Source organism: Amycolatopsis sp. NPDC001319 (genome assembly GCF_042896185.1).
Lineage (GTDB): Bacteria > Actinomycetota > Actinomycetes > Mycobacteriales > Pseudonocardiaceae > Amycolatopsis.
This window is the reverse complement of record NZ_JBIAWY010000005.1, coordinates 227410-340030: the sequence shown is the minus strand read 5'-3', so window position 1 is coordinate 340030 and position 112621 is coordinate 227410. Positions and strand designations below refer to the sequence as shown.

The window sequence follows — 112621 nt, the reverse complement described above, 5'->3', positions numbered from 1 at the left end:
CTGCGGAGAGTGACCCCCCCGCAGAGCGAGAAATCGGCTCTGGTAAGTTCTCTTCAGCAAGAAAACAGAATAGCTCCCCGGAAACGGGGAGAGATCCTAAGCCCCCGTCGTCTAGCGGCCTAGGACGCCGGCCTCTCACGCCGGTAGCGTGGGTTCGAATCCCATCGGGGGTACAGATAGTCGCCACCCAGGTTCCGCAGTTGCGGAACCTGGTTTTTTGGCATTTCTGGGGTTGGTTTCGGGGTTTGAGTGGGGCCTGCGGGTCTGTGTGGGTGGGTGTCTACACGGGACTGTTTGTGGCGGTGGGGTGGTGGCCCGGGTCTTTGGGTTCGGAGGGGCTGACCGCGGCGGGGTGGCGGGGGATGGCGATGTACGTGGTGGGTCGTGCGGGCGCCGGAACTGCGCTCAGGGGGACCGCCGGAGCTTGTTCTGCGACGGGCGTGACTCGGGTAGCGGGGCAGGTTCTGGGCGCAGCTTCGAGTTATTGATCTGGGGGAGCGGCGGCCTTCGGGGTCGCTGTTGTTTCTGGTGAGGGGTCCTGGTCGGTTTTCGCCGGAGCCGGAGCCGGAGCCGGAGCCGGAGCCGGAGCCGGAGCCGGAGCCGGAGCCGGAGCCGGAGCCGGAGCCGGAGCCGGAGCCGGAGCCAGCTCCGGCTCCGGCAACTGGGGCTGGGGCTGCTCGGCTGGACGAGTGCCGGTAGGCCGGTCGGTGCTGGGTGCCAGTGCTGTGGGCAGGGACCCGGGATAGGTGGTGTCGCAGGGGTGACTTGAGTGCGAAGCGGGCCGGTGGGTTCGTCGACGGGCCGCTGATGTGTGGAGCGGGGACTCGGAGGAGGCGGTGCTGCCGGTGTTTGGCGTGGGCAATCGGCGTGCGAGGCCGTGCAAACGGGGCCGGTCGAAGCTGGGTGATGGAGGGGAGCGGGGCGGCCGCGCTGCTGTGGTGGATGGTGGCGGCGTAGGCGTTCTGCGGGGGATGCGGCTGAGGGGGAGCGGCCGACGCTGTTCGCTGATGCGTGGGAGCGGGCTTCTGGCAGGCCGGCGCTGCGGGGAGGAGCGGTGGTGTTGGGGGGGTGTCTCGCGCGCGAAGAAGGCCGATTGAGCCGGGCGATGCTGGTGCCGGGTCAGGGCTGTTGTGGCGGTGTTGCCGGCGAGTGGCCATGGGCGGTCCGGGGGCGTTGCGTGTGAAGTCTGCTGAGTGGGCTGGCCAATGCGGTAGGAGACGGGGGAGTGGGAGTCCTGCCGGTGGCGGTGATGGTGGCGGGTCGGGGTCTGCGCAGGAAGCGAGTTGGGAGACGGGGCGATGCTGTGCTCCGGGTGCGGGAGAGAGCGTTGAGGAGACGGTCGCGACGGTGAATGGCGATGGGTGTGAGGGGCGGCGGAGATCGTTTCGCTGATGGTGGGGGATGGTGTTGGCGGAGCCTTCGGGTAATGGTGATGCCTCGCTGAGTGGAACTGATTGGCGCATCGAACCATTGCGAGTGAAGGCGATTTCGATACGTTGATTTGGCGGCGCGGGGGAGAGCTGGATCGGCGCGGGGGATTGAGTGCGGAGTGGTTATCGCGGAAGAGGCGCCTGAGTCGGATCGCTGTTGATGGGCTGCGAGACGAGCGTAGGGGAATGTGTCGCGGATCTACTCGATGAGGCGAGGATTCGTCGCGGAGGAAGGGAAGTGGGTGGGCTGGTGAGGTCTGAGCTTGACCGGCGAGGCGCAGGCCAGAGGTCCGCGGGCCGTAGCGCAGGCCGACCTGAGGTTCGGCGGGGTAGCGAGGTGGGGCAGCTGAGTCCGGCGCTGTGATGGCACGGTGAGGCCGGCGTGGGCGGTGAGGGTGTCTTGTTCGGGCTGCGTTGCGATGCGGCGGGCGAGGCGGCGTGCGCGGTGAGGGAGTTCTGTTCGGGCTGCGATGCGGTGCGGTGGGCCGATGTCCGACACGGTGAGGCCGGCGCGGGCGGTGAGGGTGTCTTGTTCGGGCCGCGATGCCGTGTGGTGGGCCGATGTGAGGCGAGGCGGGGCCGGTGCCGGCGGAGAAGGAGCCTCGTCCTGGGACGCGGTGACGTGTGGCAGGCGGAGGTAAGGCAAAGGCCCACGCCGGCGGCGAGACGGGCCCGTCCAAAGACGGGGTGTCGTGAACTGGAGTGACTTCAGGTCAGTTCGAAGCCGGAGTCCGTTGTCGGACAAGACGGTTTCGGCCGTAACCGCAGGCGAGGCGAGAGAGCCCGGACATGCGGCAGGGCCCTCTCCCAATCAAGGAGGGGGCCCTGCCGTGAAGTGCACGTCCTGGCGTAACCGCCGGGGTGGTGTTACTTCTTCTTCGCAGCGCTGGTGCGCTTGGCGGCCGGCTTGGCAGCGGCCTTCTTCGCGGCCGGCTTGGCGGCGGCCTTGGTCGCGGTGGCCTTGGCGGCGGGCTTGGCGGCTGCGGCCTTGGTGGTGGCGGCCTTGGCGCGCGTCGTGGCCGGCTTGGCGGCGGTGGTCTTCGTGGTGGCGGCGGGCTTCGCGGCCGTCGCGCGGGTGCGGGTGGTGGTGGAGCGCGTCGCGGCGGGGCGGGTGGCCGTGGTGCGCGAGGCGGCCGCCCGCGTGGTCGTGGTGGCGCGCGAGGCGGTCGCCGTGGTGGTGCGCTTGACGGCGGTGGCCTTGGGCAGCTTCTTCGTGCCGGAGATGACGTCCTTGAACGTCGTGCCCGCACGGAAGGCCGGCACGTTGGTCTTCTTCACCCGCACCGTCTCACCCGTGCGCGGGTTACGCGCGGTCCGGGCGGCACGGGCACGCTTCTCGAACACACCGAACCCGGTGATGTTCACCTTCTCGCCCTTGTTGACCGTCCGGATGATGATGTCGACGAGACCGTCGACGGCCTCCGAAGCAACCTTTTTGTCGCCCAGACGCTCCGACAGCGCCTCGATCAGCTGGGCCTTGTTGGCCATTCCAGTCCTCCAAGAAGAACTCTTCGTCCACGGCCACGTCGGCCGACTTAGCGCACACGGTATTACCAACGCAGCACAAATTCCAAACGGCACGCGGAATTTTCCCTTGCCCGGGGAGTGGTTCCGCCTCCCGAGGGACCCTTCCGGGGCCGGGGGAGGTGCCGTTTGGCGTGGGCGAAGCAACCTCTGGCGGGGGCACGGATTCCCTTTCCGAGCAGGGAATCCGTGCCCCGGACGAGGGCTAGGAGGCCGGGATCGGGGTGGTCACCGGCTTCCAAGAGGGCCGGGCCGATTCGAACTCGGTGATCTCTTCGGCGTGGCGCAGGGTGAGGCCGATGTCGTCGAGCCCCTCGAGCAGGCGCCAGCGCACGTAGTCGTCGATCTGGAACGGCGCGGTGAAGTCCTTGGCCCGCACGGTCTTGGTCTCGAGGTCGACCGTGACCTCCGTGCCGGGCTCGTTCTCGAGCAGCTTCCACAGCAGTTCGACGTCCGACTGCTCGCACTGGGCGGCCACCAGACCGCCCTTGCCGGAGTTGCCGCGGAAGATGTCCGCGAAGCGGGAGGCGATCACGGCGCGGAAGCCGTAGTCCATCAGCGCCCACACGGCGTGCTCGCGCGACGAGCCGGTGCCGAAGTCCGGGCCGGCGACCAGGACGCTGCCGCGGTCGAAGGGCTCCTGGTTGAGGATGAAGTCGTCCTGGGTGCGCCAGGCGGCGAACAGGCCGTCCTCGAAGCCGGTGCGGGTCACGCGCTTGAGGTAGACGGCCGGGATGATCTGGTCAGTGTCCACGTTGGACCTGCGCAGCGGCACCCCGATGCCGGTGTGCTGGGTGAACGGTTCCATGGTGGGAGCTCCTGTCTCGGGAAGGGTCAGACGGTGGCCAGGTCGGCCGGGGACGAGAGCGTCCCCCGCACGGCCGTGGCGGCGGCCACGAGCGGCGACACCAGGTGCGTGCGCCCGCCCTTGCCCTGCCGGCCCTCGAAGTTGCGGTTGGAGGTCGACGCGCTGCGCTCGCCGGGGGCGAGCTGGTCCGGGTTCATGCCCAGGCACATCGAGCAGCCCGCCTGCCGCCACTCGGCGCCGGCCTCGGTGAACACCTTGTCCAGGCCCTCGTCGATGGCCGCCTGGCGCACGCGCATCGAGCCGGGGACCACGAGCATCCGCACGGACTCGGCGACCTTGCGCCCGCGCAGCACCTCGGCGGCCGCGCGCAGGTCCTCGATGCGGCCGTTGGTGCACGAACCGAGGAAGACGGTGTCCACCGCGATCTCGCGCAGCGGCGTGCCCGGGGTCAGGTCCATATAGGACAGGGCCTTCTCGGCCGAGGCGCGCTCGTTCTCGTCGACGATCTGGGCCGGGTCGGGCACCGAGGCGCCCAGCGGCAGGCCCTGGCCCGGGTTGGTGCCCCAGGTCACGAACGGGGTGAGCTCGTCGGCGTCGAGGTGCACCTCGGCGTCGAACTCGGCGCCCTCGTCGGTGCGCAGCTCGCGCCACGCGGCCACGGCGGCGTCCCAGTCGGCGCCCTGCGGCGCGTGCGGACGGCCCTTGAGGTACTCGAACGTCGTCTCGTCCGGGGCGATCATGCCGGCGCGCGCGCCCGCCTCGATCGACATGTTGCACACCGTCATGCGCGCTTCCATCGACAGCGCCTCGATGGCCTTGCCGCGGTACTCGAGCACGTAGCCCTGCCCGCCGCCGGTGCCGATCTTGGCGATGACGGCGAGGATGATGTCCTTCGCCGTGACGCCCGGCTTCAGCTCGCCGTCGACGGTGATCGCCATCGTCTTGAACTTGCGCAGCGGCAGCGTCTGGGTGGCGAGCACGTGCTCGACCTCCGAGGTGCCGATGCCGAACGCCATCGCGCCGAACGCGCCGTGCGTGGAGGTGTGACTGTCGCCGCACACCACGGTCGTGCCGGGCTGCGTGAGCCCCAGCTGCGGGCCGATGACGTGCACGATGCCCTGCTCGGCGTCACCCATCGGGTGCAGCCGGATACCGAACTCCTTGCAGTTGCGGCGAAGGGTGTCGACCTGGGTGCGCGACACCGGGTCCGCGATCGGGAGGTCGATGTCGACGGTGGGGACGTTGTGGTCCTCGGTCGCGATGGTGAGGTCGGGGCGGCGCACGGGCCGCCCGGCCAGCCGGAGGCCGTCGAACGCCTGCGGGCTCGTGACTTCGTGCACCAGGTGGAGGTCGATGTAGAGCAGGTCCGGTTCGGCACCTTCGCCTCGGCGCACGAGGTGGCTGTCCCACACCTTCTCCGCCAGCGTGCGAGCCTTGCCGGTCGGGCTGGTCATCTCCGGCTCCTTCCAAGGGGTTGGCCGGGAGCAAGGAACTCGGGCGACGTCCGAAGGCGGGGCGAGCCACGTCACGCGCGCAGCTCGAGTTCGTTTTTCCCAGATTCTGGACTTCCCAAACTTCGGGAAGTTAGTATCGCGTCGTGGGACAGCATAGCGGTATCGGAGTACTGGACAAAGCCGTGGCGGTGCTGCAGGCCGTCGCCGAAGACCCCTGTGGGCTGGCGGAACTCTGCACACGCACGGGACTACCGAGGGCGACGGCGCACCGTCTCGCCGTCGGTCTCGAAGTGCATCGGTTGCTGCGCCGGGGACCGGACGGCCGCTGGCGCCCGGGCACCGCGCTCGCCGAGCTGGCGGGCGGCTCGACCGACCCGTTGCTCGACGCGGCGAGCTCGGTGCTGCCGAAGCTGCGCGACATCACGGGCGAAAGCGTGCAGCTGTACCGGAGGGACGGCGTGCAGCGCGTGTGCGTCTCGACCGCCGAGCCGCCGAGTGGCCTGCGCGACACCGTGCCGATCGGCTCGCGCCTGCCGATGACGGCGGGCTCGGGCGCGAAGGTCCTCGCCGCGTGGTCGGATCCGCACACGCAGCGCACCATCCTCGCCGAAGCCGTGTACGGCGAACGCACTCTGCTGGAAGTGCGCCGCCGCGGCTGGGCGCAGAGCGTCGCCGAACGCGAACCCGGCGTGGCGAGCGTCTCGGCGCCCGTGCGGGATTCATCGGGCACGGTCGTCGCGGCGGTGTCGGTTTCCGGGCCCATCGAACGCATCGGCCGCAAACCGGGCGCGCGCTGGGCCGCCGATCTGCTCGCCGCGGCGGACGCGCTCCAGGAACGGCTTTGACGCTCCGCCCCCGCTGACTCCCACCACTCTCCACCTCAGGCCGTCTCTCCTCCGGGAGAGGCGGCCTTCTTTTTTCGGCGGTGCCGCCGAACGGCCGTTCACCAAACGGGCGGCCGGCCGCCCGAACCTGTGCCGATCATCTGAGCCGGCTGAGAATCCGGCCGTCGCCTTCACGAGCGCACGACACCCGCCGATGGCACCCTGTCCCCACTTCGCGGCCCGACCGGCCGCGACCCTCCCAGGTGGACGGAGCCCTCCATGACCGAACTCAGCGACCTGATCCTCGCCGCCCGACGCGCCGGCGGCGCCCCGGACCCGGCAGCCGCGCTGTTGCGGCTGCAGCGGGAGGTCGCCGCGTCCGCCGCCGAGGTCCTCCGCCGGCTGCCGGGCTCCGGCGTCGACGAGCACGTGCTCCACGCCGAGCCGACGCTGACGTTGCTGCGGGTCGAGATCGGGCCCCGGACGGAGTACCCGCCGCACGACCACCTCATCCCGGCGTGCATCGCCGTGCTCGAGGGGCGGGAGACCAACACCTTCTACCGCGCGGACGGCTCGGGCCTCACGGGCGTGGGGGAGACCGACACGGCGGTCGGGTCCGTGCTGCCGATGGACGAGCGCGTGATCCATTCGGTGGCCAACCGGACCGCCGAGCGGTCCGTGGCGCTGCACGTGTACTTGGGGGATCTCTTCCAGCTGTCGCGGACGATCTGGGACCCGGCCACCGGCACGCCCGGGCCCTACAGCGACGAGCGGTACTTTGCGCTAGCCCGGACCACGGCTCCCGCCTGACAGTCCTGAGTGGACACCTCATCCTGCCTCTGACCTGCTGATCCCTGACGGCGCTCCGGCCGGCGCGGCTAGTCCGTGCTTCTGGCCGGGGCGCTTTTTCGTGTGCTCGCGGGGTCCGGGGCTTCGTGCCGAGGGGCCTTTTCCCTCACTGAGTGAACCGGGTGCTTCAGGTCACTCGCGGGGTCCGATGCCGGTCCCCGGCACGGCTTCGGGTGGCCGAACCGTCGTTCACCGCGGCGCCACCCGCTCGGCGGAATGCCGCCTGCCCTTGCGTCACACGGAACGCCGGTCCGGGGCCTTCGCCGGTCACACGCTTGGCCGAGTCGTCACGCGACCGGACCTGTGCGGCGCACCCGTTGCCGCTCTTGGGGGTTCTGCTTTGTCGGGTTTCGGGGCCGGCTCCGGTCCGCCGGCCGAGTCCTTTGCCGCCCAACGGCCGTCGCCGCCGCGGCGCCGCCGAACCCCGCCGCGGCAGGGGTTCCGACCCTTCCCGGGGCGCCCGGCCGGCCCCGCCGGGCCGTCGAGGACCCGGATTCGCGACGATCGTCGGGCCGCCGTTCGTCAGTCCGCAAAGGACACTCCCGGGCCCCGGGCAAGATCGCCTTCCGCCACTGGAGAAGCACGCGGTGGCGGTGACGACTGGGCCAAAACCGCTGGTAGAGCCCCACTTCACGCGAACAATCGAACACAAGAGCGAATAAAGTGATGCCTATTCCGACCGTTCCCGAGCCCTTCGAAAGGGCAGACCGCAGACACGCCAACGGAAAAACCAAGGGTCCCGTTTGGACTTCTCCGCGTTATGGGTAATACTATTGAAGAGTTCGGCCGACGTGGCCGTGGACGAAGAGTTCTTCTTGGAGGACTGGAATGGCCAACAAGGCCCAGCTGATCGAGGCGCTGTCGGAGCGTCTGGGCGACAAAAAGGTTGCTTCGGAGGCCGTCGACGGTCTCGTCGACATCATCATCCGGACGGTCAACAAGGGCGAGAAGGTGAACATCACCGGGTTCGGTGTGTTCGAGAAGCGTGCCCGTGCCGCCCGGACCGCGCGTAACCCGCGCACGGGTGAGACGGTGCGGGTGAAGAAGACCAACGTGCCGGCCTTCCGTGCGGGCACGACGTTCAAGGACGTCATCTCCGGCACGAAGAAGCTGCCCAAGGCCACCGCCGTCAAGCGCACCACCACCGCCACGGCTGCCACCGCTTCCCGCGCGACCACCACGCGCGCGACCGCGGCGACCGGCACGCGTGCGGCTGCCTCGCGCACCACGGCGACCCGCCCGGCCACCACGCGCACCACCACGCCGCGCACCCGCGCCGCCGCCGCGAAGCCGGCTGCCGCGACGAAGACCGCCGCCGCCAAGCCCGCCACGACGCGCGCGAAGGCCGCCACCACCAAGGCTGCCGCCGCGAAGCCGGCCGCCAAGGCCACGGCGACCAAGGCCGCTGCCGCGAAGCCGGCCGCTGCCAAGCCTGCTGCGAAGAAGGCCGCTGCCAAGCCGGCCGCCAAGCGCACCAGCGCTGCGAAGAAGAAGTAACACCACCCCGGCGTTACGTCGGGACGTGCACTTCACGGCAGGGCCCCCTTCCTGATTGGGAGGGGGCCCTGCCGCATGTGTGGGGTAGGTGGGTGGCGGGCGTGATCAGTCGGGGAATGCTCGGCTGGGCCAGGGAACCGCGCTTCTCTTGCCTGGCTTGGTCGCCCGGCTGCGGCCCGCCGCGATGCCACTGCGCGCCTCTGGCCTGCGGGATCACTGCCCTGCACGGGAATGGCGGGGCCTGCACGGCCTCTGGCTGTCGCAGCGCAGAACAGTGGACAAGAACGCGCTGCCGCATAAGTCGAGAGCCCACGGCGAACGGGACGGCCGCCCGCACGCTGGTGCAACAGGGTGGGGCGGCGGGCTAGTCCTGCGGGCTCCGGCGCGACGGCTGCCGCGCAAGCATCGCAATGCCGGGCAAGCAATCACGCCGCAGTTGCTGCGGCAGACCGTTGCGGCACTCAGGCCCCGCTCATTGCCCGAGCGCCGCACCCAGGAACGCGGGACAGGCAGTCAACATCAGCAGAGTGAGGCCTCGGGCTCGGGCCGGCCGCTCTGCCACACGGCGGGACGCCGAGGCGGGGACCATGTCGAGGAGATGCGCGGCGGACATGCGCGGAAGATCACGACGGTGCTCGGCGACATGTTCCCCGCACTCTTGATCGGCAGGATGCCCGAGGCGGGATGCCTCGAAAATGGTGTGCTACCTGCATGTTCGCGCTTGAGACTCAGGCCGGGTTGCGAACGACGTGGCCGATCGGCGGCTCCCGTATTTGTCGAGGGAGTGGGCTGTGCCGGGACGACCTGGGGTCGGCCGCGGTGTGGCGCGAGAGAAGTGGTGTGCCATCTGCATCTTCGAGCATCAGGCTCAGACCGGGTTGTGAAAGGGCGTGGCCGAGTGGCGGGGTGCCGCACCGGTCCTCACGTATCTGTTGAGGGGTGGTTGTGCCCGGTGGGCCTGGGCCGGCAGTGATGTGGTGCGCTACCTGCGTGTTCGTGCTTCGGGCCGACTTGGGGTCGTGGATGGTGTGGTCGGACGGTGGCTTGCCGAGCCGGTCCTCTCGCGCCTGTTGGGGATTGGGCCGTGTGGGGGCGACGCGGGTCGGTGGTGGTGCGGTGGGCGGGAAGTGGTGTGCCACCTGCGTGTTCGTGCTTCGGGCCGGCGTCCGGTTGCGGATGGTGTGGTCGGGTGGTGGGGTGCCGCAACGGTCCTCTTGTATCTGTCGAGGGAGTCGTCTGTGGCGGGACGACCTGGGGTCGCGGGTGGTGTGGTGCGCAGGAAATGGTGTGCCACCTGCAGGTTCGAGATCTCGGTCCGTGCGAGGTCGATGGGGCGGTGAGGCCCCACCGATCCTCCAGCATCTCTCGCAGGTTGGTCGCGGTGCTCGGAATGGCTGGGGTGATCAGGCGCGTGGCTGAGGGGCGGTCTGCTGGGGGGGCGCGAGGGTGTCGCACCCGCGCCGGTAGGAAGGCTGCTGGGGCCAGGCAAAGCGGGTGTAGCGCGGTGTTCCCATGGGCCTGGCCGGAGCGGCGGGTGGCTGGACGAGCCGTGCCGCATGTTCGTCGTTGCGGGGATCGCGCGCGGCTGGGAGCCGGAGCGGCGGCGGAGTCGGGTGGATCGGCTGCGGGGCAACGCATCGGAGACCCAACCGCCAGAAGTGGCCTGGAGCTGCGGATTCACGCCCCAGCGCGAAGCGGTGGAAGGCTCAGCCGAGACCGTTGCCGCAGCAGGAGTCCCGGGCCTGGGAGCCTCCCCGGGGCGGCGAGGGCCAGAGAACAACGGAGGCTTCGGCAGAACCCCAACAGGCAGCCCACAGCACTCCTGAGCGCCACTGCCGACGAGATCCGCGCCCCAACGCGACGTGAAAATTTCCCCACCCCGGAGCCCTTGATCGGCCGTTCGGGCGGACTTGTGTACCCATAGTCGGCCACCCCGACATAGCCATCTCTATAGAATCGCCGGCACCCCGCGAATAGCGAGCCCACCACTTTTCGAGCGCATTCGAACACCGCCATTCCCCGAAACGCGGAAGGCCTCCCCGGCGACTGGCGCAGCCAACCGGGGAGGCCTGAACAGAAGAACTGCGTCAGTGCCGCGAAGGGGCGGGTGCGGGCAACGGCGTCGGGTAGTAGTCCGCGGTTGCGAGGCGCGGGCCGACGTCGCCGGAGGGCGGGAGGAAGGAAAGGACCCAGAGGGAGCCCTTCTTGCTGGGGACGACGCCTCCGCGGGCGGCGGCGAGCTCGGTGCCGTCGCGGTCGGCCAGGGCGCTGATCAGGTCCGGGATCACGCCGCCCTGGCTGGCGATCAAGGGCGTGCCCCCGCCGCCGGCGATGGCGAGGAGGCGGGCGATGCCGAGGACCGGGTCGGGCCAGTAGCCCTCTTCCGACAGGAGGTTCTCGTGGCGCACGTCGACGCCGAGGTCCTCCGCGACGCCGCGCACGGTCTGCACGCAGCGAAGCCGCGGGGCCGAGAAAACGCGGTCCGGGCCGAAGCAGGGCAGCAAGGCCCGCAGGGCTTCGGCCTGGCGCTGGCCGGCGTCGGACAGGGGACGCAGGTCGTCGTCGCCGGTCCAGTCGTCGCGTTTGCCCGCCTTGGCGTGGCGGACGAGCAGCACGGTGATCAACGACACCGGCAGCGCGCAGAACTCGCGCAGCACGCGCACGTCCGTGTCGCGCGTGAGGAGCCGCTCGGCGTCGACCGGGTCGAGCCAGCGCAGCTCGTCGACCTCGGCGTTGGCCAGGAAAGTCCCCGAGACGGCTTCGCCGCTGAAGTAGTCGACGGTCTTCTTCAGCACGCCACCGCCGCTGCGAGCCGGCACGTCGTACGCGCTCTGCGCGACGTGGCGCCCCAGCACCACGCGGTAGCCGGTCTCCTCCCACACCTCCCGCACCGCGGTGGCGGCGAGGGTTTCCCCTGAATCGACCTTGCCCTTGGGCAACGACCAGTCGTCATACCGCGGTCGGTGCACCAGGGCTACCTCGAACCCGTCGCCGGCGCGGCGCCACAACACCGCACCGGCTGCGCGGACGTCCACGCTCATCCGGCGGCCCCGTGCAGCTTCGCGAGCTCCACCTGGTGGTCGCGCACCTGCGAACCGGCGCCGGGTGAGGGCTGCCACTCGCCGCTGGCCGTGAGGACCCAGCAGCGCGTGGTCGGGTCGAGTGCCGAGTCGAGCACGGCGTCGAGCTGCTGCGTGAGCTTCGTGTCCTTCACGCGCACCAGCGCTTCGATGCGTCGGTCGAGGTTGCGGTGCATCATGTCGGCGCTGCCGATCCAGTGCGTGCCGCCCGCGCGGAAGTGGAACACCCGCGAGTGCTCCAGGAACCGGCCCAGGATCGACCGGACGCGGATGTTCTCCGACAGCCCCTCGACACCCGGCTTCAGCGCGCAGATCCCGCGCACCACCACGTCGACGGGCACGCCGGCCTGCGAAGCGTGGTAGAGCGCGTCGATCACCTGCTCGTCGACGAGCGAGTTGCACTTGATGCGGATCCCGGCGTCCTGCCCGGCGCGCGCGAGCTCGATCTCCTCGCCGATCGCGCGCACGATGCCGCGGCGGATGCCGTGGGGCGACGTGAGGATCGTGCGGTAGGTGTCCTGCCGCGAGTAACCGGTGAGCACGTTGAACAGGTCCGTCACGTCGGCGCCGATGCTCGGGTCGGCCGTGAACAGGCCGATGTCCTCGTACAGGCGCGCGGTCTTCGGGTTGTAGTTGCCGGTGCCGATGTGGCAGTAGCGCCGGATGGTCGCGCCTTCCTGGCGCACGATCATCGACACCTTGCAGTGGGTCTTGAGCCCGACGAGGCCGTAGACCACGTGCACGCCCGCGCGCTCCAGCGTGCGCGCCCACGTGATGTTGGCCTGCTCGTCGAACCGCGCCTTGATCTCGACCAGCGCCACGACCTGCTTGCCGGCCTCGGCGGCGTCGATCAGCGCGTCGACGATCGGGGAGTCGCCCGACGTGCGGTAGAGCGTCTGCTTGATCGCCAGCACCTTCGAGTCGGCCGCGGCCTGCTCGATGAAGCGCTGCACGCTCGTGGAGAACGAGTCGTAGGGGTGGTGCACCAGCACGTCGCCCTCGCGCAGGGTCGCGAACACGCTCTTGGGCGTCTCGCGCTCGCCGAACGCCGGGTGCGTCGCCGGCACGAACGGCCGGTCCTTGAGCTCCTTGCGGTCCACACCGGACAGCTGGTGCAGACACGTCAGGTCGAGCAGGCCCGGCACCTCGACGACGTCGGCCGGGTCCACCTCGAGCTCGCGCAGCAGCAGTTCGAGCATGTGCTCGCTCATGTCCTCGGCGACCTCGAGCCGCACGGGCGGACCGAAGCGCCGCTGTGCCAGCTCGCGCTCGAGGGCCTGCAGCAGGTCCTCGTCGCGGTCTTCCTCGACCTCGAAGTCGGCGTTGCGGGTGACGCGGAACACGTGGTGCTCCGTCACCTCCATGCCGGTGAACAGCTCGCCCAGGTGCGCGGCGATGAGCTCCTCCAGCGGCAGGAACGTGGCCGTGCGGCTGGTGCGTTCGGTCTCCACGCGCATGAGGCGCGGCACGTTGCTCGGCACCTTCACGCGGGCGAAGCGCTCCGTGCCGCCCTGCGGGTCGCGCACCGTCACCGCGAGGTTGAGCGACAGGCCCGAGATGTACGGGAACGGGTGTGCCGGGTCGACGGCCAGCGGTGTGAGCACCGGGAAGATCTGCTCGGAGAAGTAGCTCGACAGGCGCAACTGGTCGGCACCGGCGAGGTCCGCCCAGCCGACGAGCTGGATGTCCTGCTTCGCGAGCTCCGGGCGCAGGTGGTTCTCGAACGCGCCGATGTGGCGCTCCACCAGGTCCTGGTTGCGCTTGGCGATGTAGTCGAGCTGCTCGCGCGGCGTGAGGCCGTCGGCGCTGCGAACGGACAGGCCGGTGTCGTCGCGGCGCTTCAGCCCGGCCACGCGGACCATGTAGAACTCGTCCAAATTGGACGCGAAGATGGCCAGGAACTTCGCCCGCTCCAGCAGCGGCTGCGACTCGTCCTCGGCGAGGGCGAGCACCCGCGCGTTGAAGTCGAGCCAGGACAGCTCGCGGTTGAAGTACCGGTCGTCGGGCAGCGTTTCGACGGCGGTCGGCGCGGCGGAGGTGACGGCGGGCGGAGCCGAGGGCACGCCGCGGAAGTCGTCGCCCGAGGCGTCGACCGCGGCCGTGGTGCGCCGGGCCGTGGGCCGGGTGGTCTCCGGCGTGGCCACGGCCGTGGCCGCGGTGGTCTTGCGGGCCCGCGAGGTTTTCACCGGCGCGGTTTTCGGCTCGCTCTTGGCGGTCTTGGCCTTGCCGGCGGCGTTGGTGCCCGCCTTGGCCGCGGTCGCGCGGGCGGCCGTCGTCACCGCGTCCGCGGAAGCGACGCTCTTGCTCGGCGGCGTCTTCTTCGCTGCGCTGGTGTGTCGTGCGGGGCTTCCAGGCGCCTCAGCTTTCGCCGCGCTGGCCCTGCGCCGCCGGGCGGGCTGTCCGTTCCGGGCGGATGTGCTGGCGTCGTCTGTGCTCACGACGCCCATTGTTCACTACGAAGCAGCAGTTTGCGCAGACCGCGGTGAAGGTCAAATGAACACCTTCAACCCAATGGGACGGTTCCGTCGGGCAGCAGTGCCGCCGTGCGTTTGCCGACGCCCAGCGCGCGCACGTGTTCGAGATCGTCCGAAGTGTCCACGTCGCTGCGCAACGACACCATAGCGCCGGCCAGCGGGACGGCGCCGGAATCGGTGTGCCGCTGGGCGGAACCGGCGCCGAACCGCGGGTCGAGCGGCGCGCCGGGAGCCGACAGCAGCAGCGTGGTGCCCGTGCCCTGGTGGTCGGCGACGAACGCGCGCCGCCCCGCCGCCTCGGCCAGCGCGTCGGCGAAATCACCCGCGCGCAAGGCCGGCAGGTCGGCCTGCAGGGCGCCGACGATTCCGCCCGGCTCGCCGTCGCGCAGCAGAGCCGCACCGTGACGCAGGGCTTCGTTCAGCCCGCCGTCGCCCGGTTCGGTCACCAGCTCCACGCCCAGACCGGCCAGTTCGGACACCGCCGCCGGGTCCGCGGCGACGACGAGCACGCGCCGCACGCCGGCCGCCGAGGTGACCGCCGCCAGCGTGTCGTACGCCAGCGCCAGCACCAGCTCGGCGTGCTCCGCCCCGCCGACCGCGCCACGCAGGCGCGACTTGCCCACGCGGGGGTGTTTCAACGGCACGACCAGGTCCACGTCCACCTGTCCATCTTTACCCGAAAGCTCCGTGGTGGGTGGTGAGCGCACCCTCCCTGGACTGCGTGAACCCCGGCGCGGCAGGATCTGCCCGAGTGGATCGTTCGGAGGAGGAGACTTGGCACGGCGTGAGAAGGGCGGCTTCTGGGTGGGGTTGGCCGCGTTCGTGTTCTACCCGCTGACCCGGATCGGGAAGCGGTCGTACCTCGGCGCGGAGAAGATTCCGCGCGAGGGTCCGGCGGTGCTCGTGCTGAACCACATCTCCCACCTCGACCCGGTGGTGGACGCCGTGTTCGTGCACCGCCAGAAGCGCGTGCCGCGGTTCTTCCTCAAGGACAGCCTGCTCAAGGTCCCGGTGCTCGGGAAGATCGCGACCGCGTCGGGCCAGATCCCGGTGTCGCGCAACTCCAGCGCGGCGGGCGACAGCCTCCGGGCCGCGCACGAGGCGCTGCGTGAGGGCAAGATCGTCGTGATCTACCCCGAGGGCACGATCACGAAGGACCCGGCCGGCTGGCCCAAGGAGTCGTTCACCGGCGTCGCGCGGCTGGCGCTGCAGAACGACGCGCCGGTGATCCCGATCGCCCGCTGGGGCACCAGCCAGATCTACAACGGCTACACGAAGAAGTTCACGCCGTTCCCGCGCAAGACCGTGACGCACCTGATCGGCGACCCGCTGGACCTGTCGGCCTACGAGAACGCCAACCCCCGCAGCGCCGCCACGCTGCGTGAGGTCACCAAGCTGATGATGGACGAGGTCACGCGGCTGCTGGGCGAGATCCGCCACGAGGAGCCGCCCGTGAAGAAGCCGGAGGACGGCGCCTGATGGCCGCCTTCGCCACCGACGTCCAGCGGGTGACGATGCTCGGCGCCGGCTCGTGGGGCACGGCGTTCGCCAAGGTCCTCGGCGACGCCGGCCGCGACGTGACCATGTGGGCGCGTCGCGAGTCGGTCGCCGAGGAGATCACGACGCGCCACTCCAACGAGTCCTACCTGCCCGGCACCCGGCTGCCCGAGCGCATCACGGCGACGGCCGATCCGGCGGCCGCGCTGGACGGCGCGCAGGCCGTGGTGCTCGGCGTGCCCAGCCAGAGCCTGCGCGCGAACCTCACGGCGTGGCAGCCGCTGCTGCCGCCCGAGGCCATCCTCGTGAGCCTGGCCAAGGGCGTGGAGCTGGGCACGCTCAAGCGGATGAGCGAGGTGATCGCCGAGCTGGCGAAGGTGGACGCGGGCGAGATCGTGGTCGTCTCCGGGCCGAACCTGGCCCGGGAGATCGCCGCCGCGCAGCCGGCCGCGGCCGTGGTGGCGTGCGCGGACCACGAGCGCGCGGTGGCGATCCAGCGGGCGAGCTCGAACCAGTACTTCCGCCCGTACACCAACACCGACGTCGTGGGCTGCGAGCTCGGCGGCGCGTGCAAGAACGTGATCGCGTTGAGCTGCGGCATGGCCGCGGGGCTCGGCCTCGGCGCCAACACGATGGCGACGCTGATCACCCGCGGCCTCGCCGAGATGGCGCGCCTGGGCACGAAGCTCGGCGCCGACCCGCTCACATTCGCCGGTCTCGCGGGTGTCGGCGACCTGGTGGCCACGTGCTCCTCGCCGCTGTCGCGCAACCGCACCTTCGGCGAACGCCTCGGTCGTGGCGACACGCTGGAGCAGGCCCAGGCCGCCACCGGCGGGCAGGTCGCGGAAGGTGTCGCGTCGTGCTCGTCGATCCGCGAACTGGCGCGCAGCCTGGGCGTGGACATGCCGATCACCGACGCGATGCACCGCGTCTGCCACGAGGGTGTGGACCCGCGCCAGGCCGGCGCGGAGCTGCTGGGGCGCTCGCAGAAGCACGAGTGGAGCTGATCTCCCAGAGGCTGGGAAACGGTTGACCGGCGGGTCCGGCACTGGTTCGCTGTCGGCGTGACGATGTGCCTGATGACTGTGCGGCCGGGGTCCTGTGACCTCCGCCCGGTCATGCCGTCGTGTCGCTGTTGTCGGTGAACCCAGCCCCGGCCCAGCTTTTCCCCTTTTCTCCCGCGAGGAACGACCATGTTCGCCGTCCCGGACAACACCCTGCTGCGTCCCGAGAACCCCGCCCTGCGCCACCCCGTGCGCGTCGCCCTCGAGGTGGCCGCCGACCGCGAGCGCTGGGCGAAGCTCCTGCGCTACGACCCCGACGAGCGCTTCTCCGCGCTCGTGGAACGCACTGAAGGTCAGGAGGTCTGGCTGCTGAGCTGGCTGCCCGGCCAGCACACCGACCTGCACGACCACGAGTTCTCGACCGGCGCGTTCACGGTCGTCTCGGGGCGGCTGACCGAGACCGTCGCGCGCCGTTCGCCCGACGACCGCGCGGTCACCGAGGTGCACGCGCTGGCCGCCGGGCAGTCGCGGGTCTTCGGGCCCGGGTACGTGCACGAGGTGCGCAACGACGGGCCGGACCCGGCGATCAGCGTCCACGTCTACCGCGACGGGCCGCGCGCGATGCGGCCGTACCACCTGGATCCGCTCGGTGGTCCGGTCCGGGACTGACGCTCAGCGGTCCAGGTCGCCGCGCAGGCGGAACTCCTGCTCGACGCGTTCGCGCGAGGCGCCGGTGGCGAGCAGGACCTGAAGCAGGACGCGGGCTTTGCGCGGGTCGAGCCAGCCCGCCATCGTCGCGCCGAGGCGGATCAGGCTCGACTCGGAGCCGTGGAACCCGTAGGTGCCGCGGAACGTCGTGCCCGCGCCGGTGCGGGAGGCGATGACGATCGGCACCTGCGCGTCGGTGATCACGTCCGCGGTCCCGCGCGAAACGTGGCCGACGCCGCTGGCCGCGATGACCACCCCGCGCGCGCCGCCGCCGAGGACCAGCTTGAGCAGTTCGCCGGAGTCCGCGATGCCCGCTTCCAGCAACGGAACCAGCCCCGAGAAGTCGGCGTTTTCCACCGCAAGCGCGGCCGGACGTCCGCCGGCCGGGTGGAAGTAGTGCACGGAGCGTTCCGCGAGGAGCCCGAGCGGTCCCGCCGGGTTCGAGGAAAACGCTTCGAGGTGGCTCGCGTGCGCCTTGCGCACCCAGCGGGCCGAGTGCACGTCGTCGTTGAACGCCACCAGCGCACCGCGGCCGCGGCTGCGGGGTTCGGCCGCGACGGTCAGCGCGGCCAGGAGGTTCGCGGGACCGTCCGCGCTGGGCAGGCTCGGGTTGCGCATGGCCCCGGTGACGACCACCGGCACGTCGTGGGGCCAGGTCAGCTCGAAGAAGTACGCCGTCTCCTCGAGGGTGTCCGTGCCCTGCACCACGACGAGTCCCGCCGCGCCCGCTGCCACCTGTTCCAGGCCCCATTCGCGGGTCCGCAGCAGCGTCTCGTAGTCCATCGACGCGCTGGAGATGCCGGCGAGCGTGGCCGCCGTGACGTCCATCGGCAGGTCGGTGCCGAGGTCGCCGAGCAGGTCCTCGGCGGTCAGCCGCGGCACCACCCCGGCTTCGATCGAGCGGCCGGGGGCCATGGAGATGGTGCCGCCCAGCGCGGCGACGGCGACAAGAGCACGAGTCATGCCCGCACTCTAGGAAACCTTCGCCGCCTGCAGCGTGTAGCTCGCCGCGAGGCGCCGCGGGTTCTCGCGCAGCCGCCATTCGCCGCCGTCGACCTGGTGCATTTCGTTCGGCAGCGCGTTCCACGGCACGGTGTCGTGTTCGGTGAACGCAGTGAGCGTGAGGCCGTTGTCCAGCAGCGCCGTGATGATTTCGCCCAGTGAATGGTTCCACGAGTGCGTGGTGGTCTTCTTGAGGGGACTGTCGGTGTCGACGTAGGTGGTGTCGTCGTCCCACACCAGCGGTTTCTCGTGCTCGAAGTAGTCGTATTTCGGCCACGCGCGCTCGGCTTCGTCGTCGAGGCCCCACAGCATCGGGTGGCTTTCGCGCAGGAACAACCGCCCGCCTGGCTTCAGCAACCGCGCCACGACCGTGGCCCACTCGGCGATCCGCGGCAGCCAGCACAGCGCGCCGACGCCGGTGTAGACGAGGTCGAACGCGCCTTCGCCGAACACGTCGACGGCGTCGTAGGTGTTGGCCTCGTGGTAGTCGATCTCCGCGCCGACGCTGTCCGCGAGCCGGCGTGCTTCGGCCAGCGAGCCGGGGGAGAGGTCGAGGCCGGACATCCGCGCGCCCAGGCGGGACAAGGAAAGCGTGTCCGTGCCGATGTGGCACTGCAGGTGCACGCCGCGCAGCCCGGAGACGTCGCCGAGGCGCGGGAGGTCGAACCGCACGACGTCGCTGAGGTACCCGGGGTCCGTGCGGAACCGCTCGAAGCCGTAGTACTCGGACTTCGCGTGCACCGCCGCGCGCTCGTCCCAGTTGGCGCGGTTGAGCTCGAACGAGTCGGTCACTTCGCCGCCTTCTCGGCCTTGCTGCGCAGCACGCAGAACTCGTTGCCTTCCGGGTCGTGCAGCACGGCCCAGCCGGTGCCGTCGGCGTTGCGCTGGTCGTCGAACATCGTCGCCCCGGCGGCGAGCAGGCGCTCGACCTCGGCGTCGCGCGGGCCTTCGGGCGTGAGGCACAGGTGCACGCGGTTCTTCACGGTCTTCGCCTCGGGCACGCGGATGAACAGCAGTGCGCCACCGTGGTCGAGCTCGATGCCGACCTCCGGGTCGCCCGGCTCGTCCTCCTCGGCGACCGGCCGGTCGAGGACGACGCTCCAGAACTGGGCCAGCGCATACGGATCCGCGCAGTCGAAGGTGGTGTTCTCGACGGTGGACGGCATCTGCTCCCCTTGCTCGGTCGGTCTGGCCGCAGTCTGCCCGAAAGGCCCGGTCTCGCGCGAGGCGGTTTCGCCGACGTCAGCTGGGGAAGCCGACGACGGGCGCGGGTGTGCCGCCGTACGTGCTGCGCGCCAGGACGATCGCGCCCGGCGCCGGCACGAGCCGCAGGCTCGACAGCGAGCCCGAGCCGTCCATTCGCACCACCCGACTGGTCGGCGCGCTGCCGTCGAAGCCCTGCACGAGAAGGGTCACGTCACGGCCGGTGTCCTGGCACGCGCGCAGGTAGGTGTGCCGGGTGGTGGCGTCGGCCGAGCGCACGGGACAGGCGCCGAGGTCGATTGGGTGCGTGGTGCCGGTGGCGGGATCGAGGGCTTTGGCGGACGTCTTTTCCTGCTCGATCACGGGAATCGGACCGACGTCCATGCGCACCCAGCGCGACGCGTCCGGCCGGGCCAGCAGCCGGCCGGTCTCGGTGTCGAAGAGCCCGTTGACGACCGAGCCGGGAACCGTCGTGCGGCCGAGAAGCCGCAGCCACACGACGGCGCCGTCGGTGGTGGTGGCGGGGGAGATGTCGAGCCGTTCGCTGTCGGGCCCGGTGGTCTCGACCACGTGGCGCCAGCGTTCGTGACCGGTCACTTCGTCGAGCGCGACGAGTCCCGCCGAACGCCCGCACTCCAGCGCGGCGAGCACCACCGTCCGGGCTTGCGCGGGCAAGGTGTACGGGATCTGGCACCCGGCCGGCGCGGACCACTGCCAGCGCTCATCGCCGGTCTGGAGGTCGTAGCCGGTGTACGCGTCGTCGCGGACGGTCAAGGTCTTGGTGCCCACCAGGATCTCCCCGGTCTCGACCAGGACCGACGGCACCACGCGGTCGAAGCGCGCGGTGCCGGTGCCGGCGTCGAGGACGACCACGAGGTCGTTGCTGCTGTCGGTCTTCGACGCGAAAGCGGCCACGACCGTGCGCCGGTCGGCCGACACGAGCAGCGCGTGGACGCGGGCGCCAGGCCGGGCGTAGGACCAGTCGCGGCTGCCGTCGAGCCCGTCGAGCGCCGTCACCGAACCGTCCGCGGCCGCGACGACGACCCCGTGTCCCGCGGCCACCATCGCGCTCACGTCGGACGGCGGCTGCCAGGACCACTGCCGGCCGCCGGGCTTTTCGGCCACCGGTTCGGGCGTCAGGTCCGGCACACCGCGGGTCGTGCTCGCGGTGGCGGCCCGGTCCGCGGCGAACGGGCCCGCCACCCCCGCGGCCAGCACGACGATCGCCACCAGCACGCCGGCGGGCCGGATCCGCCACGACGTGGAGTCCAACAGCCCGACCGCCACCCCCACCGTGCCCACGGCGAGCACCGGGGTGTCCAGGCCGGGCACGCCACCTCGCACGTCGAGCACCAGCCGCACCACGGCGGCCACGGCGGTGGCGATCCCGAGGACCGCCGCGGCGATCCGCACCTTGCGCGAACGCGCCAGCCCCAGCACCGCGGCGACGACCGCCCCCGCGACGAACCACAGCAGCCCCACGCCGCTCGCTCTCGTCGCGCCCCCCGACAAGAACGGCGCGACCACCACGCACACCACACCGGTTACCGTCGTCAACCGCAGCACGTTCAGTACGACGCGGCTCGCCGGTCCGCGTTTCACCGCCACCGTGAACAGTCGGTGACAACGACATCACGCGGGCGCCGGTCAGAATCCCACCGAGTGCACTGTGGACACTCGACTCAGGCGAGCGCGAGGCCGGGGGAGCGGTGGACGCGCCGCTGGGCGTCGACGATCAGCACGCCGCAGCCGGGTTGGTCAGCGGCCCAGTCGATGCCGTCGGTGCCTAGTGCGAACGCGGCGGTGGCCAGCGCGTCGGCGTGGGTGAGGTCTTCGGCGACGACGGTGACGCTCAGCAGCCCGGTGGCGGGCAGGCCGGTGCGGCCGTCGAGCACGTGGGCGCCGCGTTCGTAGGCGGCCGAGGTGGCGACGGCGCCGTCGCGGGAAGCGACCACGGCGCAGACCGCTTCGGCCTGCTCGGGGTGGCGGATGCCGACGCGCCACGGCCGTCCGGGCTCGGGCTCGCCCGCGGTGACGACGTCGCCGCCGGCGTTGAGGCAGAACCGGCGCGCGCCCGCCGCGTGGAGGCGATCGGCGGCGCGCTGCACGGCCCAGCCCTTCACGACCGCGCACGGGTCCAGGCCACGGCCGGGCAGGCGGGCGGAGAAGGCGCCGCCGGAGAGGTCCTCGTAGTACGCGCAGAGGCCGAGCACTTCGTCGAGGTCCGCGCTGAGCTCGGTGGTTTCGCCACGGTCGTACCGGCAGACCTCGCTGCCGGCGCGGAACGGGCTGAAGCGGGCGTCGACCTCGCGCAGCCACCGGAACGCGTCGGCGATGGCGCCGTCGAAGTCGCCTTCGTCGCGAAGATCGAGCGACACCGGCAGGCCCATCACGTGCTCCAGGTGCGTGGCCATCAGGAGCCCTTCGCGTCGAGCGCCGCCTGCAGCGACTTGATGTACGACTCGCTCGTCTGCGTCGCGCCCGAGACGGTGTCGATGTCGGCGCTCTGCGCCTGCAGGGCTTCCTCGCGCAGCAGCGGGATCGCTTCGACGCCGCGGCCGCTGTCCGGCTGCTGCACGAGGGTGACGTCGGTGATCCGGCTGCCGGAGAAGGACACCTGCACCTGCACGGTGCCGAACTCGGTCGACTCGGCGCTGCCCTGCGTGGTCACGGCGCCGGAACCGGCCGAAGTGGACGGTGCGGTGCTCGTTGTCGGAGCGGGGGCACTCGCGGCGGCGCTGCTCGTCGCCGGCGTCGGGTCGAACCGCCACACGGCCACGAACCCGGCGATCGACAGTGCGACCACGAAAATCGTCTTCTTCATCGGAAGCTCCTCACGCGGCCAGGCTGAAGCGTTCGGCGTGGACCTGGGTGCCGGGCACGCGCAGCTCCCGCAGGCTGCGCAGCACGGCCGACGTCATCCCGGGCGGACCGCAGACGAACACGTCGCGGTCGCCGAGGTCCGGCACCAGCGCGTGCAGCGCGGCGGGACCCAGCACGGGACCGTGCGGGCCGCGCAGATCCGACGGTCCACTGAGGACGTGCACGATCGCGCCGCGGGTCTTGGCCAGCGCGTGCAGCTCGGGCAGAAGCACGGCGTCGGCCGGGGTTCGCACGCGGTAGAGCAGCACGACGTGCCCGCTCACGTCTTCGAGCAGGGCGCGGATCGGCGTGATGCCGACGCCGCCGGCGACCAGCAGGGCGTTCGGTCGTTGCTGGTGGATGGTGGTGAAGGCGCCGTACGGACCTTCGGCGAACACGCGCGTGCCGATCGGCAGCGACCGCAGGCTCGCGCTGGAGCTGCCGACGGCCTTGGCGGTGAGTCGCAGCGTGCGGCCGTCGGGCGCGGCCGAGAGGGAGAACGGGTTGGCCTGCCACCAGCGGTCCCGCGTGAGGAAACGCCACAGGAAGAACTGCCCCGCGCGCGCCGGCAGCCGGTCGAGGTCGCGCCCGGTCATGTAGACCGACACGGTGTCGGGCGACTCGGGCACCACGGCGACCACCCGCAACCGGTGCCGCAGGTTGCGTCGCAACGGCAGGAGCACGCGCCCGGCCAGCACCGCGAGACCCGTGCCCAGCCACAGCGTCCACCAATACGCGCGGGCGGCCGGGTGGCTCGCGAACGACTGCCCGACGGCGATCTGGTGCGTGAACGCCAGGACCACCGCGGCGTAGGTGTAGAGGTGCACGAAGTGCCACGTCTCGTAGGCCATCCGTTTGCGCGCGAAACGAGCGGACGCCGCGACGACCACGAGGATGAGCACGAACGCGACGATCGCCCGCAGGATCCCCTCGGTGGTATTGGCCAGCTGAACCAACTCGTCGGCCGCGTTGGTGCGCTCGATGGCGGAGTAGCCGACGACCACCAGCACCACGTGGGCGATCAGCAGCCACAGCAGGCTGAAGCCCGTCCAGCGGTGCCACGACGTGAGCCGGTCCATGCCGAGCCGGCGGTCGAGCCACGGCAGGCGCGCGACGAGCAGCAGTTGCACGGCCATGGCCTGCGCCGCGTAGATGCCGGCGAGGCGCCCGGCGCTGATCAGCGGGTCGTCCGACAGGTCGCCGAGGGCGAAGAACACCGTGGCGAGCACCGCGTTGGCCGCCAGGAACGCGAAGATCCACGCCTTGGCGACCACGCGGGGCGCCACCGCCGGACGGGGCGGAACGGCGATCGGGGTCAGGACACTCACGGGGAATCCCTTCGGCTCGGGTGTCACGAACGCCAGCGTCGCCGCGGAACCTGTGGCGGATCTGGGCGGAACCTGTCGACTGGCTGTCGGCCGGGCGCTCCGCTCGCGCGCCCGCGCGGTGGTCACGGAGGATGGTGGCGTGGACAACCCGAACCCGGTGCGGCTGCTCGTCGTCGACGACGAACCGCACATCGCCGATCTCGTCGCGACCGTGGCCCGCTACGAGGGCTGGCAGGCCGTGACCGCGGGATCGGGCGCGGCCGCGCTGACCCGCGCGGCGGAGTTCGGGCCCGACATCGTGGTGCTCGACCTGATGCTGCCCGACCTCGACGGCTTCACCGTGCTCGACCGCCTGCGCGAACACGGCAACGCCGTGCCCGTGGTCTTCCTGACGGCGAAAGACGCGACGGCCGACCGCATCGCCGGCCTCACGCGCGGCGGCGACGACTACCTCGTGAAGCCGTTCTCCGTCGAGGAGCTGATGGCGCGGCTGCGGGCGGTGCTGCGCCGGAGCAGCTCTTTGCCGCCCGCTCCGCGCACCGCCGTGTTGCGTGTGGCGGACCTGACGCTCGACGAGGACACCCGCGAGGTCCGCCGCGGCGATCGGCTGGCGGACCTGACGCCGACGGAGTACGAGCTCCTGCGGTACCTCATGCGCCGCTCGCCGGCCGTGCTCACGAAGGCGCAGATCCTCGACCACGTGTGGGAGTACGACTTCGGCGGCCGGTCCAATGTGGTCGAGCTGGTGATCTCGCACCTGCGCCGCAAGCTCGACGACGGCGCCGAACCGCTCATCCACACCGTGCGTGGCGTCGGCTATGTCGTGCGGGCGGGCCGGTGAAACGGCTGCGGCGCTGGGCTGGCCGCTGGTACGCCGCGTGGCGCGCGTCGCGGCTCGGCACGCGGCTGGCGTTCGGGCTCGGCGCGCTGGCGCTGGTGGTTTTCGCGATCGTGGGGACCGTCACGGTCGGGTTCATGCACGGCTACCTCGGCCGCCGCCTCGACGAGCAGCTCAAGACGAGCCAGGTCGCGCAGGTGCCGGGACTGCGCAGCTCCCACGGCAACCCCGAAACCGTCTACTCGTGGTTCTCGGCGGTGTTCGAGGTCGACCGCGGTGTGGCGACGCCGCAGCCCGGCAGCAACCTGCCGACGGACATCACGCCGCTCGCCGACGTCGCTTCCGACGCGACGGGCGGCGACGTGTTCCGCACGGTGTACCTCCACGGCGACGGGCCCTACCGCGTCCGCGCCTGCCCGGTCGCGACGGATTCCGCCGGCAGCGGAACGGTGCTGCTGAGCGCGGCGCCGCAGGCGGACCTGGACAGCACGGTGCGGCAGCTGGTGCTGGCCGAGGTGATCGCGTTCCTCATCGCGCTGGCGATCCTCGTCGTGGTGGGACGCCTCGTGCTGCGCCGCGGCCTGAGACCGTTGTCGGACATGGCAGGCACGGCGCACGACATCGCCTCGCACGACCTCACGGCGACCGCGAACCTGCCGGTGCGGGCGACGGGCGAAGGCGGCGGCGCCGAGGTGGCGGAGCTGCGGACGGCGTTCAACGTGATGCTCACGCACATCGAGTCGTCGCTCGCCGCGCGGACGGCCGCCAACGAGCGCCTTCGCCGTTTCGTGGCCGACGCGTCGCACGAGCTGCGCACGCCGCTCACGTCGATCCGGGGCTACGCCGACCTTTTCCGCTACGCGGCGGCGAACGAACCCGAGGAACGCGAGGCGCACCTGGCGAAGATCCGCGAGGAGACGGCCCGGATGAGCGTGCTCGTCGACGATCTTTTGCTGCTCGCGCGCCTCGACGCCCACGACGCGGAGCCCCCGGTGCGGCCCGAACGGGTGGACGTCGTCCCGATCGTTTCAGCCGCGGCGGATGCGTTCCGGGTGGGGCGGCCGGCGCATCCGCTTTCGGTTTCGCTGGCTCCCTCGCCGGTTTTCGTCGACGCGGATCCCGTGCGGTTGCGGCAGATCTTCGACAACCTGCTGGCGAATGCCGCTGTGCACACGCCTTCGGGGACTCGGGTGGAGGTGTCGGTCTCCGTGGTGGATTCTCGCGCGGTGATCCGGGTCGAGGACGCCGGGCCGGGGATCGCGCCGGAGGATCAGCAGCGGATCTTCGACCGGTTCTTCCGCGTCGACAACTCGCGCACTCGGTCGGCCGGCGGCACCGGTCTGGGCCTGTCCGTGGTGCAGTCGCTGGTGGTGGAACACGGCGGCACGGTCGACGTGGCGAGCCGGCCGGGCCGGACCGTGTTCACCGTGTGGCTGCCTCTGGCGCGCTGACGCGTCCGGCGACGTGCTCGGGTATCGGCCAGCCGTCGGCCAGGTCGGCGGACGGTTCGGGCTCGCCGAAGACGGTCCTGACCGGGAGGACGCCGGCCCAGGCGGTGTTGGCGCTGACGTCTTCCGGCTCGTCGTCGGGGCCTTCGGCACGCAGCTTCACCGAGGCTTCGGTGAGGTCGAGCGCGAGGACGGAGACGGCGGCGAACTCCTTCGCGTTCACCCCGCGTGCGTGGTCCCACGAGCCGGGGGAGAGGTGGTCGGTGAGTACGCGCAGGGCGTGGAGTTTCTCGTCCTGGTCGGTGATGAGGCGCGCGCGGCCGAGGATGACGGCGCTGCGGTAGTTCATGGAGTGGTTGTTGACCGAGCGGGCATAGACGATGCCGTCGAGCAGTGTGACGGTGACGCACACGTCCAGATCCTGCGCGGCGGTGCGCAGACTGGCCGCGCCCGTGGAACCATGCAGGTAGAGCGTGTCGCCGTCACGGCCGTAGCCGGTGGGCAGCACGAGCGGTGTGCCGTCGCGGACGAGGCCGAGGTGGCAGATCAGGGCCTCGTCGAGCACGGCGTGCAGCGTCGCGCGGTCGGTGGCCGCGCGGTTCTTCTTGCGGCCGAGCGTGGTGCGGGGGGTCGGCGAGAGGCTGGTCATGTTCGCAGTGTTGCGCGGGTGAGTGGACGTGTCGAACGGCCACTTCTTCTACACTTGGGAAGTCCACTTTCGCCGCTTGGAGGTCTTCGTTGTCGTACGCCGACACCGCGCTGCCGGTCAGCCTCGACCGTGAGGCGAGCACGCCGCTGGCCGTGCAGCTGGCCGACGCCCTGCGCGAGGCCGCCGCGAGCGGGCACCTGCGCGGCGGCGACCGGTTGCCGTCCACGCGCGCGCTGGCCGAGCGGCTCGGCGTTTCGCGCACCGTGACTTCGGCCGCGTACGAGCAGCTGCACGCCGAAGGCTGGATCGCCGGGCGCCACGGCTCCGGCACGTATGTGACGACACCACCGACGCGCGCGGCCACGTCGGTATCCCCGGCGGGACCGCTCGCGCCGGAACCCGAGGCGGCGCCCGTGCTGGATCTGACGCCGGGCACCCCGTGGGCGGCCGGTCTGGACCGCGCGGCCTGGCGCCGCGCCTGGCGGGCGGCGGCCGACCCGGAGCCGTTGGTGCGCGCCCATCGCGCCGGCCTGCCCGAGTACCGCGCGGCCGTTTCGGAACACCTGTTGCGGCACCGCGGTCTGGCCGCCGGCTCGGTCCTGGCGACGGGCGGCACGACGGCCGCCGTCGTGGAGCTCGCGGCCGCGGTGCTGCGGCGCGGCGCGGTCGTCGCGTTCGAGGAGCCGGGCTACCAGCGGGCCGTGCAGGCGTTCCGGTCCGCCGGGCTGACCGTGGTCGGCGTGCCCGTCGACGAGGAGGGCCTGCGCCCCGACGCCATCCCCGCCGGCGCGCGGGCGGTCTACTGCTCGCCGGCGCACCAGTACCCGATGGGCAGCCGCATGAGCGCGGCGCGCCGCGTGGAGCTCGTGGAACGGGCCCGCGCCGACGGCATGCTCGTCATCGAGGACGACTACGACGGGGAGCTGCGCTTCGACGTCGCCCCGCTGCCCATGCTCGCCGCCCTCGCGCCCGACGTCGTCGTCCACCTGGGGACCACGAGCAAGATCCTCACGCCCACCCTCGGCGCCGGCTGGCTCGTCGCGCCCGCCTCGGTCACCGAGGCGGTCCTCGCCTACCGCGACCTCACCGGCACGCGCCCCTCCCCGGCCGGCCAGCGCGTGCTGGTCGAACTCGCCCGCCACGGCGACCTGGGCCGCCACCTGCGCAAACTCCGCCGCGAACTCGCCGAACGCCGTTCGCTGCTCTCCGCCGCCCTCACCTCCGCCTCCATCCCCATCCTCGGCGACGACGCCGGCGCCCACCTCGTGGTCCCCTTCGCGTCCGCCGCCCAGGAAACCCACTGCCTGACCGAGGCCGAACACCACGGCATCCGCCTGGACGGCCTGGCCCGCCACTTCGCCGGCACACCCACGGTGCACGGGGTGGCGCTGGGGTACGCGGGCTGTTCGCGGGAGGCGTTGGTGACCGCGCTGCCGGCTTTGGTGGGTCTGCTTCGCTGACCGGTCGTGCGGCGCCGCGTCGCCTCGCTTGCCACCGCACCGCGCGACCGGTCCAGCGACACCTACGCCGCCACACCCGGCGACGGGGCCTTCTCTCGCGACGCCCTCGCGACGGCGCCGCCGCGGGGAGCTTCGCTGACTGCGAGGCCGCGCTTGTCACTTCCGACGATCAGCGACGTGTTGCGCGAATGGTCCGGTTGCGCCGTCGCCGGATGCTCTCGGTGATGACCAAACCGCAGCCGACCCGCGGCGATTCGGCGCCGTTCGAAGGTTCCTGGTTGTGTGACCCGGACGCAGCGCGAGCCGTCCCGCGGTGCCCGCCGTGCAGTGCGACCGGTCCGCTCGGGCAATCCGGCGCGAGGCGTCCGTCACCACTCGGCCGCGACAGCCGCCGCAGCCCTCGCAGCCACCGGACCCACCACCGACCACCTGATCATCCCCAACCCACCCCCACCACCCCCTCCGGTGGACGGACCCGGGGACCCGTCGCAACGCCGGGTGCGCGCCGTTCGCCGTGGTCACCCGGTACGGTGAGCGACCATGAGTGCTGAGAAGATCCGCGTGGCGGTCGTGTTCGGCGGGCGCAGCAGCGAGCACACCATCTCGTGCCTGTCAGCGGGCAGCGTGATCGCGAACCTGGATCCGGAGCGCTACGAGGTGCTCCCCGTGGGCATCACCCCGCAGGGTGGCTGGGTGCTCGGCACCGGCGACCCGAAGGAGCTGAGCATCCAGGGCCGCGAGCTGCCGACCGTGGAGTCCGGCCGCGCGCTCGTGCTGGCGGGCGACGCGACCAGCCGCGAGCTGCGCACGGTCGACCCCGGGCAGGCGACCGAGGTGCTCGGCACCGTCGACGTGGTCTTCCCCGTGCTGCACGGCGCGTTCGGCGAGGACGGCACCATCCAGGGCCTGCTCGAGATGGCCGACATCCCCTACGTCGGCCCGGGTGTGCTGGCCAGCGCCGCCGCCATGGACAAGGAGTACGCCAAGAAGCTGCTCGCAGCCGAGGGGCTGCCGGTGGGCACGTACGCGGCGCTCCGTCGTGGACAGTCCACTTTGGCCCAGGACGACCGGGAACGCCTGGGGCTGCCCGTTTTCGTGAAGCCCTCTCGTGCGGGCTCGTCCGTGGGCATCTCGCGCGTCACCGACTGGTCCGATGTGGACGCCGCCATCGAACTGGCCCGCCGCACCGACCCGAAGGTGCTCGTGGAGGCCGCCGTGGTCGGGCGTGAGGTCGAGTGCGGCGTGCTGGAGTTCCCCGACGGGCGGGTGGAAGCGTCGCTGCCGGCGGAGATCCGCGTGCTCGCCGAGGGCGCGGACGCCTGGTACGACTTCGAGACCAAGTACCTCGGCGAAGACGCCGAGCTGGACATCCCGGCCAAGCTCGACGACGCCCTCACCGACCGCCTGCGTGCCATGGCCGTCGAGGCGTTCCGCGCGCTCGACTGCCAGGGCCTCGCGCGCGTCGACTTCTTCGTCACCGGAGCCGGCGACCTCGTGATCAACGAGGTCAACACCATGCCCGGCTTCACCACGAAGTCCGCCTACCCGAAGATGTGGGAGGTCACGGGCGTCGACTACAGCACGCTCCTGTCGACCCTCATCGACACCGCCATCGCGCGCGGCACGGGCCTTCGCTGACCCCACACAGGGTCACCCGCTCGGGTGACCCTGTGTGGTCACGTGATCAGGGGATCGACTTACCCAGCGCAAGCAGCGCCGCCGGCGTCAGGAACGTGTAGAGCGACGTGACGACGAGGATCCCGCCCAGCACCTTGCCGGGCAGCTTGCCGTAGGTCGTGGCCGCCACGGCGAGGAACGCGACCAGCCACACCACGAGGATCGAGTGCAGCATCCAGCTGCCGTCGAAGAACTTCCACCACAGCAGCGGCACCACGGCCACCGCCACGGCCAGGTTGCCGATCGGCCGGAGGTCCAGCCCTCGTACGAGCGCCACCCCCAGCGCGGTGAAGAACGTGCCGTAGAACGTGACGATTCCGGCCAACGGGACGCCCGTCGCGGGCGGCGCCGTCGCGATGATCACGGCGGCCTGCAGGACGTCCACGACGCCGGCGAGCAGCGTCACCCAGCCGACCGTGGTCAGCGGATTCGGGCCGTCCTCGACGGGTTTGGCGCCGATCCCGAGAAACGCCAGGCCATTCAGCCAGACGGCGAGTCCCGAGACGACGAAGATCACTGTGATCGGCGGCACTGGTGATTCCTTTCCGATGCGGAATTCGGCGGAACCGCGCACCCCGACCACCGTGGTAATCTCGGGGCAGTCGCGGTCCCGCGTGCTCGCCCGGCGGTGCATGACGATTCCACTCGGCACACCACCGGTCGAATGACCAAGGGGTACAACGACAAACGTGTGCTGCCGTCCGTTCCGAGCCCGCAGAAGCCCGGGTCGGGCGGCAGTGCACACGTCGCAGGAACTGAAACCTCCTGACATTCCGGTCCAGCTTTCCTGAGAATTTCATAGGCGCGGCATTTCGCGACGATGTCCTCCAGAACAACTTGATGTTTCCGGTGTTTCGGTGTGATGAATTCACCGCCCGGGAAGAATTGCCGCGCCCGCGCGAAGTGGTCGGCCCCGCCGTGGTCGCCGCCCGGCGAACGACGTCACCCACTACAGTGATCATCCGGTGGCACCGGGTGACGCCGACGTGGCCCGCGCGCGGCACGCCCAGGCCAGGGCAGGAGGCAACGCGTGCAGATCGCATCCCGGCTCGACCGGCTCCCGGTCACCCGCCGGCACCGGTACTTCGTCGCCGTGGTGGGGGTGGCGACGTTCTTCGACCTCTACGACCTGTTCCTCGCGGCCACGATCAGCACCGTGCTCACGCACGAGTTCGGCGTCACGGCCGAAGCGCTGAAGTACGTGCTCGCGTCGGCGTTCGTCGGGGCGTTCGTCGGTGCCGTCTGCCTGGGCAAGCTCGCCGACCAGCTCGGCCGGCGCCGCGCGTTCCTGCTCACGCTCGGCCTGTACTCGGTCTTCACGCTGCTCGGCGCGTTCAGCACCGATGTCTGGATGCTCGTCGTCTGCCGCTTCATCGCCGGCATCGGCATCGGCGCGGAGCTGCCCGTCGCCGACGCGTACCTCGCCGACCTGCTGCCCGCTCGCGCCCGCGGCCGCGCCACCGCCTGGGCGTACACGCTCGGCTTCTGCGGCGTGCCCGCCGCAGGCTTCCTCGCCCGCGCGCTGGCCGGCCATGCGCCGCTCGGCATCGACGGCTGGCGCTGGCTGTTCGTGATCGGCGCGCTCGGCGCGGCCGTCGTCTGGGGCCTGCGGTTCACGCTGCCGGAGTCGCCCCGCTGGCTCGCCGCTCGCGGGCGGGAGGCGGAAGCCGACGAGATCGTGCGCAAGCTCGAAGCCTCCGCGCCGCAACCGCTCCCGGAACCCGCGCCCGAACCGCCTGCGCCGGAACCCGTGCGTTTCTCCGCGCTCCTGCGCAAGCCGTGGGCGCGGCGCACGACAATGCTCTACATCTTCCAGCTGCTGCAGGCGTTCGGCTACTACGGCTTCGGCTCGCTCGTGCCGATCGTGCTGGCCGCCAAGGGGTTCAGCCTCGTGAACTCGCTGACGTTCAGCGCGCTCACGTTCCTCGGCTACCCGATCGGCTCCGCGCTGTCGATCCCGATCATCGAACGCATCGAGCGCAAGTGGCTGATCGTCGCGAGCGCCGCGGCGATGGCCGTGTTCGGGCTCGCGTTCGGCTTCTCGACCTCCGGGGTGGCGATCGCGGTGTTCGGCTTCTGCTACACCGCCGCCAGCAACGTGTTCTCCAACGCTTTCCACACCTACCAGGGCGAGCTGTTCCCGACATCGCTGCGCGGCACGGCCGCGGGTTCGGCCTACGCGCTTTCGCGCCTGGCCACCGCGGCGATGCCGTTCATCCTGCTGCCGATCCTGCAGGCGCAGGGCGCCACCAGGATGTTCGCCGTGGTGGCGGTCGCGATGGTGGTGCTGATCGTCGACGTCGCCGTTCTGGGGCCACGCACCACGGGCGACTCGCTGGAGGAGATCGCCGGCCGGACGGTCAGAACTTCAAAGGTTTGACCGGCAGCTTCGCGTTGACCGTGTCCGACACGGTCTGCAGCGGCCCGGTCCCGGCCGAGTCGGGGACGGTCAACGCGATGTAGACGTCGCGGTCCACCACGTACCAGGTGGCCGCGGCGTCTTCGGTGACCTGCAGCCACTGCACGCCGTTGACCACGCGCAGCTGCGCGGTGGGGGTGAGCTCCGGCGGCCGGTCGAGCCCGCACCGCAGCACGATCGCGTCGCCGTCACCCCAGGCGACGGTGGCCTTCGGCGCGGGCTGGGCGAGCGTGCGCCGGGCGAGGTCCTTGCCGTTCGATTTCAAGGTTGCGGGCAGCGCGTCGACGACCGTCGTGCACGCCTGCGTGGTGGCCTGCGGGGCCGGAACGGCGACGAGGGGGAGCGGTCCACTCGCGACGCCCTCGCCGCTGAGCGCCGATTTTTTCGTCACCGCGAAGACGGCGACCACCACGGCCAGCGCGACCACGAGCACGGCCGCGACCACGAGGACCACCCGCGGGGGTGCGCCGGTGTCGGAATCTGCCACCCCCGAAGTGCACCACGTCTCAGAGGTGGACCACCGGGCAGGTCAGGGTCCGCGTGATGCCTTCCACGTTCTGCACCTTCGCGACCACGAGCTGGCCCAGCTGGTCCACGGTGTCCGCGGTCGCGCGCACGATCACGTCGTACGGGCCGGTCACATCCTCCGAGCTGGTGACGCCGGGCACCCCGGAGATCTCCGCCGCCACCGCGGCCGCCTTGCCGACCTCGGTCTGGATGAGGATGTATGCGTGGACCACGGCGTGCCCTTTCGTCGGTAGCGATGGAGTCGAGGTAGGAACGGTGTAGGCAAGGTATCGCCAGCCCCGGGAAAAACCTAGGGGATCCGACTGTCGGTGGTCGAGGCTTCGCACACGGAGAGAAAATGGAGGTGACCGGTGTCACCGGACGATGGCTCGGTGGCCGGGACGGGCGAGTTCGCGCTGATCCAGGCGGTCACCGGCGGGCGTCGCCAGCCGGCGAGCACGCTGCTCGGCCCCGGCGACGACGCGGCCGTGGTGGCTGCCCCCGACGGCCGCGTGGTGGCGACCACGGACGTGCTGGTCCAGGGCGTGCACTTCCGCCTCGACTGGTCGAGCCCCGAGCAGGTGGGGCGCAAGGCCGTGGCGGTGAACCTGTCGGACGTCGCGGCCATGGGCGCGAAACCGACCACGGTCCTGGTGGGCTTCGCGTGTCCACCGGACACTCCCGCCCAGGTCGTGACGGAGATCATGAACGGCATGTGGGCCGAGGCGACCCGCGGTGGCGTCGGGGTGTCCGGCGGTGACATGGTGAGCGCCGACCAGATCGTGATCAGCGTCACCGCGTTGGGGGACCTCGAAGATCGTGAACCCGTGACGCGCTCGGGCGCCCGGCCCGGCGACGTCCTCGCCGTCTGCGGGCGGCTCGGCTGGGCGGCGGCGGGATTGGCCGTGCTGCGGCGAGGGTTCCGTTCGCCGGTCGGGGTCGTGAACGCGCAGCGCTGCCCGGAACCGCCGTACCCGGCCGGTCCGCAGGCCGCGCTGGCCGGCGCGACGTCGATGATCGACATCTCCGACGGGCTGCTCGCCGACCTGGGACACATCGCGGCGGCGTCGGACGTCGGGCTCGACGTGCTCACCGCGGACCTCGAGATCTCCACGCGGCTGCAGGAAGTCGGCACCGCGCTCGGCGCCGACCCACTGCGCTGGGTGCTCACCGGTGGTGAGGACCACGCGCTGGCGGCGACGTTCCCGCCGTTCGACGAGCTGCCCGAGGGCTGGCGCAAGATCGGCGCGGTGACGATGCCGGGGTCCGGGGTGACGGTGGACGGCAAGGAGTACGGCCACGAAGGCGGCTGGGAGCACTGGCAGCAGCACTAGGCTGTCGCCCGTGGAGATCCGAGCGGTCGCCTACGACCACCCCGACGCGACCAAGCTGATGGCGGAAGTGCAGCTCGAGTACGTGCGCCGCTACGGCAGCGAAGACTCGACGCCGATGGACCCTTCGCAGTTCGCGCCTCCGCGCGGACTGTTCCTCGTCGGCTACCTCGACGACGTGCCCGTGGCCTCCGGCGCGTGGCGCGCGCACGACGGACCGGCGCCCGCGTTCGGTCCCGGCGACGTGGAGCTGAAGCGGATGTACGTCGTGGAATCCGCGCGGGGCAAGGGTTTCGCGCGCGCGATGCTGGCGGAACTGGAACGCACGGCCGTCGCGGCGGGGCGGCTGCGCGCCGTGCTGGAGACGGGTACCGAACAGCCCGAGGCGATCGCCCTCTACCGTTCGTCGGGCTATACGGAGATTCCGGGTTTCGGCGTGTACAAGGACGAGCCCGACAACCGGTGTTTCGGCAAGAACCTCGTGTGACCAACGGGAGACGGCTTTGGCGATCTACGCGCTCGGTGACCTCGAACCCTCGATCCACCCGGACGCCTACGTCCACCCCGACGCCACCGTGATCGGCGACGTCCGCATCGGCCCGCGCGCTTCCGTGTGGCCGCAGACGGTGCTGCGCGGCGACCACGGCTACATCGAGATCGGCGAACGCTCCAACGTGCAGGACGGCTGCGTGCTCCATTGCACCAAGAAGCACCCGACGATCCTCGGGCCGTCGTCGGCCATCGGCCACGCCGTGCACGTCGAGGGCGCGGTGATCGGCACCGGGTGCCTCATCGCGTCGGGATCGGTGGTGCTGAACGGAACCGTGGTCGAGGACGGCGGGATGGTCGGCGCGGGCGCGGTGCTGTCGTACAACTCGCACGTGGGCCCGGGCGAGATCGCGCTCGGCGTGCCGGCGAAGGTGCGGCCGAACAAGTCGTTCTCCGCCGAGCAGATCGCCATGGTGGTCGACTCGTACGTGCGCCGCGGCGCGCGTTTCCGCGAAGAGCTGCGGCGCCTCGACCCGCCACGGTGACCCCGCTCGCACCGCGCTAGGCTCGCGGGCCGTGACCGCACGACCGCTGCACGAGATCGTCGAAGCCGGCTGGGCGCAGGCCCTGGAGCCCGTGGCCCCGCAGGTCAGCGCGATGGGAGAGTTCCTCCGCGCGGAGATCGCGGCGGGCCGAACTTACCTGCCGGCGGGCGAGCACGTGCTGCGGGCGTTCAAGCAGCCGTTCCACGACGTGCGGGTGCTGATCGTCGGCCAGGACCCGTACCCGACGCCGGGCCACGCCGTCGGCCTGAGCTTCTCGGTGGCGCCCGACGTGCGGCCGCTGCCGAAGAGCCTCGTCAACATCTACAAGGAGTACGCCGAGGATCTCGGGCACCCGTTGCCGACCAACGGCGACCTCACGCCGTGGGCCGACCAGGGCATCCTGCTGCTCAACCGCGCGCTCACGGTGCAGCCCGGCAAGCCGAACTCCCACCAGGGCAAGGGGTGGGAGCAGGTGACCGAGCAGGCGATCAAGGCGCTCGCGGCCCGCGATGAGCCGATGGTGGCCATCCTGTGGGGCCGCAACGCCCGCAACCTGCGGCCGATGCTGGGCGACATCCCGTGCGTCGAGTCGGCGCACCCGAGCCCGCTTTCGGCGCACAACGGTTTCTTCGGCTCGCGGCCGTTCAGCCGCGCGAACCAGCTGCTGGCCGACCAGGGCGCGGCGCCGGTGGAGTGGAAGCTTCCCTGAGCGTGTCCGGTCGCGGCCGGTGGCTCCGACCTCCAAGGTGAGTACGACACCCAGGAGGACAGCCATGACCACCACCGTCACTTCCGCCGACGGCACGCCGATTGCGTTCGACACCTACGGCGCGGGGTCGCCGGTGCTGCTCGTCGGCGGTGCCGTGAACGACCGGACGACCGTGGCGGCGCTCGCCGTCGTGCTGGCCGAAGCCGGGTTCCAGGGTGTTGCCGTTGATCGGCGAGGCCGAGGTGAGAGCGGAGACGCGCCCGTGTACTCGGTGGAACGCGAGCTCGACGACCTGTCGGCCGTGATCGACGCGGTCGGTGGCTCGGCGGCGATGTTCGGCCATTCGTCAGGGGCGATCCTGGCGCTCGAAGCAGCGGCGCGGGGGCTGCCGATCACGAAGCTGGCCGTGTACGAGCCACCGTTCATCGTGGACGCTCAGAGGCCACGCCCTGGTGCGGACCTCGCGGACCGGATCAGCGCGTTGATCGCCGCCGGCGACCGCGACGGCGCCGTGGAACTCTTTCTGACCGAAGGCGTGTCGGTTCCGCCCGAAGGCGTGGCGGCGATGAAGGGCCAGCCGGTGTGGGACTGGTTCGCCGGCTACGCGCACACGCTGCCGTATGACATCACCGTGACCGGTCCTGGCGCGCAGCTGCCCGTGGACCGCCTGGCCGCCATCGCCGTCCCCGTGCTCGTGATGTCGGGCGGCGCCGGTGAAGCGTGGATGGGCGCCGCGGCCCGGGCCGTCGCCGAGACCGTGCCGCACGCCCGATACGAGTCGATTCCCGGGCAGGACCACGGCGTGCTCAACGCACCCGAATCGCTGCGCCCGGTGCTGACCGACTTCTTGCGGTGACAAAAATGGCGAGTGCTCGGTGAGCACTCGCCGTCCAGAGGCAACCACGGGTGGGGGTCCAGGGGCTTGCCCCCTGGCGGGGGTCTGGGGGTTCGACCCCCAGAAGACACTAGGCGATACGAAAATGGCGAGCGCCCTTCGCGAGCACTCGCCACCCTTCGTTCAATCGCCTACCCTCGGACGACCTTGCCCGCCTTGATGCACGAGGTGCACACGTTGAGGCGCTTGCGCTGGGACACGCCGATCTTGGCGTGCACAGTCTGGATGTTCGGGTTCCACCGGCGGTTGGTACGCCGGTGGGAGTGCGAGACCGACTTGCCGAAGCCGGGTCCCTTGCCACAGACGTCGCACACGGCAGCCACGTCGAACTCCTCTGGATATGGGACAAAGAATGGCGCCCAGACCAGCTGGGCAACTCGTCCATAGTAACTACTCGTCTCGGGCGGGTCGCCGCGGGGTCGATACGCTCGCGGGGACCAGCGAGGAGGTTACGGGGTGCGGGTGCTGGACGTGGCAGCGGTGTCGGCCTGGTCGGCGGCGTGCGTGCGCAGTCTGGAGGTGCTGCGCCCGGCGATCAACGGCATCAACGTGTACCCCGTCGCGGACTCCGACACGGGTTCGAACCTCCTGCACACGTTGACGGGCGCGCGCGACGCGTTGGCCGCGGCGGAGCCGGCCGACGTGGCCGAGGCGCTGACCGTGCTGGCGAAGGGTGCCGTGGCCGCCGCGCGCGGCAACTCCGGCGTGATCATCTCCCAGGTCGTGCGGGGGATCGCCGACTGGGCGGCCGACGGCGGCGACCTCGACGGCGCTGGTCTCGCGGCCGCACTGGCGCACGCCGACCGGATCGCGACGGGCGCGGTGAGCCGGCCCGTCGCGGGGACGATGCTGACCGTCCTGCACGTCGTGGCCGCGGCCGTCCAGGAGGACACGCGGCCGCTGGCCGAGGTCGCCGCCACCGTCGCCGCGGCCGCCGCGGCCGCGCTGGAGGAGACGCCGAAACAACTGCCGGCCCTCGCGAAAGCGGGGGTCGTCGACGCGGGGGGCCGAGGGCTCGTCGCCGTGCTCGACGCGCTGGCCGGCGTGATCAGCGGCACCGTCACGCAGCCTGAACGCGAGCTCACGACCACCGTCGAGGCGCCCGGTGCCGCCGAGCCCGCGCCGTACGCGTGGGAGGTCATGTACCTGCTCGACGGCGTCGAGGAGGCGCGGCTGCCGGCGTTGCGCAAGGAGCTGAGCGGCTTCGGCGACAGCGTCACGGTGGCCGGCGACGGTGCGGGCAGCCACGCCGTGCACGTCCACTGCGCCGACATCGGCGCGGCCATCGAGGCGGGCCTGGAGCTGGGCCGGCCGCGCCGGATCCGCGTCGAACCGCTGCTCACGCCCACGCCGATCGAGCCGGGCGGCGGGCTGGACCGGTCGGTGGTGGCCGTGGTCAACGGCGGCGGGCTGGCCGAGCTGCTGCGGGCCGAGGGCGTCGCCGTGCTGGCCGTGCCCGACGGCGGGAAACCCGGCGTCGAGGACATGATCGGGCTGTTCAACGAGGCCGCGGGCCGGCACGTGACCGTGCTGCCGGGCGGTCTCGACCTCACGGCCGCGGCCGACGCGGCGGCGGGCCACGCGATGGCCGGCGACCGCGACGTCGTGGTGATCCCGTGCACGTCACCGGTGCAGGTGCTGGCCGCGCTCGCGGTGCACGATGGGGGCCGCCGCGTCAACGACGACGTCGTGGCCATGGCCGAGGCCGCCGCGGCGACCAGGCGTGGCGAGGTGCGGATCGCGGGCGAGGAGTCGCTAACCTGGGTGGGCCGGGCCCAGTCCGGCGACGTGATCGGCCTGGTCGACGACGAGGTGGTGCTGATCGAACCGGCGCCGGCCTCGGAGACGAACCTCGTCGCGGCCGCGATGAGCGTGCTCAACCGGATGCTGACGCTCGGCGGCGAGCTGGTCACCGTGCTGAGCGGGGCCGCCGCCCCGCCCGGCGTGACCGCGGAGCTCGCCGAGCAGCTGCGGCTGGAGCACCCCGAAGTGGAGTTGACGAGTTATGCCAGTGGCCAGGCCGGAGCCGTGCTGCTGATGGGGGTCGAATAGAAATGGCCGGGCTGCGCGAAAAGCTGCCGCTGCTGCTGGGCGCGAAGACGGCGAAAGCGCTGTCGGGTGCGCTCGACATCGAGACCGTCTCCGACCTGCTGCGCCACTACCCGCGCCGCTACGCCGAGCGCGGCGAGCTCACCGACATCGCCGGCCTGGAGCTGGGTGAACACGCGACCGTGCTGGCGCGGATCGAGAAGATCAGCAAGCGCCGCATGAAGTCGCGCAGCGGCACGATCCTCGACATGGTCATCACCGACGGGAAACGCCGGCTGGCCTGCGCGTTCTTCAACCAGGCGTGGCGGGAGAAGGAGCTGGCGCCGGGCAAGACCGGCCTGTTCGCGGGCAAGGTCACGGCGTTCCGCGACACGCTGCAGCTGGCCAACCCGGAGTACGAGCTGCTCGACGCCGAACGCGAAGCCGAGGCCGTCGACAACTTCCTGGCCGAGATCATCCCCGTGTACCCGGCGGCGCAGGGCATGCCGACGTGGTCGATCGCGAAGTGCGTGCGGCAGGTCCTCGACGTGCTGGAGATCGACTCCGACCCGATGCCCGCCGAAGTGCTGAAGCAGCACGGGCTGCCCGGTCTCGAACGGGCGCTGCGCGGCATCCACCGGCCCGAGGACTGGGCGCACCTGGAGACCTCGCGCCACCGCCTCAAGTGGGACGAGGCCATGGCCGTGCAGCTGATTTTCGCGCAGCGGCGCCATTCCGCGGTGTCTCGTCCGGCCAAGGCCAGCCCGCACACCGACGGCGGGCTGCTCGACGCGTTCGACAAGCGCCTGCCGTTCGACCTCACCGCAGGCCAGCGCGCGATCGGCGACGAGATCGCCGCGGACCTCGCGACCGAGCACCCGATGAACCGCCTGCTGCAGGGCGAGGTGGGCTCGGGCAAGACGGTGGTCGCGCTGCGGGCGATGCTGCAGATCGTCGATTCGGGGCGGCAATCGGCAATGCTCGCGCCCACCGAGGTGCTGGCGGCGCAGCACGCGCGTTCGCTGCGGGAGATGCTCGGCGAGCTCGGCATGGCGGGGGAGCTGGGGGCCGCGGAGAAGGCCACGCGCGTGACGTTGCTCACCGGCTCGATGGGAGCGAAGGAACGCAAGAAGTCGCTGCTGGAGACGGTGAGCGGCGAGGCAGGCATCGTCGTCGGCACGCACGCGCTGATCCAGGACACGGTGCAGTTCGCCGACCTCGGGTTCGTCGTGGTCGACGAGCAGCACCGCTTCGGCGTGGAGCAGCGCGACGCCCTGCGTTCGCGCGGCTCGGACTCCACGTCGCCGCACGTGCTGGTGATGACCGCGACGCCGATCCCGCGCACGGTCGCGATGACCGTGTACGGCGACCTGGAGACGTCCGCGCTGCGCGAGATGCCCGTCGGGCGTTCGCCGATCAAGACGAGCGTGGTGCCGGTGGCGGAGAAGCCCGCGTGGCTCGACCGGGCGTGGGAGCGCGTGCGCGAGGAGGTCTCGAAGGGGCACCAGGCGTACGTCGTGTGCCCGCGCATCGGCGACGAGCCCCCGTCGGACAAGAGCGACAAGCGCCCGCCGCTCGCCGTGCTGGACGTCGCGCCGGAGCTGGTGGGCGGGCCGTTGAAGGGCCTTCGCATCGCCGCCCTGCACGGCCGCATGCCCGCGGACGAGAAGGACGCCGTGATGCGGGCCTTCGGCGCCGGCCAGATCGACGTCCTCGTGGCGACCACGGTCGTCGAGGTCGGCGTGAACGTCCCCAACGCCACCGCCATGGTCATCCTCGACGCCGACCGCTTCGGCGTGAGCCAGCTGCACCAGCTGCGCGGCCGCGTCGGCCGGGGCAGCGTGCCGGGCCTGTGCCTGCTCGTGACGGAGACCCTGGACGGCACGTCGACCCGCGAACGCCTCGCCGCCGTCGAATCCACCACCGACGGCTTCGAACTCTCCCGCCTGGACCTCGAACTCCGCCGCGAGGGCGACATCCTCGGCGCGGCCCAGTCCGGCAAACGCTCGGGACTGAAACTGCTGTCCCTCCTGCGCGACGAAGACGTGATCACCGAGGCGCGCGCCCAATCCCAGGAAATCGTGCTGCGCGACCCGACGCTCTCTTCGTACCCTGGCCTGGCCCAGATGGTGTCCGATGTGGTGGACATGGAGCGCGCGGAGTACTTGGAGAAGAGTTGACTGCTTCGGAGCCTTCGGCCGATTCCGGCCTTGAGACGTGGGGTTCTCGTTCGGGCTCTGATTCTGGCTCCGGGGCCGCTTCGTCGGGCTCTGCGACTTCCGACCTGGCGACCACACCTGGCTCGATCGTCACCATCCGCCCGGCCCTCGTCGCGGACGCCCCTGGCATCGCCCGCGTCCACGTCGGCTCCTGGCAGGCCGCCTACGCCGGCCTCCTCCCAGCCGACTTCCTCGCTGGCCTCTCGGCCTCCCGCCGCGAACCGTTCTGGGCGGAAAGCCTGGCCTCCCCGGCACAAGGCCACACCGTCCTCGTCGCCGAAACCCCCGACGGCACCATCGCCGGCTTCGCCGCCACCGGCCCGAGCCGCGACCACGACGCCACCCCCGACACCGGCGAACTCGCGGCGATCTACCTGCTGCCCGAGTGCTGGAGCCAGGGCTTCGGCCGCGCCCTCCACGCGCGCGCCCTTACCGCCCTGGCCGGCGACTTCCCCACCGCCACCCTCTGGGTCCTCGCCGGCAACACCCGCGCCCGCACCTTCTACGAACGGACCGGCTGGACTCTCGACGGCCGCACCAAGGTCGAATCCCTCGCGAACGGCACGGTCACCATCGAGGAAGTCCGCTACCGCACCTCTCCCCGCCGCTGACACTTTCGCCCCTCAACGGCGACTGCGGTTTCACCCCGGTCAGGACTTCACCGCCCGCACGAACAGAAACACCGGCTTCGTGCTCAACACCTCGAACATCTCGGGATCCACGCCCGCCCCGCGTTCCGGCCGCGGCTCGTCGACCACGTCGATCGCGAACCGGGCATCCCGCAGCAGCCCGAAGATCGCGGACAGCGGGCGCCGGAACAGGCGGGCGGTGACCTGCTGTCCGTCCCAGTCCCACTGCTCGCTGACCAGCTCGGTGCGGTGGTAGTCGGTCCGATCCGACCGGAACCACCCGGTGATCGGATGGTGCACCGAGAAGACGAGCGCCCCGCCCGGCTTCAGACACCGCCGCAACTCGTCGAGCAACGGCGACCAATGCTCGACGTAATGGAGGACGAGCGAGGCCACGACCACGTCGACGCTGCCGTCCGCCACCATCGTCAGGGGTTGCTCGAGATCGGCCACCTCGACCTGAGCTCGCGGGCCCAGCCTCTCCCGCGTCAACGCCACCAGCCGCGGCTCACGGTCCAGGGCCAGCACATCGGCGCCCCGCTCGGCGAGCCGAGCCGTCAGACCGCCGCCTGCGCAGCCGAGCTCCAATACCCGCTTGCCCGCGACGTCCCCCGCAAGACGCAAGATCGCCGGCCGGTCGTAGAGCGAATTGGCGGCGCTGTGCTCGGCAAAGCGCGCATACACGTCGGCGTGGTCTCTGTAAATCTCGTGATCACCGGGCACTCGCCGAGCCTACGAGCGCCGTCGGCCCCACGCGGCGTCGTTGGACCCCCGCCGCGATGAAGAGACGATCATTGCGGCCCACAACTCATCGCCATTCACCGGCGACACCCAGGTCGAGCGGCAAATTCCGCGCCCCACCGACTTCCTCGGGAAACCCCGGCAGTCTTCCTCCGCTTTCGCTCCGCGGACAGCGGCCGGGCCCCGAATTCCGCGCTCCCCGCCTACCGAATCCCGTACAAGATCCCGCCTACGCCACTGGATCTCCGCCGTGCGAGGGTGAGGCTTCCGACTCCGGGTCCCCTGCCGAATCCCGGACAAGATTCCGCCTACGCCACTGGATCTCCGCCGTGCGAGGGTGAGGCTTCCGACTCCGGGTCCCCTGCCGAATCCCGCACAAGATCCCGCCTACGCCGCTGGATCTCCGCCGTGCGAGGGTGAGGCCTCCGACTCCGCGCCCCCTGCCGAATCCCGCACAAACACCCCGGCCCGCGCCGCCGCCGCAGCTGCTGCCGCCGCCACGTGCGCGTCAGCCGCCGTCACCGGCTCCCGCGAGATGAACAGCCGGTAGAAGATCGGCCCGCTCGCCACGCGCACCACCTCCGCCGCGTCGGTTCCGGCCGGCGCCTCGCCCCGTGCGATGGCCCGCGTGACCATCACGGCCGAGCGCCCGTGCCGGTCCTCGTAGAAGGCGTGCAGTGCCTCCGCCGCGCGCGGGGAGTGGAAGGCCGCCAGCACCGACGCCGTCGGCAGTTCGCGCAGGCCGGGCTCGGTGAAGTACTGCACGAGTTCCAGCAGCGTCGCCGCCAGGTCGCCCGCGAGCGTGCCGGTGTCGGGCGCCGTCCACGGCTGTTCGGTGCCCAGGCGCAGCGCGGCGGCCACGAGCCCGTCCGTCGACTCCCAGCGGCGGTAGATCGTGGTCTTGTGCACGCCCGAACGGTCGGCGACCGCGTCCACCGTCAGGTTCGTGAAGCCCTGCTCCGCGAGCAGGTCGAGCGTCGCCTGCAGCACGGCGAGGCGCGTGCGCTCCGTGCGCCCACCCGGTCGGCGGGTTCCGGCCATTTCGCTTGCCAAGTGCTACTCCAGTTGCGTTAGTGTGCCCAGTATGCCAGACCTCGACTTCCGCACCCCCTTCACGCCCGAAGACGTCTCGCCGATCGCCGACCTGATCGGAGACGCGCGCATCGTCGCCATCGGGGAGAACAACCACCACATCCGCGAGTTCGGCGAGCTGCGCAACCGGCTGCTGCGTCACCTCGTCGAGGAACGCGGTTTCACCGTGCTGGGGTTCGAGTCGGGGTTCGCCGAAGGTGAGCTCGTCGACGGCTGGCTTCGCGGCGCCCCCGGGGACGTCGCCGAAATCGGGCGAGACGGCTTCACCTTCTCCCTCGGCGACTCACCCGAGGCGCACGACATGCTCACCTGGCTCCGCGGCCACGGCGGCGTCCGCTACGCCGGCCTCGACGTCCCCAGCTCCGGCGGCTCACCCGTGCCCGCGCTGAAGGCCGTGCAGCGCTACCTCGAGGAGGTCGCCCCCGACGTCGTCTCGCTCGTCGAAGCGGGCCGCACCGCTTCGGAGCCGTACGCGTCCGTCAGCAGCGCCGTCGCCCCTGGCCGTTACGCGGCGATGGCCGCCCCCGCGCGCGACGCAGCGACGGCGGCCTTCACCGCACTCCTGTCCCACCTGAAATCGCTGGCGCCCGTCTACTCGCAGCGACGCGACCGGGATTCTCACGCCATCGCTGAGCACCACGCCCTCGGCGCCCTGCGCATCGACATGTACCTGCGCGAGCTCGCGGCGATGATGGCCGGCGTCGCGCCGTCGATGCAGAGTTCTTCGCGCGACACGTACATGGCGTCGACCGTGAAGCTGCTTCGCCGGCTACACGGCGAAGGCACGAAGATCGTCGTGATGGTCCACAACGGACACCTCCAGCGCGTCCCCTTCGCCGCCGCGCCCGGCATGGTCTTCCCCTCGGCCGGCACGCACCTGGCCGCCGAGTTCGGCGACGACTACTTCACGCTCGGCGTCACCGCCGGCACCGGGACCACCAGCGGCCTCACCCCGGACGAAGGCGAACGCCTCGGCTTCCGCGTCCACCCCGAAGAGCTGCCGCCGCTGGCCGACGACAGCGTCGAAGCCACCCTCGCCGGCTCCGACGCCTGCCTCGTCGACCTGCGCGCCAACCGCGCGAAGGGCGTGGCAGGCCCGACGAGCATCCGCCACGCCCACATGTTCACCCAGGTCGACGTCGTCCAGGCCTTCGACGCCCTCGCCTACCTGCCGACGATGTCCGTCAGCGACCACGTGGCCAAGGCCTAGTCCGCCATCAGCGGTTCGAATCGCCGATAGGCGGCGAAATCGCGGAAGTGCCGGGTGTACAGGTCGGCGTCGCGCGTGAGGTCGTCCTCGAGGGCACGCGCGACGTCGACCACCCGCTTGCAGCGCAACGTGATCAGCTCGCCCTGTTCGTTGCGGTGGCTGCCCGTCTCGCTTTCGACGCGCCGGGCCACAGCTTCGCGCGCGGCTTCTTCGCTCTCGGCGTACACAAGCACGAAGTCTTCGCGGTACAGCGGTTCGTACGTGGGCGAATCGCTCGTTGCCTCGTAGAGGACAACGGCGACGTACGCGTTGGCGCTCATCGTTCCCCCTGGTTCGCTCCATGATCACTTTCGCCGCGTACCGGCCAGCGGGCAACCGGATTTCGAGCTCAAACACGGACCAGCCCATCGTGTGACGTCGAGTTGCCGTCGGCCCGCGCGCGGGATACGACGCAGGAATGCGGAACCGAACGGCTCGTGGTCTTTTTTCGGCGACAATGGCGTTCTTGCTGGTGGCGGCGGGAAACTCACCCGCGCTCGCGGCCGGCGGCACGCAGGTCAACCCGCCGAGCTGGGCGCTCGACCGGATCGACCAGCGGACGGGCCTCGACCAGAAGTACCGCTACGAATCCGACGCCGCCGACGTCACCGTCTACGTGATCGACAGCGGCGTCGACGCCAAGCACCCCGACTTCCAGGGCCGCGTCCAGCCGGGCAAGGACTTCCTGACGGCCGGCGCCGACACCTCCGACACCAACGGCCACGGCACCCGCGTCGCCGGCATCGTCGCCGGTCGCAGCTACGGCGTCGCCAAGGCCGCGCAGATCTTCCCGGTCCGCGTCCTCGACAAGGACGGCGGCGGCTCCACCGACAACATCATCGCCGGCATCACCTGGGTCGCCCACAACGCCCACCAGCCGGCCGTCGCCGTTCTCGGCATCGGTGGCGTCGCCAATGAGCAACTGGACAACGCCGTCGCCGGCCTCGCCGCGGTGATGCCCACCGTCGTCCCCGCGGGCGAAGGAGGCGAGGACGACAGCCAGGTTTCGCCGGCGAGGGTCCCGGCCGCGCTCACCGTCGCGGCGAGCGACGTGCAGGACCAGGTGGCGACTTTCTCGGACTTCGGGACGCCCGTCGACCTCTACGCGCCGGGCGTGGACATCCCGGCGCCGATCGCGGGCTCGTCGGACGTCGGCACGTTATCGGGCACGTCGATGGCCGCGGCGGTCGTCGCGGGCGCCGCCGCCGTCTACCGATCCCTGCACCCGGACGCCGCGCCGGCCGATGTCGACAAGGCGTTGGTGCAGGCGGCGACCCCGGACGTGCTGAAAAACGTGCCTTCCGGCACTGCCAACCGATTGCTGTGCACCCTGGCCGCGCCGACGTCCTGACTGTTGCGGCGAGCCCGAGATCCCCGCATCATGCACGCAGGTCGGTGCGCATGATGTCCATCACTTGGACTTCGGCTCCCGGAGGGCGAGAAGAACCGGGTAACGTGCCTTCACTACCGATCCGAAACGGGAAGGACCGGGCATGTTCCGCAAGGTGCTGGTGGCCAACCGCGGTGAGATCGCGATCCGAGCGTTCCGCGCAGGCTACGAACTGGGGGCGGGCACGGTTGCCGTGTTCCCGCACGAAGACCGCAACTCGCTCCATCGGCTGAAGGCCGACGAGGCCTACGAGATCGGGGAGCCCGGCCACCCGGTGCGCGCCTATCTCTCCGTCGAGGAGATCGTCAAGGCCGCCAAGAAGGCGGGTGCCGACGCGGTCTACCCGGGTTATGGCTTCCTGTCGGAGAATCCCGACCTGGCGCTCGCGTGCGAGCAGGCGGGGATCACTTTCGTCGGCCCGAGCGCCGAAATCCTCGAGCTCACGGGCAACAAGGCACGCGCCGTGAAGGCCGCGCGCGAGGCCGGCGTGCCGGTGCTCGGCTCGTCGGAGCCTTCCAGCGACGTCGACGCCCTGGTGGCCGCGGCCGACGACCTCGGTTTCCCGGTGTTCGTCAAGGCCGTTGCCGGCGGTGGCGGCCGCGGCATGCGGCGAGTCGAGGACCCGGCGATGCTGCGCGAGTCCATCGAAGCCGCGGCCCGCGAGGCCGAGTCGGCGTTCGGCGACCCGACGGTGTTCCTCGAGAAGGCCGTGGTCGAACCGCGGCACATCGAGGTGCAGATCCTCGCCGACGGCGAGGGCAACGTCATCCACCTCTACGAGCGCGACTGCTCCGTGCAGCGTCGCCACCAGAAGGTGGTCGAGCTCGCGCCCGCGCCGAACCTCGACCCCGAGCTGCGCGACCGCATCTGCGCCGACGCCGTGCGCTTCGCGCGCCAGATCGGCTACCGCAACGCCGGCACCGTCGAGTTCCTCCTCGACCGCGAGGGCAACCACGTGTTCATCGAGATGAACCCGCGGATCCAGGTCGAGCACACGGTGACCGAGGAGGTCACCGACGTCGACCTCGTGCAGTCCCAGCTGCGCATCGCCTCCGGCGAGACGCTGGCCGACCTCGGCCTCTCGCAGGACAAGATCTACCTGCGCGGGGCCGCGCTGCAGTGCCGCATCACCACGGAAGACCCGGCCAACGGCTTCCGCCCCGACACCGGCATGATCAGCGCCTACCGCTCCCCGGGCGGCTCCGGCATCCGGCTCGACGGCGGCACCGCGTTCTCCGGCACGGAGATCAGCGCCCACTTCGACTCGCTGCTCGTGAAGCTCACCTGCCGCGGCCGCGACTTCAAGACCGCCGTGGGCCGCGCCCGCCGCGCCGTCGCGGAGTTCCGCATCCGCGGTGTCTCCACCAACATCCCGTTCCTCCAGGCGGTGCTCGACGACCCGGACTTCCGCGAAGGCCGCGTCACCACGTCGTTCATCGAGGAACGTCCGCACCTGCTCACCGCCCGCCACTCGGCGGACCGCGGCACGCGCCTGCTCACCTACCTGGCCGACCAGACGGTGAACCGCCCCCATGGCGAACGCCCGCGCACCATCGACGCGACGGCGAAGCTGCCGAAGCTGCCCGCCGACGTGACACCGCCGGACGGCTCGAAGCAGAAGCTCACCGAGCTGGGCCCGGCCGGCTTCGCCCGCTGGCTGCGGCAGTCGCCGATGCTCGGCGTCACCGACACGACCTTCCGCGACGCTCACCAGTCGCTGCTCGCCACGCGCGTGCGTACGAAGGACCTGCTGGCCGTGGCCCCGGTCGTCGCCGCGACCGTGCCCCAGCTGCTGTCCCTCGAGTGCTGGGGCGGCGCCACCTACGACGTCGCCCTCCGCTTCCTGGCCGAGGACCCGTGGGAGCGCCTCGAGCAGCTGCGCGAGGCCGTGCCCAACATCTGCCTGCAGATGCTGCTGCGCGGCCGCAACACCGTGGGCTACACGCCGTATCCCACCGAGGTGACGCACGCGTTCATCGAGGAAGCGACCGCCACCGGCATCGACATCTTCCGCATCTTCGACGCCCTCAACGACGTCGAGCAGATGCGGCCGGCCATCGAAGCCGTGCGCGAAACCGGCACCGCCGTCGCCGAAGTGGCGCTCTGCTACACCTCCGATCTGTCCGATCCCAACGAAAACCTCTACACGCTCGACTACTACCTCAAGCTGGCCGAGCAGATCGTGGGCGCCGGGGCGCACATCCTGGCCATCAAGGACATGGCGGGCCTGCTCCGCGCACCGGCCGCCGCGAAGCTCGTGACGGCGCTGCGCAAGGAGTTCGACCTCCCCGTGCACATCCACACGCACGACACCGCGGGCGGCCAGCTAGCCACCTACCTCGCCGCCATCCAGGCCGGCGCGGACGCGGTCGACGGCGCCGTGTCGTCCATGGCCGGTACGACGTCGCAGCCGTCTCTCGGCTCGATCGTCGCGGCGACCGACCACTCCGACCGCACCACGGGCCTCGACCTGCAGGCGATCGGCGACCTCGAGCCCTACTGGGAGAGCGTGCGCAAGATCTACGCGCCGTTCGAGGCCGGCCTCGCGTCGCCCACCGGGCGCGTGTACCACCACGAAATCCCGGGCGGCCAGCTCTCCAACCTGCGCACGCAGGCCATCGCGCTGGGCCTCGGTGACCGCTTCGAGGACATCGAGGCCATGTACGCGGCGGCCGACAAGATCCTCGGCCACCTCGTGAAGGTCACGCCTTCGTCCAAGGTGGTCGGCGACCTCGCGCTGCACCTCGTCGGCGCTGGCGTCTCACCCGCGGACTTCGAGGCCGAGCCCAACAAGTTCGACATCCCGGACTCCGTGATCGGCTTTCTGCGCGGCGAGCTCGGCGACCCGCCGGGCGGCTGGCCGGAGCCGTTCCGCACCAAGGCTCTGGAGGGCCGTTCGGCGGCCAAGCCAGTGGCAGAACTGTCCGAAGAGGACCGCAAGGACCTCACCGACAACCGGCGCAGTGCCCTGAACCGGCTGCTCTTCCCCGGCCCGACGAAGGAGTTCGAAGCCCACCGCGAGGCCTACGGCGACACGAGTGTGCTGTCCAGCAAGGACTTCTTCTACGGTCTGCGCCCGGGCGAGGAGTATCAGGTCGACCTGGAGCCCGGCGTCCGGCTGCTCATCGAGCTCGAAGCCATCGGTGAGGCCGACGAGCGCGGTGTGCGCACGGTGATGTCGACGCTCAACGGCCAGCTCCGGCCGATCCAGATCCGCGACCGTTCCATCGCCTCGGACATCCCCGCGACCGAAAAGGCCGAGAAGGGCAACCCGAAGCAGATCGCTGCTCCCTTCGCCGGTGTGGTGACGCTGCAGGTGGCGGAAGGCGATCAGGTCGCGGCCGGCGCGACCGTGGCGACGATCGAGGCCATGAAGATGGAAGCTTCGATCACGGCGTCGGCGGCGGGCAAGGTCGGGCGGTTGGCGATCACCTCCGTTCAGCAGGTCGAGGGCGGGGACCTCCTCATCGTGCTCGAGTAGCGTGCCGCGGCGCCAGTCTCGACCGTCGCGAACGGTCCATTCGTGCCATCACGGCGCGAATGGACCGTTCGCGCCGTCTCGGGCTCGTCTCGCCGGCCGTCGCCGCGCTAACGTCGGGCGCATGCTGATCAACGCGGTGCCGCAGTGGCAGGGCGCGATCGGCCCCCGGGCACGGGGACTGGTCGAGGGCTGCCTCGCGCTTTCCGAGCTGGCCGGGCACGTCCTGGGCCTGCCGGTGCACCACATCCACCAGGACCCCGAAACCTCCGACGTGGTGTCGGGCGTCGCCAACCGGGCCGTGCTCACGGGCACGAACCGAGGGGCGCAACTCACCGCGCTCGAAGCACCCGGCGGCCCGGTCCTGACGATCGGCGGCGACTGCGGAGTCGAGCTCGTGCCGATCGGCGTCGCACGCTACCGCTACGGCCCGGCGCTCGGCGTCGCCTGGTTCGACGCGCATCCGGACCTGAACACGGCTTCGTCATCGCCGTCGGGCGCGTTCCACGGCATGGTGCTGCGGTCGCTGCTCGGCGAAGGTGACGAGCAGTTCGCGGCGAGCCCGGCTGTCGAAGCCGGCCGGGTGGCGCTGTTCGGAACGCGGGCGTTCGACGCCGCGGAGGAAGAGGCCGTCGGTCAGGGTCTGGCCGTGCGCACCGACAATGCCGTCGCGACGCTGCGCGAGTCCGGCGCCGAGCAGGTGTACTTGCACCTCGATCTCGACGTGCTGGACCCGGCGTCCTTCGGCGGTGTCAACTACCCGGAGCCCGGTGGGCTGACGGTCAGCGAGCTTGTCCGGGCGATCGATGCACTGTCCGAAATGGACGTCATCGGCGCGGGGATCACAGAGTGCGTGGGCACGGAGCTCGAGGTTCTCAAGCCCGTGATCGCCGCGGTGGGGAGGGTGCTGCTGCAGGACTGAACCTGTTTGCCCCCAGGCGGATTCCGCTCCGGCGGTGATCTTCGCCCCGGTGCGCGACCACGAGTGTGTACGGCCAGAAGGAGGTGTGCCCGAGCCGTACCGGAGATGGTCTGCGAAATGGCGAACTGTTCGCCGGCCGGGGATCGGCGATTACTGCTGGTCTTGCTGAACGTCGCTGAGGGCCGCACGCGCGGCGTCGACGGCTTCCTCCGGCGCGACGCCCAGCTCTCGAACGCGCTGGGCGTACTCCGTGGCAGCGTCGCGGAGCAGTGACGCGCGGTCCGGCCGCTCGGCCGAGCCGATGACGACCGTTCCCTTCGCCCGCGCCGTGGTCACCCAGCCGGCAGCCTCGAGTTCGCGGTAGACGCGGGCGATCGTGCCGGAGGCGAGCCCGAGGTCTCGGGCCAGCTGACGGATCGGTGGCAACCGGGCGTCGACCGGTAGTGCGCCGGTGCCGATGGCGCGGACGATCTGGTCGTGGACTTGACGCCACGGCGCGACGCCGTTGTCGGCGTCGACGGTCACTCGCAGCGGCATCTACTTCGTCGCCGCGGTCGCGGGCAGTTTCCGCGGCGGCGTGGCGATCGCGATGAATGCGGCGAGTGAGACGACGATCGCGAGGAACGACGCCAGGTTGCCGCCGGGCCAGGCGGTCGTGGCGCACATGCCGGTGGCGAGCCCGAGTGCGACGCGCGCGCTGCGGCAACGCAGCGCGAGGTCGACGTCGGGATCTCCCGCGGCCGGCCGTCGGACGGCGAGGAGCACCACGCCCCACGCGACGGCGGTGGTCGCGATGGTGACGCCGAACAGTGGCCATTTGCCGATCATGGCGAGGTGGATCGCTGCGGCGAGCGCGGCCAGCGCGGTGACGATGATCGCCCACGGGGGCGCGAAGTCGAGGATGCCGCGCGGTGCCAGCACGGCCTCGCGTCGCGTGCTTGGCGATGGGCGTTGCGCGAGCACTTCGGCGATCAACCCGCCGAGGAGGAGCACGGGCATGATCGAGCTGAGGTCGTTGGCGTTCGCGAAGTCCGCTGCGCCCGGGATGAACGGGAGGCCCACGAAGAGCCACGGATACCAGAACCTGCGGCGGCGCAGGTAGAGCACGGCCACGGACACCTGGTCCGGGGTCGCGTCGGGCAAGCCCCATTTGGCGAGCAGGCGCGCGCCCTGGCGTTGGCCCGGCCAGAGCACGAACAGGATGGCCAGGCCGAGCAGGCCGCAAGCGATCGCGACGCCGACCGCGGAGCCGAGGTTCATGGTGTGGTCCCCCTGTCTTGTATCAAGTTAATGATACAAGACGGAGTGGTGTCGTGCACGGCGCCGGTCCGCGTTGCCGTTGGGTGACGACGCGGAGTTGGCTGCGGGCAGCGGAAAAGAAAAATCCCGGCCACCCGGGCCGGGATCTCTCTTCTGCGTGCCGTCAGTTCTTGAGGTCCGCGACGATCTCGTAGGAGCGCACGCGGTCTTCGTGCCCGTGGACCATCGTGGTGACCATGAGCTCGTCGGCGCCCGTGTCGGCGAGGAGCTGGTCGAGTCCCTTTCGGACGGTCTCGGGCGAACCGATGATGCTCGAGCCGAACCGGTCGGCGAGGAACGCGCGGTCCATGTCCGTGTACGGGTATTCGGCGGCTTCCTCGGGCGTCGGCAGCGCGATCGGGCGGCCGCGGCGCAGGCTGAGGAACGTCAGCCCGCTGGGGCCGGCCAGGAACTGCGCGCGCTCGTCGGTCTCCGCGGCGACCACGGACACGCCGAGCATCACGTACGGCTCAGCCAGCGTCTCGGAAGGACGGAAGTTCTCCCGGTAGAGCTGCACGGCCGGCAACGTGTTCTCGGCGGCGAAGTGGTGGGCGAACGAGAACGGCACACCGAGGCGGCCGGCCAGCTGCGCGCTGAAGCCGGACGAACCCAGCAGCCACAGCGGCGGCTTGTTGCCCTCGGCGGTCACGGCGTTGACGCCGCGTGCCGGGTCGCGCTCGAAGTACTCGAGCAGCTCCATCAGCTGCTCGGGGAAGTTCTCGGCGGACAGCCCGCCGGGGCCGCGCAGCGCGAGCGCCGTGCGCTGGTCGGTGCCGGGCGCGCGCCCGATGCCGAGGTCGATGCGGTTCGGGTGCAGCGCCTCCAGCGTGCCGAACTGCTCGGCCACCACGAGCGGCGCGTGGTTGGGCAGCATGATGCCGCCCGAACCCACGCGGATCGACTCCGTGGCGTCGGCGACGGTCCCGATCAGCACCACCGTGGCCGAGCTGGCGATGCCCGGCATGTTGTGGTGCTCGGCGAGCCAATAGCGGCGGTACCCCAGCCGCTCGGCGTGACGGGCGAGGTCGATGGTGTTGCGCAGCGCTTCGCCGACCCCGTGCCCGTCCGAGACGGGGGAGAGGTCGAGCACGGACAGCGGCACGTCAGGCAGAGAACTCACGTTGAGCAGTAACGCACAAGACGGCTGTTCCCTTCCCGTCGAGTCAGAGTCGGCCGGCCGCAACGGGTCGGAATCGGACACATCGGCGCTTCGCCACCAGGCGGCGACGGCTTCGCCACTCGGCGGCGAATCCCTGGTCGGGCCGGGGTCGGGGTTGCGGCCACGGGCAACTCGGGTGCGTCGCCTCAGCCTGAGGGCTGGTGGTGCATGTCATGGGTGCGTGTCTTGGTCGCTGCGGCAGGCGAGACCATCGCCGATCAGTGGCGAACCCGCGGACGAGTCGGGGAGGGCGGGCCGCAGAGCCTGAGGGCGCGGTCAACTCGGTCAGGTGGTCAAGACCGGAGATGCCGAGCCTGCCGAGGTCTCGCCGTTGAGAGGCAACGTGCTGAGCCAGGTGCGGCCAAGGCCGGAGATATCGAGCAAGGCGGGGCGTCGCCGGTGAGGGGCGACAGACGGAGTCGCGTGGCCAAGACCGGAGATGACTGGCCAGACGCCCGTCGCCGTTGAGGGGCGACGGGCGAGGGATCAGGTAGTGGGCAGCCAGTCCGGGTTGGAGGCCAGGACAATGAGGTGCTGGGTCGCCCGGGTGAGGGCGACGTAGAGGACCCGGCGGCCCGTCGAGGACTCGGTGACGAGGTCCATCGGCTCGACGAGGACGACGGCGTCGTACTCGAGGCCCTTGGAGTCGAGGCTGCCGACGACCTTGAGGCGTTCGTCGGTCTCGTTGGTGAACCAGGCGGTGACCTCGGGGACGCGGTCCATGGCCGTGATGACGCCCACGGTGCCTTCGACGGAGCCGAGGAGTTCCTTGACCGCGGCCTGCGTCGCGCCTTCCAGAGCGCCGGCCTCGACGGGCCGGACCTCGGGTTCGATGCCGGTGGTGCGGACGGCTCGGGGGAGCTCGTCGGCCTGGGCGTGGCCGGTGACGACCTTCGCGGCGAGGTCGAAGATCTCCGCGGAGTTGCGGTAGTTGGTGCGCAGCGTAAAGCGGCGGCGGGTGGTCTTCACGCCGAAGGCCTGGTCGCGCGCGGCGGCGGCCTCGTCGGGGTCGGGCCAGGAGCTCTGCACCGGGTCGCCGACGACGGTCCAGCTGGCGTACTTGCCGCGGCGGCCGACCATGCGCCACTGCATGGGGGAGAGGTCCTGGGACTCGTCGACGACGACGTGGGAGTACTCGTCGTAGTGCTCGGGCCGGTGGGTGCCGCCGCCGGTGGTGCCGCGTTCGGGCTCGGCCTCGAGGACGGTCTGGCGCCGGCGGCGTTTGGGCTCGGGGCCGACGAGGACGCGCAGCTCGTCGAGCAGGGCGACGTCGGCGACGGACCAGCCGCGCGAACGGTCGGCGAAGTCGGCGGCGAGCAGGGAGATCTCGTGGCGGTTGAGCACGCCCTTCGCGGCTGCGGCGAGGCGCTTCTCGTCGCCGAGCCACTTGAGGATCTGCGCCGGGTACAGGACCGGCCACCAGACGACGAGGAAGCGGTGGAACTCGATGCGCTCGCCGAGGTCGTTGATCAGCTCCGCGCGGTCGAGCTGCTTGCCGTCGGCCTTCGCGTACTCGTCGGCCTTGTCGGCGAGCGCGCCCAGCAGCAGCTCGGCCGTGCGCACGCGCGCGCGGTTGGGGGGCGCGCCCTGGGTGTGGGCCTTGCGGCGGACCTTGTCCAGCTCGCGCGCCGAGAGCTTGAGCACCTCGCCGCGGTAGACGATGCGCATCTCCTGCGGCGATTCCGGCGGCGTGTCGCGCAAGGCACGCAGCAGCACCTTCCGCATGCGCAGCGAGCCCTTGATCGCGGCCAGCTCGGAGGTGTCCTGGCGCGTGGCATTGAGGCCGTCGAGCACTTCGCCGAGGGCACGCAGCTCCACGTTCGTCTCGCCCATCGACGGCAACACCCGCGAGATGTACGTGGTGAACACCCCGGACGGCCCGATCACGAGCACGCCGGCGCCGCCGAGCTGGCGGCGGTGGCGGTACAGCAGGTACGCGGCGCGGTGCAGGGCGACGGCCGTCTTGCCCGTGCCCGGGCCGCCGGTGATCTCGGTGACGCCGCGCCACGGAGCGCGGATGACCTCGTCCTGTTCCTTCTGGATCGTGGCGACGATGTCGCGCATCTTCTCGCCGCGGGAACGGCCGAGCGCGGCCATCAGCGCGCCCTCGCCGACGATCTGCATGTCCTCGGGGACGGCGTCGGGGATCAGCACGTCGTCGTCGACGTCGAGCACGGTCTGGCCGGAGCAGCGGATGACGCGGCGGCGCACCACGTCCATCGGCTCCTCGGCCGTGGCCTGGTAGAACGCGGCGGCGGCGGGCGCGCGCCAGTCGGTGACGAGGTTGTCGAACTCGTTGTCGCGGATGCCGAGGCGGCCGACGTAGATGTGGTCGCGGTCGAGGTGGTCGAGCCGGCCGAAGACGAGGCCCTCGTACTCGGCGTCGAGCGTCTGGAGGGTCTGGTTGGCGTGGAAGACCATCATGTCGCGTTCGAAAAGCATCGAGGCCTGTTCGAAAATCGCCTCGCGCTGGGCGCCTTGCCCAAGCTCGTAGCCCTTCGTGCGCATCGCCTCGGCCTGTACCCGCAGCTCGGCGAGCCGGGTGTAGACCCGATCCACGTGGGCCTGCTCGACGGCGATCTCCGCCCGTCTCACCCGGGGTTCCGACACGCAACGCTCCTAAACGACTCGATGCCTCACGAGGGCGAAGAACGACTGTACGCGCCCGCGCGCGCGAGGTTCAGCAAGTCCTGCCCAACGCCACACCGCGACGTTCGGCGAAGATGGCGGGGTGACGAGGATCGTGGCGGGAAAGGCGGGCGGCCGGCGGCTCAAGGTGCCGCCCAAGGGGACCCGCCCGACGTCCGAACGCGTGCGCGAAGCCCTGTTCAACGCGCTCGAGGTGGCCGGTGAGCTCGACGGCACCCGCGTGCTCGACCTGTACGCCGGATCCGGCGCCCTCGGCCTCGAAGCCCTCTCCCGCGGTGCCGCCGACGCGTGGTTCGTCGAGGCCGACCGCCGCGCGGCCGACGTGCTGCGCGGCAACGTCGGCGCGCTGGGCCTGGGCGGCACCGTCCGGGCCGCGCCCGTGGAGGCCGTGGTCGCCGCGCCCGCGCCGGCGCAGTTCGACGTGGTGCTGGCCGATCCGCCTTACGCCGTGGACGCCGCCGCGCTGGGCTCCGTGCTGGCCGCGCTCGACGAAGGTGGCTGGCTCGCCGACGGTGCCCTCGTGGTGATCGAACGCGCCGCCCGCGACGGCGCGCCCGACTGGCCCGGCGCCTACACGCCCACGCGCGACAAGAAGTACGGCGACACCGCCCTGCACTGGGCCGAGTACGCGCGCCGAGCACAGGTGTGACGCAGTAGTCACGAAGTGCGCGCGCAGCGTCGCGCCTTGGTAGCGTCCGCGCATGCGGCGTGCGGTCTGTCCCGGTTCCTACGATCCGGCCACCAACGGGCACCTCGACATCATCGAGCGGGCCTCCCTCCTCTTCGACGAGGTCGTGGTCGCGGTGGGGGTGAACAAGAGCAAGAAGGGCCTCTTCGACGTCGAGGAACGGCTGGAGATGCTGCGCGAGATCACCGCACCCCTCCCGAACGTGCGCGTGGACTCGTGGCAGGGCCTGCTCGTGGACTACTGCCGCGAGAACGACATCGCGGCCGTCGCGAAGGGCCTGCGCTCGGTCAGCGACTTCGACTACGAACTGCAGATGGCCCAGATGAACCGGGAGCTCACCGGCCTCGAGACGCTGCTGATGGCCAACAACCCGGCCTACGGCTTCGTCTCCAGCTCGCTGGTGAAGGAGGTCGCGGCGCTCGGCGGCGACGTCGAGCGGCTCGTGCCGCCGGTGGTGTTCGAACGGCTGCGCAAGGTGTTCCCGCACCAGGGCTGAGTGCGGTCCCGCACACGGGATGTCCGAACTCGATCAAGGTTCGGTGCGCTCGTGAACAAGCGCAGGCGCGTCCTGGAACAAGGGCTGCGCGTTCCCGAACACGATCCGGTGCACTCCCGCACAAGGTTCGTCCGGCCCCGAACAGGATCCGCCTGGTCGAGAACAAGATCCGAGCGTTTTCGCACGGTCACCCGGCGCATTCGCCCGAACGGGTTGCGACCATCGTCGGGACTTCCGGGAACGCTCGAAGCTGTTCACTTGACGGCCGCCTCGCGACCATCCGATCGGGTTACGGTCCGAAAATGGCCAACCACCGTTCGCGCTTAGCGACCGTCCTGTTCGCGCTGCTGGTCGGATTCCTCGGGCTGGGCACCGCCGCGGTCGCGGCACCCGCTGCCCCGGCGGCGCCGGCGTCCGTGCTGCAGAACTCCTGCGGCAACCTGTCGGGCTTCTCGCACACGTCGCTGTCCTCGCTCCCCGCGGAGGCGACGACGACCTACAACCTGATCCAGAAGGGCGGGCCCTTCCCGTACCCGAAGAACGACGGCGTCGTCTTCGACAACCGCGAAGGCATCCTGCCGTCCTGCGCTTCGAGCTACTACCACGAGTACACCGTGCCCACTCCCGGTGCGAGCAACCGCGGCACGCGCCGGATCATCACCGGCCAGGGCGGCGAGTACTTCTACACCGGTGACCACTACGCGACCTTCAAGGTCATCGACGTCAACGGTGGCGGCGGCAACACCGGCTCCTGCGGCAACCTCTCGGGCCTGGCGAAGATCGGCTACTCCACCTTGTCCTCGGCCGCGAAGTCGGTCGTGAACCAGGTGCGCAACGGCGCGACCGGCCAGACCTACGAGAACCGCGAGGGCGTGCTGCCGGCCTGCTCCGCGGGCTACTACCAGCTGTTCCCGGTGGGCACCAACGACCGCGTGATCAAGGGCAAGGGCGGCGAGCTGGCCTACACGCCGGACCGCTACGCCACCTTCAAGCGCATCGACCTCAACTCCTGAAAATCCCGGCCCGTCCCCGTGCCGCCCCACCCGCGCCGGGTGGGGCGGCACGCTGTGTCATGAGCCGTTCGCAAGAGGACACGCCCAGTCCGGCGCGCGTTCACCGGTTCAGGCCGGGAAGCGGGCAGACTGATCGGTAGCGAACGGGGATTACTGCTTGAGGGAGTGGCCGTGTACCGGGTTTTCGAGGCACTCGACGAGCTCGTCACGATCGTCGAAGAGGCCCGCGGGGTGCCCATGACGTCCAGCTGCGTCGTGCCGCGCGGCGACGTCCTCGAGCTGCTCGACGACGTCCGCGACGCGCTGCCCGGCGAGGTCGACGACGCCCAGGACGTGCTCGACAAGCGTGACGACCTGCTGCACGCCGCCCGCAAGGAAGCCGGCGAGACGGTGGCCGGGGCCAACGAAGAGGCCGAGCGCACGGTGTCCGACGCCGCGTCGGAGGCCGAGCGGATCCTCGCGGACGCGCGCGCCCGCGCCGAGCAAATGATGGGCGACGCCCACAACGAGGCCGAGCGCATGGTCGCCGCCGGCCAGGCCGAGTACCAGAACCTCACCGACCGCTCCCGCGCCGAGTCCGAGCGCATGATCCAGGCCGGCCGCGACGCCTACGAGCGCGCCATCGAGGACGCCCGTGCCGAGCAGGCGCGGCTCGTCTCGCAGACCGAGGTGGTCCAGGCCGCGCACGCCGAGTCGGCTCGCATCGTCGACGAGGCGCACGCCGAGGCCGACCGCCAGCGCGCCGACTGCGACGCGTACGTGGACGGCAAGCTCGCCGAGTTCTCGGAGCTGCTCGCGACCACGCTGCGCACCGTCGACTCGGGCCGCAATCACCTGCGTTCGCCGGTGAACCTTGGCGGCAACAGCGGCCGCCCGACGCTGTACGACTACCAGGTCTGACCGCCCGCGCGCCGTCGGGAAGAGTGACGCTCGGCACCAGCGCGAAAGCACTGGCGCACCCTGCGTACCCTGGTATGCGATGTCAGAGAACCCTGCCCAGAACACCCGCCCCGCCCAGCTCGACGACAAGAGCCCGTGGGTCGTCGACACCCGTGAGCTCGGCCGCCACGCCGGCCTGAGCCGCGAGGTGCGCCGGAGCGTGCCCCTCGAGGCCACCCTCGGTGTGCCCGACGTCATCTCGCTCGAGGCCGGTTCCGTCCTCGAGCTCGACCTGCTCCTCGAATCCGTGGTCGAGGGTGTGCTGGTCAGCGGCACCGCGAGCGCCACCGCCACCGGCACGTGCTCGCGCTGCCTCGACCCCCTCACCGAGGAGATCGAGGTCGACCTCACCGAGCTGTTCGCCTACCCGGGTTCGGCCACCGAGGAGACCACCGACGAGGACGAGATCCCGCGGCTGGTCGACGACCGGATCGACCTCGAACCGATCGTCCGCGACGCCGTGGTCCTGGCGCTTCCCCTCGTGCCGCTGTGCGAGGAGGACTGCGCCGGACTCTGCACCGAATGCGGCGTCAAGTGGGCCGATCTCGAGCCCGGACACGGGCATGAGAAGATAGACCCTCGGTGGGCCGCGCTGGTCGAGCGATTCGACGAGAACGCGGGCGAAAAGCCTGCGCACGGCTCCGGAGAGCAAGCCTGACGAGCGTCCAGCTCGATCCGGGAGAAGTCAGTTCGGCTCGTGAACGCGGGCAGACAGTCTGAAGGAGATCTACTCGTGGCCGTCCCGAAGCGGAAGATGTCGCGATCCAACACGCGCGCGCGCCGCAGCCAGTGGAAGGCGGCTCCGGTTCAGCTGGTGCCCTGCTCCAACCGCGCCTGCCGTCAGCCGAAGCTGCAGCACATCGCGTGCCCGACGTGCGGCCAGCACAACGGCCGCCAGGTCGTCGAGCCCGCCTGATCGGGCAGCCGACCATGGGGGGTAAGTCCGCCGGGGGACCCGCGGCCGATCCCACGACACTGCTCGAGGCGCTCGGGGTCGAATTCGACCCCGAGCTCCTTCGGCTTTCGCTGACCCACCGTTCGTACGCGTACGAGAACGGTGGGCTCCCGCCCAACGAGAGGCTGGAGTTCCTCGGCGACGCGGTGCTCGGCCTGGTCGTCACGGACCACCTGTACACCACGCACCCGGACCTGCCGGAAGGCCAGCTCGCGAAGCTGCGCGCCAGCGTCGTCAACATGCACGCGCTGGCGGGTGTCGCCCGCGGGCTGGGCGAGGGCGGGCTCGGGGCGCACCTGTTGCTGGGCAAGGGCGAAGAGCTCACCGGCGGCCGGGACAAGGCGAGCATCCTCGCCGACGGTCTCGAAGCCGTGATCGGTGCCACGTACCTGGCCCACGGCATCGAGGTCGCGCGCAAGCTCGTGCACCACCTCTTCGACGGCCTGCTGGCCGAGGCGCCCCTGCGCGGGGCCGGTCTCGACTGGAAGACCAGCCTGCAGGAGCTCACGGCGTCCTCCGGTCTCGGCGTGCCCGAGTACCGCGTGGAGGACACCGGTCCGGACCACCGCAAGGAGTTCACCGCCACGGTGCTGGTCGCGGGCCGTCCGCTGGGCAACGGTTCCGGCACCACGAAGAAGGAAGCCGAGCAGAAGGCCGCCGAAACGGCGTGGCGCGCCCTGTCCGAAGAGCTGGGCGAAGGCTCCGCCAAGTCCGAAGGCTGACGCCCGACCGGTCCGGAACTGTCGTACCCGACGGGCAGAATGGACGCCATGCCCGAACTTCCCGAGGTCGAGGTCGTGCGCGCCGGCCTCGAGGCCCACGTGGCCGGTCGCACCGTCAGCAAGGTCGAGGTCCTGCACCCGCGCGCGATCCGCAGGCACGCCCTCGGTGCGGAAGACTTCACCGGCCGGCTGGCCGGGGTCGTGATCGAAGCCGCGCGCCGGCGGGGCAAGTACCTGTGGCTGGAGCTGTCGCACGGTGAGGCCGTGCTCGCACACCTCGGCATGAGCGGCCAGATGCTGGTGCAGCCCGAGGGCACGCTCGACGAGAAACACCTGCGCGTGCGCGTCCGCTTCGACGACGACGGTCCGGAGCTGCGGTTCGTGGACCAGCGCACCTTCGGCGGCCTCGCGCTCGACGATCTGGCCGACGTCGAGGGCGACCTGCTGCCCGCCACCATCGCTCACATCGCCCGCGACCCGATGGACGCGCGGTTCGACCCGGCGGCCGCCGTGAAGGCGTTGCGCTCGCGGCGCACCGAGGTCAAGCGCGCGCTGCTGGACCAGACCCTCGTGTCCGGCGTCGGCAACATTTACGCCGACGAAGCCTTGTGGCGCACCAAGTTGCACGGCACCCGGCCCACCGACAAGCTCACCAACGCCCAGGGCAGCGCGCTGCTGGCCGCCGCCGGCGAAGTGATGAGCGCGGCGCTCGCCGTGGGTGGCACGTCCTTCGATGCGTTGTACGTCAACGTGAACGGGCAATCCGGGTACTTTTCCCGATCTCTCGACGCATACGGCCAGGAAGGACTACCGTGCCGCCGGTGCGGAACGGCGATCCGGCGGGAACCGTTCATGAACCGCTCGTCCTACTCCTGCCCGAAGTGCCAGCCGCGGCCCCGCAGCTCGCGTTGATGCGTCTGTCGAGGCGATCAACTAGAATGAACGGGGCGGAAGAGGAGCAGCATGACGGAGCCGGACAGATCGTCGCTGGCCGACAAGATCGACCAGCTGTTCCACGTCGTGCGCCGGCCCGACCGCGACCAGTACAGCCACGAGGAGGTCGCCCGCGCGTGTCGTGAGGCGACGGGGGAGAGCTTCTCCACCACGTACCTCTGGCAGCTGCGCACCGGGCGTCGCGACAACCCCACGAAGCGTCATCTCGAGGCGCTCGCGCAGTTTTTCGGTGTTCCTCCGGCATACTTCTTCGACGACGAGCAGAGCGTGAAGATCGCGGAAGAGCTGGCGTTGCTCGGCGCCTTGCGCGACGCCGGTGTCCGCGACGTGGCACTGCGGGCCATCACGCTCTCGCCCGACGGGCTCGACACGATCAGCGACATGATCGACGCGATCGCCCGGAGGGAGGCCGCGCGAAGCGGCGTGAAGAAGGAGGACTGAGGGGTGGCGGACGGGCGGCGCGAGCTCTGGCGACGCTGCCGTCGTCTGGCCGAGGCGCCGGCGCTGCCCGAGCCCTTCGACGCCGCCGAGTTCGTGGCGGGCATCGCCGCCGGTCGCGGCCGGCCCATCGAGCTGATGCCGGTCAACGCGCCGTCCGGCGGGCCGTGCGGCCTGCTGATGAGCACCGCGCGAGCCGACTACATCCTCTATCCCACCAACACCACGGCCCTGCACCGGCGCCACATCCTGCTGCACGAGGTGGGCCACCTGCTCTGCGGGCACGTCGGGTCCGACGCGGGCGCTGAAGGCGCGGCCATCGACGTCGCCGTGAGCCGTGCGTTGATGCCCAGCCTCTCGCCGGAGCTGGTTCGCCGGGTGCTGGGGCGGACCACGTATTCGGCCGTGGAGGAGCAGGAAGCGGAGCTCGTGGCGTCGTTGCTCGCCCAGCGCGTGGCGAAGGTGCAGGGACCTCGGCCGGTGGCGGACAGCGGCATGGCCCGCATGGACGACATGTTCGGCGGCCGCCCGCGCCGCCGGAACCCGTGATCGAGACGCTGGCGTACCTGGCCTGTGTGCTCGGGTTCGCCGGTTTCGGGATGAAGCTGCTCGAGGCCGGGCGCGACCAGCCGGCTCGCACGTTGTGGTTCCTCGCCGGCTTCGGCATCTGCATCGCGCTCGGCATCACCGACGGCATGCCGGCGATGGACGAGCTGGCCGGCCACCACCGCTGGTACGCCGAGTACGCGCCGCTGGCCGGCGACCTCGCGAAGTTCGGCGCGATCGGGTTCACAGTCGCGTTCACGCGCTCGATGCGCTTCGGCGCCGACGCGCGCCTGGGCCGGCACGCGGTGCTGTCGTGGTTCGTGATCGCCGTGGAGATCGTGCTGTTCACTCTGGCGGGCCCGGACCGCGCGGGTGACGAGACGGTCGTCGCCGTTGAACGGCGACCGTTCTTGATCGCGTATGAGCTGGTGTTCGTCGTATACGGGGTGCTGAGCCTGACGCTCGTCGCCGTCTTCTTCGCGCGCTTCGCCATGCGCGCCCGCGCGGGTTCGCTTCGCACGGGGTTGTGGCTGATCTTCGCGGGCGTGGTCGCCGCGGTCGCGTGGACGCTGTGGGACCTCGACGACGTGGCCGCGCTCGTCTCGGACGGCCGCGTGGAGGTGACGGAGGACCTGCCGGCCGCGGTACTGGGGGCGGCGTGTGTGGTGCTCGCCGTGGCGGGCTCGACGTTGTCGGTGTGGGGGCCTTCGCTCGCCACGCCGTTCCGGTGGCTGCGCGCGTACCGCGGTTACCGCCGGATCGAGCCACTGTGGACGGTGCTGCGCGACGCCGTGCCGGGCATCGCCCTGGATCCGGCTCGTGGTCTGGGGCGTGGGGCGGAGTTCGCGCTGTACCGGCGCGTGATCGAGATCCGTGACGGGCACCTCGCGCTGCGGCCGTACTTCGACCCGGACCTGCCCGCGCGCGTGGTGGACCGCGCCCGCCGCGACGGTGTGCCGACGCGCCGGGTGGCCGCGACCGTCGACGCCGCCACGCTCGCCGCCGCCCTCGTCGCGCGCGAAGCCGACCACCGGTTCCAGCCCGACGACGCCGACGCGCCCCTGAGCCGGGCCGTGGCCGCCGACGTGAGTGCGGAGGCCGCGTGGCTCGTCGAGGTGACGCGCGCGTGGCGGCGCTCGGCTCTGGTGGCCGACGTGCGGCGCGAAACCCGGCGTGAGCTGGGCGTTCCGGTCTGATCTTCACCTTTCCGCGCGGACGGTTTCCGCCGAACGGCCGTCCGCCGTGCACACTACTGCGCAATGCGTGGTACCGTTCCAAGCGCAAGACTGGAGGGTGCCGTGGAGATCAGTCAGCTGCTCAAGGGAGTGCTGGACCTGGCGGTGCTGGCCGTGCTTCGCGAAGACGACGGGTACGGCTACGACGTGCTCCGAAGACTTCGCGTGGCCGGCCTGGAGGAAGTGGGGGACGCTTCCGTTTACGGCACGTTGCGCCGGCTGTACAAGGCCGGGTTGCTGACGTCGTACGTCGTGCCGAGCGAAGAGGGCCCGCACCGCAAGTACTACAGCCTGAACGAGCCGGGGAGAGCGCGGCTGCAGGAGTCGGGGAAGACGTGGGCGAGTTTCGCGTCGACGATGAACGGGTTACTGGGAGAGGCCGCATGAGTACGGAGAAGCCCACCGCGGTGCGCGTGTACCTGGCGAGGGTCCGCACCGCGCTCGCCGATCTGCCCGCGGGGGAGATCGAGGAGATCCTGGAGGACGTCCGGCCGCACCTGGCCGAGATGGAAACGGAGCTGGGGGCCGACGCGCGCGTCGAGCAGCTCATCGAACGGCTGGGCTCGCCGGAGAGCTACGCGGCCGAGCTGCGCGCGTCCGGGGGCTATCCGCCGGCGCCCGCGGGGGCCGAAGGGGCGACGGCCGTGCTGGCTCCGGCGAAGGCCCCGAGCTTGTTCGCGGCTCGTTTTGCCTTGTGGGGCTTGGTGTTCTGCGCCGCCGGGCTCGCGTTGTTCGCGTTCGCGGCGGCGGTGAGTCTCGATCCGGACAGGTTGCTGGGGCTGCTGCTCCTGGCGCCGGTGTTCGCGTTGAGCTTGATTTTCCTGTTCAACCGCGGGGTTTCGGCCGTGCTGGAGCTGCCCGAGGTCGTGCGGACGCGGGAGTCGGTGCGGTCGTGGCGCGCGAACCGCGAGGGCGACAAGGCGGTGGGGTACCTGCGCTCGCTGAAGCCCGCGTGGTGGGTGGTGTGCGCGGTGGCGCTGGTCGGGTTCGGCCTGCTGCTGATGGTGCGGCACTCGTACGCGGTGCTGCTGCTGCCGTTCCTCATCGCGGCCGCCGCGGCGGTGGTCTGGGCCGGCCCGAAGGTCGGCGGCGACCGGCGGCTGCTGTGGATCGCGGTGCCGGTGTCGGCCTTCGTCATCGGCGGCGCGTTCGGCGGCTTCGGCGCGGCGATCGACCTGATCACGCACCGCACGTACTACCCGGACACGACGTCGTACTCGTCGCCGTCCACGGACACCTACGGCAACCAGCAGCTGCGGTACGGCAACGAGGACGTCGACAACGTCTACGCCTTCGACGCCTCCGGCAAGCCGCTCACGGACGTCTACCTGTACGACGACCAGGGCCGCCCGCTGACCGTCACGCGCTACGGCTGCGAACAGGACACCGGCACCCGCTCGAAGATCGGCGAGGACAACCGGTTCCCGCGGCCGCAGCTCGTGCAGGGCGTGCAGGACGGCAATGGAAACCGGGATGGGTACAACGGCTACCTCGGGTATTGCCGCGAGGAGGCCGGGGTGCCGTTCGCCGCGGCGATCCCGAAGCCGGTGCCTTCGTCGAGTGCCCCTTCCAGCGCACCGGCCAAGCCGACGTCGTCGGCGCCGGCGAAGCCGACTTCGCCGACCAGCCCTGCTCCGCCGACTCGGTAGGGCGTGCGAGGGGCCGGGGGAGCAGAGGTCGGGGCTGCTCCCCCGGTTCCGTCTACGTCGTGGTCAGGTCATGGCCACCGCAAAACCGGTGTCTGCCAGAACCGCCGGGGTGCGAGGATCGGCTCATCCTGACAAACGGTGCCCCGGGGTGCCTGAGGCTGATGCTGCCGAACCGGTGGGGAGTAAGAGGCGGCAAGCGGGCGAGGCGTGCGATCCGCGTCCTGAGTAGTCCCCGCCGGACCCGGCAGCACGGAGGCAAAAAAGAACTCGGGCGCCCGGGGTTCGAGACCCAGGCGCCCGAGTTTCGGGGGTTACGTCAGTGGCCGAAGGCCGAGCGGGCGGCCAGGTCCGCGAGGAGGGCGCGGCCCTTTTCGGCGTTGCGGGGCTGCGACAGGACGTCGTAGCGCTGGGCGACGAGCTGGCTTTGCGAGACGAAGCCGCGCTTGTTGCGGTTGGCCGCGTAGCCCAGGGCGCCGAACAGCAGGTTGAAGGCGACGCCCGCGATGAGGCCGATGACGATGGACAGCAGGCCCGCGGCGGGGTTGAGCAGGCTGAGCACCAGGCCCAGGAACAGGCCGAACACCGCGCCGGACATGGCGGCGCTGCTGAGGACCTTGCTCCAGCTCATGCGGCCCGCGATGCGCTCCACGAGCATCGGCTGGATGCCGACGATGGTGACGTCGCTGATGGGGAAGTCGGTGCCCGCGAGGTGGTCGACCGCCTTCTGTGCCTGCTCGTAGGACTCGTAGGAGCCGATCGGCCAGCCCGTGGGCATGGTCGGGAGCTGCGGCCGCGCCTGCTGCCGGCTGATCGTGGACTGCGTGAATGCTTCTGTCATCCCTCTCACCTCTCTTGTCCCGTTCAACGCCCGAGACGGCGCGTTTGGTCCCGCACCCCCACGATTCACAGATTCTTCTCAGCCGGGCAAGCCGGACATACGAGGCTCTTACGCAGTGCTTACTCAAAGGGCCCCAAGAATACCTTTGACCGGATTGACCGCGCGAGCACCGGCCGGTAGGAAGAACCCGCAAAGGATCCCTTCCAAACCTTTGGGGCGGTGCCATGGTTGGCAGGCGAGGGTTGCTCACGCTCGACGCGCTCCGTGAGCGGGTCGCGGCGGGCACGATCGACACGGTGCTGGTCGCGATCACCGACATGCAGGGCCGGCTCCAGGGCAAACGCTGCTCGGCCGAGTACTTCCTCGAAGAGGTCGTCGGCCACGCCACCGAGGCGTGCAACTACCTGCTCGCCGTCGACGTCGACATGAACACGGTCGACGGGTACGCCATCTCGAGCTGGGACGCGGGCTACGGCGACTTCGTGCTGCGCCCCGACTTCACCACCCTGCGCCTCGTCCCGTGGCAGGAGGGCACGGCGCTGGTGCTCGCCGACGTCGAGCGCGTGGACGGCGGCGGGCCCGTCGCGGTGTCGCCGCGACAGGTGCTGCGGCGACAGCTGGAGCGTCTCGAAGACCGGAACCTGCAGGCGTTCGTGGGCACCGAGCTCGAGTTCATCGTGTTCGACGACAGCTACGAAGCCGCGTGGGACAAGCGTTACCAGGGCATCAAGCCGTCGAACCAGTACAACGTGGACTACTCGATGCTCGGCACCGCGCGCGTCGAGCCGCTGCTGCGCCGCATCCGCAACGAGATGGCGGGCGCCGGCCTGTACCCCGAGTCGGCCAAGGGCGAGTGCAACCCCGGCCAGCAGGAGATCGCGTTCCGCTACGCGGAGGCGCTCACCACGTGCGACAACCACAGCGTCTACAAGAACGGCGCCAAGGAGATCGCCGCGCAGGAGGGCAAGAGCCTCACGTTCATGGCGAAGTACAACGAGCGCGAAGGCAACTCCTGCCACATCCACCTCAGCCTGCGCGGCACCGACGGCAACGCGGTCCTGCCCGGCGACGGCGACCACGGCTTCTCGAAGCTCATGGAGCACTTCCTCGCCGGCCAGCTGGCCGCGCTGCGCGAGCTGACCTACTTCTTCGCCCCGAACATCAACTCCTACAAACGGTTCGTGCGCGGCAGTTTCGCCCCGACGGCCGTCGCGTGGGGCACGGACAACCGCACGTGCGCGCTGCGCGTGGTGGGTCACGGCGACTCGCTGCGCGTGGAGAACCGCGTGCCGGGCGGCGACGTGAACCCGTACCTCGCCGTCGCCGCGCTGATCGCCGCCGGCCTGCACGGCATCGAGAACGAGCTGCCCCTGGAGCCGGAGTTCGCGGGCAACGCGTACGGCTCCGACAAGCCGACCGTGCCCACCACCTTGGGTGAAGCCGCGGACGTGCTGGCGGGCAGCCGCATCGCGCGCGAGGCCTTCGGCGACGATGTGGTGGACCACTACCTCAACGCCGCCCGCGTGGAGCGGGAGGCGTTCGAGAAGGCCGTGACCGATTGGGAGCTCATCCGTGGCTTCGAACGTCTCTGAGCACAAACCCGTCATCGGGCTCACCACCTACGTCGAGCAGGCCAAGTTCCTCGCGTGGGACACGGAAGCCACGCTGCTGCACCGCGTTTACACCGACTGCGTGGTGGGCGCCGGCGGGATTCCCGTGCTGCTGCCGCCCTTGACCGACGCGTACGCGAGCCTCGTCGACCGCGTGGACGGGCTCGTGCTCACCGGCGGCGCCGACGTCGAGCCGGGCAAGTACGGCGCCGAGCCCCACCCCGCCACGTACACGCGCCCGGGCCGTGACGCCTTCGAGTTCGGCCTGTTCGAGGCGGCCCGCGCGGCGCGCAAACCCGTGCTCGGCGTGTGCCGCGGGCTGCAGGTGATCAGCGTCGCCCTCGGCGGCACGCTCACCCAGCACCTGCCCGAGTCCCTCGGCGACACTGCGCACCAGCCGGCGCCCGCGACGTTCGGCACCAGCAGCATCACCCTCGTCGACGGCACGCGCGCCGCCGCGTTGCTCGGGCCCGAGACGAAGGGCCACTGCTACCACCACCAGGCCATCGACCGGCTCGGCGAAGGCCTGGTCGCATCCGGGCACGCCGCCGACGGCACCGTCGAGGCGGCCGAGCTGCCCGGCGACGAGTTCGTGCTCGGGGTTCAGTGGCATCCCGAGCAGGACACCGAAGACGTGCGCCTGTTCCGGGCCTTGATCGTGGCAGCACTCGAAGCAGCAGAGGAGCGCAAGTGACGCAGACGTTCGACGTGATCAACCCCGCCACCGAGCAGGTGGTGCGGTCGGTCGCGCTCACGAGCGCCGAAGAGACCGACGCGGCGATCGCCCGCGCCCACGCCGCGTTCGGAGCCTGGCGGGCCGTCGCCCCCGGCGATCGCGCGCGACTGCTGCGCCGCTTCGCCGACGCCGTCGAGGCCGACCTCGAGAACCTCGCGCGCCTCGAGGTGACCAACTCCGGCCACACGATCGGCAACGCGCGATGGGAAGCGGGCAACGTCCGCGACGTCCTGAACTACTACTCCGCGGCGCCGGAACGCCTGATCGGGCAACAGATCCCGGTGCCCGGCGGAGTGAACGTGACCTTCCACGAACCACTCGGCGTGGTCGGCGTGATCGTGCCCTGGAACTTCCCGATGCCCATCGCGGGCTGGGGCTTCGCGCCGGCGCTCGCGGCCGGAAACACCGTGGTGCTCAAGCCCGCGGAGCTCACGCCGCTCACCGCGATCCGCCTCGGCGAGCTCGCGCGCGAGGCCGGGATCCCCGAGGACGTGTTCCAGGTCCTGCCGGGCAAGGGTTCGGTGGTGGGGCAGCGGTTCGTGGACCACGCGCTGGTGCGCAAGGTCGTCTTCACCGGCTCCACCGAGGTCGGCAAGCAGATCATGGCCGGCTGCGCGGCGCAGGTGAAGCGCGTGACGCTGGAGCTGGGCGGCAAGAACGCCAACGTCGTGTTCGCCGACGCCGACCTGGAGAAGGCCGCCGCGACGGCGCCGTACGGGGTGTTCGACAACGCCGGCCAGGACTGCTGCGCGCGTTCGCTGATCCTGGTGCAGCGCAGCGTCCACGAGCGGTTCATGGAGCTGCTGGAGCCGGCCGTGCAGGGCGTGGTCGTCGGCGATCCCGGTGAGGACGCCACGGAGATGGGCCCGCTGATCTCCGCCGCGCACCACGCGAAGGTCTCGTCGTACGTCACTGACGCGACACCTGTTGCGTTTCGCGGCAGCGCGCCCGAGGGGCCGGGTTACTGGTTCGCGCCCACCGTCGTCACGCCGGCGAGCCTCGCCGACCCGCTGGCCGCCGACGAGATCTTCGGCCCGGTCGTGGCCGTGGTCCCGTTCGACGACGAGGCCGACGCCATCCGCATGGCCAACCACACCGACTACGGCCTTTCCGGATCGATCTGGACACGCGACGTCGGGCGGGCCTTCCGCGTCGCGCGCGGGGTGGAGTCGGGGAACCTTTCGGTGAACTCGCACTCGTCGGTGCGGTACTGGACCCCGTTCGGCGGGTTCAAGCAGTCGGGTCTCGGCCGTGAGCTGGGGCCGGACGCGCCGACGGCCTTCACCGAGACGAAGAACGTTTTCCTGAGCACGGAGGATTGAGAGAGATGGTGCAGCGTTTCGACGGCCGTGTCGCCGTGATCACGGGCGGGGCCAGCGGCATCGGCCTCGCGTCGGCGCGCCGGCTGGCGAGCGAGGGCGCGAAGGTCGTGATCGGCGACCTCACGCCCGAGCAGGGCAAGGCGGCGGCCGACGAGGTCGGGGGCCTGTTCGTGCAGGCCGACGTGACCGATCCCGAGCAGGTGGAGGCCCTGTTCCAGACGGCTGTGGACCAGTTCGGCGCGGTCGACGTGGCGTTCAACAACGCCGGCATCTCGCCGCCCGAGGACGACTCGATCCTCACCACGGACTTCGAGGCGTGGGAGCGCGTACAGCGCGTGAACCTGACCTCGGTTTACCTGTGCTGCAAAGCCGCCCTGCCGCACATGCAGCGCCAGGGCAAGGGTTCGATCATCAACACGGCGTCGTTCGTGGCCGTGATGGGCGCGGCGACCTCGCAGATCTCCTACACCGCGTCGAAGGGCGGGGTGCTCGCGATGAGCCGCGAGCTGGGCGTGCAGTTCGCTCGGGAGAACATCCGCGTCAACGCGCTGTGCCCGGGGCCGGTGAACACGCCGCTGCTGAAGGAGCTCTTCGCGAAGGACCCGGAACGTGCCGCGCGGCGGCTGGTGCACGTGCCCGTCGGCCGGTTCGCCGAGCCGGAGGAGATCGCAGCCGCGGTGGCCTTCCTGGCCAGTGACGACGCCAGCTTCATCACCGCGTCGCAGTTCCTCGTGGACGGTGGCATTTCGGGCGCGTACGTCACTCCACTTTAGGAACTCGGGCACAACGTTTCACCGGGACGGGTTGATCTTCCGCCTGTTCCGGTGGCGACGCCCCCCGTCCGGTTTCGCGGTGGGTAGACCGGAACCGTGGCGACCGGTCCGGTCGCCGGTCCGGGAGGGTGCCATGCCGATCCGTGAAGCGTCTCCGATGCTGCAGGAGGTCGCCGACCTCTGCGAACTGTGCCGGACGCGGTGCGAAAAGGCGCTGGCGCGGCGTGCCGAACCCGGCAGTGAGCTGGCCACGATGGGACCGGTGATGCTCGCGGCGGCGTCGATGTCACGGCTGTGCGCCGACACGCTGGACCGGTGCTCCGGCATGGCCGCCGAGGTCGCGATGGTCCGCATGTCGGTGAAGTCGATGTGCGGCGAGGCCGCGCGGTTGCTGTCGCTGTGCGCCCAGTCCTGCCTCGGGGCCGGCGACGACGAACTGCGCGACCTGGCCGTGCTGCTCACTCGCTGTGCCGACCTGTGCGCGCTGCTGGCCGGTCCGTCGAAGATCACGAAGGTCCCCGTGACGCTTCCCTCGCAGACCCGTCACCTGCGCACCTTCTCCCCGCGGCTCGGCGGGTGTGGCGTGAACCGTCCGAGGTAGACTGGCGCGCAAAGCGGCAGGTAACGTGGCCGCCAGCACACAAACATGAATACCGGGCCGTTCGAGCAGGAGCGGGAGAGCCCCCATGAGACCGGTGGGGCACCGAAGGAGCAAACTCCCCGGAATCTCTCAGGTACCCACTACCGCTTCGCGCGAGGCCACTCTGGAAAGCAGGCGCACCCGCGCCTCACCCAAGGTGAAAGCCGCGCTGCGCGGTGAAACTCTCAGGTGCCCATGACAGAGGGGGAGTTCCCAGCGCACCGCTGCGCCCGGTGCCCGGCCCGAGGAGCTCCCATCACCTCCACACCGTTCGACGCCCGCCACATCGGCCCCGCTGAGGCCGAGCGGGCCAAGATGCTCGCCGAATGCGGTTACGGAAGCCTGGACGCCCTCGTGGAGGCGGCCGTCCCGTCCGCCATCCGCACCACCGGTGACCTGGATCTGCCCGAGGCCGCGTCCGAAGAGGAAGCCACCGCCGAGCTGCGCGCGCTCGCGGCGCTCAACCGCCCGATGACGCAGATGATCGGCCTCGGCTACTCCGACACCGTCACGCCGGGCGTGATCCGCCGCAACGTGCTCGAGAACCCCGCGTGGTACACCGCCTACACGCCGTACCAGCCGGAGATCTCGCAGGGCCGGCTCGAAGCGCTGCTGAACTTCCAGACGATGGTCGCCGACCTCACCGGCCTGACCACGGCCAACGCGTCGATGCTCGACGAGTCGACTGCCGTCGCCGAGGCCATGACGCTGATGCGCCGCTCGTCGAAGTCGAAGTCCAATGTGATCGTCCTCGACGCCGAATGCCTGCCGCAGACCATCGCCGTCGTGCGCACGCGAGCCGCCGCGCTGGGCATCGACGTGCAGGTGCGCGACCTGCTCACCGGGCTGCCCGAGGAGTTCTTCGGCGTCGTCGTGCAGTACCCCGGCGCGTCCGGCGTGCTGCGGGGCCGCGGCTTCTACCACGCCATTTCCGAGGCCGCGAAGGCCGCGGGCGCCCTCTACACGGTGGCTGCCGACCTGCTTGCGCTCACGCTGATCACCTCGCCGGGCGAGTTCGGCGCCGACGTCGCCGCGGGTTCGACGCAGCGCTTCGGCGTGCCGCTGGGCTACGGCGGCCCGCACGCGGGTTACCTGGCCGTGCGCGCCGGGCTCGAGCGTTCGCTGCCGGGCCGCCTGGTGGGCGTGTCCGTGGACGCCGACGGCAACATGGCCTACCGGCTCGCGCTGCAGACGCGCGAGCAGCACATCCGCCGTGAGAAGGCGACGTCGAACATCTGCACCGCGCAGGTGCTGCCGGCCGTGCTCGCCGCGATGTACGCCGTGTACCACGGCCCGGACGGCCTGAAGGCCATCGCGACCCGCGTGCACGAGCTGGCGGCGGGCTTCGCCGCGGCGCTGCGCGAAGGTGGCGTGGAGGTCGTGCACGAGGCGTTCTTCGACACGGTCGTCGCGCACGTTCCCGGCCGCGCCGCCGAGGTCCACGCGGCCGCGCGCGAGGCGGGCATCAACCTCGGGCACGTCGACGCCGACCACGTGCGCGTGGCCTGCGACGAGGTCACCCGGCCGGACATCCTCGCGCAGGTGCTGCGCGCGTTCGGCGTGGACGCCGAGTGGGCCACCGCCACCGCGCTGCCGAGCGGCATCGTGCGCGAGAGCGGCTTCATGGCCCACGAGGTGTTCAGCACGCACCGCTCCGAGACGTCGATGCTGCGTTACCTGCGCAAGCTCGCCGACCTGGACTACGCGCTCGACCGCGGCATGATCCCGCTGGGCTCGTGCACGATGAAGCTCAACGCCACCACCGAGATGGAGCCGATCAGCTGGCGCGAGTTCGCGGGCATCCACCCGTTCGCACCGGCCGAGGACGCCGAGGGCTACCACCGGCTCGTGGCCCAGCTGTCGGGCTGGCTCGCCGAGGTGACCGGCTACGACCAGGTTTCCCTGCAGCCCAACGCCGGCAGCCAGGGTGAGCTCGCCGGTCTGCTCGCCATCCGCGGCTACCACCACGCCAACGGCCAGCCCGAGCGCGACGTCTGCCTGATCCCGTCGTCCGCGCACGGCACCAACGCGGCCTCGGCCGTGCTCGCCGGCATGCGCGTGGTCGTGGTGAAGTGCACCGACGAGGGCAACGTCGACCTCGAAGACCTGCAGGCCAAGGTCGACGCGAACCGCGAGACGCTCGCGGCGATCATGGTCACCTACCCGTCCACGCACGGCGTGTACGAGCACGGCATCGAGCGGCTCGCCAAGATCGTGCACGACGGCGGCGGCCAGGTGTACGTCGACGGCGCGAACCTCAACGCGTTGCTGGGCCTGGCGAAGCCGGGTGAGTTCGGCGGCGACGTGTCGCACCTGAACCTGCACAAGACGTTCTGCATCCCCCACGGCGGTGGCGGCCCCGGCGTCGGCCCGGTCGCGGTGCGCGCACACCTCGCGCCGTACCTGCCGAACCACCCGCTGCTCGACGCGGCGGGCCCGGCCACCGGCGTCGGCCCGATCAGCGGCGCGCCCTACGGCTCGGCGTCGATCCTGCCGATCTCGTGGGCGTACGTGCGCATGATGGGCGCGCCCGGCCTCACGGCGGCCACGAAGGTCGCGGTGCTCGCGGCCAACTACGTCGCCGCCCGCCTGTCGCCGCACTACCCGGTGCTCTACACCGGCCAGGACGGCCTGGTCGCGCACGAGTGCATCCTCGACCTGCGCGGCATCACCAAGGACACCGGCGTGACCGTTGACGACGTCGCGAAGCGGCTCATCGACTACGGCTTCCACGCGCCGACGATGTCGTTCCCGGTCGCGGGCACGCTCATGGTGGAGCCCACCGAGAGCGAGGACCTCGGCGAGATCGACCGCTTCTGCGCCGCCATGATCGCCATCCGCCATGAGATCGACCAGGTCGCCTCCGGGCGCTGGACCGCGGAGACGAGCCCGCTGCGCGCCGCCCCGCACACGGCGGAGACGCTGGTGGGCGAGTGGACGCACGACTACGACCGTGAGCTGGCGGTGTACCCGGCGGGTGTGTCGCGCAAGAACAAGTACTGGCCGCCGGTGCGCCGGATCGACGGGGCGCGCGGAGACCGCAACCTCGTCTGCTCCTGCCCGCCCCTCAACGCGTACGAAGGCTGAGCGCCCCGTGGTTGAAACGAATGCAGCTAAAGAGACCTCACTGCACGCCGTCCACAAGGGACTGGGCGCGCTGTTCACCGACTTCGCGGGCTGGTCGATGCCGGTCCGCTACGCCAGTGAGCTGGCCGAGCACAAGGCCGTGCGCGAGGCGGCCGGGCTGTTCGACCTGTCGCACATGGCCGAGATCCACGTCCGCGGCGCGCAGGCCGCCGACGTGCTCGACTACGCGCTGGTCGGCAACCTCACCGGCGTGAAGCCGGGCCGCGCCCGCTACACGATGATCTGCGACGCCGACGGCGGCGTGCTCGACGACCTCGTCGTCTACCGGCTGGCCGACGAGGAGTACCTGGTCGTGGCCAACGCCGGCAACGCCGACGTGGTCGCCGAGGCGCTGGCCGAGCGCGTGGCCGGGTTCGACGCCGTGGTGGAGAACCGGTCCGCCGACACGGCGCTGATCGCCGTGCAGGGCCCGCGCGCGGTCGACGTGCTGGCGGCGGTGACCGACGCGGACCTGGGCGCGCTCAAGTACTACGCGAGCGTGCCCGCCGTGGTGAAGGGGCACGACGTGCTCCTGGCCCGCACGGGGTACACGGGTGAGGATGGCTTCGAGCTGTTCGTGCCCGCCGCCGAGGCGCCGGCGTTGTGGCGGGCGCTGACCGACGCCGGTGAGGCGTTCGGGCTCGTGCCGTGTGGGCTGGCGTGCCGCGACACGCTGCGGCTCGAGGCCGGGATGCCGTTGTACGGCAACGAGCTCACGCGGGAGCTCAACCCGTTCGCCGCCGGCCTGGGGCGCGTGGTGAAGTTCGAGAAGCCGGGCGACTTCGTGGGCCGGGCCGCGCTGGCGGAGCTGGCCAAGGCCGACGTTCCGCGGGTGCGTGTCGGGCTGCGGGCCACCGGACGCCGCGCGCCGAGGCACGGGTACAACGTGGTCTCCGACGGCGTTTCGGTGGGCGAAGTGACCAGTGGTGCGCTTTCGCCGACGCTGGGTTACCCCATCGCGATGGCGTACGTCGATCGGGCGTACGCCGAGCCTGGTACGAAGCTTTCCGTCGACATCAGGGGCAGGATCGAGCCCGTGGAGGTCGTCGCCCTGCCCTTCTACTCCCGAGCCTGAGAGGCCCGTTTACCGTGAGCATCCCCCAGAACCTGTCCTACACCAAGGAACACGAGTGGCTGTCGGTCGTCGACGGCGTCGCGACCGTGGGCATCACCGCCTTCGCCGCCGAGTCGCTCGGTGACATCGTGTTCGTGCAGCTGCCCGCCGTGGGCGGCACGGTGACCGCGGGCGAGGTGTTCGGCGAGGTCGAGTCGACGAAGTCCGTGAGTGAGCTGTACTCGCCGGTGAGCGGCGAGGTCGTCGAGGTGAACGAGACCACATCGGACACCCCCGAGATCGTGAACTCCGACCCCTACACCGAAGGATGGCTCCTGAAGGTGCGGCTCACGGGCGACGTCCCGGAGCTGCTCGACGCCGCCGCGTACGCCGCGCTCACCCAGGAGAACTGAATGACGACTTTCGACGCCCACCTGTCCGATGTGGACCCCGAGGTCGCCGCCGCGGTGGCCGCGGAGCTGGACCGTCAGCAGTCGACGCTGGAGATGATCGCGTCGGAGAACTTCGCGCCTGTCGGTGTGCTCGAGGCGCAGGGTTCGGTGCTGACCAACAAGTACGCGGAGGGCTACCCCGGCCGCCGCTACTACGGTGGCTGCGAGTACGTCGACGTCGTCGAGCAGCTGGCGATCGACCGCGCGAAGGCGCTGTTCGGCGCCGAGCACGCCAACGTGCAGCCGCACTCGGGCGCCCAGGCCAACGCGGCGGCGATGTTCGCCGTGCTGAAGCCGGGCGACACGATCCTCGGCCTCGACCTGGCCCACGGCGGCCACCTCACGCACGGGATGAAGATCAACTTCTCGGGCAAGCTCTACAACGTCGTCGCCTACCACGTCGACAAAGAGACCGGGATCGTCGACCTCGCCGAGATCGAGCGGCTGGCCGTGGAGCACCAGCCGAAGCTGATCATCGCGGGCTGGTCGGCCTACCCGCGTCAGCTCGACTTCGCGGAGTTCCGCCGGATCGCCGACCTGGTCGACGCTCGCCTGATGGTGGACATGGCGCACTTCGCGGGCCTGGTGGCCGCGGGGCTGCACCCGTCGCCGGTGCCGCACGCGGACATCGTCACCACGACCACGCACAAGACGCTGGGCGGCCCGCGCGGCGGCCTGATCCTGTGCCGTGAGGAGCTGGCGAAGAAGATCAACTCGGCGGTGTTCCCCGGCCAGCAGGGCGGGCCGCTGGAGCACGTGATCGCGGCCAAGGCCGTGGCGTTGAAGATCGCGGCGAGCGACGAGTTCCGCGAGCGGCAGGAGCGGACCCTCGAAGGTTCGCGGATCCTGGCCGACCGGCTGTCGCGTTCGGACTGCGCCGAGGCGGGCGTGCGCGTGCTCACCGGCGGCACCGACGTGCACCTGGTGCTCGTGGACCTCGTGCAGTCCGCTTTGGACGGTCAGCAGGCCGAGGACCGGCTGCACACCGTGGGGATCACGGTGAACCGCAACGCGGTGCCGTTCGACCCGCGGCCGCCGATGGTCACCTCCGGCCTGCGCATCGGCACGCCGGCCCTGGCCACGCGCGGGTTCGGCGCGGAGGACTTCGCCGAGGTCGCCGACGTGATCGCCGAGGCGCTGAAGCCGGACTTCGACGAGTCCGTGGCGCAGACGCTGCGCGGGCGCGTGGAGCTGCTGGCGAAGAAGTACCCGCTGTACTCGGACCTGTCGCGATGAGCGCGCAGCCCGAGGGGCGGAAGTTGCTGCGGCTCGAGGTCCGCAACAGCGAGACGCCCATTGAGAAGAAGCCGTCGTGGATCAGGACGAAGGTGCGGATGGGGCCGGAGTTCACCGAGCTGAAGGGCTTGGTGCGCCGGGAGGGTCTGCACACTGTCTGTGAGGAAGCGGGCTGTCCCAACATCTACGAGTGCTGGGAAGACCGTGAGGCGACGTTCCTGATCGGTGGGGACCAGTGCACGCGCCGGTGTGACTTCTGCCAGATCGATACCGGGAAACCGTCCGCGCTGGACCGCACCGAGCCGCGCAAGGTCGCGGAATCCGTGCAGGCCATGGGTTTGCGGTACTCGACCGTCACGGGCGTCGCGCGCGACGACCTCGACGACGGCGGGGCCTGGCTGTATGCGGAGACCGTCCGGCAGATCCACGAGCTGAACCCGGGCACCGGTGTCGAGCTGCTCATCCCGGACTTCAACGCCGATCCGGCGCAGCTGGCCGAGGTGTTCGGGTCACGGCCGGAGGTCCTGGCGCACAACGTGGAGACGGTGCCGCGGATCTTCAAGCGCATCCGCCCCGGGTTCCGCTACGCCCGTTCGCTGGAAGTCATCACGAAGGCCCGTGAGGCCGGGTTGGTGACGAAGTCGAACCTGATCCTCGGGATGGGCGAGACGCCCGACGAGGTCGAGCCGGCGATGCGCGACCTGTTCGAGGCGGGCTGCGAGATCCTGACGATCACGCAGTACCTGCGTCCCTCGCCGCGGCATCATCCGGTGGACCGGTGGGTGAAGCCGGAGGAGTTCGTGGAGCATTCCCAGGCGGCCGAGGCGCTCGGGTTCAGTGGCGTGATGGCGGGACCGCTCGTGCGCTCGTCCTACCGCGCCGGACGCCTCTACGCGCAGACCAAGGCCCACCGCGGCGAGGAGCTGCCGGAAAACCTGGCGCACCTGGCCGAACAAGGCCCGGCGGCGCAGGAAGCCAGCTCGCTGCTGGCCAGGCACTAGAGGGAAGGGGCGGGTCAATGGCGATCAGCGTCTTCGATCTGTTCTCCATCGGCATCGGGCCGTCGAGCTCCCACACGGTCGGCCCGATGCGGGCCGCGCGGACCTTTGTGGACGGTCTCGTCGACGAGGGGCTGCTGGACCGCGTCACGCGGGTGCAGGCGGAGCTGTTCGGCTCGCTCGGCGCGACGGGGTTCGGGCACGGCAGTGACAAGGCCGTGCTGCTGGGGCTGTCGGGGGAACGTCCGGAGTCGGTCGACACGGAGACGGTGCCTTCGCGGGTCGCCGATATACGGGCGTCGGGGCGGTTGCTGCTGGGCGGCGTGCGGGAGATCGCGTTCGACGAGGATGTCGACTTGACGATGCACCGGCGCAAGTCGCTGCCGGCGCACCCGAACGGGATGGTGTTCCGGGCCTTCGCCGGTGATTCGGAGCTGCGGTCGCGGACGTACTACTCCGTGGGCGGCGGTTTCGTGCGCGACGAGTCGTACGAGACGGACGCGGTGTTCGTCGAGGACTCGACGCCGGTGCCCTACCCGTTCCGCACGGGCGCCGACCTGCTCGGCCACTGCGCGGCGACGGGGCTGCCGATCAGCGAGATCATGCTGGCCAACGAGCTGTCGTGGCGTTCCGCCGCCGAGGTTCGGGCCGGGCTGTTGGAGATCTGGGACGTGATGGCCGCGTGCGTCTCGGCCGGCATCGCCCACGAGGGCGTGCTCCCGGGCGGCCTGAAGGTCCCGCGGCGCGCCAAGGCGTTGCACGACAAGCTGATCGCCGAGGACGGCGTCGGGGATCCGTTGTACGCCATGGACTGGGTCAGCCTGTACGCGCTGGCGGTCAACGAGGAGAACGCCGCCGGCGGGCGTGTGGTCACGGCGCCGACGAACGGTGCCGCGGGGATCATTCCCGCCGTGCTGCACTACTACCAGCGGTTCATCCGCGGCTCCTCGGACGATGGCATCGTGACCTTCCTCCTGACGGCCGGCGCTCTGGGCTCGATCTTGAAGCAGACGGGCTCCATCTCGGGCGCGGAGGTCGGCTGCCAGGGCGAAGTCGGCTCGGCCTCGGCCATGGCGGCCGCCGGACTGACCGAGGTGCTCGGCGGCTCGCCGGCCCAGGTGGAGAACGCCGCCGAGATCGGCGTCGAGCACCACCTGGGCCTGACCTGCGACCCGGTCGGCGGGCTGGTGCAGATCCCGTGCATCGAACGCAACGCCGTCGGCGCCTCGAAGGCCATCCACGCCGCCCGCATGGCCATGCGCGGCGACGGCAGCCACGTGGTCACGCTGGACAAGGCCATCAAAACCATGCGCGAGACCGGCGCCGACATGTCGGTGAAGTACAAGGAAACCGCCCGCGGCGGGCTGGCGGTGAACGTCATCGAGTGCTGAGGCGCTCGGGGTGTGGTGTTGGGGTGGGACCGTTCGGAGGGTGAACGGTCCCATCTTGCTTTTTCGGTCACTGCTCGCAGTTGCCGCTCGCGAGTGGTCCTTTCGCTGGGCGAAGGGCCCCGCCGAGCTGGCGCGAGTGTGGTGCGTCGCGGGTCTGGCACCCACGGACCTTTCGCTGGGCGAACGGTCTCACTGCGCTGGCGCGAGTGGTGGTGGTTGGTGGCTGGCGCCCGCGAGCCTTTCGCAGGGCGAACGGTCCCATCTTGCGTTTCGGGGTCACTGGCTGGGCTGTTCGCGCTGGGGTCGTAGTCGGCTTGCCGTGCGAGCGGTCCTTTCGCTGCGCGAAGGGGCCCGCTGGCGTGAGCCGTTGTGGGCCGTGGGTCTGACGCTCATGCGCCTTTCGCCGGGCGAACGGTTGCATGCTGCTGGTGTGGCCATTCGATGGTGGTGGGGCCTTCGCAAGACGAACCGTCCCGTCGTGTTGGTGTTTGCGGTGGATCCGGTGGGCACAGGCGTCTTCGCTGGGCGAAGGGTCCCGAGTCGCTCGACGTGGGTACGGCGGGAGCGGCAGAGAAGGTGGGATGGTCTCTTCGCTGGGCGAAGGGTTCCGTCGCGACCGGGGGAGGCGGCGTGCGTGGGTGTGGGGACCTTCGTTGAGCGAAGGGTTCCGCTCGCACCAATGTGAGTGGTGGCGCGTGGTGGGTCTTGTCCGCAAATGCCTTTCGCTTCGCGAAGGGTCCCGCCGCGGCTGGGTGGTGGCCGGTGGAGTGGTGGTTGTGCGTGGCGGGGACATTCGCTGAGCGAATGGACCTGTCGTGGAGGCGCGGCGAAGGGAAGGCGCAAGGTCGAGCGCAGGGCGGCTGGTTGCTTGGCGGATTGGCGCCCGAGCGAGGATTCGGAAGTCCTCAGTGGACCAAAGCCAGAACGGGATCCTCAAGCCGGCAAGGTGATCTGCGGCCCCTGGCCCCGGTCGGTCACCAGACGCAGGCCCGTGTGGACCAGTAGCCAGCCGAGGCGCTGGCGGGCGGTGGTGGCGGCGACGGACAGGGTGCGAGTCGCGGCGTTGGCTGTGCGGTGGCGGGAAGCCGCAGCGCGGAGTTCGGACTGGCGTGCGGCGACGAAGTGCTCCGTGACGTGGTGCGGAATCATGGCGTCCCCAGGGTGTCGATGGGTTCTTCGGGGTGGGCGGTGCGCGGGAAGGCGGCCCAGTGGGTGACGACGGTGTCGTCGCCGGGGCGGCCAGGGCGGCGGTAGCGGTTGACCACGGCGGTGATCTCGTCGCTCATCCGACGGGTTTCTTCGGGGGTCAGGGAGAGGTGTTCGCTGGTCATGGTGGCGTTGTGTTCCCACCGGTCCAGCCAACGGGGTAGCTCGGCGACGAACTGCGCTTCCTCCTGGTGGCGCTGCACGACCAGCTGGTGCAGGATCGTCGCGATCGGGCCGGCCAGCTCCGGGTCGCGGACGAAGTCGCCGGTGCGGATGGTGGTGTAGTCCTGGGCGGCCTTCCACCAGCGTTCGCGCTTCGAGCCCCGGTCGGGGTCCTCCGCGACGAGGCCGGCGTCGGCGAGCTGGCGCAGGTGCCAGGACGTGGTGCCGGAGCTCTCGCCGACGCGCTTGCCCAGGCCGGTGGCCGTGGCGGGGCCGTCCTGTTCCAGCAGGCCGAGCAGCCGCATCCGCAGCGGGTGGGCGAGCGCGCGCAGGGTGCGTGCGTCGAGGATCCGTTCGGTGCGGTCGGAAGAGCTCATGGGACACAAACTACACCGCAGAGGATTCTTTGCAAAGATGTCTCTGCAATCGACCGGGCTTAGACTCGCCCTCGTGGAGACGTCGGTGGCTAGCGCGAACGAGGCGCTGTTCCGGCCGGTGCGCGCGGGCAACGCGTTCGAGGAGACCGTCGAACGCCTGCTGCAGGCCATCCGCCTCGGCGTGGTCGGCGCGGGGGAGCGGCTGCCCTCGGAGCGCGAGCTGGCCGAGCGCCTCGGCGTGAGCCGGGTGACGCTCAGGGAGGCCATCCGCGCGCTGGCCGACGCAGGTTACGTGGAGTCACGACGAGGGCGTTACGGCGGCACGTTCGTGAACGAGAACCTGCCCGAGCCCGCGCAGAGCAAACCCAGCGAAATCGACGCAGCCGCCTTCGAAGACGCGCTGTGCCTGCGTCACGTGCTCGAGACCGGCGCCGCCGAGGCGGCCGCCGCGCGGACGCTCAGCCCGGCCGACCGGCAGCACCTCAAGACCACGCTCGCCGAGGCCGCGGCCGCCGACCTCGTCGACTACCGGCGCAAGGACTCGCGCCTGCACCTCGCGATCGCCGAAGTCACGGCGTCGAGCTCGCTCACCACGGCGATGGCCGACGCCCGCACGCGCGTGAACCAGCTGCTCGACCGCATCCCGCTGCTCGAGCCGAACCTGGAGCATTCCAACGCCCAGCACGAGGCGATCGTCGACGCCATCCTCGCCGGCGATCCCGTGGCCGCGCGCCACGCGATGGCCGAGCACATCGAGGGCACGGCTTCGCTGCTGCGTGCCTTCCTGTCGTGACCCGCCGTGAATTTCTCACCGAACCGCACAACCTTTTCACCCGTCCGGCCGTCGTCCCATCGTGCGACCCGACACGGATGCCGAGACGGATGGAGCCACCAGCAGTGTCACGAACGAGCAGCCCGACGATCCCCGTGCCCGTCGCCGCCGCCGGTGGCGCAAGATCAGGCGCATCGCGTACTGCTGCTTCGGCGTCTTCGTCGGCCTGCCGCTGATCGCGTTCTGGGTCGCCTACCTGCTGATGGACGTCCGCAGCCCGCAGGACGTGCTCGCCTCGCTCGACAAGACCGTGGAGCTGAAGTACTCCGACGGCAGCGAGCTGCTCAAGGTGCTGCCGGCCGACGGCGACCGCTCCTTCGTGCCCTACGACAAGGTGCCCGCGAAGCTGCGTGACGCGATCATCGCCACCGAAGACCCGACGTTCTGGGACAACGCGGGCTTCGATCCCACCGGGATCGGCCGCGCGTTCCTCACCGGCGTCGGCGGCGGTTCGGGGATCACCCAGCAGTACATCAAGAAATCGACCGGCGACGACGACGCGACGCTCGGGCGCAAGCTGCAGGAGCTGGTGCTCGCCACGAAAATCACGCAGCAGCAGAGCAAGGAACAGATCTTCACCAGCTACGTGAACATCATCTCCTTCGGCCGCGGCACCTTCGGCCCGGCCGCGGCGATGAACGCGTTCTTCGGCCGTCCGCTCGACGACTCCATGACCTGGAGTGAAGCCGCGTTCCTGGCCGGGATGATCCAGTCGCCGTCGGTGCACGACCCGGCCGTTTCGGGCGACGCGCACGCGGCGAAACGCTGGACGTACGTGCGCGACAAACTCGTGCAACGCGGTTACGTCAAACCCGCGGACGCCGCCGCGATGGCCTATCCCGGCAAGGAAATCCTGCCGCCGTCGGAGACCCGCGCGAGCGTGACCTACGACGAGTACCACGTGAAGCAGCAGGTGCTCAGCGAGCTCGAACAGGACGGGTTCTCGCTTTCCCGTCTGCAGCAAGGGAATCTGGTCGTGCAGACCACGCTCGACCGCAAGGCGCAGGCGTCCGCGCGCTCGACTCTGGCCGACCGCCTGAAGGGCGAGCCGAAGGAGTTCCGCGGCGCGCTCGTGTCGGTCGATCCGGCGACGGGGGCGGTGCGCGCGTACGACGGCGGCGACAACGGCGTCCGCGACTACGCCGGCACGGAACACGCGGCGGGTTCGGCGTTCTACCCGTTCACGCTCACCGCGGGCCTGCGCGCCGGTGTCTCGCCCGACGAACCCGTGGCCGCGCCCGGCACGATCGACTTCCTCGGGGAGAACTTCGAGTACCCGCGCAAGTGCCCGTCCACCTGCACCTTGCGCACAGCCATGACCTCGGGCGCCGACACGCCGTACATCGGACTGGCCAAACGCGTCGGCGCCGACGCGGTGAGCGCGGCGGCGCGCGATGCCGGCATCCCGGAGGCGGTCGACGGCTCGCCGACCCTGCGCGAGAAGGACGGGTTCCTGATCGGTTCGGGCATCGCAGTCGGGCGGTATCCGTTGCGGCCCTTGGACTTGGCCGGCGCGTACGGGACTTTCGCGGCCGACGGGATGCGCGTGGCGCCACACCTCGTCGACAAGGTGCTCACCCAGGACGGCAGCGTCGTGTGGCAGCACGACAACGAGCCGCACCCCGCGTTCTCCGACGACGCGGGCGTGAGCGCGAAGATCGCCGCCGAGGTGACGAACGTGCTGCAGACCTTCCTGCCCGACGGCCGCCCCGCCGCCCTGCGCACGGGCGAGTTCCAGCACGGCAACTCGTCGGACAACCAGGACGCCTGGGCGATCGGCTACACCCCGCAGCTGGCCACGGCCGTCTGGGTCGGCTCCGACGACGAGCGGCGGCTGTTCGACGCGCAAGGCAAGAAGCTGATGGGCTCGACTGTGCCCGCGGACATCTGGCGGACGTTCATGGTGCAGGCCGAGCAGGGGAAGCCGATCGAGGGTGGGGTCGAGCCGCGGTTCGCCCCGCCCCTGGCGAAGGAGACGCCGGGGCGCTGATCGTCCGTGGCGGGTGCCGTCGGCGGACGATCAGGTCAGCGCACGCGGGCGAGGACGAAACCGTCGTAACCCTTGTCGCCCACCGTCTGGATGGCAGTCGCTTCGAGCCGGTCGTCGCCGGTGAGGGCCGCGAACATCTCGCGCACGCCCCGCACGGACGGGTCGGTGCTGGCGGCTTCGAGCACGGCCCCGTCCCGGACGACGTTGTCGACCACGATCGTGGTGCCCGGCCGCGACAGCCGCACGGCTTCGGCGACGTAGGGCGCGAGGTTGGCCTTGTCGGCGTCGATGAAGACGAAGTCGAACGGACCGGTCAGCGTGGGCAGGGTGTCGAGCGCGGCGCCGACGCGGATGTCGGCCACCTCGGGCCCGAAGCCGGCGCGGTCGAGGTTCGCGCGCGCCACGGCGGCGTGCTTCGGTTCGTATTCGCAGGTCACCAGTGTGCCGCCGGGCGGCAAAGCGCGGGCGAGCCAGATCGTGCTGTAGCCGCCGAGCGTGCCGATCTCGAGGATCGAGCGCGCACCGGCGGTGAGGGCCAGCAGGTGAAGCAGCTTGCCCTGCGTGGGCGACACGGCGATGGCCGGCAGGCCCGCCGCACCCGACTCGGCGAGGGCGGCGTCGAGCACCGGGTCGGCGGGGATCAGGGCTTCGGCCAGGTAGTCGTCGACTGCGGTCCAGAGTTCGCGGGTCATGGCACCTCCGGCACCAATCTAACCGAGGGTGGGGTGTGCGGTCGCGAGGTGGAAATCGGTGATGCGGCGGCCGGTTCTCCGGCGGCCACCTGTCGCGGCGATGGCCTGAGCCGGCCGCCCGCCTGCCCGTGGTCGACATCGTTCGGCCGCAAGAGCGCGTCTCCGGCCCGAGAGGAACAACACCGAGCAAGCGGCGGGCCGAACTGCTCGCCCGGGCCGGATGACTACGCGGCGCGCCGGCCCGCCTTCGGGATCACCAGCGGGGTGCCGGTTTCGGGGCAGGGCATGACGCGGCACGGCAGTTCGAAGATCTTCTCCACGTTGTCCTCCGTCACGACCTCCTCCGGGGTGCCGGTGGCGAGGACCTGGCCGTCGCGCATGGCGATCATGTGGGTGGCGTAGCGGGCGGCGTGGTTGAGGTCGTGGAGCACGGCGACCAGCGTGCGGCCCTGGTCGGCGTGCAGCTGGGCGCAGAGGTCGAGGATGTCCATCTGGTGCGCGATGTCGAGGTAGGTCGTGGGTTCGTCCAGCAGCAGCAGGTCGGTCTGCTGGGCGAGGGCCATCGCCATCCACACGCGCTGGCGCTGCCCGCCGGACAGCTCGTCGACGAGGCGCTCGGCCAGGTCCGAGACGCCGGTGGCGGCCATGGACTCGGCGACCACGGCGGCGTCGTCGCGGGACCACTGGCGCAGCAGGCGCTGGTGGGGGTAGCGGCCGCGGGAGACGAGGTCGGCGACGGTGATGCCGTCGGGCGCGACGGAGCTCTGCGGCAGCAGGCCGAGGCGGCGCGCGACCTCCTTGGCGCCGTAGCTGGAGATCACCGAGCCGTCGAGGTAGACGGAGCCCTTGCGGGGCTTGAGCATCCGCGCGAGCGCGCGCAGGAGCGTGGTCTTGCCGCACGCGTTGGGACCGACGATGACCGTGAACGCCTTGTCCGGGATGACCACGCCGAGGTCTTCGGCGACGGTGCGCCCGTCGTAGGCCAGGGTCAGCGCCTCGGCGTGCAGACGGGGTTCGGTCAGGCTCGGTGCTTCCGCGATCGTCTGGTCCACACAGGTTAGGCTAACCTAGTGACCCTCATTCGGGGAGTTCCCTGGGTCGCATTCGCCGAACGTGACCAGCCGGTGTCATCATGCGGACGGGGTTCTCTGCGGTTCACGGCGTAAGCGAAGGTGACGATGGACGACTACCGGGTCGTCGCGGACGAGCTCGCCGCCGACATCGAAGCGGGCCGGCTGAGACCGGGCGACCGCCTCCCGCCGCAACGCAGGTTCGCGCGCGACCGCGGCATCGCCGGCTCCACCGCCGCCCGCGTCTACGGCGAGCTGACCCGCCGCGGCCTGGCCGTCGGGGAGGTCGGCCGGGGCACGTTCGTGCGGGCCGCGCGCCCGGCGCCCGAGCCCGCGCTCGCCGAACCCGGCGACGCGCGCGTGGATCTCGAGCTCAACTTCGCCGTACTGCCGAGCCAATCCGCGAAGCTCGCGTACGCGCTGGAGCCGCTGCTTCGCGCCGACGTGTTCACCGACGCCCTGCACCCCGTCGGCGCCGCGGGGACGAAAGCGGTGCGGGAAGCCGCGGCCGGGATGGTGTCCCGCGGTGGCTGGACACCCGACCCGGCGACGATCCTGGTGACGGGCAACGGCCGCCAGGGCATCGCGGCGGCGATCTCCGCGTTCGTCCCGCTGGGGGAGCGGCTCGCGGTCGAAGCGCTGACTTACCCGGTGGTGAAAGCGCTGGCCACGCGGCTGGGCGCCGAGCTGGTGCCCATCGAAACCGACGCCGACGGCCTCGTCCCGGCCGCGCTCGAAGCCGCCCACGCAGCGGCGCCCGTGCGCGCGTTGTACGTGCAGCCGACGCTCCACAACCCCCTCGGGCCGACGATGCCGCCCACGCGCCGCGCCGAGCTGGCGGACACCGTGCGGCGCCTCGACCTGCCGGTGATCGAGGACGGCATCTACACGTTCCTGCGCCCGGACGTCGAACCGCTGGCCGCACTCGCGCCCGAGCGCACGGTGTTCGTCGACAGCCTGTCGAAACGGGTGGCGCCCGGTCTCACCGCGGGGTTCGTGGTGGCGCCGTCGGCCTGGACCGCGCGGCTCGCGGGCGCCGTCCGTTCGGGTGGCTGGGGTTCGACGCGGTTCGCGATGGAGGCCGCCACGCGCTGGATCACCGGCGGCGCGCTGGCCGAGGTCGAGACCGCGAAACGCGCCGACGCGGCCGAACGCGCCGCCATCCTCGACGAGCGTCTCGCCGGGTTCGCGGTCGTCGGCGATCCGGCGGCGTACCACCGCTGGTGGGAGCTGCCGGAGCAGTGGCGTGCGGAGACGTTCGTGGCTGCGGCCGCCCGGCACGGCATCGCGTTGTCGCCGGCGGCCTCGTTCGCGGTGCTGCCGGGTCACGCCCCGAACGCCGTGCGGCTCGCGGTTTCCGCGCCCCCCAAGGAAACCCTCGCGGCCGCGCTCGAGGTCCTCGCGACGCTGGCGGCCGGCTCGCCCGACGACACGCTGCTGGACTGAACCTCAGCGCGCCCACTTGCCGACGAAACTCCCGCACGCCACCGGTTGTCCGGTCAGCCGCGCGCGCAACGCGTTCTCCAGGCCCAGGTAGTCGACGATCGCGGCATCGGCCGCGACCTGCGCGGGCACCGGCCCGCCCTGAGCCAGCGTCTTGCTCGGCACGGTCTCGAACAGCACCAGGTAGTCGCCCTCACGATCGAGGTCCGCCGCGGTGGCGAGCATGCGCTGCGGCGCGTCACCGACGATCTCCAACGGCAGCGGCCACTCCAGCGGAAACGGGTTGCGCAGGCCGAAAACCGGGTAGGCGAACGGGTTGTCGGGCAGCACCGCGACGCGCGAAGCCGGGTAGCGCCGGAGGCAGTCGCGGATCTGGGCGACGTAGGTGTAGGTCGAGGGATTCGTGCGGATGCCGCGCAGCGCCGGGCTGACCGTGCCGAGGTCGGCGGTGAGCTGGTCGTGCGACAGGTCGAGGTACGCGGCTTCGTCGTGGTGCGCCACGACCGCCCAGCCGCACACCGCCACCGCGGCCAGCCCCGCCGTCGTGGTCAGCCACGTGCGGCGCAGCACCGGCGCGAGGTCCGGCAGCACGAAACCCAGCAGCAGCAACGCCGTGAGCGCGAGCGAGCCGGTGAGCAGCGTCGGGGTGTCGTTGCCCCAGGAGAGGCTGGTCATGAAGCCCGTCGCGAGCACGAGCAGCGCGGCCCAGGAAATCTTGCGCCGTACGGTCGCGTGAACCACGACGGCGACGGCGAGGATCCACCACAGCACGTCGGCCCAGCGCGACGAAGCCGTGAACCGTCCGTCGACCACCGTCCACACCACCGCGGCCGCGCCGCCGAACGCGAGCAGCCACGACGCCACGCGCCCGGCCGCGCCGAGCCGTTCGCCGGCGAGCCGGAGCACCAGTAGCACCACAGCGATCGCGGCGAAGAACGTGAGCTCCCGCACCGGCGGGCGCAGCAGCACCTGCGGGTCGTCCAGCCACAGGCCGAGCAGGCGTTCGCCGTACGCGGGGACGCCACCGGTCAGCTGGCCGACCATGTCGCCGAAGCCGCCGCCGAGGCTCACCCAAGCCACGTAGGCGATCCCGAACGCGCCGAGCGCCGGCACGTCGGCCGGCAGGCGCCGCAGCCGGTTCGGGTAGCACAAGGTCCAGACCAGCCCGATCACCGCGGCGAGGACGAAGCTCTGCTTCACGAACACCGCCGCGCCCAGCAATGCCAGCCCGCCGAGCCGTGCGTACGGATTTCCCTTGCGCAGCCCCGAATCCAGGGCCCACGCGCCGCACGCGGTGAGCGTGATCCCGTCGACGGTGTGCCACGCCATGAGCGGGAAACCGTTGAGGTTCAGCAGGGCCGCCGCCGCGACCAGTGCCGTCAGGCCGGGCCCCCACGACAGCACCGGCCGCCGCGTCACGAGCACGGCGAACGCGATCGTCGTCAGCGCGATCTGCACCATCGCCAGGCAGCTCGACGCGAAGAGCAGCGGCCCGGGCAGCGCGAAGTCGACCACGTGCAGGATCGCCGACCCGAGCGGCCGCGCGGAGATGATGTCGGCGTGCGGCACCTCGCCCTGCAGCACCCGCCACGCCTGCGCGAGGATGAAGCCCTGGTCCGACGGGTGGAACCCGAACCGGCCCACGCGCAGCTCCGTCGCCACCGCGAGCACGAGCACCCACGCGGCGTGCGCGCTCCACCGCAGCGCGACCCGCCGCCGGCGGACGCCCTCGGCGCAGGCCTCGGCGACGTCCACTTCGTGTCCTTTCACCGCGGCTGTGTTGTCTGCCCCGGCTTCGCCGGGGCGGCGCGATCTCGCGCTGTGGTTGCGTCAGGGCCGGGCTTCAGTGGTCGCCTGGGCCCGGCGGAGCCAGCGTAGCCGGGCGGCGGTGGCGGCGCGTGAGGTCGGTGCGGGCAGTCGCGGCAGCGTGCCGGGCTTCCGGCGGGGCTTCCGGCATCGCGCGAGGTTCTCGGCCTCGAACTTCGTTGCGGGGCAAGGAGGGCCGAAGGTCTGGCCGGCGCGAAGGCGGCTCGGTGAAACGCCCGGCCTGCGCGGCCGGATCGAGGCGGGGGAGGGATCGGTGGCGACCAGGCGTCCGGCCAAGCTCTGACAAGCAAGCACGGGGCGAGGCGATCTCGCGCGCCTCGGCGGGGCCGAGGCAGAAACACCGGAGGGTTCGGTGAGTCCACCGGTGGTGTGCCCGGGCGCTCCACCGCGGCGACGACCGAGCGGCTCGCCAAGCCTGCAGGGCAGCCGCAGGGCGAGACCCCAACACCGGTTCAAACGCGGTTTCGCGCGCCTCGATGGAGTTGAGACAGAAACACAGGAGAGTTCGGTGAAGGCGAACGCAGTGGAGACCGGACGCTCCATCGTGGCGGCGACCGAGCGGCTCGCCAAGCTCCCCCGGCAGCCCCCAGGGCGAGACCCCGACGCTGGCCCAAGGACGGCCTCGCGCGTCTCGGCGGGCCGGCGGCTCGCCGCTACGGGGCGAGATGCCGGCATCGGCTCAAGGGCGGTTTCGCACGTCTCGGTGGGGCTGGGGCTGAAGTACAGGAGGGTTGGGTGAGGTCACGGGTGGTGGGGACCGGGCGGACTGCCATCGCGACACCGCAGGGGCTCGCCGCCGCGGGGCGGGACCCCGACGCTGGCTGAAGGGCGGTTTCGCGCGCCTCGGCGGGGCTGGGGCAGAAGTACAGGAGGGTTCGGTGAGGTCACCGGAGGTGGGGACCGGGCGGACTGCCGTGGCGGCGACCGAGCGGCTCGCCGCCGCGAGGTGAGATGCCGGCACCGGCTCAAGGGCGGTTTCGCGCATCTCGGCGAGGCCGAGGCAGAAGTACAGGAGGGTTCGGTGAGGTCACCGGAGGTGGGGACCGGGCGGACTGCCGTGGCGGCGACCGAGCGGCTCGCCGCCGCGAGGTGAGATGCCGGCACCGGCTCAAGGGCGGTTTCGCGCATCTCGGCGGGGTCGAGGCAGAAGTACAGGAGGGTTCGGTGAGGTCACCGGTGGTGGGGACCGGGTGATCTGCCGTGGCGACACCGCAAGGGCTCGCCGAGGTCCGCAAGGCAACCATGGAGCGAGATCGCGCCGGTGTTGGGATCGGGCGGTGCGATCGGCCCCCGGCCGGTCAGACCGCCCGATCCCAACACCGGCTCAAAGGCGATCTCGCACGCCTCGGCGGAGCCGAGGCAGACAACACAGCAAAAAACACGATCACTCCGGGTGTTGCGCCATGGCCACGACGGCGTCGCGGAGGGCGGCGCGTAGGCGGCCGACGTCGAGGGGGCCGAGTACGGCCGCTTCGCCTGGTGGCGCGACGAGCACGATCTTGTCGTCGCTGCTCACGAATACCGTCACGTCCCTGCGCCTGCCCGCCAGATCCCGGCAGCCGATGGACCACTCGTCCCGGTCTGTCACGGCTCTCGCCCTCCCGATTCCGCGTTGCGGTCGTGCTTCGTGCGGGGGTGGGACCGGCGCCTCACGCGGCTCTTACGCGGGTTCACCCGAATTGCCTACCGACGGGTTCTCCGGGCGGGTTCACCTGGGATGTGCCGTCCGGGCAACGGGAGTAGCGTCCGGGCGGCAGGTGGCGGGGACTCGGGAGGTCGGGATGGCCGGGATGGCACAGCCGAGCAAGATCGTGATCGTCGGGGCCGGTCTGGCGGGGGCCTCGGCCGCCGCCGCGGTGCGTGAGAAGGGCTTCGGCGGCGACGTGCTGCTGATGGGTTCCGATCCGCACCGGCCGTACGAGCTGCCGCCGCTGTCGAAGGGCGTGCTGCTGGGCACCACCGACGAACCCGATTGGGTGCACGAAGAGGGCTTCTACGCCGCCCACGACATCCGGCTCGCCTCCGGCCTCACGGCCACCCGCCTGGAGCTCGGCGCGCGCCTGGTCCTGGACGACGCCGGCGGCGAGCACCGCTTCGACCGGCTCGTGCTCGCGACGGGTTCCCGGCCGCGTCCGCTGACCGCGCCCGGCGGCAACTTCCCGGGCCTCTACACGCTGCGCACGCTGGACGACTCGCTCAGCCTGCGCTCGGCCTTCGTCGACGCCCGGCGCGTGGTGGTCATCGGCGCCGGCTGGATCGGCACCGAGGCCGCGGCGGCCGCGCGCTCGCACGACGCGGACGTGACCGTGGTCGCGCCCGGGCGCCTGCCGCTCGGCAAGGTCCTCGGTCCCGAGGTGGCCGGGGTTTTCCACACCCTGCACGAAGAACACGGCGTGCACTGGCGCCTCGGCGAGCGCGTCGCGGAGGTGACGGGCGACCCGAGCGGCGTGCGCGGCGTTCGGCTGCAGAGCGGTGAAGAACTGCTGGCCGACGTGGTCCTCGTGGCAGTCGGCGCCGCCCCGCGCGTGGAACTCGCCCACACGGCGGGCCTCGAGCTCTCGGACGACGGCGGCGTCGCGGTCGACGCCGGCCTGCGCACCGCCGCCCCGGACGTCTACGCCGTGGGCGACATCGCGTCGCACTTCCACCCGCGCTACGGCCACCGCGTGCGCGTCGAGCACTGGGCCAACGCGCGCACGCAGGGCGCCCACGTGGCCGGCAACCTGCTGGGGGAGAACGAGCCGTACCTGGATTCGCCGTACTTCTTCTCCGACCAGTACGACCTCGGCATGGAGTACCGCGGCCTCGCCGACCTCGACCGCGACCGCCTCGTCGTTCGCGGCGACCTCGCGGCGCGCGACTTCACGGCCTTCTGGGTCGGCACCGAGGGCGACGTGCACGCCGCGATGAACGTGAACCAGTGGGACGACGGGGATGCCTTGCAGCGCTTGGTGGACGGGCGCATGAAGGTGAGCGACGAAGAGCTGAAGTCGGGCAACCTGGCCGACGTCGGGTGAGGCTCAGGCCTCCACCGGCATGACCGGCCCGTCCAGCGCCAGGTACCCCACCAGGTTCGGCGGCGCGTAGTCCGCCGACAGCTTGTGGCGCGCGACCGCGCTGGAGGCCACGAACTCGTGCTTCGGGTCCGTGGTGCCGATCCCGCGGGTCACCGAGGGCAGCAGGCGGTAGAAGCCCGTGCGGGACGGGAACATCGGGCCCAGGGCGTCGGGGTCGCCGGGGAAGTCCGGCAGGAGCGCAAGGCCGTTGAGGGCGGCGTGGCCTGCGAGCCAGCGCAGGGGGATGTCGGAGAGGCTGTGCTGGGTGTGCCCGCCGCCGCCGACGTCGGAGTGGCAGCCGGCGAACCAGACCTGCTCGATCTGGTTCGTGCCGGGGGTGGTGGGCGGCGCCCAGATCGAGGGCACGAACGGTTTGCGGTGCTCGTCGATCGACAAGGCCTGGAACGCGGCGTCCACGGTGGAGCTCAGCGCGGTGTCGTGGAACTGGAAGCGGCGGTTGAACACGTCGATCGGCCAGAATCCGGTGAGCGGCACGCCGAGCGCGCCCACCGTGTCCCACACGCCGATGAACCGGATCCGCGGCTCGTGCGAATAGGTGCGGCGGAAGAGCGTGGCCTCGGTGTTGTGCGGGTGGGACTTGTCGCTGCGGTCGCGGTAGAGGCCGTAGGCGCGCTTGACGAGGCCGAGGTGCTGGCGGCGCAGCAGGCCGCAGTTGCGGATGAAGCCGGCCACGCTGCGCACGGTGTACGCGCCGCGGCTGAAGCCCACGAAGAAGATCTCGTCGCCGGGTTCGTAGGTGCGCACGAGATAGGTGTAGACCTCGCGGACGTTGCGCGAGAGCCCGACGCCGAACGCGCCGCCGACCAGCCGCTGCCGCGTGGTGCCGATACCCGACTGGTAGAAGACCCGTTGCTCCGTGCCGGCTTCGTCGGCCGGCGCGGTGGCCAGTGCGAGCCGCGTGACGTTGCTCGGGGCGGGCACGCCGCCGTCGGCCAGGTCCGCCGAGTCCCACGTGCCGTCGCAGCAGATCAGGATCCGCTTGGACATCCCCACCTCGTTCACTGCGTCGTTGGGTCGGAAGCCATCAAGTCACGACCCGGCGGTGTTTTCAACGGGTTCGGCGGAATCGGTACCGAAGCCGCGGTGTGGCAAGGAAAACACCGGGAGACCAGGGGGTGTTCACCCCTTGCCGGTTCGCGCGCGGAAAGGTCCGACGAAAGCGGTCTCGCTCCGGAGTGCGGCCGGGGCCGGGCCGGGGCACGATCGGTGCCGGTGCGTCGCGAGGCGCCACTACGGTGATCCGATCAATTTTGGCAACAAATCCTCCAAGCCTCTGGATCCAACGCGGTCCATGCGCTATACATCGGATGTCTTGATGTGGCTGTGGTGAGAGGGGAACGTCCGTGCAGCTTGTGCGTCTCGGAGCCGCGGGAGAAGAGCGGCCGTTCGTGCGTGCCGGTGACGGCACCTTGTACGACCTCTCCGGCCTCACGGCCGACGTCGACGGCGCGTTTCTCGCGGCCGACGGCCTCGCCCGCGTCGCCGCCGCGCTCGAAGCCGGCGAGCTGCCTGCCGCCGGCGCGGAAACCGCGAGCCTGCGCGTCGGCCCGCCGCTGGCCTCGCCCGGCAAGGTCCTCTGCATCGGCATGAACTACCGCCGGCACGCCGAGGAAACCGGCGCCGCCGTGCCGACGGAGCCCGTGCTGTTCATGAAGGCCCCCGACGTGATCGTCGGCCCGGACGACGACGTGCTCATCCCGCGCCGTTCCACCAGCACCGACTGGGAGGTCGAGCTCGGCGTCGTGATCGGCAAGCAGGCCCGGTACCTCGACAGCGTCGAGGAAGCGCTGGAGTACGTCGCCGGCTACGTCGTGTCCAACGACGTCTCCGAGCGCGAGTTCCAGCTGCACCGCGGCGGCCAGTGGGACAAGGGCAAGAACTGCGAGACGTTCAACCCGCTCGGCCCGGCGTTCGTGACCGCCGACGAGGTGCCCGACCCGCAGGACCTCGGCCTGCGCACGTGGGTGAACGGCAAGAAGGTGCAGGACTCCTCGACGAAGGACATGGTCTTCACCGTCGCCGAGATCATCCACTACCTGAGCCAGTTCATGGTGCTGCGCCCCGGCGACCTGATCAACACCGGCACCCCCGAGGGCGTCGCGCTCGGGCAGCCGGAACCGAAGCCGTACCTGCGCGAGGGTGACGTCGTCGAGCTGGAGATCGACGGCCTCGGCCGCCAGCGCCAGACGTTGAGGCAGGCCTGACATGGCGAAGATCATCGGCATGGAGGTGCTCGACGTCCGGTTCCCGACCTCGCGGGAGCTCGACGGCTCGGACGCCATGAACCCCGACCCCGACTACTCGGCCGCCTACGTCGAGCTCCACACCGACCTCGGCCCCGACGGCTACGGGCTCGCCTTCACCATCGGCCGCGGCAACGACGTGCAGGCCGCCGCGATCCGCGCGCTCGCGCCGCACGTCGTCGGCCGCGACGTTCCCGAGGACGCGAAGGCGCTCGGCCAGCTGTCGCGCGACCTCATCGGCGACTCTCAGTTCCGCTGGCTGGGCCCGGAAAAGGGCGTGGCCCACATGGCGATCGGCGCGGTTGTGAACGCCGCGTGGGACCTCGCCGCGCGCCGGGCCGACCTGCCGCTGTGGAAGTTCGCGGCGCGCATGACGCCGGAAGAGCTGGTGTCGCTCGTGGACTTCCGGTACCTGTCCGACGCGCTCACTGAGCAGGAGGCGCTCGACATCCTGCGCGCCGCCGAACCCGGCCGCGCGGAGCGGATCGCGAAGCTCGAAGCCGAGGGCTACCGCGCGTACAGCACGTCGCCGGGCTGGCTCGGCTACTCCGACGCGAAGCTGGTGCGCCTGGCCGAGCAGGCCGTGGCCGACGGCTTCGAGATGATCAAGCTGAAGGTCGGCGGCAACCTCGAGGACGACGTGCGCCGCATGAAGCTGGCGCGCGAGACGGTGGGCGCGGACATCCGCGTCGCCGTGGACGCCAACCAGCGCTGGGACGTGGCCACGGCCGTGTCCTGGATGACGGAGCTCGCGCCGTTCGACCCGTACTGGATCGAAGAACCGACCTCGCCCGACGACATCCTCGGTCACGCGGCCATCGCGAAGGCGCTGGCGCCGATCAAGGTCGCGACCGGCGAGCACGTGCAGAACCGCGTGGTGTTCAAGCAGCTGCTGCAGGCCGGCGCGATCGACGTGCTGCAGCTCGACGCCGCGCGCGTCGGCGGGGTCAACGAGAACCTCGCGATCCTGTTGCTGGCGGCCAAGTTCGGCGTTCCGGTGTGCCCGCACGCCGGCGGCGTCGGGCTGTGCGAGCTGGTGCGGCACCTGTCGATGTTCGACTTCGTGGCCGTCTCCGGCGACGACACCGACCGCACCATCGAGTGGGTCGACCACCTGCACGAGCACTTCACCGACCCGGCCGTCGTGCGCGACGGCCGGTACCTGGCCCCGACCGCACCCGGGTTCTCCGCGCGGATGCACGACGCGACCCTGCGCCGGTTCCGCTTCCCGGACGGTCCAGAGTGGACGGAGGACGCCCAGTGAGCGAGTTCGACGGCCTGGTCGCCGTGGTCACCGGCGGCGCTTCGGGGATCGGCCTGGCCACGGCCACGCTGCTCGCCGAACGCGGCGCGCAGGTGGCCGTGCTGGACCTCAAGACCGACGACGTGCCCGAGCCGCTGGCCGGCTTCCGCTGCGACGTCACGGCCGACGCCGAGGTCCGCGCCGCGATCGACGCCGTCGCCGAGCGTTTCGGACGGATCGACGTGCTGGTCAACAACGCCGGCATCGGCGCGGCCGGCGACGTGGCGGACAACAGCGACGACGAGTGGCACCGCGTCTACGACGTGAACGTGGTCGGCATGGTCCGGGTCACGCGTGCCGCGCTGCCGCACCTGAAGGCCTCGCCTTCGGCGGCCGTGGTCAACACGTGCTCCATCGCCGCGTGGGCGGGCCTGCCGCAGCGTGCGCTGTACTCCGCGACGAAGGGCGCGGTGCTGTCGCTGACGCTCGCGATGGCCACCGACCACCTGCCCGAGGGCATCCGCGTGAACTGCGTGTGCCCCGGCACCGCGGACACGCCGTGGGTCGGGCGCCTGCTCGACGCGGCGGCCGACCCGGCCGCCGAACGCGCGGCACTGGCCGCGCGCCAGCCGATGGGCCGGCTCGTGACCGCCGACGAGGTCGCGGGCGCCATCACCTACCTCGCCAGCCCGCTGTCCGCGTCGACCACCGGTACCGCGCTCGCGGTCGACGGCGGCATGCACGGCCTGCGCCCGCGGGGACCTGTGCAGAACTAGTGCTCGTTTGCATGTCATCAAGGAGGATGCGGTGCGTACGAAGGTGATCCGGCTCGCCGCCGCGGCGGCCGCGTGTGGTTTGGTCCTGACCGCGTGCGGGTCCACGAAGGACAAACCGGCCGCCTCGGCGGGCGGCGGTGGCGACACCGGCGGGAAGGTCGGGGCCACGCTGCCGCTGCTGACCTCGCCGTTCTGGCAGGCCTACAACAACTACGTGCCGCAAATGGCCAAGGAGACCGGCCTCGACGCGTTGCCGACGGTGAACGCCGACAACGACCCGGCGAAGCTCATCACCGACATCGGCACCCTGCTCAACCAGGGCGTCAAGGGCCTGGTCGTGACGCCGATCGACTCCGCCGCGGTGGTCGCCGGGCTGAAGCAGGCCGAGAACAAGGGCGTGCCGGTGGTCGCGGTCGACGTCGCGCCCGAGAGCGGCAAGGTCGCCATGGTCGTGCGCGCCGACAACAAGGCCTACGGCACCAAGGCGTGCGACGAGATCGGCAAGCGCGTGAAGAGCGGCAAGGTCGTGCAGGTGATGGGTGACCTCGCCTCGGTCAACGGCCGCGACCGCTCGGCCGCGTTCCGCGACTGCATGAAGTCGAAGTACCCGGACATCAAGGTGCTGGAGATCGCGGCGGAGTGGAAGGCCGACAAGGCGTCCTCGGGCCTCGACAGCCTGCTCACCGCGAACCCCGACATCAAGGGCGTCTATATGCAGGCTGGCGGCGTGTACCTCGCGCCGACCGAGCAGGCGCTCAAGCGCAAGAACCTGTTCTTCCCGACGAGCGACCCGCGCCACGTGGTGCTGGTGAGCAACGACGGCATCCCGCAGGAGCTCGCGGCGATCCGCGCGGGCGAGCTCGACGCCACCGTGTCGCAGCCGGCCGACGCCTACGCGAAGTACGGCATGTACTGGCTCAAGAAGGCCATGGCGGGGGAGAAGTTCCAGCCCGGCCCGACCGACCACGGTTCCACGATCGTCGAGATCAGCCCCGGCATCCTCGAGGACCAGCTGCCGGCCCCGGTCGTGACCAAGGACAACGTGGACGACAAGGCGTTGTGGGGTAACAACCTGTGAGCGCGCCCGCCCCCGAGACGGCCGCGCCGGTGGTGAGTGCCCACGGCGTCGGCAAGCGTTACGGGCCCACCGTGGCCCTGCACGACGTGAGCCTGACCGTGCACGCCGGCGAGTCGCACGCGCTGGTCGGCCGCAACGGGGCGGGCAAGTCCACGCTCGTGTCGATCCTCACCGGACTGTCCCTTCCGGACACCGGCAGCGTCGAGTTCGGCGGCGTGCCCGCGCCGCCGCTGTCCAAACAGGACGACTGGAAGGCCCACGTGGCGTGCGTGTACCAGCACGCCATGGTGGTGCCCCAGCTGACGGTGGCCGAGAACTTGTTCCTCAACCGGCAGGCGCGCGGCGGCTTCGCCATCGGCTGGCGCAAGCTGCGCCGGCAGGCCCGCGAGCTGCTCGACTCGTGGGACGTGGCCGTGGACGTGGACACGCCGGCGGGTGAGCTTTCGGTGGAGGACCGCCAGTTCGTGGAGATCGCCCGCGCGCTGAGCTACGGCGCGCGGTTCATCGTGCTCGACGAGCCGACGGCCCAGCTCGACAGCCAGGCCATCGAGCGGCTCTTCGAGCGCATGCGCCAGATGCAGCGCAGCGGTGTGACGTTCCTGTTCATCTCCCACCACCTGCACGAGGTGTACGAGGTGTGCCAGGCCGTCACGGTGCTGCGCGACGCGAAGCACGTGCTCACCGCGCCCGTCTCCGACGTCAGCCGGCCGCAGCTGGTCGACGCCATGACCGGCGAGCAGGGCGGGCTGTCCGTGCGCGACGCGGCGAGCCGCGACCCGCTGGCCGTGGACGCTGCCGAGGTGCTCACCGTCGACGCGCTGTCCGGCGACGGCTTCCACGACGTGTCGCTGCGGGTCCACCGCGGTGAGGTCGTGGGCCTGGCCGGCAGCAACGCGAGCGGCAAGCACCAGGTGGCCGAGACCGTCTACGGGCTGCGCTCGCCTTCGGCGGGAACCGTGTCCGTGGACGGGAAACCGTTGCCCCCGGGCGACATCCCGGCCGCGGTGCACGCCGGCATCGGTTGCGTGCCGCGCGATCGCCACCACGAGGGTCTGGTGCTGGAGCACTCGATCATGGACAACGCCACGCTGTCCGTGCTCGACCGCATGGGCCCGGCCGGGTTCGCGTCACCCAAGGCGCGCCACGACCGCGGGGCCCGCGCGCTGAAGTCGTACGACATCGTGGCGGCCGGGCCGGAACAGCCGGTGGCCGACCTGTCGGGCGGCAACCAGCAGAAGGTCGTGCTGGCCCGGGCGCTGGAGAGCGACCCGCGGGTGGTCGTGCTGATCAACCCCACGGCCGGCGTGGACGTGAAGTCGAAGGAGGCCCTGCTCGCGGTCGTCGACCGGGTGCGGGCCGAAGGCAAGGCCGTGCTGATCGTGAGCGACGAGCTCGACGACCTGCGCCTGGCCGACCGGGTGCTGGTGCTGCGCGCCGGTGCCGTCGTCGCCGAACACCAGGCCGGCTGGTCCGACGGAGACCTCGTGGCCGACATCGAAGGAGTCGGGCTCCATGACTGAGCTGATGAGCGATCCGCAGACGGCGCTGCCCGCGGCGCCCCCGAAACGGCGGAAGTCGCTGTGGCTGCGCGAGCTGGCGCTGCTGCCGGCGCTCGTGGTCGTGTTCGTGATCGGCGGGCTGATCAGCGACTCGTTCTTCACGTTCGACAACGTGATCAGCATCCTCTCGGCCGCCGCCGCGCTGTCGCTGGTGGTGCTGGGCGAGTCGCTGGTGCTGCTGACCGGGAAGTTCGACCTGTCGCTGGAATCGACGATGGGCATCGCGCCCGCGATCGGCGCGATGCTGGTGATTCCGGCGACGTCGTCGGGTTTCGGCACGGGCTGGCCGGCGGCGCTGGGCCTGCTCGCGATCCCCGTGGTCGGCGCGCTGATCGGGTTGGTGAACGGCTTCCTGATCGTGAAGCTCAAGCTCAACGCGTTCATCGTCACGCTGGCGATGCTCACGGTGCTGCGCGGCACGCAGATCGGCTCCACCAACGGCAAGACGCTGTTCGACCAGCTCGACGCGTTCACGGCGCTGGCGACGACGACGTTCGCCGGGCTGCCGATGTCGGTGTGGCTCGCGGCGGTGCTGTTCCTGCTCTTCGGGCTCGGCCTGCGCTACCACCGCGTCGGCCGCTCGCTGTACGCGATCGGCGGCAACCGCGAAGCCGCACGCGCCGCGGGCATCCGGGTGGACCGGATCTCGTGGGCGGTGTTCATCGTCGCGGGTGTGCTGGCCGCGATCGGCGGCCTGGCCTACACCGGTTACGTGGGCGCGCTCGGCGCCGACCAGGGTGACGGCCTGATCCTGCAGGTCTTCGCCGCGGCGGTGATCGGCGGCGTCTCGCTCGACGGCGGCAAGGGCACGCTCGTCGGCGCCCTGACCGGCGTGCTGCTCCTACAGTCGGTGGACAGCCTGCTGCGCATCGCGCAGGTGCCCGCGGAATGGCTGAAGGCGATCTACGGCGGCATCATCCTGATCGCTCTGATCATCAGCCGCTACGCCGGCGGAAAGCCGCAGACCTGATCGGCGGCTGGGCCGTGATCATCCGACCTTCTCGCCGTTTCGTGAAGGGTCCCGCGACGGATTCGATGTCCTTCGAGGGGCCCTTCACGGAACTTCGGCGTCGTTCAGGAGGCGGCGGCCGCGGGCTCGCCCGGCTCTTCCGTCTCGGTCTGCGTGAGCGTGCTGCGCAGCCACTGCTCGACGCCGGCGACGTGCACGGTCGCCCACGACCGGGCCAGCTCCGGCTCGCGGGCGGCGATGGCCTCGTAGATGGCCGTGTGCTGCTCCCGCGTGCGCGCGACCGCGCCTTCCTGGGTGAGGCCGCGCCAGATCCGCGCCCGCGCCGTGGGGCCCGAGAGGCTGTCGAGCAGCGAGCACAGCACGGGGTTGCCCGAACCGTCGGCGATCTTGCGGTGGAACTGCAGGTCGTTGGCCACGAGGGCCTCCACCGTCGGTGCGTCGGCGAGCTCGTCGAGCAGCGCGCCGAGCTCGGTGATGTCGTCCTCGCTCATGTGCAGCGCGGCCAGCGCCGTGGCGGCCGGCTCGAGGATCCGGCGCACGGCCAGGAAGTCGAGCACGGTGTCGTCGCGGTGGAAGTCGACCACGAACGTCATGGCGTCGAGCAGCAGGTTCGGCTCGAGGCTGGTCACGTACGTGCCGTCGCCCTGGCGCACGTCGAGCACCCTGATCAGGCACAACGCCTTCACGGCCTCGCGCAGGGAGCTGCGCGAGAGCCCCAGCCGCTGGGCGAGCTCGGCTTCCTTGGGCAGCCGGTCGCCCGGCGCGAGCTCCCCCGAGATGATCATGTCCTTGATCTTGTCGATCGCGACATCGGTGACGGGCATCGAGACCGCCCTCCCTCAAGAGACCTCGGATGTTTCGGTGTTCTGAACACAGAGTGCCACGTAACTCGTCAGGAGGAGACATGACCCACGGCTCGGCCCCTCAAAGTGTTGCTCTGCGCACTCGGCTCAAACCGGGTCAAGAGGCCACGTACGAGTCCGTGCACGCCGTGATCCCTCCCGAGCTCGACACCGCGCTGCGCCGCGCCGGCGTGCGCACGTGGCGGATCTGGCGCAGCGGGCTCGACCTGTTCCACTTCGTCGAGGTCGACGACTTCGACGCCATGAAGGCCGCGCTCGCCGACGATCCCGCCGACATCGAGTGGCAGATCCGCATCAACCGGCTGCTCGACACGGACGACAGCCGGTCCGATACTTCGACGGCCCTGGGGCTCGTCTGGGAACTTCCGGTGAAGGAGTGAACGTGAAGCTCTCCCCGCTCGGGCTCGGTGGCGCGCAGCTCGGCAATCTCTACCAGGCGATCGACGACGACACGGCGGCCGCGACCGTGCGGCGCGCGTGGGACGAGGGCATCCGCTACTTCGACACCGCCCCGCACTACGGGCTGGGGCTCTCCGAACGGCGGCTGGGCGCGGCACTCGCCGCGTATCCGCGCGACGAGTACGTGCTCTCCACCAAGGTCGGGCGCGTGCTCGAACCCCACGCCGCGGCGCCGGGCGAGCGCGACGACCAGGGCTTCGACGTTCCGGCCACCTACCGGCGGCGCTGGGACTTCAGCCGTGACGGCGTGCTGCGGTCGCTGGAAGACAGCCTGGCCCGGCTCGGCCTCGACCGCGTGGACATCGTGTACGTGCACGACCCGGACGATCATTTCACCGAGGCCGTGAACGGCGCGTTCCCGGCGTTGCTCCAGCTGCGCGAGCAGGGCGTGGTCGGCGCGGTCGGCGCCGGGATGAACCAGACGCCGATGCTCACCGAGTTCGTCCGCCGCTTCGACCTCGACCACGTGCTCATGGCCGGGCGCTACACACTGCTCAACCAGCCGGCGCTCGACGACCTGCTGCCGCTGTGCCTCGACCGCGGCGTCGGCGTGGTCGCGGGCGGCGTGTTCAACGCGGGCATCCTCGCCACCGTGGAACCGGGTGCGATCTACGACTACGCGGCCGCGCCGGCGGAACTCGTCGAGAAGGCGCGGCGGATCGCGGAGATCTGCGCCCGCCACGGCGTCGAGCTGCCGGAGGCCGCGCTCGCGCTGCCGGCTTCACACCCGGCCGTGGTGTCGGTGGTCGTCGGGGCGCACGACGCGGGGCAGGTGGCGGTGAACGCGCGCCGCGCGGCCAAGGTCGTGCCCGCCGTAGTGTGGACCGACCTCGTCGACGCCGGTCTGCTGCGCGCAGACGCCGTCGGCCGGCCCGTGACGTCTGGAGGACCGCAGTGATCGACGCCCACCACCACCTGTGGGACCCCGCCCGCCGCGACTACCCGTGGCTCGGCGGCGCGGCGATGGACCCGATCCGTCGTCCGTACACAGTGGACGATCTGCGCCCGGTCACGCACGCGGCCGGCGTGCACGCCACCGTGCTGGTGCAGACGCTCTCCGACCAGAGCGAGACGGAGGAGTTCCTGGCCACGGCCGCGGCCGAGCCGGTGATCGCCGGTGTGGTGGGCTGGGTGGACCTGACGGCGCCCGACGTCGCCGACCGGCTGGCGCGGCTGAAGGAGCTCGGCCCGCTCGTGGGCATCCGGCACCAGGTCGAGAACGAGCCGGACCCCGAATGGCTGCTGCGCCCGGACGTGCTGCGCGGCTTGGCGGCCGTCGGCGCGGCGGGACTGGTGTACGACCTGCTGGTGGCGCCCGCGCAGGTCGCGGCGGCGCGGAAGGTGGCCGAGCAGCTGCCGGAGCTGCGGCTCGTGCTCGACCACGCGGCGAAGCCGGCCATCGCGGCGGGGGAGTGGCAGCCGTGGGCCGACGGGATCGCGTCGCTCGGCGCGCGGGACAACGTGGCGTGCAAGCTCTCCGGGCTCGTCACGGAGGCCGACTGGCAGCAGTGGCAGATCGGGCACCTGCGCCGCTACGCCGACCACGTCTTCACGTCGTTCGGTACCGAACGCGTGCTGTTCGGCTCCGACTGGCCGGTGTGCGAACTGGCGGCGGCCTACGAGGTGGTGCTCGACGCGGCCATGTCGCTCACGGGTCCGCTGACGGACCCCGAACGGCTCGACGTCTTCGAGTACACGGCGAAGCGCGTGTACGGGCTGGAGCTCTAGAACTCTTCGCCCTGGACCATGTCGCGCAGCTTGGTCAGGGCGCGGTGCTGGGTCACGCGGACGTTGCCGGCGGAGATGCCGAGCGTCTCGGCGGTCTCGTTGGCGCTGAGGCCGACGATGATGCGCAGGGTCAGGATCTCCTGCTGCAGCGGAGCGAGGCGGGTGAGCATCTCCTGCAGGCGGGAGCCGAGGTCGAGCCGCAGCGCATACGACTCGGGCTCGTTGCCGCCACCCGACAGCGGCCGCTCCGGCAGCTCGGGCACCGGCTCGGACCGGTCCCGCGCGACGGCCCGGTAGGCGTCGGCGACCTTGTTCGCCGCGATGGCGTGCACGAGGTAGAGGAACGAACCGCCGCGGTCCTGGTAGTCGGGCAGGGCCTTGAGGACGGCCATGCTCACGTCCTGGGCCACGTCGTCGGCCGAGAGGTAGGACAGGTCGCGCCCGCCCATGCGCGCCCGGCAGTAGCGGGCGACCACAGGCCGCAACACGTGCAGCAGCTCGGTGATCGCGCGCTGGTCCCCCCGGCCGGCGGCGACCACGAGCGGGTCGAGATCTTCTTTCGTCAGGCGTCCCGCGGGCCTCGGCAGCGTCTCGGGCGTGACGTAGCCTGGGACGTCGGCTTCGTCGGCGGCTGCTTCGGTGCGGGACGTCTTCGACGGTGCTGTCATGGTCGTCTCCCCGGCGACCCTGCGACCGTCGCTGGTCTTGGGGTCAACACTCTGTGATGTTGCGGTCGCAGCTACTCCGGATGATCGGGTAGTTGCCGCTCCCGTTGCGACGCTCCGTAACCTTATGCGGCTCGCGGGCCGACAGTCCAGATTTCAACTACGAATACCCCGTTAGCAGCAGTGGTCTTGATAAAAACGAGACCAGTCAACGCACAGTACGATTCGCTGCTCGCAGGATGTGCGGACTGTCCACTCAGTACGTCACCAGGAGTGACAACGCCGTAGCACAACAGAGGGTGGCCACCACAGCGGGTAGAACGGGTTTCAATGCGGGCGGCTCGGGGTCGGTGCGGAGTGATCGCTCCCGGTGTCGGCCGATCGCCGCGAGCGCCAGCGCGGTGAGGGCCGCGAACACCGCCGGGATGAGGTCCCACGGCCCGTCGTGGCGCAGCGAAGCACCCATCAGCAGCACCGCGCACGCGGCGGCCGACAGCGCGGTGCGGCGCCAGGCCAGGCCGGTGCGTTCGGGCTGGGCGCCGTTGGCGAAGGGCCGGCTCACGACACGATCACGAGGACCACGGCGGCCGCCATCAGCACGAACACACCCGCGGTGAGCACCAGGACCATCGCGCTGCGGGCCAGCGGCCGCCCGGCGCGCATGGCGATCTGCACCCGCCGCCAGCGCGGGTAGGCGCCGGCCGCGAGGATCGCCGCGAGCACCACGCACAGCCCGGCGAGCACCGAGCTCATAACGGCGGGCTGGGGCACCAGCTGGTGGACCGCGACGCCGCCCGCGAGCAGGCCCAGGGCGGTGCGCAGCCAGGCGAGGAACGTCCGCTCGTTGGCGAGGGTGAACCGGTAGTCCGGTTCGGTGCCGCCGCTGTGGGGGCCGATTCCGGGAGGTTCTCCGTGGGGCGGGTCGAGCTTCTCTTCCGACACGATCCCGGACGTTAGTCGTGGTCCGCGGCAGGCGCTTCGGGCTTGGCGTGGGCGAAGACCCACCACCGCAGCACGGCGAACCGCACGACGCCGCCGACGAAGCTGGCCGCCAGCAGGCTCGCGGTTTCCTCCCAAGCCGTCGGGTGGCTGACCACCGCGTCGAGCGTGGCCAGGACGATCGAGCCGTATCCGGCGTAGAAGACGAAGGTGAGGAAGTCCTGCAGGTGGCGCTTGCCGGCCTTGCTCGCGCGCCCGGCGAAGGTGACGCGGCGGTGGAACTCGGTGTTGCCGACCGTGGTGAGCGCGATGGCCACCAGGTTCGCCCACTGCGAGCCGAACTCGGGGCGCAGCACCAGGAAGAGCACGGCCTGCAGACCCGTGGTGACGCCACCGGCGACGAGGTACCAGGCGGCGTGTCCGCCGAGCTCGTGGTCCTCGTGGTGACGCTGCGGGTCCCGGTGGAAGAGCGGCGGCCGGGGCGTCCACCTGGTGGTGGTCATGATCGTGACGCTACCTCTGCTTCACAAACTTGTGAACCTGATGAAGCCGATGAACACTTGTGATCCCGCTGACAGGGACTCCGCTCACGTAGTTCAGCCCGCGGGCCTCCCTGGCTATTCCGTGTTCTCGCGTGTCCGCGCGCACCCCCGCCCGCGCGTGGGCAGAACGCCTGGTTTTCAAACGTGTTTGTGACCGGTCCCACGCCTGCTCGGCAGGTGCGCCGCTCACGCTGCGCTGCCGAACGGGCGCCCCTAGCGTGAAAACCCAATCGCATCCGACCGCGACGAAGGGAAGGCCGAAGATGCTGACCGTGACCGAAGCCGCTGCCGAGGCGATCTCCGCGCTGACGGCTCAACAGGGCGCCGAGGAGAGCGGGCTGCGGTTCGCCCTCCAGAGCGTGCAGGAAGGCGAGGGCGCGCAGCTCGCGCTTTCCGTCGCCCCCTCTCCCCAGGACGGCGACCGCGTCGTGGGCACCGACGCCGGCGCGAAGGTCTTCCTCGAACCCCAGGCCGCCGCCCTCCTGGACGACAAGGTCCTCGACGTCCAGCAGGACGAAACCGGCGACGTGGCCTTTGCTGTGCTTCCTCAGCAAAGCTGAATCCTTGGCCCCGGCTCCGCCGGGGCGTGCGAGATCGCCTTTGAGCCGGCTTCCGGATTGTGCGGTCGGATCGGCCGGGGCCGATCGCACCGCACAATCCGGAAACCGGCGCGATCTCGCGCTGTGGTCGGGTTCGGACCCGGTCCGATCAGCGTGGTCGTTCGCGGACCCCATCCCGTCAGCGGGCCACCCAGGTGCGGACCAGGTCGCCGGCGCGGGCGCGTAGGAGTTCGGCCGCGTGGGTGCGCGCGTGGTCCAGTGAGGGTGCGTGGTCGATGAGCGCGCTGCTGCCGACGACGCCCAGGCTGGCGAGCGCGGCGGCGTCGAGCTGGATGCGTCCGGCCAGGACCATGAGTGGGACGCCCGCACGTCCGGCCCGGGCGGCGATGCCGGCGGGGGCCTTGCCGGACAGGCTCTGGGAGTCGAGTGACCCTTCGCCCGTGATCACGAGGTCGGCGCCGGCCAGGGCCGTGTCCACGCCGGTGAGACCGGCGATGAGGTCGAAGCCCGACGCGACCGTGGCGCCCAGGCCGGCGATGGCGCCGCCCGCGACGCCGCCGCCGGCACCCGCGCCGGGGACCGCCGAAATGTCCGGCGCGCCCGCGTTGACCAGGGCCTGAGCCCAGCGGCCGAGAGCCGTGTCCAGCTCCGTCACCTCGTGCGGCCGCGCGCCCTTCTGCGGGCCGAAGACCGCCGCGGCGCCGTTCGGGCCGACGAGCGGGTTGGTCACGTCCGTCGCGACCGTGAGCGGAACCGAGCCCAGTCGTTCGCGCGCCGGGCCCAGCTCGACCTTCGCGACGCGCGAGAGCGTGCCGCCGCCGAGGCCGATGGGGGCGTCGAACGCGTCGAAGACCCCGGCGCCCAGTGCGGCGAGCATGCCGGCGCCGCCGTCGGTGCTCGCAGTGCCGCCGACCGTCAGCACGAGCCGGGAAGCGCCGCGGGACAGCGCGTCCGCGAGCAGTTCGCCGACGCCCCACGTGTGCGCGGCCAGCGCCGTCTCCGGCGTCGGGTCCACGAACTCGATGCCGCACGCGCGCGCCGACTCGATGTAGGCCGTGCCGTCGAGCACCACGTACCGCGCGTCGACGTGGTCCTCCAGCGGACCGCGCACCGAGAGCCGCACGAGCTCGCCGCCCGCGTTCTCCAGCACTTCGAGCGTGCCTTCACCCCCGTCGGCGACGGGGCAGGCGGCGATGTCGGCGTCGGGCAGCGCGTCGCGCACTCCGAGGGCGATGGCCTCGGCGGCGGCGACCGCGGTGAGGCTGCCCTTGAACTTGTCCGGGGCGATGACGACACGAGTCACAGAGCTACCTCCGTCAGCGGTGCTTCTCCGGCGAGTACCGAGGTCACGTTTCGGGCGGCCAGCACGGCCATCGCGGTGCGCGTCTCCACGGTCGCCGAGCCCAGGTGCGGCATGACCACGACGTCGTCGCGCTCCAGCAGCCGCGGCTCGACCTCGGGCTCGCGCTCGAACACGTCCAGCGCGGCGCCCGCGATCTCGCCGGCCTCCAGCGCGTCGGCCAGCGCCGCCTCGTCGACGACCGGGCCGCGGGTGGTGTTCACGAGGTACGCGGTGCGTTTCATGGCCCGCAGCGCCGCCGCGTCGATCAGATGGCGCGTCTCGGGCGTGAGCGGGCAGTGCAGCGAGATGAAGTCCGAACGCCGCAGCAACTCGTCGAACGTCACGAACTCGCCGTCGAAGTCCGGTTTCGCCGACCGTCCCGAGTAGACGGTCCGCAGCCCGAACGCCGCGGCGCGCGTGGCCATCGCGCGGCCGATCTGACCAAGGCCGACGATGCCGAGCGTCTTGCCCTGCAGCCCCGAACCGAGCAGGAACCCCAGGTGGAACGACCACGGCTGCCGCGCGCGCAGCAGCCGTTCGCCCTCGCCGAGCCGACGCGTCACGGCGAGCAGCAGCCCGAAGGCCAGGTCCGCCGTCGCGTCGGTGAGCACGCCGGGGGTGTTGGTCACCTTCACCTCGCGCTCGGCCAGCGCCGGCACGTCGACGTTGTCGTAGCCCACGGCCACGTTCGCCACCACGGCCAGCTGCGGCCCGGCGGCTTCGGCCACGGACGCGTCGATCCGGTCGTGCAGCATCGAGACGATCGCCGACGCCCCGGCCACGAACGACCGCAGCTCCTCGGGCGTGAGCGGACGGTCGAGTTCGGACACCCGCACTTCTCCCGCGTCGGCGAGCACCTTCACCGCGTCGTCGGGAATCCAGCGCGTCACGGCGATGAGAGGGCGATCGGGCACGTCGGGCAGCCTAGTGGGCGAACCGCCCCTCTAGCGAGGTTCGCGGCGCAGCCGGACGAGCCTGCTCGCGGGCCCCGTGCCGGCGAACTCCAGCGGCAGGCCGTGCGTCAGCAGCACCGCACCGTGGTGCACGCAGCCGGTTTCCGCATCGCGGTATCGCGCGGCCGGGTCGAGGCCCTGGAGCACCGGGGTGACGATCGGCCGGCCGTGGTCGTGCGGGCGCCGGGCGAAGAGCACCACGACGTCGTCGCCGAGCACGAACTGCACCGCGGTGAGCGGGGAGACGGCCGGATCCGCGAGCCGGTACGCCGAGCCGTGCTGCACGACGGGCCGGATCTGCTTGTACACAGCCACGAGCTCGGCGGTGCGGCGAAGTTCGTCGTCGGTCCACTTCGTGAGATCACCGCCGAGGCCGAGCACGCCGGCCATCGCGACGTGGAAGCGGAACTCGAGCGGCGCCTCGCGCCCGGTCAGCGGGTTGGGGCTGTCGGTGACCCACGCGGCCATCGCGCCCGCGGGCAGGACCTGGGAGAAGCCGTGCTGGATCTTGACGCGATCGGCCGCGTCGGTGTTGTCCGAAGCCCAGATCTCGTCGGTGCGCGCGAGGATCCCCAGGTCCGTGCGCCCGCCGCCGCCCGCGCAGGCCTGGATCCGCAGCGCCGGGTGGTCGGCGCGCAGCCGGTCGAGCACGCCGTAGACCGCGCGCACGTGGTCGACCCAGACGCGACCCGGACCCGCCTCCGTGAACGCGCGGTTCATGTCCCACTTGAGGTAGTCGATGCCGTGCTCGGCGACCAGCCGGTGCAGCCACTTGTGCGCCCAGTCGGCGACCTCGGCCCGGCCGAAGTCGAGCACGAGCTGGTTGCGCAGCGTGGTCCGCGCGCGGTGCGGCATGTGCAGCACCCAGTCGGGGTGCGCGCGGTAGAGGTCGCTGTCGGGGTTGACCATCTCCGGCTCGACCCACAGCCCGAAGCCCATACCGAGCCGGTGCACCTCGGCCACGAGGGGGCCGAGGCCGTCGGGGAAGCGTTCGCGGTTCACGGTCCAGTCGCCGAGACCCGAGGTGTCGCCCGTGCGCGCGCCGAACCAGCCGTCGTCGACCACGAACAGCTCCGCGCCCACCTCGGCGGCGATCGCGGCGAGCTTGAGCTGTCCCGGCTCGTCGACGTCCCAGCCCGTGGCCTCCCACGAGTTGTAGACGACCGGGCGCAGCTCTTCGGGGTGTGGCTGGACGAACGCGCGCACGTACTCGTGCCACCGCCGGCTCGTCCCGCCGAAGCCGTCGGGCGCGTACAACCCGGCAAACACGGGCGTTTCCCAGGTCTCGCCCGGATTCAGCGACCACTGCACGCCCTCGTGCCCGAACCCGCCGGTCCACGTCACGCGCCCGGTGTGCGCGCGCTCGACGGTGATCCGCCAGCTGCCGCTCCACGCCAGCGCCGTGCTCCAGACCTCGCCGCGCGTTTCGGTGGTGGTGCCGTCGTCGAGCATCACCCAGGGTTGGGCCTGGTGGCTGGAAACCCCGCGCCGGCTGGTCAAGGTCGTCTCGCCGACAGGCAGGTTTTCCCGCAGCAGAGCGGCTTCCGCGCTCCACGCGCCCGTGGTGTGGGAGACGCGGTAGGCGTCGCGACGGGGGAGCGTCCAGGCCGCGGAATCCGTGCGCAGCAAGCAGATCGGCTCGGTTCCGGTGTTGCGCAGGACCGCGTGCCGCTCGACGACTTCGCCGCACACGCGGTAGTGCAGCTCGGCTTCCAGCGGGTAGTGCCGGTCGCGCAGCCGGACGACCAGCGTGTCGGCCGAAGCGTCGTGGCCGGTGAACTCCCACTCGAGCGCCTGCGTCCCGTCCGCGAACCGCACCGACAACCCGGCGGCGCCGAAGAACGCGCCGCCTTCGGTCGCCAGCTCCGCCCGGTCGTCGCCGGGCTCGTCGAAGCTCGAGTCCACGGGGTTGTGCCGGCGCGCGATCTGCGTCGCCTGCTCCAGCGTGAGCGGCGGGCCCCAGTGCACGTGCCGCGGCCGGCCGGCTTCGTCGAGCCGCAGCGCGTACGCCGACTCCCGGGTCCGGAGCAGCCACAGCCGGTGATCGACGTCGAATTCCACGGACATGGGTCAGAGCGTAGGGATGACCAGCGGAAAAATAAATTCTTGACGAAGTTAATTTATCCGTCGTACGGTTCCGCGCATGCCACGCAGTGCACCGGCAAGGGCGCCGATCACGAGTCCCGCCGCGGCCACCGTGTTCACCACGGTGCTGACCCAGGGTCCGGTCAGCCGCGTGGACGTCGCCCGCCGCACGGGCCTCTCCTCCGCCGCCGTCACGAAGGCCGCGCGCCCGTTCATCGAAGCCGGTTACCTCGAAGAGCTCGCCTCCGCCGAACGCACCGCGCCCGGCGCCGGCCGGCCCGCCAGCCCGCTGGCCATCCGGCCCGACCGCGAGTACTTCATCGGCGTCAAGATCACCGGCGACGACCTGATCGGCGTGGTCACCGACCTGCAGGCCCAGATCCGCGTGGCCAAGCACCACCCGCTGACCAGCCACGACGTGGACCACGTGGTGCGCGCGCTCGTCGACCTCGTCGCCGAGCTGCTGGCCGGCTCGGCGCCCGACGGAGCGACCAGCTTCCGCGACCGGGCCTACTGCCTGGGCGTCGCGATCTCCGGCGACGTCGACCGTGACACCGGCGTCGTGCGCTACTCACCGTTCCTCGGCTGGCGGGACGTGCCGCTGGCCGAGCTGCTGGAGGACAGCACGGGCCTGGCGACCACGCTCGAGAACGACGTCAAGGCGCTCACCGTGGCCGAGCAGTGGTTCGGCGAAGGCGTCGGCGCCGCGTCGTTCGCGCTGGTCACCGTGGGTACCGGCATAGGAAGCGCCCTCGTGCTCGACGGCCGGCTCGTCGGCGGCGCGCACGGGGTGGCCGGCGAGATCGGGCACGTCCCGGTCGCCGGCATGGGAGCCGACGGCCCGGCCTGCCACTGCGGCGGCACGGGCTGCGTGGAGGCGATCGCGTCGACCGAGGCGATCGTCGCGAGTGCGCGCCGGGTCGCGGGGGATCCGGCGCTGACGCTGGACGAGGCCGTCGCGCGGGCGCGGGCCGGGGACGAGCCGCTGCGGGCCGTCTTCGCGACCGCGGGCCACGCGATCGGGCTCGGTCTCGCCGCGCTGGTCAACCTCTTCGGCCCGGAACGGGTCGTCGTCTCGGGCGAGGGCGTGGCCACCTACGACCTGTTCGAGGACCAGATCCGCCGCACGTTCGCGGAGCAGGCCTTCGGCAGTGCCGCGCGGTGCGGCCTGGTGATCCGGCCGCTGCCGTTCGAGGAATGGGCACGGGGCGCCGCCGCTGTCGCCGTTCAGAGTCTTTTCGTGTCCGACCGTTTGTGAGGAGAAGTCATGGCCCCGTCCCCAAACCTGTCGCGCAGGAGCTTCCTCGTCGGCTCCGTGCTGTTCGCCGGGGGAGCCGCCCTGGCGGGCTGCACCTCCGACCCGTTGAACAAGAACGCCGGTGCCGCGGGCGGGGCGAAGGTCACGCTCAACCAGTGGTACCACGCCTACGGCGAATCGGGCACGCAGCAGGCGGTGCAGCGCTACGCGCAGGAGTTCACCAAGGCCAACCCGGACATCGCGATCAAGGTCAGCTGGATCGCCGGTGACTACGAGACGAAGCTCAACTCCGCCATGCTCACCGCGGACGCGCCCGACCTTTTCGAGATCGGCGACTTCCGCTACCAGAACGTGAAGAACGGCTTGCTGGCCCCGCTCGACGACATCGTCGACCCGGTGAAGAGCGACTTCTCCCAGGCCGCGCTGGACACCGCGACCGTCGAGGGCAAGATCTACGGCGTCAAGACGATCGACGACGTCATGATGCTGTACTACCGCAAGAGCGTGCTGGCCGCGGCCGGCGTCAAGCCGCCGACGACGTTCGCCGAGCTGCTCGGCGCGACGCGCAAGCTCACCACGGGCAAGCAGAAGGGCCTCTACGTCGGCACCGACGGCGTCGGTGAGGCCGCCACCCTCCTGCTGTGGTCCTCGGGCGCCGACTTCTTCGACGCCAGTGGCAAGAAGATCGCGTTCGCCAGCCCCGAGGCCGTCGCCGCGATCGCGGGCCTCAAGCAGCTGCACGACACCGGCGGCCTGCTGCAGGGCTACCCCACCGACTGGTCCGACCCCGGCGCGTTCTCCGACAACGCCACCGCGATGCAGTGGGGCGGCCTGTGGTCGCTGCCGGACATCAAGAAGGCACTCGGCGACGACTTCGGCGTGGTGCCGTGGCCGAAGTTCGGCGACGCGGGCCGCCAGGTCGCGCGCGTCGGCGGCTGGTACCAGCTGGCCAACGCCAAGAGCAAGAACCTCGACGCCGCCAAGAAGTTCATCAACTGGCTGTGGATCCAGCAGGCCGACCTGCAGAAGGACTGGTGCGTCAAGTACGGGTTCCACATCCCCGCCCGCAAGGAGGTCGCGGCGCAGACCACCGAGTTCTCGTCCGGCGCGGCCAAGGACGCCGTGACGATCTCGCAGCAGAACGGGCTGTCGTACTCGGGTCTGTGGAACAAGGCGTCGGCGACGCTGTTCCTCCAGGCCGCCACGAAGATCGCCAACGGCCAGGCCGATCCCGCCGCCGAGCTCGGCGACGCGGCGAAGCGCGCCCAGGCCGAAGTCGACAAGCAGCTCGCCTGACATGGCCGTCTCGTCCCCTTCAGTCCTGTCGCCGTCCACCCGGACCCCGGCGGCGCCCGCCAAGCGGCGCCGCCGGAAGGTGGACTGGCGCGCGGTCGGCGCGTTCACGGTGCTCACCGCGCCCGTGGTGATCGGGCTCGGCGTGTTCAAGTACGTCGCGATCGCGTGGAGCTTCCTGCTCTCCTTCAACGACGCGCGCGGCACGATCT

At 71.1% G+C, this 112621-nt stretch carries 105 protein-coding genes, 1 tRNA gene and 1 riboswitch (1 of these 107 cut by a window edge); of the genes, 65 read left to right on the top strand and 41 right to left on the bottom strand.

The window, feature by feature from the left end:
* Window positions 1-100: 100 nt before the first annotated feature.
* Window positions 101-173: transfer RNA gene (locus ACFY1H_RS20810), tRNA-Glu, on the top strand.
* Window positions 174-2297: 2124 nt separating this feature from the next.
* On the opposite strand, the gene ACFY1H_RS20805 is transcribed toward ACFY1H_RS20810, so the two are convergent.
* The 3 genes from ACFY1H_RS20805 to leuC form a co-directional block, all read right to left on the bottom strand.
* The gene (locus ACFY1H_RS20805) at window positions 2298-2918 is read right to left on the bottom strand and encodes an HU family DNA-binding protein (RefSeq protein WP_386948483.1); all 621 of its coding nucleotides are present in this window, start codon (window positions 2916-2918) and stop codon (window positions 2298-2300) included.
* A gap of 241 nt (window positions 2919-3159) precedes the next feature.
* Window positions 3160-3762, bottom strand: a complete 603-nt coding sequence (leuD, locus tag ACFY1H_RS20800) for a 3-isopropylmalate dehydratase small subunit (RefSeq protein ID WP_366590595.1) — start codon at window positions 3760-3762, stop codon at window positions 3160-3162.
* Window positions 3763-3788: 26 nt separating this feature from the next.
* The gene (leuC, locus tag ACFY1H_RS20795) at window positions 3789-5216 is read right to left on the bottom strand and encodes a 3-isopropylmalate dehydratase large subunit (RefSeq protein WP_366590597.1); all 1428 of its coding nucleotides are present in this window, start codon (window positions 5214-5216) and stop codon (window positions 3789-3791) included.
* Between the two features lie 143 nt (window positions 5217-5359).
* Between leuC and ACFY1H_RS20790 the strand changes: the two genes are divergently transcribed.
* The 3 genes from ACFY1H_RS20790 to ACFY1H_RS20780 all read left to right on the top strand — a co-directional run bounded on the left by ACFY1H_RS20790 (window position 5360) and on the right by ACFY1H_RS20780 (window position 8386).
* Window positions 5360-6061 carry an IclR family transcriptional regulator gene (locus ACFY1H_RS20790; protein ID WP_220237623.1) on the top strand — a complete coding sequence of 234 codons (702 nt, stop codon included), beginning with the start codon at window positions 5360-5362 and terminating at the stop codon, window positions 6059-6061.
* Between the two features lie 258 nt (window positions 6062-6319).
* On the top strand, window positions 6320-6850 hold the full coding sequence (locus ACFY1H_RS20785) for a hypothetical protein (RefSeq protein ID WP_386948479.1): 531 nt from the start codon (window positions 6320-6322) through the stop codon (window positions 6848-6850).
* Between the two features lie 867 nt (window positions 6851-7717).
* Window positions 7718-8386 carry an HU family DNA-binding protein gene (locus ACFY1H_RS20780; protein WP_386948476.1) on the top strand — a complete coding sequence of 223 codons (669 nt, stop codon included), beginning with the start codon at window positions 7718-7720 and terminating at the stop codon, window positions 8384-8386.
* A gap of 2087 nt (window positions 8387-10473) precedes the next feature.
* Here the strand turns inward: ACFY1H_RS20780 and ACFY1H_RS20775 are convergent.
* The 3 genes from ACFY1H_RS20775 to cofC are packed head-to-tail and all read right to left on the bottom strand — an operon-like array spanning window position 10474 to window position 14602.
* On the bottom strand, window positions 10474-11427 hold the full coding sequence (locus ACFY1H_RS20775) for an NUDIX domain-containing protein (RefSeq protein WP_386948473.1): 954 nt from the start codon (window positions 11425-11427) through the stop codon (window positions 10474-10476).
* Window positions 11424-13913: an RNA degradosome polyphosphate kinase gene (locus tag ACFY1H_RS20770; protein ID WP_366590550.1), complete on the bottom strand. Its 2490-nt coding sequence runs from the start codon at window positions 13911-13913 to the stop codon at window positions 11424-11426. Before ACFY1H_RS20770 ends, ACFY1H_RS20775 begins: the two co-directional genes overlap by 4 nt.
* 56 nt (window positions 13914-13969) lie before the next feature.
* A complete protein-coding gene (gene cofC / locus ACFY1H_RS20765) occupies window positions 13970-14602 on the bottom strand; it encodes a 2-phospho-L-lactate guanylyltransferase (RefSeq protein ID WP_366590552.1) in 633 nt (210 codons plus the stop codon).
* A 112-nt stretch (window positions 14603-14714) separates the two neighbouring features.
* On the opposite strand from cofC, the gene ACFY1H_RS20760 reads away from it, so the two are divergent.
* From ACFY1H_RS20760 to ACFY1H_RS20750, 3 genes are all read left to right on the top strand, one after another.
* Window positions 14715-15419, top strand: a complete 705-nt coding sequence (locus ACFY1H_RS20760; RefSeq protein WP_386948469.1) for a lysophospholipid acyltransferase family protein — start codon at window positions 14715-14717, stop codon at window positions 15417-15419.
* Complete coding sequence (locus ACFY1H_RS20755) at window positions 15419-16444, top strand: NAD(P)H-dependent glycerol-3-phosphate dehydrogenase (RefSeq protein ID WP_366590557.1); 1026 nt, start codon at window positions 15419-15421, stop codon at window positions 16442-16444. Before ACFY1H_RS20760 ends, ACFY1H_RS20755 begins: the two co-directional genes overlap by 1 nt.
* A gap of 186 nt (window positions 16445-16630) precedes the next feature.
* Window positions 16631-17110 (top strand): cysteine dioxygenase family protein, encoded by a 480-nt coding sequence (locus tag ACFY1H_RS20750; protein WP_366590559.1) that lies wholly within the window; start codon window positions 16631-16633, stop codon window positions 17108-17110.
* A gap of 3 nt (window positions 17111-17113) precedes the next feature.
* Here the strand turns inward: ACFY1H_RS20750 and ACFY1H_RS20745 are convergent, their stop codons facing one another.
* The 7 genes from ACFY1H_RS20745 to ACFY1H_RS20715 all read right to left on the bottom strand — a co-directional run bounded on the left by ACFY1H_RS20745 (window position 17114) and on the right by ACFY1H_RS20715 (window position 23544).
* On the bottom strand, window positions 17114-18112 hold the full coding sequence (locus tag ACFY1H_RS20745; RefSeq protein WP_366590561.1) for an asparaginase: 999 nt from the start codon (window positions 18110-18112) through the stop codon (window positions 17114-17116).
* A gap of 9 nt (window positions 18113-18121) precedes the next feature.
* Complete coding sequence (locus ACFY1H_RS20740) at window positions 18122-18943, bottom strand: class I SAM-dependent methyltransferase (RefSeq protein ID WP_366580578.1); 822 nt, start codon at window positions 18941-18943, stop codon at window positions 18122-18124.
* Window positions 18940-19317, bottom strand: a complete 378-nt coding sequence (locus ACFY1H_RS20735) for a VOC family protein (RefSeq protein ID WP_366580580.1) — start codon at window positions 19315-19317, stop codon at window positions 18940-18942. Before ACFY1H_RS20735 ends, ACFY1H_RS20740 begins: the two co-directional genes overlap by 4 nt.
* Before the next feature lie 76 nt (window positions 19318-19393).
* On the bottom strand, window positions 19394-20911 hold the full coding sequence (locus tag ACFY1H_RS20730; protein WP_386948463.1) for a PQQ-binding-like beta-propeller repeat protein: 1518 nt from the start codon (window positions 20909-20911) through the stop codon (window positions 19394-19396).
* A gap of 125 nt (window positions 20912-21036) precedes the next feature.
* Complete coding sequence (locus tag ACFY1H_RS20725) at window positions 21037-21768, bottom strand: FAD:protein FMN transferase (protein ID WP_386948461.1); 732 nt, start codon at window positions 21766-21768, stop codon at window positions 21037-21039.
* Complete coding sequence (locus ACFY1H_RS20720; RefSeq protein ID WP_386948458.1) at window positions 21768-22178, bottom strand: FMN-binding protein; 411 nt, start codon at window positions 22176-22178, stop codon at window positions 21768-21770. Before ACFY1H_RS20720 ends, ACFY1H_RS20725 begins: the two co-directional genes overlap by 1 nt.
* Before the next feature lie 10 nt (window positions 22179-22188).
* A complete protein-coding gene (locus ACFY1H_RS20715) occupies window positions 22189-23544 on the bottom strand; it encodes a ferric reductase-like transmembrane domain-containing protein (RefSeq protein ID WP_386948455.1) in 1356 nt (451 codons plus the stop codon).
* Between the two features lie 139 nt (window positions 23545-23683).
* Here ACFY1H_RS20715 and ACFY1H_RS20710 point away from each other — a divergent pair, with 139 nt between their 5' ends.
* Together ACFY1H_RS20710 and ACFY1H_RS20705 are read left to right on the top strand one after the other, a co-directional pair.
* Window positions 23684-24385, top strand: a complete 702-nt coding sequence (locus ACFY1H_RS20710) for a response regulator transcription factor (protein WP_386948452.1) — start codon at window positions 23684-23686, stop codon at window positions 24383-24385.
* Window positions 24382-25833: a sensor histidine kinase gene (locus tag ACFY1H_RS20705; protein ID WP_386948449.1), complete on the top strand. Its 1452-nt coding sequence runs from the start codon at window positions 24382-24384 to the stop codon at window positions 25831-25833. The genes ACFY1H_RS20710 and ACFY1H_RS20705 overlap by 4 nt, the downstream gene beginning before the upstream one ends.
* Here ACFY1H_RS20705 and ACFY1H_RS20700 read toward each other — a convergent pair.
* Complete coding sequence (locus ACFY1H_RS20700) at window positions 25805-26479, bottom strand: pyridoxamine 5'-phosphate oxidase family protein (RefSeq protein WP_386948446.1); 675 nt, start codon at window positions 26477-26479, stop codon at window positions 25805-25807. The two genes, ACFY1H_RS20705 and ACFY1H_RS20700, sit on opposite strands and share 29 nt — an antisense overlap.
* Before the next feature lie 89 nt (window positions 26480-26568).
* On the opposite strand from ACFY1H_RS20700, the gene ACFY1H_RS20695 reads away from it, so the two are divergent.
* Entirely contained in the window at window positions 26569-27939 is a 1371-nt protein-coding gene (locus tag ACFY1H_RS20695; protein ID WP_386948443.1) for a PLP-dependent aminotransferase family protein, read from the top strand.
* A gap of 540 nt (window positions 27940-28479) precedes the next feature.
* Entirely contained in the window at window positions 28480-29577 is a 1098-nt protein-coding gene (locus tag ACFY1H_RS20690) for a D-alanine--D-alanine ligase family protein (protein ID WP_386948440.1), read from the top strand.
* Between the two features lie 46 nt (window positions 29578-29623).
* Here ACFY1H_RS20690 and ACFY1H_RS20685 read toward each other — a convergent pair whose 3' ends face one another.
* Window positions 29624-30148, bottom strand: a complete 525-nt coding sequence (locus tag ACFY1H_RS20685; protein WP_366580597.1) for a hypothetical protein — start codon at window positions 30146-30148, stop codon at window positions 29624-29626.
* A gap of 498 nt (window positions 30149-30646) precedes the next feature.
* Between ACFY1H_RS20685 and ACFY1H_RS20680 the strand changes: the two genes are divergently transcribed.
* On the top strand, window positions 30647-31996 hold the full coding sequence (locus tag ACFY1H_RS20680) for an MFS transporter (RefSeq protein WP_386948437.1): 1350 nt from the start codon (window positions 30647-30649) through the stop codon (window positions 31994-31996).
* Here ACFY1H_RS20680 and ACFY1H_RS20675 read toward each other — a convergent pair.
* Together ACFY1H_RS20675 and ACFY1H_RS20670 are read right to left on the bottom strand one after the other, a co-directional pair.
* The gene (locus tag ACFY1H_RS20675) at window positions 31977-32522 is read right to left on the bottom strand and encodes a DUF3515 domain-containing protein (RefSeq protein WP_386948434.1); all 546 of its coding nucleotides are present in this window, start codon (window positions 32520-32522) and stop codon (window positions 31977-31979) included. The two genes, ACFY1H_RS20680 and ACFY1H_RS20675, sit on opposite strands and share 20 nt — an antisense overlap.
* Before the next feature lie 19 nt (window positions 32523-32541).
* Window positions 32542-32775 carry an Lrp/AsnC family transcriptional regulator gene (locus ACFY1H_RS20670; RefSeq protein WP_285969653.1) on the bottom strand — a complete coding sequence of 78 codons (234 nt, stop codon included), beginning with the start codon at window positions 32773-32775 and terminating at the stop codon, window positions 32542-32544.
* A 138-nt stretch (window positions 32776-32913) separates the two neighbouring features.
* Between ACFY1H_RS20670 and ACFY1H_RS20665 the strand changes: the two genes are divergently transcribed.
* The 5 genes from ACFY1H_RS20665 to ACFY1H_RS20645 all read left to right on the top strand — a co-directional run bounded on the left by ACFY1H_RS20665 (window position 32914) and on the right by ACFY1H_RS20645 (window position 36472).
* Window positions 32914-33876 (top strand): thiamine-phosphate kinase, encoded by a 963-nt coding sequence (locus ACFY1H_RS20665; protein ID WP_366580603.1) that lies wholly within the window; start codon window positions 32914-32916, stop codon window positions 33874-33876.
* A gap of 10 nt (window positions 33877-33886) precedes the next feature.
* Complete coding sequence (locus ACFY1H_RS20660; protein WP_366580605.1) at window positions 33887-34360, top strand: GNAT family N-acetyltransferase; 474 nt, start codon at window positions 33887-33889, stop codon at window positions 34358-34360.
* Between the two features lie 16 nt (window positions 34361-34376).
* Window positions 34377-34907, top strand: a complete 531-nt coding sequence (locus ACFY1H_RS20655) for a gamma carbonic anhydrase family protein (protein ID WP_366580607.1) — start codon at window positions 34377-34379, stop codon at window positions 34905-34907.
* A gap of 31 nt (window positions 34908-34938) precedes the next feature.
* Window positions 34939-35616, top strand: coding sequence for a uracil-DNA glycosylase (locus ACFY1H_RS20650; RefSeq protein WP_386948429.1), 678 nt, complete (start codon window positions 34939-34941; stop codon window positions 35614-35616).
* 64 nt (window positions 35617-35680) lie between these two features.
* Complete coding sequence (locus tag ACFY1H_RS20645; RefSeq protein ID WP_386948426.1) at window positions 35681-36472, top strand: alpha/beta fold hydrolase; 792 nt, start codon at window positions 35681-35683, stop codon at window positions 36470-36472.
* 170 nt (window positions 36473-36642) lie between these two features.
* Here ACFY1H_RS20645 and rpmB read toward each other — a convergent pair whose 3' ends face one another.
* A complete protein-coding gene (gene rpmB, locus ACFY1H_RS20640; protein ID WP_091623274.1) occupies window positions 36643-36834 on the bottom strand; it encodes a 50S ribosomal protein L28 in 192 nt (63 codons plus the stop codon).
* Between the two features lie 133 nt (window positions 36835-36967).
* Here rpmB and ACFY1H_RS20635 point away from each other — a divergent pair, with 133 nt between their 5' ends.
* From ACFY1H_RS20635 to ACFY1H_RS20625, 3 genes are read left to right on the top strand one after another with little or no spacing between them, the layout of a single operon-like run.
* A complete protein-coding gene (locus tag ACFY1H_RS20635; RefSeq protein WP_386948422.1) occupies window positions 36968-38563 on the top strand; it encodes a DAK2 domain-containing protein in 1596 nt (531 codons plus the stop codon).
* A 2-nt stretch (window positions 38564-38565) separates the two neighbouring features.
* Window positions 38566-40719, top strand: a complete 2154-nt coding sequence (gene recG / locus ACFY1H_RS20630) for an ATP-dependent DNA helicase RecG (RefSeq protein WP_366580616.1) — start codon at window positions 38566-38568, stop codon at window positions 40717-40719.
* A complete protein-coding gene (locus tag ACFY1H_RS20625; protein ID WP_386948418.1) occupies window positions 40716-41369 on the top strand; it encodes a GNAT family N-acetyltransferase in 654 nt (217 codons plus the stop codon). The genes recG and ACFY1H_RS20625 overlap by 4 nt, the downstream gene beginning before the upstream one ends.
* Before the next feature lie 39 nt (window positions 41370-41408).
* Here ACFY1H_RS20625 and ACFY1H_RS20620 read toward each other — a convergent pair whose 3' ends face one another.
* Both ACFY1H_RS20620 and ACFY1H_RS20615 read right to left on the bottom strand, forming a co-directional pair.
* On the bottom strand, window positions 41409-42110 hold the full coding sequence (locus tag ACFY1H_RS20620; RefSeq protein WP_386948415.1) for a class I SAM-dependent methyltransferase: 702 nt from the start codon (window positions 42108-42110) through the stop codon (window positions 41409-41411).
* Between the two features lie 405 nt (window positions 42111-42515).
* Window positions 42516-43181, bottom strand: coding sequence for a TetR/AcrR family transcriptional regulator (locus tag ACFY1H_RS20615; protein ID WP_386948412.1), 666 nt, complete (start codon window positions 43179-43181; stop codon window positions 42516-42518).
* 31 nt (window positions 43182-43212) lie between these two features.
* Here ACFY1H_RS20615 and ACFY1H_RS20610 point away from each other — a divergent pair, with 31 nt between their 5' ends.
* A complete protein-coding gene (locus ACFY1H_RS20610; protein WP_386948409.1) occupies window positions 43213-44430 on the top strand; it encodes an erythromycin esterase family protein in 1218 nt (405 codons plus the stop codon).
* Here the strand turns inward: ACFY1H_RS20610 and ACFY1H_RS20605 are convergent.
* Window positions 44427-44750 (bottom strand): DUF4288 domain-containing protein, encoded by a 324-nt coding sequence (locus ACFY1H_RS20605; protein WP_386948406.1) that lies wholly within the window; start codon window positions 44748-44750, stop codon window positions 44427-44429. The genes ACFY1H_RS20610 and ACFY1H_RS20605 overlap by 4 nt on opposite strands.
* A 137-nt stretch (window positions 44751-44887) precedes the next feature.
* Between ACFY1H_RS20605 and ACFY1H_RS20600 the strand changes: the two genes are divergently transcribed.
* From ACFY1H_RS20600 to ACFY1H_RS20590, 3 genes are all read left to right on the top strand, one after another.
* Window positions 44888-45820 carry a S8 family peptidase gene (locus ACFY1H_RS20600; protein WP_386948403.1) on the top strand — a complete coding sequence of 311 codons (933 nt, stop codon included), beginning with the start codon at window positions 44888-44890 and terminating at the stop codon, window positions 45818-45820.
* A gap of 142 nt (window positions 45821-45962) precedes the next feature.
* Entirely contained in the window at window positions 45963-49340 is a 3378-nt protein-coding gene (locus ACFY1H_RS20595; RefSeq protein WP_386948401.1) for a pyruvate carboxylase, read from the top strand.
* A 121-nt stretch (window positions 49341-49461) separates the two neighbouring features.
* Window positions 49462-50259 carry an arginase family protein gene (locus ACFY1H_RS20590; protein WP_386948399.1) on the top strand — a complete coding sequence of 266 codons (798 nt, stop codon included), beginning with the start codon at window positions 49462-49464 and terminating at the stop codon, window positions 50257-50259.
* Window positions 50260-50409: 150 nt separating this feature from the next.
* On the opposite strand, the gene ACFY1H_RS20585 is transcribed toward ACFY1H_RS20590, so the two are convergent.
* The 4 genes from ACFY1H_RS20585 to ACFY1H_RS20570 all read right to left on the bottom strand — a co-directional run bounded on the left by ACFY1H_RS20585 (window position 50410) and on the right by ACFY1H_RS20570 (window position 55327).
* Window positions 50410-50796: a GntR family transcriptional regulator gene (locus ACFY1H_RS20585; RefSeq protein WP_386948396.1), complete on the bottom strand. Its 387-nt coding sequence runs from the start codon at window positions 50794-50796 to the stop codon at window positions 50410-50412.
* Window positions 50797-51519 carry a hypothetical protein gene (locus ACFY1H_RS20580; protein WP_366580636.1) on the bottom strand — a complete coding sequence of 241 codons (723 nt, stop codon included), beginning with the start codon at window positions 51517-51519 and terminating at the stop codon, window positions 50797-50799.
* Between the two features lie 163 nt (window positions 51520-51682).
* On the bottom strand, window positions 51683-52678 hold the full coding sequence (locus ACFY1H_RS20575; protein ID WP_366580638.1) for an LLM class flavin-dependent oxidoreductase: 996 nt from the start codon (window positions 52676-52678) through the stop codon (window positions 51683-51685).
* Between the two features lie 525 nt (window positions 52679-53203).
* Window positions 53204-55327, bottom strand: coding sequence for an ATP-binding domain-containing protein (locus tag ACFY1H_RS20570; RefSeq protein WP_366580640.1), 2124 nt, complete (start codon window positions 55325-55327; stop codon window positions 53204-53206).
* Between the two features lie 121 nt (window positions 55328-55448).
* On the opposite strand from ACFY1H_RS20570, the gene rsmD reads away from it, so the two are divergent.
* From rsmD to ACFY1H_RS20505, 13 genes are all read left to right on the top strand, one after another.
* The gene (rsmD, locus tag ACFY1H_RS20565) at window positions 55449-56015 is read left to right on the top strand and encodes a 16S rRNA (guanine(966)-N(2))-methyltransferase RsmD (protein WP_366580642.1); all 567 of its coding nucleotides are present in this window, start codon (window positions 55449-55451) and stop codon (window positions 56013-56015) included.
* 52 nt (window positions 56016-56067) lie between these two features.
* Window positions 56068-56550 (top strand): pantetheine-phosphate adenylyltransferase, encoded by a 483-nt coding sequence (coaD, locus tag ACFY1H_RS20560; protein WP_366580644.1) that lies wholly within the window; start codon window positions 56068-56070, stop codon window positions 56548-56550.
* Between the two features lie 302 nt (window positions 56551-56852).
* Complete coding sequence (locus ACFY1H_RS20555) at window positions 56853-57563, top strand: ribonuclease domain-containing protein (RefSeq protein ID WP_366580646.1); 711 nt, start codon at window positions 56853-56855, stop codon at window positions 57561-57563.
* A 171-nt stretch (window positions 57564-57734) separates the two neighbouring features.
* Entirely contained in the window at window positions 57735-58463 is a 729-nt protein-coding gene (locus tag ACFY1H_RS20550; protein ID WP_366580647.1) for a DivIVA domain-containing protein, read from the top strand.
* 79 nt (window positions 58464-58542) lie between these two features.
* On the top strand, window positions 58543-59160 hold the full coding sequence (locus ACFY1H_RS20545; protein ID WP_366580649.1) for a DUF177 domain-containing protein: 618 nt from the start codon (window positions 58543-58545) through the stop codon (window positions 59158-59160).
* 75 nt (window positions 59161-59235) lie between these two features.
* Complete coding sequence (rpmF, locus tag ACFY1H_RS20540; protein ID WP_220237671.1) at window positions 59236-59418, top strand: 50S ribosomal protein L32; 183 nt, start codon at window positions 59236-59238, stop codon at window positions 59416-59418.
* A 14-nt stretch (window positions 59419-59432) separates the two neighbouring features.
* Complete coding sequence (gene rnc, locus ACFY1H_RS20535) at window positions 59433-60179, top strand: ribonuclease III (protein WP_366580651.1); 747 nt, start codon at window positions 59433-59435, stop codon at window positions 60177-60179.
* Window positions 60180-60227: 48 nt separating this feature from the next.
* Window positions 60228-61091 carry a bifunctional DNA-formamidopyrimidine glycosylase/DNA-(apurinic or apyrimidinic site) lyase gene (mutM, locus tag ACFY1H_RS20530; RefSeq protein ID WP_366580653.1) on the top strand — a complete coding sequence of 288 codons (864 nt, stop codon included), beginning with the start codon at window positions 60228-60230 and terminating at the stop codon, window positions 61089-61091.
* A gap of 51 nt (window positions 61092-61142) precedes the next feature.
* On the top strand, window positions 61143-61574 hold the full coding sequence (locus ACFY1H_RS20525; protein ID WP_366580654.1) for a helix-turn-helix domain-containing protein: 432 nt from the start codon (window positions 61143-61145) through the stop codon (window positions 61572-61574).
* Between the two features lie 3 nt (window positions 61575-61577).
* A complete protein-coding gene (locus ACFY1H_RS20520; protein ID WP_366580656.1) occupies window positions 61578-62120 on the top strand; it encodes a hypothetical protein in 543 nt (180 codons plus the stop codon).
* Entirely contained in the window at window positions 62117-63313 is a 1197-nt protein-coding gene (locus tag ACFY1H_RS20515; protein WP_386948384.1) for an MAB_1171c family putative transporter, read from the top strand. The genes ACFY1H_RS20520 and ACFY1H_RS20515 overlap by 4 nt, the downstream gene beginning before the upstream one ends.
* A 102-nt stretch (window positions 63314-63415) precedes the next feature.
* The gene (locus ACFY1H_RS20510) at window positions 63416-63739 is read left to right on the top strand and encodes a PadR family transcriptional regulator (RefSeq protein WP_220237677.1); all 324 of its coding nucleotides are present in this window, start codon (window positions 63416-63418) and stop codon (window positions 63737-63739) included.
* Window positions 63736-65001, top strand: a complete 1266-nt coding sequence (locus ACFY1H_RS20505) for a DUF1700 domain-containing protein (RefSeq protein WP_386948381.1) — start codon at window positions 63736-63738, stop codon at window positions 64999-65001. The genes ACFY1H_RS20510 and ACFY1H_RS20505 overlap by 4 nt, the downstream gene beginning before the upstream one ends.
* Window positions 65002-65317: 316 nt before the next feature.
* Here the strand turns inward: ACFY1H_RS20505 and ACFY1H_RS20500 are convergent, their stop codons facing one another.
* The gene (locus ACFY1H_RS20500) at window positions 65318-65839 is read right to left on the bottom strand and encodes a general stress protein (protein ID WP_386948378.1); all 522 of its coding nucleotides are present in this window, start codon (window positions 65837-65839) and stop codon (window positions 65318-65320) included.
* Between the two features lie 224 nt (window positions 65840-66063).
* Here ACFY1H_RS20500 and ACFY1H_RS20495 point away from each other — a divergent pair, with 224 nt between their 5' ends.
* From ACFY1H_RS20495 to ACFY1H_RS20445, 11 genes are all read left to right on the top strand, one after another.
* On the top strand, window positions 66064-67431 hold the full coding sequence (locus ACFY1H_RS20495; RefSeq protein WP_366580662.1) for a glutamine synthetase family protein: 1368 nt from the start codon (window positions 66064-66066) through the stop codon (window positions 67429-67431).
* On the top strand, window positions 67412-68143 hold the full coding sequence (locus tag ACFY1H_RS20490) for a gamma-glutamyl-gamma-aminobutyrate hydrolase family protein (protein WP_386948374.1): 732 nt from the start codon (window positions 67412-67414) through the stop codon (window positions 68141-68143). The genes ACFY1H_RS20495 and ACFY1H_RS20490 overlap by 20 nt, the downstream gene beginning before the upstream one ends.
* Entirely contained in the window at window positions 68140-69507 is a 1368-nt protein-coding gene (locus tag ACFY1H_RS20485) for an aldehyde dehydrogenase family protein (RefSeq protein ID WP_366580666.1), read from the top strand. Before ACFY1H_RS20490 ends, ACFY1H_RS20485 begins: the two co-directional genes overlap by 4 nt.
* A gap of 5 nt (window positions 69508-69512) precedes the next feature.
* Window positions 69513-70280, top strand: coding sequence for a 3-oxoacyl-ACP reductase (locus ACFY1H_RS20480; RefSeq protein ID WP_366580668.1), 768 nt, complete (start codon window positions 69513-69515; stop codon window positions 70278-70280).
* A gap of 133 nt (window positions 70281-70413) precedes the next feature.
* The gene (locus ACFY1H_RS20475) at window positions 70414-70881 is read left to right on the top strand and encodes a hypothetical protein (protein ID WP_366580670.1); all 468 of its coding nucleotides are present in this window, start codon (window positions 70414-70416) and stop codon (window positions 70879-70881) included.
* A 62-nt stretch (window positions 70882-70943) separates the two neighbouring features.
* A riboswitch (glycine riboswitch) is annotated at window positions 70944-71037 on the top strand.
* Between the two features lie 78 nt (window positions 71038-71115).
* Window positions 71116-74007 (top strand): aminomethyl-transferring glycine dehydrogenase, encoded by a 2892-nt coding sequence (gcvP, locus tag ACFY1H_RS20470; protein WP_366580672.1) that lies wholly within the window; start codon window positions 71116-71118, stop codon window positions 74005-74007.
* A 7-nt stretch (window positions 74008-74014) separates the two neighbouring features.
* Window positions 74015-75121 carry a glycine cleavage system aminomethyltransferase GcvT gene (gene gcvT / locus ACFY1H_RS20465; RefSeq protein ID WP_386948369.1) on the top strand — a complete coding sequence of 369 codons (1107 nt, stop codon included), beginning with the start codon at window positions 74015-74017 and terminating at the stop codon, window positions 75119-75121.
* 14 nt (window positions 75122-75135) lie between these two features.
* Window positions 75136-75513: a glycine cleavage system protein GcvH gene (gene gcvH, locus ACFY1H_RS20460; protein ID WP_360606771.1), complete on the top strand. Its 378-nt coding sequence runs from the start codon at window positions 75136-75138 to the stop codon at window positions 75511-75513.
* Complete coding sequence (gene glyA / locus ACFY1H_RS20455) at window positions 75514-76788, top strand: serine hydroxymethyltransferase (protein WP_386948366.1); 1275 nt, start codon at window positions 75514-75516, stop codon at window positions 76786-76788.
* Window positions 76785-77789, top strand: a complete 1005-nt coding sequence (gene lipA / locus ACFY1H_RS20450; RefSeq protein WP_386948363.1) for a lipoyl synthase — start codon at window positions 76785-76787, stop codon at window positions 77787-77789. The genes glyA and lipA overlap by 4 nt, the downstream gene beginning before the upstream one ends.
* 17 nt (window positions 77790-77806) lie before the next feature.
* Entirely contained in the window at window positions 77807-79177 is a 1371-nt protein-coding gene (locus ACFY1H_RS20445; RefSeq protein WP_366580679.1) for an L-serine ammonia-lyase, read from the top strand.
* Between the two features lie 933 nt (window positions 79178-80110).
* Here the strand turns inward: ACFY1H_RS20445 and ACFY1H_RS20440 are convergent.
* Both ACFY1H_RS20440 and ACFY1H_RS20435 read right to left on the bottom strand, forming a co-directional pair.
* Window positions 80111-80326: a hypothetical protein gene (locus ACFY1H_RS20440; RefSeq protein ID WP_386948359.1), complete on the bottom strand. Its 216-nt coding sequence runs from the start codon at window positions 80324-80326 to the stop codon at window positions 80111-80113.
* Window positions 80323-80922 carry an ArsR/SmtB family transcription factor gene (locus tag ACFY1H_RS20435; RefSeq protein ID WP_386948357.1) on the bottom strand — a complete coding sequence of 200 codons (600 nt, stop codon included), beginning with the start codon at window positions 80920-80922 and terminating at the stop codon, window positions 80323-80325. The genes ACFY1H_RS20440 and ACFY1H_RS20435 overlap by 4 nt, the downstream gene beginning before the upstream one ends.
* 37 nt (window positions 80923-80959) lie before the next feature.
* Here ACFY1H_RS20435 and ACFY1H_RS20430 point away from each other — a divergent pair, with 37 nt between their 5' ends.
* Both ACFY1H_RS20430 and ACFY1H_RS20425 read left to right on the top strand, forming a co-directional pair.
* On the top strand, window positions 80960-81715 hold the full coding sequence (locus tag ACFY1H_RS20430; RefSeq protein WP_366580685.1) for a GntR family transcriptional regulator: 756 nt from the start codon (window positions 80960-80962) through the stop codon (window positions 81713-81715).
* A gap of 61 nt (window positions 81716-81776) precedes the next feature.
* The gene (locus tag ACFY1H_RS20425; RefSeq protein WP_386948353.1) at window positions 81777-83744 is read left to right on the top strand and encodes a transglycosylase domain-containing protein; all 1968 of its coding nucleotides are present in this window, start codon (window positions 81777-81779) and stop codon (window positions 83742-83744) included.
* 35 nt (window positions 83745-83779) lie between these two features.
* Here ACFY1H_RS20425 and ACFY1H_RS20420 read toward each other — a convergent pair whose 3' ends face one another.
* Together ACFY1H_RS20420 and ACFY1H_RS20415 are read right to left on the bottom strand one after the other, a co-directional pair.
* Window positions 83780-84436, bottom strand: a complete 657-nt coding sequence (locus ACFY1H_RS20420) for an O-methyltransferase (protein ID WP_366580687.1) — start codon at window positions 84434-84436, stop codon at window positions 83780-83782.
* A 224-nt stretch (window positions 84437-84660) separates the two neighbouring features.
* Window positions 84661-85488 carry an ABC transporter ATP-binding protein gene (locus ACFY1H_RS20415; RefSeq protein WP_386948350.1) on the bottom strand — a complete coding sequence of 276 codons (828 nt, stop codon included), beginning with the start codon at window positions 85486-85488 and terminating at the stop codon, window positions 84661-84663.
* A gap of 126 nt (window positions 85489-85614) precedes the next feature.
* On the opposite strand from ACFY1H_RS20415, the gene ACFY1H_RS20410 reads away from it, so the two are divergent.
* Window positions 85615-86952: a PLP-dependent aminotransferase family protein gene (locus ACFY1H_RS20410; protein ID WP_386948346.1), complete on the top strand. Its 1338-nt coding sequence runs from the start codon at window positions 85615-85617 to the stop codon at window positions 86950-86952.
* Window positions 86953-86955: 3 nt separating this feature from the next.
* Here the strand turns inward: ACFY1H_RS20410 and ACFY1H_RS20405 are convergent, their stop codons facing one another.
* Entirely contained in the window at window positions 86956-88704 is a 1749-nt protein-coding gene (locus ACFY1H_RS20405; RefSeq protein WP_386948343.1) for a hypothetical protein, read from the bottom strand.
* Window positions 88705-90160: 1456 nt separating this feature from the next.
* Window positions 90161-90364: a hypothetical protein gene (locus ACFY1H_RS20400; RefSeq protein WP_366580694.1), complete on the bottom strand. Its 204-nt coding sequence runs from the start codon at window positions 90362-90364 to the stop codon at window positions 90161-90163.
* Window positions 90365-90566: 202 nt separating this feature from the next.
* On the opposite strand from ACFY1H_RS20400, the gene ACFY1H_RS20395 reads away from it, so the two are divergent.
* Window positions 90567-91793 carry an FAD-dependent oxidoreductase gene (locus ACFY1H_RS20395; RefSeq protein ID WP_366580695.1) on the top strand — a complete coding sequence of 409 codons (1227 nt, stop codon included), beginning with the start codon at window positions 90567-90569 and terminating at the stop codon, window positions 91791-91793.
* Between the two features lie 3 nt (window positions 91794-91796).
* Here ACFY1H_RS20395 and ACFY1H_RS20390 read toward each other — a convergent pair whose 3' ends face one another.
* On the bottom strand, window positions 91797-92840 hold the full coding sequence (locus tag ACFY1H_RS20390; protein WP_386948341.1) for a DUF2235 domain-containing protein: 1044 nt from the start codon (window positions 92838-92840) through the stop codon (window positions 91797-91799).
* A 356-nt stretch (window positions 92841-93196) separates the two neighbouring features.
* Between ACFY1H_RS20390 and ACFY1H_RS20385 the strand changes: the two genes are divergently transcribed.
* From ACFY1H_RS20385 to ACFY1H_RS20360, 6 genes are read left to right on the top strand one after another with little or no spacing between them, the layout of a single operon-like run.
* A complete protein-coding gene (locus tag ACFY1H_RS20385; RefSeq protein WP_366580699.1) occupies window positions 93197-94057 on the top strand; it encodes a fumarylacetoacetate hydrolase family protein in 861 nt (286 codons plus the stop codon).
* Between the two features lies 1 nt (window position 94058).
* The gene (locus ACFY1H_RS20380; RefSeq protein ID WP_366580701.1) at window positions 94059-95360 is read left to right on the top strand and encodes an enolase C-terminal domain-like protein; all 1302 of its coding nucleotides are present in this window, start codon (window positions 94059-94061) and stop codon (window positions 95358-95360) included.
* The gene (locus ACFY1H_RS20375) at window positions 95357-96115 is read left to right on the top strand and encodes an SDR family NAD(P)-dependent oxidoreductase (RefSeq protein ID WP_386948338.1); all 759 of its coding nucleotides are present in this window, start codon (window positions 95357-95359) and stop codon (window positions 96113-96115) included. The genes ACFY1H_RS20380 and ACFY1H_RS20375 overlap by 4 nt, the downstream gene beginning before the upstream one ends.
* A 31-nt stretch (window positions 96116-96146) precedes the next feature.
* The gene (locus tag ACFY1H_RS20370) at window positions 96147-97193 is read left to right on the top strand and encodes a sugar ABC transporter substrate-binding protein (RefSeq protein ID WP_386948336.1); all 1047 of its coding nucleotides are present in this window, start codon (window positions 96147-96149) and stop codon (window positions 97191-97193) included.
* Entirely contained in the window at window positions 97190-98713 is a 1524-nt protein-coding gene (locus ACFY1H_RS20365) for a sugar ABC transporter ATP-binding protein (RefSeq protein ID WP_366580705.1), read from the top strand. Before ACFY1H_RS20370 ends, ACFY1H_RS20365 begins: the two co-directional genes overlap by 4 nt.
* Complete coding sequence (locus tag ACFY1H_RS20360) at window positions 98706-99722, top strand: ABC transporter permease (protein WP_360599787.1); 1017 nt, start codon at window positions 98706-98708, stop codon at window positions 99720-99722. The genes ACFY1H_RS20365 and ACFY1H_RS20360 overlap by 8 nt, the downstream gene beginning before the upstream one ends.
* Window positions 99723-99826: 104 nt before the next feature.
* Here ACFY1H_RS20360 and ACFY1H_RS20355 read toward each other — a convergent pair whose 3' ends face one another.
* Complete coding sequence (locus tag ACFY1H_RS20355) at window positions 99827-100546, bottom strand: FadR/GntR family transcriptional regulator (protein ID WP_386948332.1); 720 nt, start codon at window positions 100544-100546, stop codon at window positions 99827-99829.
* A gap of 80 nt (window positions 100547-100626) precedes the next feature.
* Here ACFY1H_RS20355 and ACFY1H_RS20350 point away from each other — a divergent pair, with 80 nt between their 5' ends.
* From ACFY1H_RS20350 to ACFY1H_RS20340, 3 genes are read left to right on the top strand one after another with little or no spacing between them, the layout of a single operon-like run.
* A complete protein-coding gene (locus ACFY1H_RS20350; protein WP_366580709.1) occupies window positions 100627-100965 on the top strand; it encodes an L-rhamnose mutarotase in 339 nt (112 codons plus the stop codon).
* Complete coding sequence (locus ACFY1H_RS20345; protein ID WP_386948329.1) at window positions 100962-101942, top strand: aldo/keto reductase; 981 nt, start codon at window positions 100962-100964, stop codon at window positions 101940-101942. The genes ACFY1H_RS20350 and ACFY1H_RS20345 overlap by 4 nt, the downstream gene beginning before the upstream one ends.
* Complete coding sequence (locus ACFY1H_RS20340) at window positions 101939-102772, top strand: amidohydrolase family protein (protein WP_386948326.1); 834 nt, start codon at window positions 101939-101941, stop codon at window positions 102770-102772. The genes ACFY1H_RS20345 and ACFY1H_RS20340 overlap by 4 nt, the downstream gene beginning before the upstream one ends.
* On the opposite strand, the gene shbA is transcribed toward ACFY1H_RS20340, so the two are convergent.
* The 4 genes from shbA to ACFY1H_RS20320 form a co-directional block, all read right to left on the bottom strand.
* The gene (gene shbA, locus ACFY1H_RS20335) at window positions 102769-103440 is read right to left on the bottom strand and encodes an RNA polymerase sigma factor ShbA (protein ID WP_366580715.1); all 672 of its coding nucleotides are present in this window, start codon (window positions 103438-103440) and stop codon (window positions 102769-102771) included. The genes ACFY1H_RS20340 and shbA overlap by 4 nt on opposite strands.
* A 253-nt stretch (window positions 103441-103693) precedes the next feature.
* Window positions 103694-103999 (bottom strand): DUF202 domain-containing protein, encoded by a 306-nt coding sequence (locus ACFY1H_RS20330; RefSeq protein WP_366580717.1) that lies wholly within the window; start codon window positions 103997-103999, stop codon window positions 103694-103696.
* Complete coding sequence (locus ACFY1H_RS20325; protein ID WP_386948322.1) at window positions 103996-104379, bottom strand: YidH family protein; 384 nt, start codon at window positions 104377-104379, stop codon at window positions 103996-103998. Before ACFY1H_RS20325 ends, ACFY1H_RS20330 begins: the two co-directional genes overlap by 4 nt.
* An 11-nt stretch (window positions 104380-104390) precedes the next feature.
* The gene (locus ACFY1H_RS20320) at window positions 104391-104879 is read right to left on the bottom strand and encodes a GtrA family protein (protein WP_366580719.1); all 489 of its coding nucleotides are present in this window, start codon (window positions 104877-104879) and stop codon (window positions 104391-104393) included.
* 302 nt (window positions 104880-105181) lie between these two features.
* On the opposite strand from ACFY1H_RS20320, the gene ACFY1H_RS20315 reads away from it, so the two are divergent.
* Window positions 105182-105478, top strand: a complete 297-nt coding sequence (locus ACFY1H_RS20315) for an iron-sulfur cluster assembly accessory protein (protein ID WP_285969590.1) — start codon at window positions 105182-105184, stop codon at window positions 105476-105478.
* A gap of 178 nt (window positions 105479-105656) precedes the next feature.
* On the opposite strand, the gene ACFY1H_RS20310 is transcribed toward ACFY1H_RS20315, so the two are convergent.
* From ACFY1H_RS20310 to ACFY1H_RS20300, 3 genes are read right to left on the bottom strand one after another with little or no spacing between them, the layout of a single operon-like run.
* The gene (locus ACFY1H_RS20310) at window positions 105657-106781 is read right to left on the bottom strand and encodes a glycerate kinase (protein WP_386948319.1); all 1125 of its coding nucleotides are present in this window, start codon (window positions 106779-106781) and stop codon (window positions 105657-105659) included.
* On the bottom strand, window positions 106778-107734 hold the full coding sequence (locus tag ACFY1H_RS20305) for a 2-hydroxyacid dehydrogenase (RefSeq protein WP_386948316.1): 957 nt from the start codon (window positions 107732-107734) through the stop codon (window positions 106778-106780). The genes ACFY1H_RS20310 and ACFY1H_RS20305 overlap by 4 nt, the downstream gene beginning before the upstream one ends.
* Before the next feature lie 30 nt (window positions 107735-107764).
* On the bottom strand, window positions 107765-109840 hold the full coding sequence (locus tag ACFY1H_RS20300; RefSeq protein WP_386948313.1) for an alpha-galactosidase: 2076 nt from the start codon (window positions 109838-109840) through the stop codon (window positions 107765-107767).
* Between the two features lie 76 nt (window positions 109841-109916).
* Between ACFY1H_RS20300 and ACFY1H_RS20295 the strand changes: the two genes are divergently transcribed.
* The 3 genes in view from ACFY1H_RS20295 to ACFY1H_RS20285 are tightly spaced (at most 9 nt apart) and all read left to right on the top strand, a layout consistent with a single transcriptional unit that may run on beyond the window.
* Window positions 109917-111116 carry an ROK family protein gene (locus tag ACFY1H_RS20295; RefSeq protein ID WP_366580729.1) on the top strand — a complete coding sequence of 400 codons (1200 nt, stop codon included), beginning with the start codon at window positions 109917-109919 and terminating at the stop codon, window positions 111114-111116.
* A gap of 9 nt (window positions 111117-111125) precedes the next feature.
* Window positions 111126-112412, top strand: coding sequence for an ABC transporter substrate-binding protein (locus tag ACFY1H_RS20290; protein ID WP_386948310.1), 1287 nt, complete (start codon window positions 111126-111128; stop codon window positions 112410-112412).
* A 1-nt stretch (window position 112413) separates the two neighbouring features.
* Window positions 112414-112621: the 5' end (the start) of a sugar ABC transporter permease gene (locus tag ACFY1H_RS20285; protein WP_366580733.1), read on the top strand. It continues 764 nt past the right edge of the window; only the first 208 of its 972 coding nucleotides appear in the window; the start codon lies at window positions 112414-112416; its stop codon lies beyond the right edge, outside the window.

Excerpts from the sequence above, each read along its gene's own strand:
- ACFY1H_RS20805 (WP_386948483.1), bottom strand. The coding sequence starts at position 2,918 with ATGGCCAACAAGGCCCAGCTGATCGAGGCGCTGTCGGAGCGTCTGGGC.
- leuD (WP_366590595.1), bottom strand. The coding sequence starts at position 3,762 with ATGGAACCGTTCACCCAGCACACCGGCATCGGGGTGCCGCTGCGCAGG.
- leuC (WP_366590597.1), bottom strand. The coding sequence starts at position 5,216 with ATGACCAGCCCGACCGGCAAGGCTCGCACGCTGGCGGAGAAGGTGTGG.
- ACFY1H_RS20785 (WP_386948479.1), top strand. The coding sequence starts at position 6,320 with ATGACCGAACTCAGCGACCTGATCCTCGCCGCCCGACGCGCCGGCGGC.
- ACFY1H_RS20780 (WP_386948476.1), top strand. The coding sequence starts at position 7,718 with ATGGCCAACAAGGCCCAGCTGATCGAGGCGCTGTCGGAGCGTCTGGGC.
- ACFY1H_RS20775 (WP_386948473.1), bottom strand. The coding sequence starts at position 11,427 with ATGAGCGTGGACGTCCGCGCAGCCGGTGCGGTGTTGTGGCGCCGCGCC.
- ACFY1H_RS20770 (WP_366590550.1), bottom strand. The coding sequence starts at position 13,913 with ATGGGCGTCGTGAGCACAGACGACGCCAGCACATCCGCCCGGAACGGA.
- ACFY1H_RS20755 (WP_366590557.1), top strand. The coding sequence starts at position 15,419 with ATGGCCGCCTTCGCCACCGACGTCCAGCGGGTGACGATGCTCGGCGCC.
- ACFY1H_RS20750 (WP_366590559.1), top strand. The coding sequence starts at position 16,631 with ATGTTCGCCGTCCCGGACAACACCCTGCTGCGTCCCGAGAACCCCGCC.
- ACFY1H_RS20745 (WP_366590561.1), bottom strand. The coding sequence starts at position 18,112 with ATGACTCGTGCTCTTGTCGCCGTCGCCGCGCTGGGCGGCACCATCTCC.
- ACFY1H_RS20735 (WP_366580580.1), bottom strand. The coding sequence starts at position 19,317 with ATGCCGTCCACCGTCGAGAACACCACCTTCGACTGCGCGGATCCGTAT.
- ACFY1H_RS20725 (WP_386948461.1), bottom strand. The coding sequence starts at position 21,768 with ATGGCCACGCACCTGGAGCACGTGATGGGCCTGCCGGTGTCGCTCGAT.
- ACFY1H_RS20720 (WP_386948458.1), bottom strand. The coding sequence starts at position 22,178 with ATGAAGAAGACGATTTTCGTGGTCGCACTGTCGATCGCCGGGTTCGTG.
- ACFY1H_RS20700 (WP_386948446.1), bottom strand. The coding sequence starts at position 26,479 with ATGACCAGCCTCTCGCCGACCCCCCGCACCACGCTCGGCCGCAAGAAG.
- ACFY1H_RS20690 (WP_386948440.1), top strand. The coding sequence starts at position 28,480 with ATGAGTGCTGAGAAGATCCGCGTGGCGGTCGTGTTCGGCGGGCGCAGC.
- ACFY1H_RS20645 (WP_386948426.1), top strand. The coding sequence starts at position 35,681 with ATGACCACCACCGTCACTTCCGCCGACGGCACGCCGATTGCGTTCGAC.
- recG (WP_366580616.1), top strand. The coding sequence starts at position 38,566 with ATGGCCGGGCTGCGCGAAAAGCTGCCGCTGCTGCTGGGCGCGAAGACG.
- ACFY1H_RS20610 (WP_386948409.1), top strand. The coding sequence starts at position 43,213 with ATGCCAGACCTCGACTTCCGCACCCCCTTCACGCCCGAAGACGTCTCG.
- ACFY1H_RS20605 (WP_386948406.1), bottom strand. The coding sequence starts at position 44,750 with ATGAGCGCCAACGCGTACGTCGCCGTTGTCCTCTACGAGGCAACGAGC.
- ACFY1H_RS20600 (WP_386948403.1), top strand. The coding sequence starts at position 44,888 with ATGCGGAACCGAACGGCTCGTGGTCTTTTTTCGGCGACAATGGCGTTC.
- ACFY1H_RS20595 (WP_386948401.1), top strand. The coding sequence starts at position 45,963 with ATGTTCCGCAAGGTGCTGGTGGCCAACCGCGGTGAGATCGCGATCCGA.
- ACFY1H_RS20590 (WP_386948399.1), top strand. The coding sequence starts at position 49,462 with ATGCTGATCAACGCGGTGCCGCAGTGGCAGGGCGCGATCGGCCCCCGG.
- ACFY1H_RS20585 (WP_386948396.1), bottom strand. The coding sequence starts at position 50,796 with ATGCCGCTGCGAGTGACCGTCGACGCCGACAACGGCGTCGCGCCGTGG.
- ACFY1H_RS20580 (WP_366580636.1), bottom strand. The coding sequence starts at position 51,519 with ATGAACCTCGGCTCCGCGGTCGGCGTCGCGATCGCTTGCGGCCTGCTC.
- coaD (WP_366580644.1), top strand. The coding sequence starts at position 56,068 with ATGCGGCGTGCGGTCTGTCCCGGTTCCTACGATCCGGCCACCAACGGG.
- ACFY1H_RS20555 (WP_366580646.1), top strand. The coding sequence starts at position 56,853 with ATGGCCAACCACCGTTCGCGCTTAGCGACCGTCCTGTTCGCGCTGCTG.
- ACFY1H_RS20545 (WP_366580649.1), top strand. The coding sequence starts at position 58,543 with ATGTCAGAGAACCCTGCCCAGAACACCCGCCCCGCCCAGCTCGACGAC.
- rnc (WP_366580651.1), top strand. The coding sequence starts at position 59,433 with ATGGGGGGTAAGTCCGCCGGGGGACCCGCGGCCGATCCCACGACACTG.
- mutM (WP_366580653.1), top strand. The coding sequence starts at position 60,228 with ATGCCCGAACTTCCCGAGGTCGAGGTCGTGCGCGCCGGCCTCGAGGCC.
- ACFY1H_RS20525 (WP_366580654.1), top strand. The coding sequence starts at position 61,143 with ATGACGGAGCCGGACAGATCGTCGCTGGCCGACAAGATCGACCAGCTG.
- ACFY1H_RS20505 (WP_386948381.1), top strand. The coding sequence starts at position 63,736 with ATGAGTACGGAGAAGCCCACCGCGGTGCGCGTGTACCTGGCGAGGGTC.
- ACFY1H_RS20500 (WP_386948378.1), bottom strand. The coding sequence starts at position 65,839 with ATGACAGAAGCATTCACGCAGTCCACGATCAGCCGGCAGCAGGCGCGG.
- ACFY1H_RS20495 (WP_366580662.1), top strand. The coding sequence starts at position 66,064 with ATGGTTGGCAGGCGAGGGTTGCTCACGCTCGACGCGCTCCGTGAGCGG.
- ACFY1H_RS20480 (WP_366580668.1), top strand. The coding sequence starts at position 69,513 with ATGGTGCAGCGTTTCGACGGCCGTGTCGCCGTGATCACGGGCGGGGCC.
- ACFY1H_RS20475 (WP_366580670.1), top strand. The coding sequence starts at position 70,414 with ATGCCGATCCGTGAAGCGTCTCCGATGCTGCAGGAGGTCGCCGACCTC.
- gcvP (WP_366580672.1), top strand. The coding sequence starts at position 71,116 with ATGACAGAGGGGGAGTTCCCAGCGCACCGCTGCGCCCGGTGCCCGGCC.
- glyA (WP_386948366.1), top strand. The coding sequence starts at position 75,514 with ATGACGACTTTCGACGCCCACCTGTCCGATGTGGACCCCGAGGTCGCC.
- lipA (WP_386948363.1), top strand. The coding sequence starts at position 76,785 with ATGAGCGCGCAGCCCGAGGGGCGGAAGTTGCTGCGGCTCGAGGTCCGC.
- ACFY1H_RS20445 (WP_366580679.1), top strand. The coding sequence starts at position 77,807 with ATGGCGATCAGCGTCTTCGATCTGTTCTCCATCGGCATCGGGCCGTCG.
- ACFY1H_RS20440 (WP_386948359.1), bottom strand. The coding sequence starts at position 80,326 with ATGATTCCGCACCACGTCACGGAGCACTTCGTCGCCGCACGCCAGTCC.
- ACFY1H_RS20435 (WP_386948357.1), bottom strand. The coding sequence starts at position 80,922 with ATGAGCTCTTCCGACCGCACCGAACGGATCCTCGACGCACGCACCCTG.
- ACFY1H_RS20430 (WP_366580685.1), top strand. The coding sequence starts at position 80,960 with ATGTCTCTGCAATCGACCGGGCTTAGACTCGCCCTCGTGGAGACGTCG.
- ACFY1H_RS20420 (WP_366580687.1), bottom strand. The coding sequence starts at position 84,436 with ATGACCCGCGAACTCTGGACCGCAGTCGACGACTACCTGGCCGAAGCC.
- ACFY1H_RS20410 (WP_386948346.1), top strand. The coding sequence starts at position 85,615 with ATGGACGACTACCGGGTCGTCGCGGACGAGCTCGCCGCCGACATCGAA.
- ACFY1H_RS20395 (WP_366580695.1), top strand. The coding sequence starts at position 90,567 with ATGGCACAGCCGAGCAAGATCGTGATCGTCGGGGCCGGTCTGGCGGGG.
- ACFY1H_RS20390 (WP_386948341.1), bottom strand. The coding sequence starts at position 92,840 with ATGTCCAAGCGGATCCTGATCTGCTGCGACGGCACGTGGGACTCGGCG.
- ACFY1H_RS20380 (WP_366580701.1), top strand. The coding sequence starts at position 94,059 with ATGGCGAAGATCATCGGCATGGAGGTGCTCGACGTCCGGTTCCCGACC.
- ACFY1H_RS20360 (WP_360599787.1), top strand. The coding sequence starts at position 98,706 with ATGACTGAGCTGATGAGCGATCCGCAGACGGCGCTGCCCGCGGCGCCC.
- ACFY1H_RS20355 (WP_386948332.1), bottom strand. The coding sequence starts at position 100,546 with ATGCCCGTCACCGATGTCGCGATCGACAAGATCAAGGACATGATCATC.
- ACFY1H_RS20350 (WP_366580709.1), top strand. The coding sequence starts at position 100,627 with ATGACCCACGGCTCGGCCCCTCAAAGTGTTGCTCTGCGCACTCGGCTC.
- shbA (WP_366580715.1), bottom strand. The coding sequence starts at position 103,440 with ATGACAGCACCGTCGAAGACGTCCCGCACCGAAGCAGCCGCCGACGAA.
- ACFY1H_RS20320 (WP_366580719.1), bottom strand. The coding sequence starts at position 104,879 with ATGACCACCACCAGGTGGACGCCCCGGCCGCCGCTCTTCCACCGGGAC.
- ACFY1H_RS20315 (WP_285969590.1), top strand. The coding sequence starts at position 105,182 with ATGCTGACCGTGACCGAAGCCGCTGCCGAGGCGATCTCCGCGCTGACG.
- ACFY1H_RS20300 (WP_386948313.1), bottom strand. The coding sequence starts at position 109,840 with ATGTCCGTGGAATTCGACGTCGATCACCGGCTGTGGCTGCTCCGGACC.
- ACFY1H_RS20295 (WP_366580729.1), top strand. The coding sequence starts at position 109,917 with ATGCCACGCAGTGCACCGGCAAGGGCGCCGATCACGAGTCCCGCCGCG.
- ACFY1H_RS20290 (WP_386948310.1), top strand. The coding sequence starts at position 111,126 with ATGGCCCCGTCCCCAAACCTGTCGCGCAGGAGCTTCCTCGTCGGCTCC.